At 61.7% G+C, this 115,343-nt stretch carries 88 protein-coding genes and 10 pseudogenes (1 of these 98 running past the window's edge); 39 read left to right on the top strand and 59 right to left on the bottom strand.

The genetic code is table 11. From position 1 onward, the window contains the following. Window positions 1-1,379, top strand: the 3' portion of a protein-coding gene (locus C477_RS00460; protein WP_008892448.1) for a heparinase II/III domain-containing protein. Its footprint begins 508 nt before the window's first position; 1,379 of the gene's 1,887 nt are visible here — the last part of the coding sequence; its start codon lies off the left edge, out of view; it ends in the stop codon at window positions 1,377-1,379. Between the two features lie 368 nt (window positions 1,380-1,747). Here the strand turns inward: C477_RS00460 and C477_RS00455 are convergent, their stop codons facing one another. The 13 genes from C477_RS00455 to C477_RS00405 form a co-directional block, all read right to left on the bottom strand. Continuing rightward, complete coding sequence (locus C477_RS00455; protein ID WP_008892447.1) at window positions 1,748-2,695, bottom strand: FAD-dependent oxidoreductase; 948 nt, start codon at window positions 2,693-2,695, stop codon at window positions 1,748-1,750. Between the two features lie 100 nt (window positions 2,696-2,795). Continuing rightward, window positions 2,796-2,969, bottom strand: a complete 174-nt coding sequence (locus C477_RS23915; protein WP_008892446.1) for a hypothetical protein — start codon at window positions 2,967-2,969, stop codon at window positions 2,796-2,798. Further along, a complete protein-coding gene (locus C477_RS00450; protein WP_008892445.1) occupies window positions 2,970-4,148 on the bottom strand; it encodes an ABC transporter substrate-binding protein in 1,179 nt (392 codons plus the stop codon). After that, entirely contained in the window at window positions 4,145-5,341 is a 1,197-nt protein-coding gene (locus C477_RS00445; RefSeq protein WP_008892444.1) for an ABC transporter substrate-binding protein, read from the bottom strand. Before C477_RS00445 ends, C477_RS00450 begins: the two co-directional genes overlap by 4 nt. Next, window positions 5,334-6,500, bottom strand: a complete 1,167-nt coding sequence (locus C477_RS00440; protein WP_008892443.1) for an ABC transporter substrate-binding protein — start codon at window positions 6,498-6,500, stop codon at window positions 5,334-5,336. Before C477_RS00440 ends, C477_RS00445 begins: the two co-directional genes overlap by 8 nt. A 243-nt stretch (window positions 6,501-6,743) precedes the next feature. Continuing rightward, a complete protein-coding gene (locus C477_RS00435; RefSeq protein WP_008892442.1) occupies window positions 6,744-7,874 on the bottom strand; it encodes a FecCD family ABC transporter permease in 1,131 nt (376 codons plus the stop codon). Next, complete coding sequence (locus C477_RS23315; protein ID WP_152423236.1) at window positions 7,871-8,062, bottom strand: hypothetical protein; 192 nt, start codon at window positions 8,060-8,062, stop codon at window positions 7,871-7,873. The genes C477_RS00435 and C477_RS23315 overlap by 4 nt, the downstream gene beginning before the upstream one ends. 253 nt (window positions 8,063-8,315) lie before the next feature. Further along, a complete protein-coding gene (locus C477_RS00430; protein ID WP_008892441.1) occupies window positions 8,316-9,317 on the bottom strand; it encodes a HEAT repeat domain-containing protein in 1,002 nt (333 codons plus the stop codon). Between the two features lie 501 nt (window positions 9,318-9,818). After that, on the bottom strand, window positions 9,819-10,502 hold the full coding sequence (locus tag C477_RS00425; RefSeq protein WP_008892440.1) for a haloacid dehalogenase type II: 684 nt from the start codon (window positions 10,500-10,502) through the stop codon (window positions 9,819-9,821). Window positions 10,503-10,649: 147 nt separating this feature from the next. Continuing rightward, window positions 10,650-12,725 (bottom strand): dipeptide ABC transporter ATP-binding protein, encoded by a 2,076-nt coding sequence (locus tag C477_RS22685; RefSeq protein WP_008892439.1) that lies wholly within the window; start codon window positions 12,723-12,725, stop codon window positions 10,650-10,652. 2 nt (window positions 12,726-12,727) lie between these two features. Then, window positions 12,728-13,630: an ABC transporter permease gene (locus tag C477_RS00415; protein ID WP_193366245.1), complete on the bottom strand. Its 903-nt coding sequence runs from the start codon at window positions 13,628-13,630 to the stop codon at window positions 12,728-12,730. Between the two features lie 5 nt (window positions 13,631-13,635). Beyond that, window positions 13,636-14,607, bottom strand: coding sequence for an ABC transporter permease (locus C477_RS00410; RefSeq protein WP_049914031.1), 972 nt, complete (start codon window positions 14,605-14,607; stop codon window positions 13,636-13,638). A gap of 124 nt (window positions 14,608-14,731) precedes the next feature. Beyond that, a complete protein-coding gene (locus tag C477_RS00405; RefSeq protein ID WP_239641824.1) occupies window positions 14,732-16,075 on the bottom strand; it encodes an ABC transporter substrate-binding protein in 1,344 nt (447 codons plus the stop codon). A gap of 947 nt (window positions 16,076-17,022) precedes the next feature. On the opposite strand from C477_RS00405, the gene C477_RS00395 reads away from it, so the two are divergent. Both C477_RS00395 and C477_RS00390 read left to right on the top strand, forming a co-directional pair. Then, window positions 17,023-17,220, top strand: a complete 198-nt coding sequence (locus tag C477_RS00395; protein ID WP_239641823.1) for a hypothetical protein — start codon at window positions 17,023-17,025, stop codon at window positions 17,218-17,220. Between the two features lie 30 nt (window positions 17,221-17,250). Further along, complete coding sequence (locus C477_RS00390) at window positions 17,251-18,771, top strand: ABC transporter substrate-binding protein (RefSeq protein WP_049914023.1); 1,521 nt, start codon at window positions 17,251-17,253, stop codon at window positions 18,769-18,771. Window positions 18,772-20,200: 1,429 nt separating this feature from the next. Here C477_RS00390 and C477_RS00380 read toward each other — a convergent pair. After that, window positions 20,201-21,634 (bottom strand): MATE family efflux transporter, encoded by a 1,434-nt coding sequence (locus C477_RS00380; protein WP_049914022.1) that lies wholly within the window; start codon window positions 21,632-21,634, stop codon window positions 20,201-20,203. Window positions 21,635-21,846: 212 nt separating this feature from the next. On the opposite strand from C477_RS00380, the gene C477_RS00375 reads away from it, so the two are divergent. Continuing rightward, entirely contained in the window at window positions 21,847-23,247 is a 1,401-nt protein-coding gene (locus C477_RS00375; RefSeq protein WP_049914057.1) for an SLC13 family permease, read from the top strand. 178 nt (window positions 23,248-23,425) lie between these two features. On the opposite strand, the gene C477_RS00370 is transcribed toward C477_RS00375, so the two are convergent. The 3 genes from C477_RS00370 to C477_RS00360 all read right to left on the bottom strand — a co-directional run bounded on the left by C477_RS00370 (window position 23,426) and on the right by C477_RS00360 (window position 28,735). Then, entirely contained in the window at window positions 23,426-24,760 is a 1,335-nt protein-coding gene (locus C477_RS00370) for a CoA-binding protein (RefSeq protein ID WP_008892429.1), read from the bottom strand. Window positions 24,761-24,851: 91 nt separating this feature from the next. Continuing rightward, the gene (locus C477_RS00365) at window positions 24,852-25,397 is read right to left on the bottom strand and encodes a helix-turn-helix domain-containing protein (RefSeq protein WP_008892428.1); all 546 of its coding nucleotides are present in this window, start codon (window positions 25,395-25,397) and stop codon (window positions 24,852-24,854) included. A 260-nt stretch (window positions 25,398-25,657) separates the two neighbouring features. After that, complete coding sequence (locus C477_RS00360) at window positions 25,658-28,735, bottom strand: FAD-binding and (Fe-S)-binding domain-containing protein (RefSeq protein WP_049914019.1); 3,078 nt, start codon at window positions 28,733-28,735, stop codon at window positions 25,658-25,660. Between the two features lie 404 nt (window positions 28,736-29,139). On the opposite strand from C477_RS00360, the gene C477_RS00355 reads away from it, so the two are divergent. Continuing rightward, the gene (locus C477_RS00355) at window positions 29,140-29,538 is read left to right on the top strand and encodes an acyl-CoA thioesterase (protein ID WP_008892426.1); all 399 of its coding nucleotides are present in this window, start codon (window positions 29,140-29,142) and stop codon (window positions 29,536-29,538) included. On the opposite strand, the gene C477_RS00350 is transcribed toward C477_RS00355, so the two are convergent. After that, the gene (locus tag C477_RS00350) at window positions 29,535-29,846 is read right to left on the bottom strand and encodes a hypothetical protein (protein ID WP_008892425.1); all 312 of its coding nucleotides are present in this window, start codon (window positions 29,844-29,846) and stop codon (window positions 29,535-29,537) included. The two genes, C477_RS00355 and C477_RS00350, sit on opposite strands and share 4 nt — an antisense overlap. Before the next feature lie 195 nt (window positions 29,847-30,041). Between C477_RS00350 and C477_RS00345 the strand changes: the two genes are divergently transcribed. Then, window positions 30,042-30,434: a universal stress protein gene (locus C477_RS00345; protein ID WP_008892424.1), complete on the top strand. Its 393-nt coding sequence runs from the start codon at window positions 30,042-30,044 to the stop codon at window positions 30,432-30,434. A gap of 296 nt (window positions 30,435-30,730) precedes the next feature. After that, window positions 30,731-32,191, top strand: a complete 1,461-nt coding sequence (locus tag C477_RS00340) for a YjiH family protein (RefSeq protein WP_049914016.1) — start codon at window positions 30,731-30,733, stop codon at window positions 32,189-32,191. A gap of 747 nt (window positions 32,192-32,938) precedes the next feature. On the opposite strand, the gene C477_RS00335 is transcribed toward C477_RS00340, so the two are convergent. Both C477_RS00335 and C477_RS00330 read right to left on the bottom strand, forming a co-directional pair. Continuing rightward, window positions 32,939-33,322, bottom strand: a complete 384-nt coding sequence (locus tag C477_RS00335) for a Rieske (2Fe-2S) protein (protein WP_008892422.1) — start codon at window positions 33,320-33,322, stop codon at window positions 32,939-32,941. Next, complete coding sequence (locus C477_RS00330; RefSeq protein WP_008892421.1) at window positions 33,319-34,437, bottom strand: amidohydrolase family protein; 1,119 nt, start codon at window positions 34,435-34,437, stop codon at window positions 33,319-33,321. Before C477_RS00330 ends, C477_RS00335 begins: the two co-directional genes overlap by 4 nt. A gap of 690 nt (window positions 34,438-35,127) precedes the next feature. On the opposite strand from C477_RS00330, the gene C477_RS00325 reads away from it, so the two are divergent. Then, window positions 35,128-36,720, top strand: a complete 1,593-nt coding sequence (locus tag C477_RS00325) for an aldehyde dehydrogenase family protein (protein WP_008892420.1) — start codon at window positions 35,128-35,130, stop codon at window positions 36,718-36,720. A 104-nt stretch (window positions 36,721-36,824) separates the two neighbouring features. Here the strand turns inward: C477_RS00325 and C477_RS00320 are convergent, their stop codons facing one another. Beyond that, window positions 36,825-37,637 (bottom strand): IclR family transcriptional regulator, encoded by an 813-nt coding sequence (locus tag C477_RS00320; protein WP_008892419.1) that lies wholly within the window; start codon window positions 37,635-37,637, stop codon window positions 36,825-36,827. A gap of 375 nt (window positions 37,638-38,012) precedes the next feature. Here C477_RS00320 and C477_RS00315 point away from each other — a divergent pair, with 375 nt between their 5' ends. Together C477_RS00315 and C477_RS00310 are read left to right on the top strand one after the other, a co-directional pair. Next, window positions 38,013-38,594: a GNAT family N-acetyltransferase gene (locus tag C477_RS00315; protein ID WP_049914014.1), complete on the top strand. Its 582-nt coding sequence runs from the start codon at window positions 38,013-38,015 to the stop codon at window positions 38,592-38,594. Between the two features lie 308 nt (window positions 38,595-38,902). Then, window positions 38,903-40,138 carry an FAD-dependent monooxygenase gene (locus tag C477_RS00310; RefSeq protein ID WP_083870216.1) on the top strand — a complete coding sequence of 412 codons (1,236 nt, stop codon included), beginning with the start codon at window positions 38,903-38,905 and terminating at the stop codon, window positions 40,136-40,138. Window positions 40,139-40,405: 267 nt separating this feature from the next. On the opposite strand, the gene C477_RS00305 is transcribed toward C477_RS00310, so the two are convergent. Then, entirely contained in the window at window positions 40,406-40,729 is a 324-nt protein-coding gene (locus C477_RS00305; protein WP_008892416.1) for a hypothetical protein, read from the bottom strand. Window positions 40,730-41,071: 342 nt separating this feature from the next. On the opposite strand from C477_RS00305, the gene C477_RS00300 reads away from it, so the two are divergent. Next, complete coding sequence (locus tag C477_RS00300; protein ID WP_152423235.1) at window positions 41,072-41,980, top strand: SDR family NAD(P)-dependent oxidoreductase; 909 nt, start codon at window positions 41,072-41,074, stop codon at window positions 41,978-41,980. Window positions 41,981-42,048: 68 nt separating this feature from the next. Here C477_RS00300 and C477_RS00295 read toward each other — a convergent pair whose 3' ends face one another. Further along, entirely contained in the window at window positions 42,049-42,234 is a 186-nt protein-coding gene (locus tag C477_RS00295; protein ID WP_008892414.1) for a hypothetical protein, read from the bottom strand. 117 nt (window positions 42,235-42,351) lie between these two features. Beyond that, a complete protein-coding gene (locus tag C477_RS00290; RefSeq protein ID WP_049914054.1) occupies window positions 42,352-43,431 on the bottom strand; it encodes a cupin domain-containing protein in 1,080 nt (359 codons plus the stop codon). Window positions 43,432-43,575: 144 nt separating this feature from the next. Between C477_RS00290 and C477_RS00285 the strand changes: the two genes are divergently transcribed. Continuing rightward, window positions 43,576-44,454: a fumarylacetoacetate hydrolase family protein gene (locus C477_RS00285; RefSeq protein WP_008892412.1), complete on the top strand. Its 879-nt coding sequence runs from the start codon at window positions 43,576-43,578 to the stop codon at window positions 44,452-44,454. Between the two features lie 448 nt (window positions 44,455-44,902). Here C477_RS00285 and C477_RS22680 read toward each other — a convergent pair whose 3' ends face one another. Beyond that, complete coding sequence (locus tag C477_RS22680) at window positions 44,903-45,106, bottom strand: HalOD1 output domain-containing protein (protein WP_239641822.1); 204 nt, start codon at window positions 45,104-45,106, stop codon at window positions 44,903-44,905. Between the two features lie 233 nt (window positions 45,107-45,339). On the opposite strand from C477_RS22680, the gene C477_RS00280 reads away from it, so the two are divergent. Both C477_RS00280 and C477_RS00275 read left to right on the top strand, forming a co-directional pair. Further along, window positions 45,340-46,410: an amidohydrolase family protein gene (locus C477_RS00280; protein WP_008892411.1), complete on the top strand. Its 1,071-nt coding sequence runs from the start codon at window positions 45,340-45,342 to the stop codon at window positions 46,408-46,410. After that, entirely contained in the window at window positions 46,410-46,868 is a 459-nt protein-coding gene (locus tag C477_RS00275) for a metal-sulfur cluster assembly factor (RefSeq protein WP_008892410.1), read from the top strand. The genes C477_RS00280 and C477_RS00275 overlap by 1 nt, the downstream gene beginning before the upstream one ends. 61 nt (window positions 46,869-46,929) lie before the next feature. On the opposite strand, the gene C477_RS00270 is transcribed toward C477_RS00275, so the two are convergent. Further along, the gene (locus tag C477_RS00270; protein WP_008892409.1) at window positions 46,930-47,640 is read right to left on the bottom strand and encodes an acetate--CoA ligase family protein; all 711 of its coding nucleotides are present in this window, start codon (window positions 47,638-47,640) and stop codon (window positions 46,930-46,932) included. Continuing rightward, entirely contained in the window at window positions 47,633-49,018 is a 1,386-nt protein-coding gene (locus C477_RS00265; protein WP_008892408.1) for a CoA-binding protein, read from the bottom strand. Before C477_RS00265 ends, C477_RS00270 begins: the two co-directional genes overlap by 8 nt. Before the next feature lie 169 nt (window positions 49,019-49,187). On the opposite strand from C477_RS00265, the gene C477_RS24390 reads away from it, so the two are divergent. Next, the gene (locus C477_RS24390; RefSeq protein WP_239641821.1) at window positions 49,188-49,553 is read left to right on the top strand and encodes a hypothetical protein; all 366 of its coding nucleotides are present in this window, start codon (window positions 49,188-49,190) and stop codon (window positions 49,551-49,553) included. A gap of 254 nt (window positions 49,554-49,807) precedes the next feature. On the opposite strand, the gene C477_RS00255 is transcribed toward C477_RS24390, so the two are convergent. Next, window positions 49,808-51,361 carry a class I adenylate-forming enzyme family protein gene (locus C477_RS00255; RefSeq protein WP_008892406.1) on the bottom strand — a complete coding sequence of 518 codons (1,554 nt, stop codon included), beginning with the start codon at window positions 51,359-51,361 and terminating at the stop codon, window positions 49,808-49,810. 228 nt (window positions 51,362-51,589) lie between these two features. On the opposite strand from C477_RS00255, the gene C477_RS00250 reads away from it, so the two are divergent. Beyond that, window positions 51,590-52,444: a UbiA family prenyltransferase gene (locus C477_RS00250; protein WP_008892405.1), complete on the top strand. Its 855-nt coding sequence runs from the start codon at window positions 51,590-51,592 to the stop codon at window positions 52,442-52,444. 332 nt (window positions 52,445-52,776) lie between these two features. Here C477_RS00250 and C477_RS00245 read toward each other — a convergent pair whose 3' ends face one another. The 5 genes from C477_RS00245 to C477_RS00225 form a co-directional block, all read right to left on the bottom strand. Next, window positions 52,777-53,538, bottom strand: a complete 762-nt coding sequence (locus C477_RS00245) for an IclR family transcriptional regulator (RefSeq protein ID WP_008892404.1) — start codon at window positions 53,536-53,538, stop codon at window positions 52,777-52,779. 638 nt (window positions 53,539-54,176) lie between these two features. After that, window positions 54,177-55,634, bottom strand: a complete 1,458-nt coding sequence (locus C477_RS00240) for an amidase (protein WP_008892403.1) — start codon at window positions 55,632-55,634, stop codon at window positions 54,177-54,179. Window positions 55,635-56,437: 803 nt separating this feature from the next. Continuing rightward, window positions 56,438-57,154 (bottom strand): ABC transporter ATP-binding protein, encoded by a 717-nt coding sequence (locus C477_RS00235; protein WP_008892402.1) that lies wholly within the window; start codon window positions 57,152-57,154, stop codon window positions 56,438-56,440. Next, the gene (locus tag C477_RS00230) at window positions 57,154-57,930 is read right to left on the bottom strand and encodes an ABC transporter ATP-binding protein (RefSeq protein ID WP_008892401.1); all 777 of its coding nucleotides are present in this window, start codon (window positions 57,928-57,930) and stop codon (window positions 57,154-57,156) included. Before C477_RS00230 ends, C477_RS00235 begins: the two co-directional genes overlap by 1 nt. An 8-nt stretch (window positions 57,931-57,938) precedes the next feature. Continuing rightward, window positions 57,939-59,003 carry a branched-chain amino acid ABC transporter permease gene (locus C477_RS00225; protein WP_160167997.1) on the bottom strand — a complete coding sequence of 355 codons (1,065 nt, stop codon included), beginning with the start codon at window positions 59,001-59,003 and terminating at the stop codon, window positions 57,939-57,941. Window positions 59,004-59,163: 160 nt separating this feature from the next. On the opposite strand from C477_RS00225, the gene C477_RS00220 reads away from it, so the two are divergent. The 4 genes and pseudogenes from C477_RS00220 to C477_RS24385 all read left to right on the top strand — a co-directional run. Beyond that, window positions 59,164-60,135 (top strand): ABC transporter substrate-binding protein, encoded by a 972-nt coding sequence (locus C477_RS00220; RefSeq protein WP_083870213.1) that lies wholly within the window; start codon window positions 59,164-59,166, stop codon window positions 60,133-60,135. Then, window positions 60,128-60,415: a hypothetical protein gene (locus C477_RS00215; RefSeq protein ID WP_152423234.1), complete on the top strand. Its 288-nt coding sequence runs from the start codon at window positions 60,128-60,130 to the stop codon at window positions 60,413-60,415. Before C477_RS00220 ends, C477_RS00215 begins: the two co-directional genes overlap by 8 nt. A 3-nt stretch (window positions 60,416-60,418) precedes the next feature. After that, window positions 60,419-61,273 carry a branched-chain amino acid ABC transporter permease gene (locus C477_RS00210; protein WP_008892397.1) on the top strand — a complete coding sequence of 285 codons (855 nt, stop codon included), beginning with the start codon at window positions 60,419-60,421 and terminating at the stop codon, window positions 61,271-61,273. Between the two features lie 177 nt (window positions 61,274-61,450). After that, a pseudogene (locus tag C477_RS24385) lies at window positions 61,451-62,344 on the top strand (alpha/beta hydrolase fold domain-containing protein); the annotation flags it as partial. A 270-nt stretch (window positions 62,345-62,614) separates the two neighbouring features. Here C477_RS24385 and C477_RS00205 read toward each other — a convergent pair. The 7 genes and pseudogenes from C477_RS00205 to C477_RS00175 all read right to left on the bottom strand — a co-directional run bounded on the left by C477_RS00205 (window position 62,615) and on the right by C477_RS00175 (window position 71,908). Next, entirely contained in the window at window positions 62,615-64,237 is a 1,623-nt protein-coding gene (locus C477_RS00205; protein ID WP_008892395.1) for a long-chain fatty acid--CoA ligase, read from the bottom strand. Beyond that, window positions 64,234-64,749 carry a Zn-ribbon domain-containing OB-fold protein gene (locus C477_RS00200; protein WP_008892394.1) on the bottom strand — a complete coding sequence of 172 codons (516 nt, stop codon included), beginning with the start codon at window positions 64,747-64,749 and terminating at the stop codon, window positions 64,234-64,236. The genes C477_RS00205 and C477_RS00200 overlap by 4 nt, the downstream gene beginning before the upstream one ends. Beyond that, window positions 64,746-65,942 (bottom strand): thiolase C-terminal domain-containing protein, encoded by a 1,197-nt coding sequence (locus C477_RS00195; protein WP_008892393.1) that lies wholly within the window; start codon window positions 65,940-65,942, stop codon window positions 64,746-64,748. Before C477_RS00195 ends, C477_RS00200 begins: the two co-directional genes overlap by 4 nt. 2 nt (window positions 65,943-65,944) lie before the next feature. After that, entirely contained in the window at window positions 65,945-67,894 is a 1,950-nt protein-coding gene (locus C477_RS00190) for a 3-hydroxyacyl-CoA dehydrogenase/enoyl-CoA hydratase family protein (protein ID WP_049914052.1), read from the bottom strand. Between the two features lie 374 nt (window positions 67,895-68,268). Further along, window positions 68,269-68,610, bottom strand: a pseudogene (locus tag C477_RS00185) (YjiH family protein); the annotation flags it as partial. Between the two features lie 769 nt (window positions 68,611-69,379). Continuing rightward, window positions 69,380-70,147 (bottom strand): IclR family transcriptional regulator, encoded by a 768-nt coding sequence (locus C477_RS00180; RefSeq protein WP_008892390.1) that lies wholly within the window; start codon window positions 70,145-70,147, stop codon window positions 69,380-69,382. Between the two features lie 888 nt (window positions 70,148-71,035). Further along, window positions 71,036-71,908 (bottom strand): DMT family transporter, encoded by an 873-nt coding sequence (locus tag C477_RS00175; RefSeq protein ID WP_239641820.1) that lies wholly within the window; start codon window positions 71,906-71,908, stop codon window positions 71,036-71,038. A 199-nt stretch (window positions 71,909-72,107) separates the two neighbouring features. Between C477_RS00175 and C477_RS00170 the strand changes: the two are divergent. The 3 genes and pseudogenes from C477_RS00170 to C477_RS00165 form a co-directional block, all read left to right on the top strand. Next, window positions 72,108-72,386, top strand: a pseudogene (locus C477_RS00170) (phosphoenolpyruvate carboxylase); the annotation flags it as partial. Further along, window positions 72,358-72,588 (top strand): annotated as a pseudogene (locus tag C477_RS24380) (phosphoenolpyruvate carboxylase); the annotation flags it as partial. The pseudogenes C477_RS00170 and C477_RS24380, both read left to right, overlap by 29 nt. Window positions 72,589-72,945: 357 nt before the next feature. Next, window positions 72,946-74,082 (top strand): tyrosine-type recombinase/integrase, encoded by a 1,137-nt coding sequence (locus C477_RS00165; RefSeq protein WP_008892388.1) that lies wholly within the window; start codon window positions 72,946-72,948, stop codon window positions 74,080-74,082. A 116-nt stretch (window positions 74,083-74,198) separates the two neighbouring features. On the opposite strand, the gene C477_RS00160 is transcribed toward C477_RS00165, so the two are convergent. Further along, window positions 74,199-74,384 carry a hypothetical protein gene (locus C477_RS00160; protein WP_008892387.1) on the bottom strand — a complete coding sequence of 62 codons (186 nt, stop codon included), beginning with the start codon at window positions 74,382-74,384 and terminating at the stop codon, window positions 74,199-74,201. A 292-nt stretch (window positions 74,385-74,676) separates the two neighbouring features. On the opposite strand from C477_RS00160, the gene C477_RS00155 reads away from it, so the two are divergent. Beyond that, on the top strand, window positions 74,677-76,005 hold the full coding sequence (locus C477_RS00155) for a 5'-deoxyadenosine deaminase (RefSeq protein WP_008892386.1): 1,329 nt from the start codon (window positions 74,677-74,679) through the stop codon (window positions 76,003-76,005). Between the two features lie 734 nt (window positions 76,006-76,739). On the opposite strand, the gene C477_RS00150 is transcribed toward C477_RS00155, so the two are convergent. After that, entirely contained in the window at window positions 76,740-77,183 is a 444-nt protein-coding gene (locus C477_RS00150) for a universal stress protein (RefSeq protein WP_008892385.1), read from the bottom strand. A gap of 202 nt (window positions 77,184-77,385) precedes the next feature. Between C477_RS00150 and C477_RS00145 the strand changes: the two genes are divergently transcribed. Both C477_RS00145 and C477_RS00140 read left to right on the top strand, forming a co-directional pair. Then, window positions 77,386-77,658: a hypothetical protein gene (locus C477_RS00145; protein ID WP_008892384.1), complete on the top strand. Its 273-nt coding sequence runs from the start codon at window positions 77,386-77,388 to the stop codon at window positions 77,656-77,658. Between the two features lie 57 nt (window positions 77,659-77,715). Beyond that, window positions 77,716-78,600, top strand: coding sequence for a universal stress protein (locus tag C477_RS00140; protein WP_008892383.1), 885 nt, complete (start codon window positions 77,716-77,718; stop codon window positions 78,598-78,600). Between the two features lie 152 nt (window positions 78,601-78,752). Here C477_RS00140 and C477_RS24375 read toward each other — a convergent pair. Both C477_RS24375 and C477_RS00135 read right to left on the bottom strand, forming a co-directional pair. Next, window positions 78,753-79,160, bottom strand: a pseudogene (locus tag C477_RS24375) (hypothetical protein); the annotation flags it as partial. Window positions 79,161-79,216: 56 nt separating this feature from the next. Then, window positions 79,217-79,666, bottom strand: a complete 450-nt coding sequence (locus C477_RS00135; RefSeq protein ID WP_008892382.1) for a universal stress protein — start codon at window positions 79,664-79,666, stop codon at window positions 79,217-79,219. A gap of 354 nt (window positions 79,667-80,020) precedes the next feature. On the opposite strand from C477_RS00135, the gene C477_RS00130 reads away from it, so the two are divergent. The 3 genes and pseudogenes from C477_RS00130 to C477_RS24985 all read left to right on the top strand — a co-directional run. Beyond that, window positions 80,021-80,443 carry a universal stress protein gene (locus tag C477_RS00130; protein ID WP_049914050.1) on the top strand — a complete coding sequence of 141 codons (423 nt, stop codon included), beginning with the start codon at window positions 80,021-80,023 and terminating at the stop codon, window positions 80,441-80,443. Between the two features lie 129 nt (window positions 80,444-80,572). Next, the gene (locus tag C477_RS23250; protein WP_008892380.1) at window positions 80,573-80,923 is read left to right on the top strand and encodes a DUF7344 domain-containing protein; all 351 of its coding nucleotides are present in this window, start codon (window positions 80,573-80,575) and stop codon (window positions 80,921-80,923) included. A gap of 12 nt (window positions 80,924-80,935) precedes the next feature. Then, window positions 80,936-81,028: pseudogene (locus tag C477_RS24985) on the top strand (radical SAM protein); the annotation flags it as partial. 4 nt (window positions 81,029-81,032) lie between these two features. On the opposite strand, the gene C477_RS00120 reads toward C477_RS24985, so the two are convergent. After that, window positions 81,033-81,656, bottom strand: coding sequence for a metal-dependent hydrolase (locus C477_RS00120; protein ID WP_049914011.1), 624 nt, complete (start codon window positions 81,654-81,656; stop codon window positions 81,033-81,035). Between the two features lie 499 nt (window positions 81,657-82,155). Here C477_RS00120 and hemE point away from each other — a divergent pair, with 499 nt between their 5' ends. Then, the gene (hemE, locus tag C477_RS00110) at window positions 82,156-83,169 is read left to right on the top strand and encodes a uroporphyrinogen decarboxylase (protein WP_049914009.1); all 1,014 of its coding nucleotides are present in this window, start codon (window positions 82,156-82,158) and stop codon (window positions 83,167-83,169) included. A 51-nt stretch (window positions 83,170-83,220) separates the two neighbouring features. Here hemE and hemG read toward each other — a convergent pair whose 3' ends face one another. The 3 genes from hemG to C477_RS00095 form a co-directional block, all read right to left on the bottom strand. After that, a complete protein-coding gene (gene hemG, locus C477_RS00105) occupies window positions 83,221-84,492 on the bottom strand; it encodes a protoporphyrinogen oxidase (protein WP_008892376.1) in 1,272 nt (423 codons plus the stop codon). An 8-nt stretch (window positions 84,493-84,500) separates the two neighbouring features. Continuing rightward, a complete protein-coding gene (gene hemH / locus C477_RS00100) occupies window positions 84,501-85,562 on the bottom strand; it encodes a ferrochelatase (protein ID WP_008892375.1) in 1,062 nt (353 codons plus the stop codon). Between the two features lie 117 nt (window positions 85,563-85,679). Next, on the bottom strand, window positions 85,680-88,370 hold the full coding sequence (locus tag C477_RS00095; RefSeq protein ID WP_008892374.1) for an efflux RND transporter permease subunit: 2,691 nt from the start codon (window positions 88,368-88,370) through the stop codon (window positions 85,680-85,682). A gap of 358 nt (window positions 88,371-88,728) precedes the next feature. On the opposite strand from C477_RS00095, the gene C477_RS00090 reads away from it, so the two are divergent. Further along, window positions 88,729-89,340 (top strand): TetR/AcrR family transcriptional regulator, encoded by a 612-nt coding sequence (locus C477_RS00090; RefSeq protein ID WP_008892373.1) that lies wholly within the window; start codon window positions 88,729-88,731, stop codon window positions 89,338-89,340. Window positions 89,341-89,442: 102 nt separating this feature from the next. Here the strand turns inward: C477_RS00090 and C477_RS00085 are convergent, their stop codons facing one another. Next, window positions 89,443-89,979, bottom strand: a complete 537-nt coding sequence (locus C477_RS00085) for a YqaA family protein (RefSeq protein WP_008892372.1) — start codon at window positions 89,977-89,979, stop codon at window positions 89,443-89,445. Between the two features lie 85 nt (window positions 89,980-90,064). Continuing rightward, window positions 90,065-91,331: pseudogene (locus C477_RS00080) on the bottom strand (RNA-guided endonuclease InsQ/TnpB family protein). A 279-nt stretch (window positions 91,332-91,610) separates the two neighbouring features. Between C477_RS00080 and C477_RS00075 the strand changes: the two are divergent. Further along, window positions 91,611-92,081 (top strand): zinc ribbon domain-containing protein, encoded by a 471-nt coding sequence (locus C477_RS00075; RefSeq protein ID WP_008892370.1) that lies wholly within the window; start codon window positions 91,611-91,613, stop codon window positions 92,079-92,081. Window positions 92,082-92,279: 198 nt separating this feature from the next. Here C477_RS00075 and C477_RS24875 read toward each other — a convergent pair. Then, window positions 92,280-92,881 (bottom strand): annotated as a pseudogene (locus C477_RS24875) (TetR family transcriptional regulator C-terminal domain-containing protein). 297 nt (window positions 92,882-93,178) lie between these two features. Here C477_RS24875 and C477_RS00065 point away from each other — a divergent pair. After that, window positions 93,179-94,678 (top strand): MATE family efflux transporter, encoded by a 1,500-nt coding sequence (locus tag C477_RS00065; RefSeq protein WP_008892367.1) that lies wholly within the window; start codon window positions 93,179-93,181, stop codon window positions 94,676-94,678. Between the two features lie 431 nt (window positions 94,679-95,109). Here C477_RS00065 and C477_RS00060 read toward each other — a convergent pair whose 3' ends face one another. Beyond that, the gene (locus C477_RS00060) at window positions 95,110-95,673 is read right to left on the bottom strand and encodes a plastocyanin/azurin family copper-binding protein (protein ID WP_008892366.1); all 564 of its coding nucleotides are present in this window, start codon (window positions 95,671-95,673) and stop codon (window positions 95,110-95,112) included. A gap of 226 nt (window positions 95,674-95,899) precedes the next feature. On the opposite strand from C477_RS00060, the gene C477_RS00055 reads away from it, so the two are divergent. Beyond that, window positions 95,900-98,155 (top strand): AAA domain-containing protein, encoded by a 2,256-nt coding sequence (locus C477_RS00055; protein WP_008892365.1) that lies wholly within the window; start codon window positions 95,900-95,902, stop codon window positions 98,153-98,155. A gap of 367 nt (window positions 98,156-98,522) precedes the next feature. On the opposite strand, the gene C477_RS00050 is transcribed toward C477_RS00055, so the two are convergent. Together C477_RS00050 and C477_RS00045 are read right to left on the bottom strand one after the other, a co-directional pair. Next, the gene (locus C477_RS00050) at window positions 98,523-98,951 is read right to left on the bottom strand and encodes a universal stress protein (protein ID WP_008892364.1); all 429 of its coding nucleotides are present in this window, start codon (window positions 98,949-98,951) and stop codon (window positions 98,523-98,525) included. A gap of 1,332 nt (window positions 98,952-100,283) precedes the next feature. Further along, on the bottom strand, window positions 100,284-101,627 hold the full coding sequence (locus C477_RS00045) for an SGNH/GDSL hydrolase family protein (protein WP_008892363.1): 1,344 nt from the start codon (window positions 101,625-101,627) through the stop codon (window positions 100,284-100,286). Between the two features lie 2,452 nt (window positions 101,628-104,079). On the opposite strand from C477_RS00045, the gene C477_RS00035 reads away from it, so the two are divergent. Together C477_RS00035 and C477_RS00030 are read left to right on the top strand one after the other, a co-directional pair. Further along, entirely contained in the window at window positions 104,080-106,002 is a 1,923-nt protein-coding gene (locus C477_RS00035) for an asparagine synthase-related protein (protein ID WP_049914008.1), read from the top strand. Continuing rightward, window positions 105,992-107,191 (top strand): carboxylate--amine ligase, encoded by a 1,200-nt coding sequence (locus C477_RS00030; RefSeq protein WP_008892360.1) that lies wholly within the window; start codon window positions 105,992-105,994, stop codon window positions 107,189-107,191. The genes C477_RS00035 and C477_RS00030 overlap by 11 nt, the downstream gene beginning before the upstream one ends. A gap of 116 nt (window positions 107,192-107,307) precedes the next feature. On the opposite strand, the pseudogene C477_RS22645 reads toward C477_RS00030, so the two are convergent. Further along, a pseudogene (locus C477_RS22645) lies at window positions 107,308-107,625 on the bottom strand (hypothetical protein); the annotation flags it as partial. 112 nt (window positions 107,626-107,737) lie between these two features. Next, window positions 107,738-108,200, bottom strand: a pseudogene (locus C477_RS22640) (DDE-type integrase/transposase/recombinase); the annotation flags it as partial. 851 nt (window positions 108,201-109,051) lie between these two features. Here C477_RS22640 and gfo6 point away from each other — a divergent pair. Then, a complete protein-coding gene (gfo6, locus tag C477_RS00025; RefSeq protein ID WP_152423233.1) occupies window positions 109,052-110,122 on the top strand; it encodes a D-xylose 1-dehydrogenase Gfo6 in 1,071 nt (356 codons plus the stop codon). Window positions 110,123-110,540: 418 nt separating this feature from the next. Next, window positions 110,541-111,005: a nucleoside deaminase gene (locus tag C477_RS00020; RefSeq protein WP_008892357.1), complete on the top strand. Its 465-nt coding sequence runs from the start codon at window positions 110,541-110,543 to the stop codon at window positions 111,003-111,005. Between the two features lie 97 nt (window positions 111,006-111,102). On the opposite strand, the gene C477_RS00015 is transcribed toward C477_RS00020, so the two are convergent. The 3 genes from C477_RS00015 to C477_RS23765 form a co-directional block, all read right to left on the bottom strand. After that, window positions 111,103-113,154 (bottom strand): ATP-binding protein, encoded by a 2,052-nt coding sequence (locus tag C477_RS00015; RefSeq protein ID WP_049914006.1) that lies wholly within the window; start codon window positions 113,152-113,154, stop codon window positions 111,103-111,105. A 92-nt stretch (window positions 113,155-113,246) separates the two neighbouring features. Then, window positions 113,247-113,807 (bottom strand): class I SAM-dependent methyltransferase, encoded by a 561-nt coding sequence (locus tag C477_RS00010; protein WP_008892355.1) that lies wholly within the window; start codon window positions 113,805-113,807, stop codon window positions 113,247-113,249. 2 nt (window positions 113,808-113,809) lie between these two features. Beyond that, window positions 113,810-113,950: a hypothetical protein gene (locus C477_RS23765; RefSeq protein WP_160167996.1), complete on the bottom strand. Its 141-nt coding sequence runs from the start codon at window positions 113,948-113,950 to the stop codon at window positions 113,810-113,812. A 224-nt stretch (window positions 113,951-114,174) separates the two neighbouring features. On the opposite strand from C477_RS23765, the gene C477_RS00005 reads away from it, so the two are divergent. Beyond that, window positions 114,175-115,343, top strand: a 1,169-nt coding sequence (locus C477_RS00005) for an NAD(P)/FAD-dependent oxidoreductase (protein WP_008892354.1), incomplete at its 3' end; no start/stop codon positions are given.

Here is a 115,343-nt window from a genome sequence, read left to right as displayed (position 1 = left end):
TCGACGCGATTCTCGGCGACCGTCTCCATCCCGCGCTCCGCGAGCGCATCCGCTCCGAAGTCGACCGTCGCGTCTTCACCCCCTACGAGGAACGCGACGATCTCTGGTGGACGACGGCGACGAACAACTGGAACGCGGTCTGTAGCGCGGGCGTCGCGCTCGCCGCGCTCCTCCTCGTAGACGACGCCGGCCGGCAGGCGCGCATCGTCGAACGCGTCGCCGACGGTCTCGGCCACTACCTCGACGGCTTCGGCGCCGACGGCGGGACGCCGGAGGGAGTCGGCTACTGGAATTACGGCGTGGGCAACTACGTCGCGCTCGCGGACGCCCTCGAGAGCGCGACCGACGGCTCGTACTCGCTGTGTTCGCCCCCGAAACTCGAGCGCCTCGCCGCGTATCCCCTCGCCGTCGAACTCAGTCCCGGACGCTTCGTTCCGTTCTCGGACTCGGACGAGGAGAGCGTCGTCGCGCCGCGTGCGGCCGCGTGGCTCGGACGCCGCCTAGAGAAGCCGGGACTGGCGGCTCGCGGACGGTGGGAGATGGCGCGCCGTACGGACGTGTTCGCCGGCCCGAACGTCGTGTCGCTCCCCGAAATCGTCCGCGACCTCCACTGGACGCGGACGGTACCCGCTTCGTGGACGCGTGCCACCCCGCCGATCCGTCGATACTTCGGGGGCTGTGAGTGGTGGATTACGCGGGCGAGCCCGGCCGACCCGGACGGTCTCGTCGTCGCCGCGAAAGCCGGCCACAACGGCGAGTCGCACAACCACAACGACTGCGGCTCGTTCGTCGTTCACGCGAACGGCGAGTCGCTGCTCACCGATCCGGGGCGTCCCGAGTACGACCGAGACTACTTCGGCCCGGCCCGCTACGACTACGTTGCCGCGCGCTCGCTCGGCCACTCTGTCCCGTACGTGAACGGCGTCGAACAGACCGCCGGCGAGGAATTCACTGCGACGGTACTCGACCGACATTCCTCGTCGACGGTCGACGCGTTCGAGATGGATCTCGCGGATTGCTACCCCGAGGACGCCGGACTCGAGTCGCTCCGCCGGACTATAACGCTCGACCGAACCGACGGCGTCGTCTCGGTCGACGACGACGCGGTGTTCGCGAACGCGGACAACACGTTCGAGTCCGTGCTCGTCTCCACGTTCCCGATTCGAAGCGACGGGCGGCGCCTCGTCGTCGCCGGCGAACGCGGTCGCCTGCGAGTGACGCCAGACGATCCGGACGCCGACCGCAGCGTCGAACGGCTCGCGGACACTCTCGAGACGGTCGACGGGACGCGCGACATCTGGCGCGCTCGCGTTGCACAGTCCGTCAGTAGTCGCGTGACGTCGCTACGGCTACGGATAGAATTCGACGGTAAGGCGTAATTGAAAGTTGGGTTCGGGTACTTCGGGGCCGCTCACGCTGGTCTCCCCCCTCCTTGTTCGTTCGCATTCGCCCGTCGAGGTGGCTTCTCGTTTTGACGGCGTTGTCGACCACGTCTGATAGTCCGTGGGTGCAATTCCGCAAACGTACGTCGTGTCCCCGACTGCGGAAGTCCCACTAGTCGCGAACGGAGGGTGCCACAAAGCCGCTAAACTCGTGTCACAACGACCCCGATACCATCGAGAGCTCTTCTCTTCCCTAAGATCCAAATCTATGATACATACATTAGATTCTTAGTGATGGGTGTAAGAGATCTCTTTCATGGAGAACGGTCGCAGGAAGGGACAGTTACAGAACGCCCTGATGCGACTTACTCGCCGTCGGCTCCCTGCTGTCGATGTGTAGGCCGTTTCTCGGCCTCGATCGCCCGCGCTGCGTCGAGGATCAGTTCGTCGTCGATGTGTTCGAGCAGTCGCTCCTGCCCGCGCGCTCCCCGACGCTCGATCTCGTCGTCCGAGATGTACATGCCGATCCTGCGATCGATTTCTCGCTCGCGCAGCTCCGCGAGTCGGTCTTCCTCGAGGTCGTGATCTTCGGCCACTCGGTCGTCGAAGTGCTCGCGCCAGCGGTTCCGAGCGGCCGATTCGTCCTCGAGTTCCGTCTCTCGGCGCACCCAGTCGTAGTAGTTGGCCACCGAGTCGGGGTAACCCCGCTCCCGTCGGACGGCCTCGACGACGGAGAGTGCGGTCCGAGCGCCGCGACCGGCGGCCATCAGCGCCTGGTAGCCGGTGTCCCCGTACGGTGACGCAATGAACAGGTCGTCGACCGGCGTCGTCCCGTCGCTCTCGGCGTATCCCTTGTCGAAATGCTCGTGTTTCTCCCCGTCGTGTTCGTAGGTCTCGAACATCGCCGCCTCGTCGTCGAGCCCCCGCATGTACTCGCCGTCGTAGCGCGTGGCCGCGACCACTCGACGGGCGGTGACCGGTACCACTTCCTGCAGATCGATGACGAATCCCTCACCGCCGTCATTGCGCTCGATCGACTCGACGAGGGCGGGGACGATCTCGCATCCCGCCTCCTCGGCGTGATCATGCATCAGCCCGTACAGCGTCTCGATGTCGATCCCCGCCGGGAAGCCGAGGTAGTTCTCGAGGTGTGCACACCGCTGGATCGACGAGCGGCCGCGATCGAAGATGACCGTATCCAGCCCGTGGCGAGCGGTGAACACGCCCGCCGCGCAGCCCGCTGGACCGCCGCCAACCACGACGACGTCGTGATCGAACGCCGCCTCCGTTTGGGTGCGATCTCCCTCACTCACTGGTGAACGCCTCCGTTGTGCCGTCCGCCGCTTGCAGTCTCTCGAGCGGCACTCGCGGTGTCGTCTCGGTAGTGGTATAGATACAGATCATGGGCTGTCGTCAGCGCCTGACCTTCATTGGGCGGTCGGCAGCGATGAACGGCTCATTCTCCCCGTCGGCGAAGGCCAGTCCGCCGCACTCGGTTCGGCAAACGCGCCACGACGGCAGGTCGGGGATGTCGTACGCTTCCGGCTCGCGGAAGGCGCCGGCGATCGCCCACTCTCGAGCGCGCATTCACCGATCACCCGTGATGATCTCTGCGACCGCCTGGCGGTCGAACAGTTGCTCGTCGTCGGGAATCTCCGGATACGGCCCTTCGGTGTACGTCGGCCACTCGCCGAAGACGTCGGGGTAGAGCTGTTTTGCGGTCATCTCCAACTGGAACAGGTTCAGGATCGGCCCCTGGTAGCGGGCACCCTGCGGATAGACGCGCTCGTTTTGGACCGCGGAGAGCTTCCGTCCGGCGGCGTGATCTCGCAGCGACGATCGAATCCCGGCCATATCGGTTTCGGGGTGGAGCCCGCCCAGCGAGAAGATCACGTCGGGATCGGCCTCGAGCAGCACTTCCATATCGATCGCGTCCCCGGAGGAGATGGTGTCGCTCAGCGCGCCGACCGGACTGAGCGGGCGCACGTGCGCCGTCAGAAATCCGGGCGTGTCCAGCGTGTAGACGTAGATGCTATCGATGTCGCTCATCCCCGCCAGCACCGCGGTCGGGCGCTCCTGTTCGGGCGGCAGCTTCTCCTCGATCGTCTCGATCAGGTTCGCGTGTATCTCCGCGAGCCCCTCGTACCGCTCCTCCTCGCGGAAGGCCTGGGCGACCTTCTCGAACATCTCCCAGAGTGTGTAATACTCGTACCGGTCGGCCCACTCGGCCGGCGGCTCGTCGTGTCTGTCGCTGAACTTGTTCCCGAACCACGGGGCGATGGTGTCCCGAATTTCCTCCACGTCCGATGAGTTCTTGCTGTCGAGAGCGTTCACGCTCGCCGGATCGGCGAGGTGGACGTCGCTGTCGAGTTCGTAGAGTTTCTCCTTGCTCGGATCCCAGGACGAGTACAGGCCCGTCCAGTCCAGCGTGACGCCGGGGAGCCGTTCGGTGAACTGATTCCACAGCTGGTCGTAGTACTCGGGCGCGTGCATCGCGTTGACGTCGTCGCCGCGTCCGAGGGCGAACGCCATGCCGGCGTGGTGGGTCAGCCGCGTGAAGACGCTCTCCGGCGGCGAGTCGAACGACACCTCGCCCATCGGCGCCATCGTCACCGAATAGGTTCCGTCGGAGTCGGCGTCTCCGTTCTCGCTTTGTCCGACCAGCCTCGAACAGCCTGCGAGGGCCGTTCCGGCCGCGAGCGTTCCGCCGTATTTGAGTACGTTTCTGCGCGTCGATCTCTCGGTTATCTCGTCATTGCTGTTCATGCGTCGAAGTCTCCGTTAATAATGTCTGCAACTCGGTCGCGATCGAACAACTGCTCGTCGGCCGGAATCTCCGGATACGGCCCCTCGGTGTAGGTCGGCCACTCGCCGAAGACGTCGGGGTAGAGCTGTTTCGCCGCCATTTCGGTCTGGAAGAGGTTCATGATCGGCCCCTGATTCCGTCCGCCCTGCGTGTGGATGCGTCCGTTCTCCACGGCCGACACCGACGCAGTCGTCGGATCGTCCGCGAGTCGCTCTCGCGTTTTCGTCACGTGTCTGGCCTCGGACATTCCCGCGAGACAGAGGACGATGTCGGGATCGGCCTTGATGAACGCCTCGTAGTCGACCGTCGACTCGGTCGGCACGTCGGCGAAGACGTCCGTCGCGCCGAGGGGCCGGGTGTGTGCCGTCAGGAAGCCCGGCTCGTTCAGCGCGTACACGTACATGCTGTCCTCGGACTGGTTGAGGATGATCATCGCCACGCTCGGCCGCTCGTCTTCGGGCGGGAGGTTTGCCTCGATGGTCGCGAGCATCTCGGCGTGGACGTCGGCGAGCGCCTCGTAGCGCGCCTCCGCCTGAAAGACCCGTGCGACCCGCTCGAAGATCTCCCAGAGCGTGTAATACTCGTAGCGGTCGGCCCACTCGGCCGGCGGCTCCTTGTTCGCGTTACTGAACGTGTTCCCGAACCACGGGGCGACGGTCTCGCCGATCTCCTCGATATCGTCGGTACCCCAACCCCCCATTATCGACATGTAGGCGGGATCGGCCAGATGGAGGTCGCTCTCGAGTTCGTAGAGGTACTCCTTGTCGGGATCCCACGTTCCGGGGAGATCCGCCCAGTCGACGGCGACGCCGTCGAGGCGCTCAAGGAACGCGTTCCAGATCGTGTCGTTGTATTCGGGGTTGTACAGCATCGAGGAGACGGCGTCGCCGTGGCCGGCCGCGAGCGCCATGTCGGCGTGGTGTGGGAGGATCGTGAGGACGTTCTCCGGCGGTCGCTCGAACTCGACGGTTCCGCTCGGGGCCATCGTCACCGAGTACGTCTCACCTTCCGACGGCTCGGAGTCGCCGGTACCGTCCCGTCCGACCAGTTCCGAACAGCCCGCGAGGGAAACGGTGGTCGCGAGCGCCCCGCCGTACTTCAGTGCGTCTCTTCGCGTCGGTTCTCCGGTCGTCCGGTCTGCGTTCTCAGTCATCGGTGAGGTCGCCGTTGATAATGTCCGCAACGGCCTGGCGGTCGAACAGTCGGTCGTCGCCGGTCACGTCTCCGAACTCCTCGGGGAACAGCTGTTTCGCCGCTCGCTCCGTCAGGAAGAGGTTGTGGATCGGCCCCTGATTGAGGTAGCCGCCGCGGTAGACGCGCCCGTTCCGGACGGCAGAGAGCTCGCTCCCGACGGGGTGACTCTGCATGTAATCGAGCACGACGTCCCGGAACTCCGCGGCGGACTTTCGCTCGTGACCGCGGACGAGGATCACCTCGGGATCGATCTCGAGTAAGTTCTCGTAGTCCAGCTCGCCGCGGTTGGTCGTGCTGAGGTTGTCGATGTCCGTCCCCGTCAGCGCGTCGTGGACGCCGAGGTCGCGCCACTGTTTCTTGCTCGTCCCCGCGTCGTCGATTCGGTACGGCGAGAACGTCTCCGGCTCGTCGGTCCCCTCGAAGGTGAGGAAGACCTCCGGTCGGTCCTCGCTCGGGGGGAGCCGTTCCCGTATCGACGCGATGAACTCGTCGTGGAGTTCGCTGAACGCCTCGTAGCGCGCTCGTTCTTGGAACACCTCGGCCACTTTCTCGAAGGCCTCGTACAGCGTGTAGTAGCGGTAATCGTGCCAGTCGTCGGAGCGCCGAAAGATCAGGTTCCCGACGAACGGCGCGACGGTCGACGCGATCTCGTCGACGTCGTCCTCGTCCCAGTCGTACCAGTTGACCAGTATCTGGGGGTCGTACAGGTGCACGTCGCTCTCGAGTTCGTAGAACTCCTCTTTGGTTCTGACCTCCGGATACCGCTCGAGGACGTCTTCGTCGACGGTCACGCCGGACAGTTCGTCGTAGACGTACGTGTAGTAACGATCCGCACCGCCGACGCCCGTTAGCCCGTCGGCCTGCCCCAGCGCGACGGCCATGTCGGCGTAACCGCCGTCGTACGCGGCCCACCGTTCGGGTACCTCGTCAAACGCGACGGTTCCCACCGGTTCCATCGAGACCGAATAGGAGCCGTCGTTCTGGTCGCTCGAGTCGTCGCTCCGCCCGACCAGATCCGAACAGCCCGCCAGGGCGGTGCCGGCCGCGAGCGAGCCGCCGTACTTCAGCGCGTCTCTTCGCGTCGATGTCTCGGTCGTGCTGTCGTCGGTGTCTTTCATTTGCTCGCCTCCGTTATCAGTCGATCTCCGCGTCGCCGAACGCGTCTCATCTCGTCTCTCACCATGAGTTTAGGCTAACCTAAAATATAATAAATCCTCCGATTGTTAGGCGGGCCTAAAACATATCGCTGATCGATCGGTCTGCGAAAGACGGGACGCACGCCTCGTCGACCGGTCGATATCGACGTCCGGCAGGCGCCTCGAGTCGCCAGCCCGATCTGCATCCGCATCGACTCGCACCGCTCAGATCTCGCCCATATTCTTCTGTTTTCGCATCAGGTAGAGGAAGTACGGGCCGCCGAGGAGTCCGGTGACGATACCGACGGGAATCTGGGTGGGGCTCAACGCCAGTCGCGCACCCACGTCGGCGCTGACCATCAGTGCCGGACCGACGAACAGACAGCCGACGATCAGTTTCTTCGAGTCGCTGCCGACGAGGTTTCGCACCATGTGCGGGACGATGAGCCCGACGAACCCGACGATTCCGGCGACGGCGATGCTCGCCGACGCCGCGAGGACGGCGACGCCCGACAGTGCGAACCGGGCTTTTTCGACGGACATGCCGAGCGACTGCGCGGTCCGTTCGCCCAGCAGGAGGACGTCCATCTGGCGCGAGCCGACGACGGCGAGCAGGACCACCACGACCGTCGACGGGAGGACGAGTCTCACCTGATCCCAGTCGGTCCCGGTGAGCGACCCGGTGGTCCACGCGATCGCCGACTGGACGACCCCGATATCGTCCGCGAAGAAGAACAGTCCCGTCTGTAGCGATCCGAAGACCGTCCCGACGATGACGCCGGCGAGGACAAGCCGAATCGGCGAGGTTCCGTTCTTCCAGGCGATCACGTAGACGATGAGAAACGCCACGGCACCTCCCACCGCGGCGATTATCGGAAGGAATGCCGTCAGGCTCCCGAAGACGACGAGCGTCAACAGAATCGTGAGTCCGGCCCCGGAGGAGACGCCGAGAATGAACGGGCTCGCGAGTTCGTTTCGGGTCACCGCCTGAAATATCGCTCCCGAGACGCCGAGGTTCATGCCGACGAGCGCCGCGACGAAGACCCGCGGCAGCCGGATGTTCCAGACGATGAGGCTCTCGGAACTCATCTCGGGCATCGTTTCGCCCAGCAAGAACGCGTCCCAGGCCTGCGGGTTGAACACCACGTCCGGATTGAACAGCGCGCGCCACGCCTCGAAAAACGTCATCGAGTAGGCGCCGTAACTGATCTGTATCAGCCCGCCGGCGAAGACGACGGCGATGCTGGCGAGTACTACGGTGGCGAGTTTCGGATCCAGGAGCCACCCGAATCGCGACTCGGTTAGCCGCGAGCTCGCGGTTCGTCCCGTTCCGACGTTCGACTTCTTCTCGCTCATCCTCGGATCGTTCCGGCTGGTTCGCTCGAGAGCGGCTCTCCGGTGCGCTCGGTTTCGTTGCGCGCGTTGCCACCGTTTCCATACGGCTTCAGCTGCCGTTCGAGTGATACGCCGTCGCTGACTCTACCGCCAGGCGGCAGACGGCGTTGCTGAACCGACGCCTCCAGCCACCCGAATTTGCTGCTCATACCGATTTAGGCCAGCCTAAAATATAAATCCGTTACGGTTTTAGGCCAGCCTAATGATTGAACGGTAATCACGACTGTGGCTCCCTACGGTACGTTTCGCTCTGGTTTCGCTTCGTCTCCGTCCGATCCATCGGTCCGTTCGATCAGACGATAGCGGCTGGCGAGCGGCGATCCTACTGGAAGACTGGTCCCGGTTCTGCAACTGCGGGCGCCGTCGGAGAATCGACACGTCTGCACCGACGTGACCCAACTCTCAGTATGGGCCGCCGCAGTGCGGACACAGCGGCGGCCCACCTTCCGGCACTGCCGTCCCGCAGTGGGGACATTCGTGGTCCGGCGACGTGATTTCGTCGACGATTTCGTCCGTCCGTTCGCGAATCGACTCGAGCGACCCGATCTCGTCGGTACTGTCGGTCGTGTTCTCCCCCGCAGCCGCTGCAAAGCGTGCGCGTTCGGTTACGAATGGTTCGTCGCTCTCCTCGGCGAGCGTCGCGAGTCGTTCGGACGAGATTGGCGATCCGTTCGGAGCGGTCCGCGCAACCATCCCGAGCGCCTCGGCGGCGCGCCCGCGAACGTGCGGACACTCGTCCTCGAGACGCGCCGAGAGAGCGTCGACCGCGTCGGACAGGGCGGCCGGATACTCGCTGCCGACTGCGACGAGCGCCGTACAGAGGTGATAGCGCACGAGTTTCTCCTCCGCGTCGAGATGCGCCGCGAGATCGGCGATTCGGTGACGCAACCGGCTCGGATCTCCCAGCGCGAGGTACGCGAGCGCTTTCGCGAGTTTCTCCTTCACTTCCGGTTCGTCGAACGACAGTCCGACCACGAGATCCGCCAGGAGGTCCGGCGTCGCGACGTCCTCGGGGTAGTCAGCCCCGATGTAGCCGAGCGCCTCGGCGGAGCGCGCTCGAACGTAGTAGAACTCCTCCTCGTCGGCGAGCCGACCGGCGAGAGCGTCGATGTCGTCGAGCACAATGTCCGGATTCGCCCTCGAGAGGGCGACGAACAGTTTCGCGGCGTTCAGCCGAACTGATCGAGCCTCGTCGGTGAGATATGGAACTAATTCGTGAACGTGTGGGCCGAGAACGTCCGGATGATCGTCCACGACCGATCGCACCGATCGGAGCAGTTCCTTCCGTCGTTTGGGCTCCGCTCGCTGATACGCCCGGAACGACGTGCTGACGCTCTCGCGAGCGCCGTCACGAAGACGCTGCGTTACGATATCGATCGGCGGTAGTTCGGGGACGTCTTCCATCGTATATCGGACTCGTTAGTGGCCACTCACGTTGCGTCGTGAAAAACACCGGGGACACCGCTGTCCGAGCGCTCTCCGTCATGATCTGTGTTGTGGAACGGTGGTCGCGACCAGATACTGTATGGGTCGGCAACTGTACGAGGTCACTCAGAACCGCTTTCTCGAGACAGCTACTCCCGACTGATTGCGAACGGCGACCTCCTCTTCCGGGTCGCTGCCGTCTCGTGTCCACGTTTTTGGGATCTCACAGCGGTAGCAGCGCGGAAGCCCACGGCTTTAGCCGTGGGAGGAAGCGCGTCGCTCCGTGCAACATTCCACTATCGATACCGGCGGGAAAGCCCAGATCGTTCTCGAGATACGCACAGTGATGGATCGGGGAGAGACTACGATCCGGAACGCACGTCTCAAGGCTGCTTCGGGCGGTAAAGATACCGGTAGCACAACCGATAGGCCGCCACCGACGATCAGTACATCAAAGCAAAGGTTAGGCTATAACGTATTTCAATCTCCCAGAGTATCTGCGAATTCGTGGAACGTGTTTACCTCGAGGTCTGCATCGCCCAGAATATCTTCCCACGTGCGGTCGTCTCGGTTTAGCCATACCCCCTGCATACCAGTATGCATCGCGCCGAGAACATCGTTCCACGACGCTGTCACGTGGGCGATTTCGGTTACTGGCGTACCAGTCTGTACCGCTGCATGGCGATAGAGACGCGGATCGGGCTTGTAGAAACCGACGTCGCTCGCGCTGATAGTCCCAGAGACGTAATCATCGATTCCGGCCGACTCGATCATATCATCCAACATATCGTGGTCACCGTTGGATAACACGTATACTTCGTACCCTGCATCCGTTAGCCGTTCGAGTCCCGGTGGTACATCATCGAAGGCCGGTCGATTTTCCCATGGGCTGAGCATTTCTTCCCGTTCGCTTTCAGGGACATCTATTTCTAACCGCTCGATAGTGTAGTCTAATGCTTTCTCGTACTTCTCTCTACAGGATCGGAACTCACCCAGCATTGTGCCGACTAACCCATACCGAGTGGCCCTCGTGCCCCAGATGCGAGCCGCTTCTTCTGGGTCGTCGGTGTACCCCTCGAATACCTCTGGAGTAGAAAGTTGGTGAACTAGGGTCGTGAACGAATCTGTCAGTACGGTGTTAACCTGGCTTGATTCGAACGTCATTCGTATGATTGGACAAAGCCACTGATCTTAAAACCGCCGAACGTAACTGTATAGTAACCGATTGCAGGTATGTAACTGAAACTAGGTACTAACTCTCCTTCCGCAAGGAGTGAACGACATCAGCCGTGAGCGAGTAGGGGGGATAGTTCACCGGGAGATCTCGTCCGCAAGCTCCTCTTCATCGAGGTGACATGCGATCTGATGTGTATCCCCGTCATCGGTTTCGATAGTTTTGAGCTCTGGTTCTTGGTGTTCACATTTCGCACCCATGTATTGAGGACAACGAGTATGGAACGGACACCCGCTAGGTGGATCACGGGGGCTCGGAACGTTCCCCTCGAGTTGAACGCGGTCCGATTCCCGATTCGGATCTAGATCTGGATTAGCTGAAAGTAACGCTCGAGTATACGGATGATACGGGGGTTCGAAAATCGACTTTTGTGACCCGACTTCCACGATCTCTCCGAGATACATGACCGCAATCCTATCGCTAATGTGTTTCACGACGCTCAGGTCGTGACTGATAAACAGGTACGACGAATTATACTCCTCGCGAAGCATTGATAATAGATTTAGTATGGTGGCCTGGACACTCACATCAAGTGAACTAACTGGTTCGTCGAGGACGATAAACGCTGGTTGTGCAGCGAATGCCCGCGCAATCGCAACACGCTGTTTCTCTCCGCCCGATAGCTCGTGTGGATACCGCGAAGCGTAGTTGCTGTCAAGACCAACCTGATCCAACAATTCACTCATCCGTTCGTGACGCTCATCATTGTTCGAATCAGTAAGCAATTTCAATGGGCGTTTCAATTGATTGCCAACCCGTTTACGTGGATTGAGGCTGGAATGTGGATTCTGAAAGACAATCTGTGCATTTGAACGGAATTCTTGAAGTCCGGAACTATCTAGACTATTTATATTCTCTCCGTTAAATGTTATCTCTCCATCCGTAATGTCAAGTAGCTTGAGAAGGGTCGATCCGAGAGTACTTTTTCCACAGCCGCTTTCACCAACGAGTCCGAGCGTCTCTCCCTTATTCACGGTTAAATCAACACCATCAACGGCTTTGACAGGTGGCTCACCGCCGAAGATTTGATCAAAGAACGAATTCTCGCCAAAGTATTTCTTCACATCCTCCGCCTTGAGCAACTCTTCGCTACTTGTCGATGCACTCGACCGATCGGGTTCTATATCCGGTTCGATCGGGTCCTCAATTGCGTCACTCCACCGTCGACACCGTGTCTGATGGTTCGTTCGTTCGTCAACTACTTCCGTGGTAATTTCCCCAGATTTGCAATCGCGTTCTGAGAATTCACATCTCTCTGCGAAGATACAGCCATCCGAGATCTCGGTTAGGTCCGGTATTTTTCCTGGGATTGGGTTTAGCTTCCTATCTTCTTTCACGCGTGGAATAGCTGCGAGGAGACCCTGCGTATATGGGTTTGCAGGGTTATTGAATATCTCCGTGACAGGACCCTGTTCCATTACCTCACCGGCATAGAGGATGGTAACTCTATCACACGTCTCTGCAATCACACTGAGGTCGTGCGTGATGAGGATGATTGCGGTATCGAACGAGTCTTTGAGTTCCTGAATTAGATCGAGTATTTTCGCCTGTGTAGTGACATCGAGACCGGTCGTTGGCTCGTCAAGGATCAAGAGCTCCGGATTGCACGAAAGCGCCATCGCGATAAGGACGCGCTGTTGCATGCCGCCGGACAATTCGTGTGGGTATCGTTCGGCATTGTATTCGGGGTCACCGATACGTACCGTCTTCAGTATCTCATGCATCCGTTCTCTAGCTTCCTGATTAGTAACATCCTCGTGTTCTCTGATTGTCTCAGAAATTTGTTCACCAACGCACAGACTGGGATTCAGAGACGTATTCGGGTCCTGCGGGACATGGGCGATCTGCTTTCCTCGGAGATTCTGAAGTTCTACCTTCGGAAGGTTCTGGATTTCCCTATCTTTAAATTGAATCGATCCATTCGTCACTTGTCCATTATCATCGAGATATTGGAGGAGTGAGAGTGCAAGTGTACTCTTTCCACTCCCACTCTCCCCTACAATCCCGACTGTTTCACCCGTTTCAAGGGAGAGGGATACGTCGCGAAGCGCTTGTACACCTCCAGTTGGTGTTTCGTACGTTACACTGAGCGAATCGACTTCCAGGATACTGTTCCAGTTTTTCCGGTCGGTTGGGTAACTTTCGTGTGACATGGCTACATCACCTTAGACTCCTCTACTCGCGGGTCTAGAACATCGCGTAATCCATCACCAAGGAGATTGAATCCCAGAATAGTTGCCCCGAGCCACACACTCGGCCACAACCAGTACCAGATCGTACTCCAGAGGTGATCATAGGCGGTTGAAATCATGTACCCCCAATCCGGTGTCGGGGGCTGCGTACCTAACCCGAGGAAGGAGAGAGACGCCCCGGTAAGAATCGCGAATCCGACTCGAATCGATCCTTCAACGATAACTGGCGAGGAGATATTCGGCAGAATCTCTCTGAAACAGATATACAGTCGCGATTCGCCGCGCGCTTCCGCTGCTCTAATGAATTCTTCTTGTTTCACGGAGAGCGTGCTACTTCGCACAACGCGCGCGATTCGTGGCGTGTATACGGTAGCGATTGCGATCACCGCATTGAAAAGGCCCGGCCCCATCATCGCGACGATCAAGAGTGCGAGTAAGAGGGACGGAATACTCATTAGCGTATCCATGAGGCGCATAATCAGTTCGTCTACCCTCCCGCCGATATACCCAGAAAAAACGCCGATAGGAACGCCCATACTCATTGCTAGCCCCGTCGAAGTAACTCCGAGTAGGAGGCTTGAACGACCGCCGTAGAGCACACGGGAAAACAGATCTCGGCCGAGGTGGTCCGTTCCGAGAAGGAATTTTCCGCCTGGACTGGCAAGTTGAGCCCCCATGTGAGTTTCAGTCGGGTTGTACGGTGCAATAATTGGAGCAAGGACAGTCAGTATAACAATCGGTGTGAGTAACGTCAGTCCAACTGCACATCGTCTGTTTGAGAGAACTGAATGAATCAAAACTTTCAGCCGGTCAACTAATGTGTCTCCAGTCGGAACGGTCGTCGAATTTTGTTTTTCTGTTGCCATTATTGTCACCTCGCTGATCCGCCGTAACTGATACGCGGATTAAGGTAGGTGTAGACGATGTCGGCAGCTAAATTGGCAAACGTATAGACGAACGCAACTAGCAGAATTGAGGCCTGTAAAACGGGGACATCACGATGGGTGACTGAATCGACGATTAGCCGGCCAAGTCCGGGATAGGCAAACACTTCTTCGACCACTACGATACCACCCATGAGAGATCCTAAACTCATCGCTAGGAGTGTGACCGTCGGCATCAATCCGTTTCGTACCGCGTGTTTCAGGACAACCGTTTTTTCATCGAGCCCCTTCAGTCGTGCAGTCCGGATATAGTCTGACTTGAGTATGTCAACCATCTCGGTTCTCGTCAATCGCATCAGATGTGCGATTGACAGTATCGTTAATGTCGTAACTGGTAAGACGATATGTGATAACCACTGTCGGATTCCACCATCGGAAATGGAAGTATACCCCCCAGCGGGAAACACCCCAAACACCGGTCCAGCAAATACGACGAGTAATCCGGTTCCAGTAACGAATTCAGGAACACTGATCCCGAGGTATGATACACCAGTTATTCCGAAGTCGATCTTGCTATCGTGATAGACAGCAGCGATAATTCCTAACGGAATCGAAATTGATGTAATAGTTGCCAGGGTGATAACTGCGAGATAGAGCGACCGGGCGCCTCTGGTTACGATGAGGTCAAATACCGGTCTGTTGTGTTGGAAACTGGTTCCCCAACTACCCGTCAGAAAACTCGAGAGCCAATCGATATATTGGATATAGATTGGTTGATCGAGTCCTAATTCCCGTTCGAGGGTAGAGACCTTTTCTGGAGTGGCATAGCGACCGAGAATTGTTTCGGCGGCATTCCCCGGAAGTACTGTCGTTATTCCAAATACAATAATCGATATTAGTATAAGATTAAGAATAATATATACCAACCGTTTTGCAAGATATCGATTGGATACGTGCATTTGTTATGCCCTTCTATTATATGTCTGACTACAGTTCGTAGCGCCTGTAAGCAGTGGTTTCAGTATCATTTTCTCATGGGGACGATGATCCATTGACTATCGTTGCTGTCACACTGAATCCCCGTTATTGCATTTCCACTCTATCTAAATGATCATGTTCTAACATGCTGTGGCGTTCCCAACCATCAACTTGCTCTGCATTTGCTCCGAGATTCTCCATATGAAATGGGATAACGTACGGTCCTTCCTCGTACATAAGTTCCTGAACGCGTTCGTACATTTCGCCCCGTTCTTCTTCGTCTGTGGTCCGTCTTGCTTCCTCGATCAACTGGTCTTTCTCTTCGTTTTCCCAACTATTTTCGCTCCACCAATCACCGTCGGACCAGATCAAGTTACTCAAAAGGTGGTCCTCGTTCAGATATGTCCCGTAGTGGACCGCATACGTCGGAGATTCTCCCCAAATTTCTGTATTGAAGTAATCGTAACTAACCTGTTCAAGGTCCATTTCAACACCGATCTGACTAAACTGTTCCTGAAAAAGGACCGCTGAATTCCGTTGCTCCGCGGGCTCTGATGGCGTATAGAACGTGATATCGAAGTCCTCCGTGAGATGGAATCCGTCCTCGTATCCAGCCTCAGCGAGAAGTTCCCTTGCGCGTTCTAAGTCTTGTGACCGATTTGGAAGATCCGTGTGATATGGGAACATCGGTGCGAGAACTGAATCTTGACCGATTCTCCCGTATCCTTGTAGAACGCTTTGAACGAACTCCTCTCGATTCACTGCTAGCTTCATTGCTCTCCGTACGCGATTATCGTTCCACGGCTCGTGTTCGTTGTTCATCACAAATGCGATGAAATTACCAGCAGTGGCTCGCTGCGGTTCAACGTGATCAATCGATTCGAGACGATCGAACTGGCTAGGATCTGTTCGATGAATGATGTCTGATTCGCGATTTTGAAGCCGTGTGACCTCTGTCCCAGAGTCGGGGACGTGACTTAGTGTAAGTTCGTCGGCGTATGGAAGTGTGTTTCCTTCCTCATCCGTGAGGTAGAAATCAGGATTCTGGCGCATGATGATTTCGTCCTGATTGGAAAAGGAGTCTAAAATGTACGGTCCACTCCCATACTCTTCGGTCTGAAGCGACTCGAAATCGTTTTCGATGATATCCTTCGGGACGATTGAAGCCCATGCTAGCGATTGATACTTCGGAAAGTCTGGGTTTGACCGAGTGAGATTGAACCCGACGGTATACTCATCAATTACTTCGGCATTTTCGATCCCGCCAAGCGTCCCTGCACCTGGGTGCTCTCCCTCAATAATTGTATTATAAGTAGTAGCAACATCTTCAGCGGTGACCGTCTTCTCGTTGTGGTGAAATACAGCGTCATCGCGGATTTCTACCGACCATTCTGTGAGTTCGTCGTCTTGTGCCTCCCATTCCGTTGCGAGGTCATCTTCCCTTTCCATATTATAGTTGATACGCGAGAGTTGCGAGTACATCATACGAATAGGAATGAAATTGGCGTATCTGGATGGAGTATGGATCGGGCTGATATTCGTTATACTTCGCGGAACTGTCATATTTAGCACACCATTTTCGGCCTGACTTGAACACCCAGCGATACTGGCCGCGATTCCACCACCCAGTGCTTGCACGAAACGCCGCCTTTTCATAGATGAATCCACACCGAATATCTCGACCCTCGGTTAGTTTCTCTTATGGTATAGTAGTCGAAATGAATTGCTGTCTCGTTTCCGACTTCTCGTTCGCGGTTCCGGCGGCGCGGTTTGAATTCTCGAGTACGGCCCCCGTGTCCGAATAAGAACAAATGGATACTCTGCCACTTCAGTCGTTCCTTCTTGGTATCTGCGCCCATTCGATGGCGGTCGAAAGTGTCCTGACAACCATGGTCGCGACAGCACCGAATTGGAGCACCATCTGAAACGTCGATATCGTGTCATCTGGCTTGTGGTCGTGACCGTGATCTGCGTGCTCTTCCGCGGGAAGGACGGTCGCATCGATCCACTCGCTGACGTACGATCCCGGTCCACCGGTGACTGCGTCGTTCCCGACGGAATCAAACGCTCTGTTGCTCGCTGACTCGAAACACAATATATACAAACCAGCTTTCAGCAAATAAAGTTGAGTTGATGACGACAGACTCCGATCTCGAATTCCCGAGCGCATCGTTCTCCGTCAAAACAGTCGAAACGCGTCGGTTGCGGTCGATCGCGTGCAGCCGACCGGCTGGGCGCGGAGCTAACGGTCGGTCGATGTCAGTACCACCTCTCGATTATCGGACAGGCCGTCTATTCCAACGGTGGTGAAGACGGCTAATGGCGCTGCCATGATACGAGTGCTGCTCACTCGACTCGGGTCGCTGACGGCCGTTATGACGTCCGTGTCGCTGATCATGTACAGGTTCGTCGACCTCACACTCGGCGACCCGGCCTACCAGATACTGCGAGAGCAGCGACAGAGTCCGCCGTCGGAGCGCGAAGTCAACGCCTTTCGCGCCGAACACGGATTCGACGAACCGTTCGTCGTGCAGTACCTCCTGTCCGACGGCTCCAGCGAATCGACCGATCAAACGACCGACTCACGACGCTGACCGTGACATGACCTACAATCACAGTCCGCTATGAACCGACGCACCGCACTGAAAACGACGTTTGGTGCCGTGACACTGACTGTCTCCGGCTGTCTCTCCACCGAACCGGAGACGGCCGACTTCCGTCTCGGCGGCCCGTGGAAGCCAGCCCGGGATCCCCTCGACGGCGGTACAATGCTGCGCCGGATTGGAATCTCCGAGGCCCTGATCACCGTCGATTCCGATGCAAACCCGGCTCCGGGACTCGCAACCGACTGGGAGCGACTTGACGACCGTCAGTGGCAGTTCGACCTGCGCGACGACGTGACGTTTCATGATGGCGCGTCGTTTGACGCGTCGGCGGCTGTCGAGTCGCTGCGTCGGACTGTCGACTCCTCAGCGTTCGCGGCCGTACCGATCGAAACCGTCGAGGCCGGCGACGAGACGACCGTCATCGTCGAAACTGAGACACCGTTCTCGCCGCTTCCGGCCCATCTCTCTCGCAACGAGGCTGTTATCGTTAGTCCAGATGTTATCAACGACGACGGCTCGGTCACGAACCCGGTTAGTACCGGCCCGTTCGCCCTCGATTCGTTCCAGTCCGCGTCAGAGATCGTCGGTCTGCGATACGACGAGTACTACGGGGAGATGCCGTCGTTCGAGTCCATCCGCTACGAGGTCGTCGAGGATGATCAGACCCGCAGGATGAAACTCGAGAACGGCGAACTCGAGATGGCGCGCATCCTCCCATACGAGATGGTCGGCGACCTCGAAGTCGACGACGACATCGAGGTCCTAACTCCAGAAATTCCTCGAATCAGGTTCCTCACGTTTGATACGACTTCCGAACCGTTCGACGACCAGCGCGTTCGGCAGGCCGTCCACTACGCTATCGACCGTGAGGTGATTACCGAGTCGCTTTTCGACGGCATCGTCGATCCCGCTATCGGTCCGTTCTCATCCGACGTTACCGAGTGGGCGAATCCCAACCTCGAGGTCAACGCGGCCGACCCCAACCGCGCTCGATTGCTGCTCTCGGACGCGGGGTGGACTGCCGACAACGACAATGTTCGGACGCGCGACGGCGAGGAACTGTCCGTCGAATTCCTCACGTTCGATGCCAGAAGCCTGCCGCTGATCGCCCAGGCAATCCAGGATCAACTCGCCGCTGTTGGGATAGATGTCGACGTGACGATGATGGAGTACAGCGCGATGATCGACCGCGTCAGCCAGAACTCGTTCGACGGCTATTTCGACTCTTGGGGGACGCTCTGGTATCCGGATCCAGATCGGCTCACCGAGATGTTCCACTCAACGGACGCGACGATTCATCACGGGTACGAGAACGACCGCGTCGACAAGTTGCTTGAGGACGCCCGCGAACTCACCGACCGCGAGGAGCGACTGGAACGCTACTACGAAGTACAGGAAATCATCGTCGAGGAAGCACCGATCGCCGTTCTTACCGACTATGTGAATGTGGTCGCAACCGCGACTGGCGTGAGTGGCTATGAGCCCCACCCGACCGAACTGCGATTCGGGCTTGAGTCGATAATGCTAGACGAACAGTAGTGAACCCGTTCATCAACGCTGTCGAGTCTCGACGGTAGCAAGTTTGGCCGACGGTACGGCGCGTGTTAGTTCGGCATGTCGACGGCCACCATGTACAGTTCCAGTTTTGGTTTCTCTCCCTGGAGCATCGAATGCATCAAGGTACCATATCAAACTGTTCGAACCCGTGCGCCGCGAGAAAGTCGATCTACCGTCGGTGTCGTGTCTTTGTCATCGGTTCAGGAACTCGCCTCAAGATGCATTGCCGTTCGGTACTCGCGACGCCACGTAAATGATATTGATCCGAGTGCGCAGCGAAAATCTCGAGTGACCGCAGCTACTGGCGTAATCAAACACTCTGACTTCAGTCCACACACGTAGTGAACATAGTAATCTACATCCCGACGTTGTGGTCGTGACACCGGATAAATTCTCTATAGCATTATGGTGTTTATGTATGGCGTGTTCGCGGTGTTGGCGGCTCTTAGTCGCCGAAATCGACGGAACCATCATCGAGTAGAACACACGTGATTACTTCGATAATCAAGTGTGTTTTTGCGCGGGTCTCTCCCTCTGCGAACCGTGAACGGTGAATCTCAGCGGGGCGCGGCCTCTCGAGGCTGACCACACTGGCCGGCGCGACTCCTGTGGCGGAGCCGCTCGAGTCGTTTCCCCCGATCACAATCGACGGAGAGTGAGGTTCGGCAACTACCGGCTGAACCTCGAGCGCTATGTCGAGGATCTTCTCGAATAGCTCGAGACTAATTCGACTACGGACGTGATACTCGATGAGCTGGACGAACAAACGATTTCACGATACGCATGCGACCTCGCCGGTTGCAATCTCGTCCCAATTTCGTCCGTCGCGCGCTGTCGCGTACCGTATCGGGCGCCGTTCTCGCCGGTCCAGCGCGCGACGCGCTGTCGTCGAGACCACCGAGACCGTATCGATCGCGGATCCGTCCGAACTCACATCCACATGGGTCTCGGAATCCGCATTCGAGTTCGTCTCGGCTACTAGCTTCGCGTGAGATCGGCTGCGTGAGCCGCCGACTACCAAGGTGGTTTACAGACGTACTTTCGTAATAATCTCCGTTGTTTTCGTACCCTTCATTCTTACTAACGGATAGGTTCTATGTCTGTTCTCTATTAGTGAACAATGTTATCGATCGAAGACGGATCCACATGTCTCGCGAGAGACTCGCCCGTACCAAGTCCATCGAGCGGAATTCGTTGTTGGATCAGAATGGTACTCTCCATCGGTTAATCGGGTCGTAGACTGGTTTCAGCTATCAGTTCGGTCCTCCGTCGATCGGTCTCCCCGGTTGGTGGCCGGTTCGCGGACAGCGAACGCGTCCCTGGATGTACGACGTCATCCGCGTAATCGTCCTGTTAGCGTTTCCCAATGGCGTACGGTCGGTGCATTCTCCTGGTACGCACCGCACGCGTCTCAATCCGTGGTCCCCTGGGATCGCTCGCGGAGCGAGCGACTGACGTCTCGCCAGGCGCCGGTGTAGTACCGATAGAGCGTGATCGCGGCGGGCACGAACATCTCTCCGACCAGCGAGAGATACAGCGCTGTGACGCCCAACGGCGTGGCGACGCCGAGATACGCGATCGGTAGCGCGACGCCGTAGAGGCCGATCAACGCCGCGTAAAACGGCCAGCGGGTGTCTCCGGCGCCGCGCAGCGCACCGGTGGCGGCCTCGTCGAGTCCAAGTCCGATCGTCGCGACGGCAGTGACGCGAACGAACGTCACGGCCAGGTCGATGACCGCCTCATCAGTGACGAACAGCCCCGCGATCGGTTCCGCGAAGATGATAACGACGACGGCGACAGCGACGTAGGAGAGCAGCGAGAACCGGATGATCTCGTCGCCGTAGGCCGCCGCAACGTCCTCCTCGTCGCCGCCGAGGTGGCGTCCGACGAGGCTGCTCGAGGCGATCGAGAACCCCCACGATAGGCTGTTGATCAGGTCCCGCATCCGACGGGCGATCTCGTAGCCGGCGACCGTGACGGAGCCGAAGACGGCGGCGATGGCCAGTAGCGGGAACGCGACCGCGGCCCTGGCGAGCTGCTGGAATATCAGCGGCGTGCTCACGGAGACCAGCGATCGAAGCAGCGACGGATCGACGAGCGGGCCCGACAGCGAGAGGCGGACGGGAAGTGTGTCCCGCGTCGGATAGGACTTTCCAGCGAGGCCCCAGCAGAGCCCGGCCGTGATGAGCACGGTCGAGACGGCGGTGCCCAGTGCCGCACCGACGACACCCATCCCGAGGCCGAAGATCAACACGACGTTGAGAACGATGTTGATCGCGGCGCCGCCACCGCGGAGCAGCATCGGCGTGAAGGTGTCGCCGATACCGGCGAAGATGCGGCTGGCGATCTTGTTGTAGAACTCGAAGACGATTGCCGGCGCGACGACTAACAAGTACGTTGCCCCGTACTCGATCGCCGCTGGGTCGTCGCTCATGAGCCCGATAAGGAACTCGGGCCGCCAGTAGAAGACCGCGGCCAGCGGCACCGACAGCGCCGTCGCGATCAGATAGCTCTGCGTGATCGTCCGATTGGCGAGATCGATCTCGTCGGCGCCATAGTGCTGGGAAACGAGGCTGATCGAACCGCCGGACAGCCCCAGCGAGATGCGGTCGCCGAGTTGCCAGTACGCGTACGCGAACGCGAGCCCGGCGATCGCCGGTGACCCCGAGACCAGTCCGACCATCGCGACGTCAGCGGTCTGCTTCGACATCCGCGCCAGTCCGGTAACGATGCGCGGCCACGCGAGATCCACCGTCGCTCGCAACCGAGTCCGCTTGATGACGTTCGCTCGCTCTAAGAGCCCCGCGAGCGCACCGAGGACGGCTCTGAGCAATCGAGGTACCATTCACCGGTACCTCGCGAAGACGCGTAATAACTGTTCGCATACGGACCGGAGCGGTCCCGCCGTGGCCCGTGATCGGTGCTAGGGGAGGAGCGACGCTCAAGGCGTCGTCCGCCCGCTGGGCCGCTGTGACCCATTGGCCACCGTGGATCGGAGATAGCTGTGGGAATCTCGATAGATTTAACCCTAAACTCTGTGACCGTATGCACGAAACGATGGACAGTCGGTCAGCGCTTGAGGCGTTCAGAACTCCACGAATAGCATTCACCGTTGCGATAGCACTCGCCGCAGCGGTCTGGGTCGGTCTCTCCGGCGGGAGTGGCGGTGATGTCGCGTGGATACTCTCGATCACGGTCTTCTGTATCTCGCTGTGGGTCATGACGCCGATTCCGCCTGCGTACACAGGGCTGATCGGTATCGGACTGATCGCCGTGACGTTCTCGACCGAGTTGGCGCTGACTGGCTTCCAGAAGCCAGCGACGTGGCTCATCGGCTTCGGACTGTTGATGGGGGAGGCGACGCGCCGGAGCGGTCTCGCGAACTGGGCCGGGACTCGTATCACCGCTCGAACGGTCTCCGAATCGGCCGAGACGCAGCCGATACAGACCTATCGGCGGCTCCTACTCGCGCTCTCCGTCGGCGCGCACGCGTTGGCGTTCCTCATCCCCTCGTCGCTCGTCCGGATCCTCATCATCGCACCGATCCTCACGGAGACCGGCGAACTCTTCGACGATCGGTCGGCGCGTGTCGGCCTTTTCCTTGGTCCGGCGTTCGCCACCTTCTACGGCTCGGCGGGCATTCTCACCGCCGATCTTCCGAACATCATGCTCACCGGGTTCGGGGATTCGATCGCAGATCATCCCGTCTCCTGGACGGAGTGGCTGTACCACATGTACCCGGTTATGGGGCTGACGCGCGTGTTGCTCGTCTGTGCTGTCGTCTACTACCTTTTCCGGCCGGACCAGTCCGCGAGCGTTGACGTCCCGACGGAAACGGGCGGCGATGCGTCACGGACCGAACGGCGCATGCTGGCCGCCCTTCTCGTCGGGGCGGCGATCTGGGCGACCGACTTCATCCACGGCTTTCACCCAGTCGTCGGTGCGGTCGTCGTCGTCGTGCTCGCCTTCCTCCCACGCGTCGGCGTCACCGACTTCGAGAGCGTCGGCGAGACAGACTTCTCGATCCTCTTTTTCATCGCCGCCGTTTTCGCGATCGGCGATGGGCTGGCCTACACCGGCTTCACCGAGGACGCGGCCGACTACCTGCTCGCGTTGGTCCCGACCGATGCGCCGCTCGCGATCATCCTCTCAGTCGTCTTCGGAATTACCTTCATACTGACCTTCCTGATGGAGGGGCTGGCCGTCGCGAGCGTCCTTACGCCAGTTCTCATCCCCTACGCGGAGGCCGTGGGGTTGCCGCTGACGCCAGTATTGATGTCGGAGACGCTGGCGCTGAGTTCGTACTTCTTCCCCTACCAGTCGGCGGTCCTCGTGGTGATCCTGGCCGAAGGCACGGCCGACACCGGTGACGTCATTCGTACCACGGTGGCCTGCTCGGTCGCGACGATCGTCCTCCTGCTCCCGCTGCAGTTAGGCGTCTTCACGCTGCTGTACTGATCGCTCACCCGCGACCGCGATCGCTTCGCCCCGCTGCGAGGACGGCCTTCAGCGCCGAGAACTCGAGTCTGCGGCGGATCGAATGCGACCACCCCTATCGATTGCAGCGTTCGATATCAGAAACACTGCTGACGAGCAGTCAGACCGCTCCGTCTATCGATCCCCGCTGTCGCTGCAGCTACGCGTCGTCTGGGATCGAGTCGATCAGTGCCGCAACCGCGTTCGCCCCGCGCTCCGGCGCCTGGAAGGTCGGAATTCCGGCCGCCTCCATCTGCAGTCGCTCCTTCTCGAAGCTCTCTGGGCCAGCGACCGTGAAGAGGATCGGCTTCTCGAGGTCGTCGGCGAGTGTCTCGAGTTCCTCGACCGGGTACCCCAGCGAGTCCTCGTAGATCTCGTAGACGATGACGACGTCGACGTTGTCGTCGCGGGCGACGGCGTCGATCACCTGCCCGAACTCGGGCAGCGGGCGACCCGTGTCGACCGGGTTCTCCGTGTAGGTGATCCCCTGCAGGAGGTCGTCCACGCGCTCCTGGGTCTCGTCCTCGAGATCGGGGAACTCGGCGCCGCGCTCGTTGATATCATCGGCGAGGATGATCCCTGGGCCGGCCTGCGCCGTGACGAGGCCGACGTTTCGCCCCGCTGGGGTCGGCGTATCCGCGATTGCGCGACTGGCGTCGATGAGTTCGGTCACCGACGAGACGAAGACGACACTCTCGCCGGTGAGGGCTTCCTCGTAGCGCTCGCGAGACTGGTTCGGCGCGCCAGTGTGTGACGCGACGAAGTCGCTCAGTTCCTCGCTCCCGGCCTTGTACGCGACGATCGGTGTCTCCGCCTCGCGGCAGGCCTCGAGGAACGCGTCGACGTCCTCGGTCCCCTCGATGTGGAGCGCGATCGCGTCGGTCCGCGGGTCGTCGTCGAGGACCGGAATGAGTTCGACGAACCCGGTGTTCGCCCGATTTCCGAGCCCAAACATCGCCGACACACCGTACTCCTCGCGGTCCAGTTGGAATGCGGAGGTGATTCCGACGCCGCCGCTCTGGGCGAGCAGGGCGACGTTCCCCGTCTCGACGTCGCGGATCTCCGGGACGAACGACCCGTAGAGGTCCAGATGCGGGATGCAGTAGCCCGCCGTGTTCGGCCCGAGGATGGTCATGTCGTACTCATCGCCGATGCGGACGATTTCGTCCTCGCGCTCTCGGCCGTCCTCGTCGACCTCCGCGAAGCCACCGGCGAAGATCACTGCGGCACCGACGCCCGCTTCGCCACATTCCTCTAAGACCTCCGGAACGACGGGACTGGGAACGCAACACAGCGCCAGATCGGCGTCGGTGTCGTGGACCGAGTCGACGAACTCGTAGCCGTAGACGCTCCCCTCGCTGGAGGGGTTGACCGGATAGACCTCGCCGTCGTAGGTACGAATGTTGGTCATCGCGTCGTTTCCGAGCTTCCCGGGGGTCTTCGATGCACCGATGACGGCGATTCCGTCCGGATCGAAGAAGTCAGTTACTCCCATGTTCGTCCACTATCGAATATTGTAATATAAATTGTGGGGGAATGGACTTGGACCTGCAAAATACCTTCAAATCACGGAATTTGTAATTCGCTTACTCGCCGTGCTCGAGGTACTCCTGTCCCTCTTCCGTTTCCGCGAGGATGTCGTCGAACACGGCCGACTCGGTTTGGAATTTATGAACGCTGTGGAGCATTGTGTTGTGGAAGTCGGAAATCAGATCACCGTGATCGATAAAGAAATCGTGCACCCAACTTTCCATCTGATCGTCCGTCCGGAACTGGGCAATGGCGTGCCACTGGTAGTCGGTGTCTGCGGTGAAGAACATCAGGACGTGCGGGTCGTTCTGAAGCGCCTCGTAGCAGTCCCGCCAGTGGTCCTCGAAGTTCGGGAAGTTGAAGGAGACCCGGAACAGGTAGTGGCGGAAGATCTCCCGGTTCGGAAGGACCATCTCACGGAACACTTCCTCTTCGGACATCGTCCGCAGGATCTCGTTGATTCGGTTGTGGGACAGCGAGATTCCGTACTCCTCCTCGAGGAGTTGGCTGAGTTCGCGCGTCGAAGACGTCGGGTTGTCGACTCTCGCTTTCAGAATGGCGATGTCGCGGGGAGAGACATCGAAGGAATCGTCGTCGTTCATTGTAATCGTCAGTGTGTGACACGTGGTAAAAAGCTTATTCACTATCTCATGCGGACGATCGGTGTAGAAACACGCGCAATCGGAGGAACGCTGCAGCAACGCTTCGGCACCGGTAGACTCGTGTATGAGTTTCGTTCGCTGGAGACGACGGACTAGTTCGAGTGGCCGACGATCCGTCGTTTCAGGCGACGTATAAGGGGGACTCTTTTTCGTCGAATCGCGTTCGATTGGGAACGTATCCGAGGGGAGCCGACGAACCGTTACTGCGGAAGCGCGTGGGCCAGCAGTTCGACCGGGGTCGGCGGCTCTTCGTCGTCGAGTTCGCTGCCGGCGAGCGAACTTCCCGATGGGACTGGCTCGAGTCGCTTGTCGCCAAGCTGGGTGCGACAGGACGTTCCCGGCGCGGTGACGACGGTTGCGTCGCTGTCGTCGATCTGGTCGACTAAGATGTCGCCGATCGACTGGCTCAGCGAGTAGTGCTCGGCCTCGTAGCCGAAGCTACCGGCCATACCACAGCAGCCCGAGTCGAGCGGATCGACGGCGTAGCCCGCGCGTCGGAGGACGCCGACGGCGTGGTGGTCCTTCTTCGTCGCCTTCTGGTGGCAGTGGCCGTGGTAAGCCACTGACTCCGACGGGGCCGCCCAGTCGACGTTCTCGTCGAGGCGGAACGCGTCGAGGTACTCACAGACGCCGTAGGCGTTGGCCGCGACGGCCTCGACGCCGGTCCCGCCGAGCAGATCGAGCGCATCGGACTGAAACATCACCGCGTCCGACGGCTCCGCGAGGACGACGTCCCAGCCCTCGTCGACGCGGGGCGCGAGTTCGGCGACGTTCGCCCGTATCGTCTCACGGGCCTGATCAACGAACCCCTTCGACAGCGCCGGACGGCCGCTGTCGGTTCGCTTGGCAACGTCAACGTGAACCCCGGCGGCCTCGAGGACGCGGACCGTCGCTTTCCCGACTGCGGGATGGCTGTAGTTGGTGTACGTGTCTACGAAGAAGACGGCCTTCCGTTCGGCCTCGGCTTTAGGGACGCGGGAGCCGCCGCGGGCCTCGAACCAGTCCTGAACGGTCTCGCGGTGGAACTCGGGCAGCGACCGCTCGCAGGCGATCCCGACGGTCTTCTCGGCGATCGTCCCGGCACCCGGGAGCGACTGCGCGAGGTTTGATATCGGTGCCAGCGCGCTGCCCAGCGGTGCGAGCCGATCAAAGTTGGCGAACAGCTTGTCGCGGAGGCTGGCACCGTGTTCCTGATGACGGGCGTGCATGACCTCCGTCTTCAGCTTGGCCATGTCGACCTCGCTGGGGCAGTCCCGGGCACAGCCCTTGCAGCCGATACAGAGGTCCAGCACCTCCTCCGCGAACTCGTCGTCGGTGGGATCGTCGGGGAGGTCGCCGCTCATGGCCTGCCGGAGGAGGTTCGCGCGACCTCGCGTGGCCGTAATCTCCTCGTCGGCCGCACGGTAGGTCGGACACATCACGCCGCCGGTGGTTTCCTGATCACCCCGGCAGCCGCCACAGCCGTGACAGAGTTCGACCATCCCCTGCATGCCGTTCTCGTTGTCCCAGTTCAGCGACGGCTCGAATCCGGCGTCGTACGCGTACTCGTCGTCATACCGGAGGTTTTCCGTCATGTCGTGGTCGCCGCAGATATTGCCCGGGTTCAGGAGCCAGTCGGGGTCGAACGCCGTCTTCAGGTCGCGGAACGTCTGCCAGAGGTCGTCGCCGTAGAGCTTGCGGTTCCACTGGGTTCGGGCCCGACCGTCCCCGTGTTCGCCGGAGACGGAGCCGCCGAACTCGACGACCATGTCCGTCACCTCGTCGGCGATTTCGACCATGTCCTCGCGGTCCGTGACGGCCTTCGTGTTCACCAGCGGACGCACGTGGAGGACGCCCGGCCCGGCGTGGGCGTAGAAGGCTGCGTCGACATCGCGGTCCTTCTCGACGAGCAGCGACTGGAACCGCTCGACGAATTCGGGGAGGTGCTCCGGTGGGATCGCGCAGTCCTCCATGAAGCTGATGTGCTTCTCGTCGGAGGTGCGAGAGAGGAGGATCGGCAGCCCTGCCTTGCGGAGCTTCCAGAACTTCTCGCGCTCGGCGTCCGCATGGGCCTCGAGCCCCTCGAAGGCGTACGTTTCGTCGACGACGGGGCGGTCCTCGGGCGGCGTCGCCTCGCTCTTGCCCTCCGGCACCCGATCGGCGAGGAGACCGGCAGTCCGTTCTCGGCCGTGCTCGTCGTCATCAGCGTAGAATTCGACGAGCAGCGCCGCCTGCGCGCCGTCGGGGACCAACGCCGCGATCTCCTTGAACTCCGCAGTCTCGCGGGCCAGCCCGATCAGCACGTCGTCGATGAGTTCGACCGCCGCGGGGTCGTGTGCGAGGACGTGCTGGACATCCGTCACGGCCTCGAGGACGCTCTCATAGAACAGGAGGGAGACCGCCTTCGTCTCGGGAACGGGCTCGAGGGAGACCTCAGCCTCCGTAATGACGGCCAGCGTTCCCTCACTGCCCGCGAGCAACCGACCGAGGTTGACAGTGCCGCTCTCGGCTTCCTCGACGAGCATATCGAGGTTGTAGCCGGAGACGTTGCGCTTCAGATCCGGGAACCGGTCCCGGACCTCGGTAGCGTCCTCGTCGATGATTCGGACGACTTCCGCGAAGACGCACTCGAGGAGATCACCATCGGGATCGGCCCGCTCGCGGAGATCGTCAACGTCGACCTCGCCGAGGGTCGCGACGGTGCCGTCGGCTAGGATGGCTTCCACTTCCTCGATGTAGGCGTCGGTCTTCCCGTACTTCAGCGAGTGGGCGCCCGTGGAGTTGTTGCCGATCGCGCCGCCGATGACGCTCCGATTACCGGCGGCTGGATCCGGCGCGAACTTCAGCCCGTGGGGGGCCAGCACGTCGTTGAGTTCCTCGAGGATGACCCCTGACTGGACGCGGGCCCGTCGGGCGTCGGCGTCGACTGAGACGATCCCGTCCATGTGACGGCTGAAGTCGAGGACGACGGCCTCGTTGACCGCCTGGCCGGCGAGGCTCGTGCCGCCGCCTCGCGGGAGGACGGGGATCTCGCGGTCGGCGCAGTAGGTGACGACGCTCGCGACGTCTTCGGTCGACGTCGGGAAGACGACGCCGATCGGCGTCTCTTCGTAGGCGCTCGCGTCGGTCGCGTACAACTGTCGCGTGTAGGTGTCGAACCGGACGTCGCCGGCGATCCGTTCGCGGAGGGCGGTGACTAGGTCTGGTCGCTCGACGTCGTTGGAGACGTAATCGTACACCGCCCGCTCGTCGGCATCTGGTGCGTCGACGTCGAGAGAAGTGTTAGGACTCGCAGTCATAAATCGTCAGGCACACGCGAGGGAACTGTCGGAATTTTCGACGCGATCGTACGCCGGAGTAGGGATCGGGCCGTCACGCCGAGAGCGATTCGTAACGGTCGGTTCGAAGGCACCGCAGGTACTGTCGGTGGTTTCGGTCGCGGACACGCCGCTGGACCCTCTCATCGGGGGTTTCTCGACCCACATATCGATGTCCATTTATCATCCTCTCTTTGAGCGCTACCTCCATGAATGTTTTCTCGGGGATAGTATCTCGTTCTTCGATTACTTCGTATGGGAAGATAGCAAAATCACATGAATAATATGGTACTATCGTTCGCTGCTATCGAACGAGGGACGAGCGACCAGCCGGTGCGGCGTTCGACAGTACTTTTATATTTCCCGGCGCACACGCTCGGGACATCATGGGATTCACACGTAGCTGGACCGTCCGATTCTCGGATACGGACCCGTTCGGCATCGCTCACTATCCGCGGATGATCGACGCGATCCACGAGACCTCGGACATGTTCATGGAAGAGATCGGGTGGCCGTTCTGGGAGCTGACCGAGGAACACGGCGTCGGACTGCCCCTCGTCTCGATGGACTTCGACTTCGAGGGACAGGTCGCCGGCGGCGACGAGGTCGAGATCGAACTGACACCCGAGGTCGGGGAGTCGAGCGTGCAGTTCGACTACCGGGCGACCCACGACGGCGAGGTCGTCTTCAGCGGCACCGAGTTCCGCGTCTGTGTTCCCGTTGACGGCGACAGCGGCGTCCCGGTTCCCGACGACCTGCGCGACGCGCTGGAAACGGGCATCTAGTTCGGTCCGATTTCGACCGTCTCGTACTGCGACCGGAACGCGAAGAACAGCCCATGGCGCCCTGAGACGCGGGACAGTCTACGCCCGTCGCTCTCGCATTCGAGCGCGTCGTGGGTGAGCACCCAGCGCTCGCCCTCGTCGTCGACGAGCACGTCGCCGTCGCGCTCGACCGGTGTCGGCGGCGCCTCGTAGACCGCGATGTCGTTCGTCTCGTCCCGGAGGACGACGACGTGTCTGTCCGAGTCGCGAACCAGCAGCTCCGCGACGAGGGACTCGAGGCCGTCGGTATCATCTATCGTGGCCGGCATACACACTCGTGAGACGAAGTCGCATGAAAATCACGCGATCGATCTATCATCTGGCGGGTCGGTCTGCGCTGCCATTATGGCACGTGATGACAAATACTATAATGCCGTAAACTGATGTAACGGCTACACGACAATCCGAGTGATCGACGGTAGCGGACGATCGGTTCCGCCGCCGACCGCTCGGGGGTGATTCCCATGAAAACGATCCTACTTTGCATTGACACGGACGTCGAACGGGCGAACGAACAGGTCAAATCGGTAACCGAGCTCCCACTGGAGACGGAGCAGGTGCGTATCGTGCTCTATCACGTTTTCCGGGCCGACGACGAGAACGCCGACGCCGAGAACTTGAAATCGGTCTCGGAAGCGATCGAGCGACTCGAGGAGGCGGGCTTTACCGTCGAGGTCGCGCAGTCGAGCGGCAACGCCGTTCGGAACATTTTGGATCAGGCTGCGGAGCTCGATGCCGACGTGATCAGTCTGGCCGGCCGGAAGCGGTCCCCGACTGGGAAGGCGCTGTTCGGAAGCGTCACGCAGGACGTGATCCTGAAGTCCAACCGAACGGTGCTGCTGAGTACGGCCGAGTAGTCCCGAGACGACCGGACGGGACCGATCGCGACCGCGCAGTCGCCGACCGCAGCGAACCCGCACCACCGTTTTCCGATCGTACCGACCGTAGTAGATTGTCTCTGATACGACGCTCGCGGGTGACGGTAGCGGGCCGCTGATCGATAGCTCACCGTCGCTCGAGACGCTATCGATCGCGTCTCATGATATTTTCAACAGACTATGGGATAATAGAATATACATTACTATTGTTATAATGGTATGAACGGCGACATATGATCGATGTTTTTATGACCCATGGCACTAACTGTCGAACCATGTTCGGTAGTCAGAGCTGGGAAGATGACGATCACGTAGCAGGGGAGTCAGTGAGCCCCGATCAGAAGTCGATCGACGACGTGAACCTTGTCGAGAAGCGATTGCGACCGACGCTCAAGTTCATCTTGGCGTTCACGACCGGGGCGTTCTTCTTCCTCTTCCCAGTTCAGTATCAGGGACAGACAACGATTCCGCTCGACATATTGCTGTCGTACATCGAGGCGACGTCGCTGCTCACGGTCGAACTGTTCGTTCTGTTCGTCCTGTTCATGGGCGGTATCATGACGACCGTCGGCATGTTGCACTATCAAGGCGTGCTCGCGCTGAGCGAGCGCACGCAGGAGATCGTCCAGCCCGAGTACTGGCAGACGTCGAAACTGTTCTGGGCGCTCCGCGTGATCTCGGTCCCCGTCGGATTCGCGATGTTCATGGGCGTCGGTCCGGGCTGGTTGATCAACGACGCGATCTCGGGCGTTTCCTGGAACGTCCTCATGATCACGATCGTGCTCGTGATCCCGGTCGGTGCCATCTTCGTCAACTTGCTGGCCGAACTCGGCGGCCTCGAGTTCATCGGCACGTTAGCGCAGCCGATTATGCGGCCGCTGTTCAACCTCCCTGGACGGTCGGCGCTGGACAGCGCGGCGTCGTGGCTCGGTTCGTTCAGCATCGGCTACTACCTCACCCGCAACGTCTTCGACCGCGGCGGCTACAACAAGCGCGAGGTGTTCGCGATCTGTACCTGCTTCGCGACCGCGAACCTCGGCAGCGTCGGTGCGGTCGCCGCCATTCTCGACATCCTGCACGTCTTCCCGGTCGTCGTCGCGCTGTACCTGATCGCGACGCTCATCGTCGGCGCGATACTCGTTCGGATCCCGCCGCTCTCGACGGTCCCGGAGGAGTACATCGCGGAACCGGACCCGGAACCGCAATTCACCGGCACCGTCGTCGACTACGTCCGCTTCGCCTTCAACGAGGGGGTCAGAACCGCGGACGAGGGCGAATCGATCCCCCGTGCGGCGGTCAACGGGTTCATCGACGGAACGAAGCTCACCGCGACGATCCTCGGCACCGTGCTGGTGATCGCGACGACCGTCCTCCTGCTCGAGGCGTACACCGACTTCTTCGAACTCATCGCGACACCGTTCGTCCCGCTGATGACGATCCTCGGCATCCCGGAGCCCGAGACGGCCGCGATCGCCGTCCTCGCCGGCGCCGGCGAGTACTTCGTCGGTTCGACGGTCGCCGTCGGAACGAGCCTCACCACGAAGGTCTTCGTCGTCGTCGTCACGAGCGCGCAGGCGATCTTCTTCGCCGCGTCGGTCCCGATGATGGTCGACATGTTCGACGATGTTCCCATGCGCGTCCGCGACCTTACCGTCCTCCTGATCCTCCGAACCGCGCTGCTCGTCCCGATCGCGGCCGCGTTGACCCACGGTGTCGCCGCCGTCGGCCTCATCTAGGCCCGCAATCGGCGTTTGATCCCGTCTCCGAGACCGGTGATCCGTCCGCTGTTGCCGGCTGGGACAACGGCGCGTCGTGATCGTTCTCGACACCGGTATCGAATTTTGTAATCTCTCTATCTAGACAACCATATTTTGTAATCAGTATCGCAATTAACATCCCAAATCGGAACACAATACTGTACGTTTCTGTTCTGACCTGAGGAGAATAATAATGGCCGCACGAGAGGAAAACTCGTATCGAACCACCGGCGCGAGGGTAAATTTGGAGTAGTACTGCGGTTCGGTGGGCGATCATTTCGGACACGACATACTCTCCCGAAGAATAGGAGAATTCGGTTAATAGATATCTATGCGTGCTATTCATGGATGAACGTCTTATAGGGATGGGGATCTGGTTTGTGTTCGTCTCAACCCAACATTGGTGTCGTCGATCCCGTCCGAATCGAGGACGGGTCAGTCGACGCGTGCGAGACGGCGTCCCGTCGTCGCGGGCGGCGTCGTGAGCCACTCGAGCGACGGTGTCGTTCGGATCGACGGAAGCGACTCTCGAGTCGATCGCTCGAGCTGATCGGTGCGGCGACAGTCCGGAACGATAACGACGGCACGTCAGCCGGTGCTCGAGGCGATACGTCGAATCCGCGATCCACAGTTCAGAAGAATTCGGTTCCGTGAGTGACGGGCGACAGCGATCACAGCTCCGTTGTCGCCGCTATCGACGTTCGCAGCGGCCGCCATCCGGCGGAGTCAGGAGGACGATCCGTCCACGTAGACGACGCCGTCCTCGACGACCACGTCGTAGGTCGGCAGTACGATGTCGTCGTCGGCGAGCTGTTCGCCCGTCTCGAGGTCGTACGACCAGCCGTGCCACGGACAGGAGATGATCGGTTCGTCGTCGTCGTAGTCCTTTTCGACGCGCTTGCCGGGTTCGACGAACTCGCCGACGAGCTTCTTTCCGACGGCGCCCTCGGCGATTGGTCCGCAGTCGTGGAGACACCGGTTCCGGACTGCGTGGAACTCGCCGTCGACGCGGAGGACGCCGACCTCCGCACCGTTGACGTCGACGAGTTCGCGGTCGCCGTCTTCGAACTCCACCTCGGATTTCACCTCGATCAGGTCCGCGTCGCTCACAGGTCGAACATCTCCTTCGCGTTCTCCGAGAGGATCTGCTTCTTCTCGCCCTCCGAGAGGAAGGGGAGATCGGCGACCGTTGTCGGACGACCGTAGTCCCAGTGCGGGTAGTCCGAGGCGTACATGAGGCTGTCCGTCCCGACCATGTCGAAGCACTTCTCGAGGTACTCGGCTTCGGCGGAGATCTCCAGGGGCTGCGTGCCGTAGTAGAAGTCGGTGATGTACTCGCCCGGCTTCTTCTCGAGCAGCGGCGCCTCCTCGGGGCGCTTGAGGTACTCCTCGTCCAGACGCGTCATCAGGCCGGGGAGGTACGTAATTCCAGACTCCATGAAGACGATGTCCAGATCGGGGAACTTCTCCGGCACGCCTTGACAGACAAGACTGACGATCTGGGACATGTTCGACTCGAGGAACCCGAGCGTGTGCGTCTCGATCATCTCTTGGTAGCCCGCACGGACGTACTCGTCGAGGCCGGCGCCGCCGGTATGGAACACTGCCGGGAGGTCCAACTCCTCGCAGCGCTCGTAGAGCGGATCGTACTTGCGGTTGCCCAGCGGGGGCGTCGCACCGGCGGTGACGAAACAGGCGCCGACGTAGGCCTCCTCGTCCTCGATCCGATCGAGAATCTCCATCGACGCCTCAAGATCGCCGTACGGGATCGGTGCCAGGCCGTGGATCCCGTCGTCGGGGTCGAGCACCTCTTCTCGCATGTACTCGACGTAGGCTTTCGCGAACGCGCTCTGACGGTCGTCGTCGGCGGTCGTCCCCGCGCCGGCGAGGATGAGATGCGAGATCAGCAGCGTCTCGTCGACGCCGATCGACTCCATTCCCTCGCGGATGCGCTCGGGCGTCTCGGGATCGTCCGGGTACGAGGAGTGCTCGCGTTCGATCTTCCCGTGGGCCTGTCGGTCGCCGGTCGAGAAGGGGAAGAAGGAACTGAGGTTCTGCTTCGCCCCCTTCTCATCGAAGTTACTGTTCTCGAACTTCGTCTTCCAGGGTTCTTCCATGTACTCGGCGACATCGTGGAACGACTCCATGTAGTGGCAGTCGCCGTCGATGACGTAATACTGGTCTAACGTCTCTTGTCTCGGTTGACTCTCGTCCGACCTGAGCATATTCGTACCACACTCACCGCGTAACATACACTCTCGTTTTGGGGATATAATTGCCTGTGTGATTGTTTAGTTATATCACTGATCGCCGGTGCTTTGATCAGACCAAAGCAGATTAGCGATTCGCGGAAACGATCTTTACAACCATATGGGCGTAATATTTGGCGAAGCAGTCGTCTCGGCCGATGGCGAAACAGCGACGAATCAGTGTTTAATGTGCATCGTTATTGATCCACAACTTAGTTGAGGATATCAAATAGCACTCGATCGGCGGAAGCGAGAGCGCGAGGGTCTGTTCCCTATATTGACACCTACCCGAGTTCTGCGAAAGCACGCTCCGGACCGAATCGATCGTCCGAGACACCGTTCACCGCTCTCGCAACCCCTTCGGACCGCCGATCGCCTCACGTGTACGGACGCTACGTCGATACGAGCCGATCTGCAGAGCGGATTTCCGCTGAATTCGGCCGGCTTACCGCGTCTCGTAGTTACTTGAAGCTATTCCGGACCGACGTGTTCGGTAGCTGGCCGAGCTCGCCGCCGGTCTCGTCCGACCCGGATGAAGCGGAACACACCTGATCACGCGCCGGTTTGCTCACCTCAAATCGATTCGAACTGAACGGAGCGCTGGACACCGTACCGTCTGTATCGGGGTTCCCAAAGCTTGATTAGCTTCCCGCCAAATGTTCCCATATGGCTCAACAAAGTCAATCACCGTACCGAATTACCGGAGGGTGGGACAAACTATACATCGATGGTGAGTGGACCGCCACTGCCAGCGGGGAGACCATCGACGTTGAGGACCCGTCTACCCGTGAGGTCGTCACACAGGTCCCTGCGGCCGTCGAGGAAGACGTCGACGCCGCCTACGAGGCCGCTGCTGAGGCACAGTCCGGGTGGGAGGCGACGCCGCCAGCCCGTCGCGAGGAACTCATTCAGGACCTTCTCGAAACCGTCGAGCACCGCAGCGAGGAGATCATGGAACTAGCGACCACCGAGGCCGGTGGCTCGGCCGTAATGGCGGGGACGTCGGTTCACCTCGCTGAGGACCAACTCGCCGAGGCCGCAACCCTCCCCCGGCGGATGAAAGGCGAGCACGCTCGCTCGAATATTCCCAGCAAGGAGAACATCGTCGAGCGCGAGGCGAAAGGCGTCGTCACGGTCATCTCGCCGTGGAATTTCCCACTCAACCTCTCCATGCGCGCAGTTGCACCGGCCATCGCCGCCGGGAATACGGTCGTCCTCAAGCCCGCGACGAACACGCCGGTCGTAGGCGGGCTCCTCTTCGCTCGGCTCTTCGAGGAAGTCGGCTTCCCCGACGGCGTTCTCAACGTCGTCACGGGACGCGGTTCCGAAATCGGTGACCGAGTCGCGAGCCATCCCGAAAGCGACGTCGTCGCATTCACCGGCTCGACGCCCGTCGGACGACGGGTCGCCGCTGCCGCGGGCGAGAACCTCGCCGAAGCGGCGATGGAACTGGGCGGCAACAACGCTCACATCGTAACCGACGACGCCGATATCGACGCGGCTATCGACGCCGCGGTCTTCGGCTCCTTCGTCCATCAGGGTCAGGTCTGTATCTCGATCAATCGCCATCTCGTCCACGAGGACGTCTACGACGAGTACGTCGAGAAGCTAACCGAGCGCGCCGAGTCGCTGCCTGTCGGCAGCGCCCACGACCCCGACACGATCGTCGGCCCGATCATCGACGAGTCCCAGCGCGACGAGATGCTCGAGTACGTCGAGGAGACGATCGATCAGGGCGCGACGCTGGAAACCGGCGGCGAGACGGTCGACCTCGACGGTGTCGACGACTCGCTGGTCGTCGCGCCGACGGTCCTCTCGGACGTGACCAACGACATGGCCGCCGCGTGCAACGAGCACTTCGGCCCCATCGCGCCGGTCATCCCGTTCTCGGACGTCGACGAGGCCGTCGAACNGACCAACGACATGGCCGCCGCGTGCAACGAGCACTTCGGCCCCATCGCGCCGGTCATCCCGTTCTCGGACGTCGACGAGGCCGTCGAACTCCACAACGCCGTCGAATACGGCCTCTCGGGATCGGTCCACGCCGGCGACGTCGGCGCCGGCCGACGGATCGCCGACCGCCTCGAGACCGGCATGGTTCACGTCAACGATCAACCGATCAACGACGAGGCCCACGTCCCGTTCGGCGGCACTGGCGCTTCCGGCGTCGGCGGCTACAACACGACGGATTTCCTCGAGGAAGTCACCGAGAAGAAGTGGATCTCGCTGCAGCACGAACCGCGTGAGTTCCCGTTCTAACCCGGCTCACTCGACTGTCGGCCGGGACCGATAACGGGATCCACTCGATGATCGCTACGATCCGTTTCGATCGAACGACATGGATACGTTGCAGCGGTCTCTGCTCACGTTCGGAACCGATCGGTCCCCTCGAACGCCGAGTGGATATTCACCTCGATAGCGTTGGCGGCCCGCATAACCGTCTCCGGGAGTTTCTCCCGGAACCGATCGCCGCTCCAGTTGCTCGCCGACCCGGAGAGGCTAACCGCGCCGAGGACGCGATCGCCGTCGTAGAGCACCGGTGTGCCGACCGCGCGGATCCCTCGCATGTGTTCCTGGTCGTTCAATGCGAACCCTCGCTCCCGGACAGCTTCGAGCTCGGCCGCCAACTCGTCCTCGTCCGTGATCGTCGACGACGTGTGGTCGACGAGGTTCCGATTGTAGAGGATCTCGGCGACGCGGTAGTCGGGGAGGTGCGCGAGGATGGCTTTGCCCGCAGCGGTGGAGTGCAGGAGCACCTCCGACCGGTCCTGTTTGCGGGGATGGAAGTCCGTCCCGATCGCGTTCTCGCCGAAGGCCTCTTGGAGGACGATCAGTTGTCCGTCCCGTTCGGTCATGAGGTGTGCGCAGGCGTTGGTGTCGTGAGCCAGCCGCCGGATCTCCCGTTCGGCCGCGCGATAGAGTTCGTTTCGAACGCGGACGTGTTCTCCGTACGGGAGTAACTCGAGGCCCAGTCGGTACTCCCCGTCGTCATCATCCTGACGGGCGAGACCGCGCGACTCGAGGGTTGTGAGGTACGTGTGGGCGGTGCCCGGCGACAGGTCGACGGCCTCGGCGACCTCCGAGACCGGCGCCCTACCCACCGCTCGCAGGTGCTCGAGGATGTCACACACCCTGTCCGCGGATTTGATCCGCCGTCGATCGCCGTCCGGACTCATATGCCACCATACTCGCTCCGGACGGAACACTCTTTTGTTGACATCAAATTCACACCGTTGCTCGCGTTTAGTCGGGACGGAAGAAGCGAATCAGCGCCGCCGAGTCCGACGCGATTCGCTCGAGTGCCATCGGACTGATTAGGCCGCTTGTGACACCAGTACGACAGTAGCGTCCGATCGGACGGCCAGTTTCGAATGCGAACCGATGACGAGACAGTTTATAGCACACTATTATCTTTCGAAACAAGCTATTACTGATCCCGAAGCGACCGCTCCCGCAGTGTCACCGGTGCGATCGGATCGTCTCCGACGTTGTACGACCGAGCGAACATATTCGCGGGAAACGGTGAGTGGGTGACGGGCTTCACTGATACCATGGCCGCGAACATGTGCTCCGGATGGGACAATTCCGAGTGCGAGGGGTCGAGACACTGTCCGCCGCGCTGTCCGCGGTTCGTCGACGACGAGGGGACGCCTGTGTTGATCCGACCGTATGGTCCCGACCGACGCGACGCAGTGCTTGCCATGTACGACGCCATCGAGAGTTCGACGATGGGGCTTCCGCCGGAGCACCGGGACGACCGCGAGCGGTGGATCAATCGACTCGCGAGCGACGGCTGGAACCTGATCGCGACGGTCGACGACGAGGTCATCGGTCACGTCGCCGTCGTTCCGGCCGACGCTGCCGACCCAGAGTTCGTCATCTTCGTTCGACCCGACTTTCGGAATCGTGGGATCGGATCGGAACTGCTCGAGCACGTCGTCGCTCACGCTGACGACCGTGACCACAACGAACTGAACCTCAACGTCTCGACGGACCGTACCCGGGCGATTGCCGTCTACGAGAAGATCGGGTTCAGCGTGACCAACGTCAATCGGATCGATATCGAGATGCGACTGCAACTGGAGGAATCGCTGGTGACGGCGGTCCGACGACCACCGGCCGCTCGCGACTGATCTCTCTTCTAATTCCTCGATTCCGACTTGTTCCCCCCCGAGGACTGCGTTCGCTGATAGGAAACACCGGTCACCGTCTGCAGTTCCCGTCGGGCCCTCTCGCCGGGCCCGCGTTTCACGCTCCGCGCGACCAATTGTTTCGACCACCGCGATACCAATCACCAAGGGTTCTCTTGGAGTTCGGCCGGCGAGCACTGGGGGTAGTTCTATGTAATCCAATTTCCGATATCACCGCCATTTGTAATATCATAACGCGATTCTGGTGGTCACCGCAAACACTATGGTACCATACTACGTCAGCTCACATTATGTGCGCAAATACGACCGACGCGCCAGTACTGGTTGCCGGTGCCGGGCCAGTCGGTATGACGGCCGCGCTAGCGCTGCACGCACGAGGAATCGAGACCGCGATCCTCGAGGCCGACCCCGAGGACCGGGACCGATCGGGGAGCCGGGCCATCTACGTCCACGGCTCGACGCTGCGGACCCTCGAGCGGATCCGCCCGGGACTGGGCACCGACCTCGTCGACGAGGGACTCGTCTGGCCGACCCGTCGGACCCTCTACAAGGGCGAGGAAGTGTTCAACCGAACGTACGACTCGCCCGGCGGCAGCGGCGATATCCCGCACTTCACCAGCGTCCCGCAGGTCGTGACCGAGCAGTACATGCTCGACGCGCTGGAGGACATCGGCATCGACATCCACTGGGAGTCGGAGGTCGTCTCGGTCGATTCCTCGTCGGAGGGTGTCACCGTCGAGACCGACGACGGCCAGGAGTGGGAGGCAGAGTACGTAGTCGGCGCGGACGGCGGCGGGTCAACGGTCCGCAAAGAGATTGGCGCCAACTTCGAGGGCGACCAGTCCGAGAACGCCTTCATCATCGCCGACGTCGAGGACGAGGAGATCAACGACGGCCATCCGGACTTAGAGCGGATGTTCCACTATGACGCTCCCGAGGCCGACGGGCGGAACGTGCTGCTCGTCCCCTTCACCGGCGGCTGGCGGCTCGACATCCAGTGTATCGAGGGTGACGATCCCGAGGATCTCAGCAGCGACGAGCGGATGCGGGAGTTCGTCCGTGACGTCATGGGCGAGGAGTACGAGGACAAGCTGAAGTGGGTCTCTAGCTACCACTTCCTTCAGGTGATGGCCGACACCTTCGTCGACGATCACCGGCGCGTGCTGTTGGCCGGCGAAGCCGCACACCTGTTGGCACCGTTCGGCGCTCGCGGGATGAACTCCGGTATCGCTGACGCCGACGAGGCCGCCTCGGCCATCGCCGTCGCGCTGAACGCCCGCACGGAGGCGGTCGCCCGCGACGAGGTCGAACTGTACGCAGCCCGCCGCGAGAAGGCCGCCGAGTACAACCTCAACGCGGCCGGCCAGGCCCTCGAGTACCTCCAGGGCGACGATCCGGCGACCGTCCTCCGGAAGGAAGTCGCCGCCGAGATGTCCGAGTACTTCGAGACCGCCGGCGAGTGGCTCGACGACGCGCCGTACGGCCCCCACGGCGCGCCGCCGATCGTCTCGACCGGCAGCTACTGATCGGCAGACTCGGTTTCCGTATCGCGTCCGAACCGTCACGCCGTTTTCACGTCGGAATCGCCGCTATCACGTGGAGCGCGAGTTCGCGCTCGAGACGTTCGGTCTCCGTCGTAGCCACGCATGACTCGACGAGCGTCGATGAGTCTCGAGGCGGACAGCGACGGACGGTGATGCGTCTCGAGCAACGACTCGTCGCGGACGGCGGTGCGCCTTGAGCGACGCAGCGTCGACTGAAGGAGAGCTGAAAACGGCCGTAGAGGGGACGATTCAGGCCAGGTCCAGTCGCTTAGCGACCCAGTGGTCGCGGGCGGCCAGCACGAACGTCTCCTCGTCGTCGAAGTCGGTCCGTTCAGCGACGAATTCGTCCCACTCGCCGTGGGGGACCGTCTCGAGTTCCACGGCGGAGCCGGCCTCGCTGGGGCTCTCGGCGACCAGTTCGTCGAAGCTTTCGAAGTCGGTCCGCTCGGTAACGAACTCGCGGTCGAACACGTCGGCGATAGCGATTTCCTCGTCCTCGTCGTACACGTCGTCGACGTTCGGGAGGTCGTCCTGCTTCGCAGCCACTTCTTCGAGGTCTCGTTCGAGTACCATACACTCATTCTGTAGCGTGATCACCTAAATCCATCCCCTTTTCGTTCGCTCCCCGGTGTTGAAATGATTCCAATCGGTGATACGCGATGTACGGATCCCTCGAGAGGACGGTCTCGATCGCGAGCGGGCGACGACGGCGCGTCCGCGTAGCCACCGCAGACTCGCACCGGTGTCGCTCCCGCGGTTCTCCGATCCCGAACCATGAATATCGGCGGCCGCGTATCGAGCGATGATCCGATTCATGTCCACGAGCGAGAGCGGCCGTACGACCGCGCGACACCGTGAGCACGAACGGAACGAGATCGATCCGAGTCGAACGACCGTCGACGAGGGGTGGTCCGCGTGACCGATCCCGCGTATCTCGTCGCCGGCGGCGCCAACGGACTCGGCGCGGCGACCGCGAGGGAACTCGCCCGCGAGGGCGCGAACATCGTCGTCTCCGATTTAGGAACCGCTGTCGACGGCACCGGCTCGGACCCGGAGCCGGCCCGCGCGGTCGCCGACGAGATCAACGATATCGAGGGCGCCTCGGCGGTCGCCCACTTCGGCGACGCCGCCGACGCCGAGGACGCAGCGGCGGCCGTCGAGACGGCTCTCGAGTCGTTCGGCCGACTGGACGGCGTCGCCAACTTCGCGGGGATCCTCCGGGACGGAATGTCCTGGTCGCTGTCCGAGGAGGACTGGGACTCCGTGATGCGGAGCCACCTCCGGAGCAACTTCGCGCTGTTGCGCAGCGCCGCCCGCCACTGGCGCTCGGTCGACGACGGGGACGAGAGCGAGGACGATGGCACAGACGCGACGGACGACCGCTCTTTCCTTGCAGTCAGTTCCAGAGGGGCGCTGGGTAACGTCGGGCAACTCGCGTACTCGAGCGCGAACGCCGGGATTCTGGGGTTCGTCCGCGCAGCCTCGACGGAATTGTACCGCCAGAACGTCCGCGTCAACGCGCTCGTTCCGAACGGCTACACGCGGATGACGGAGACGATTCCGGAGGAGCACCGACCGTATACGCGCGAGGAGATGCCTCCGGAGGACGCCGCGCCCGCCGCTGCGTACCTGCTGAGTGAGACGGCTGCCGACGTTACGGGGGTCACCGTGACCGCAGCGGGCAACGAGATCGGGATTCTCTCGGAACCGCGGCAGGTCCGGACCGGCGTCGCCGAGGACGGTTGGACGGTCGATACGATCGACGAGGCGTTCGAGTCGATCGCTGACGGCTACGAGGTGTCGCGGACGGAGCGGTTCCTCTGAGCGCCGCGCTGGCGGAAGCGAAAGAGCGGCTCTGAGCGGTGACGACCGCGATCCGCGTCGGAGAAGTTTCAGTCCGCGGGCTGCTCGACGCTGGCGTTGAACACGTCCTCCGACCGGAAGACGCCGCGACAGTCCTCGCAGACCATCTGACCCTGAATCGCGTACTCCCAGAGCTTGCCGCCGCAGTCCAGACAGTCGAAGTGCGCTCGGACGAACGGGTCCTCGTCGACGTAGGGATTATCGAACTCGGCCATACGGGAATGCTAGGGTGACTCGTATAAGAGCATTACCCATTCGACAGCCTGTCTCTTATACACATCTNGTCGCGACGCCGCCGAGTCCGCGAAAACGTGATCGGGATCGGTACCGCGTTACTCGTCGACCGCCGCCTCGGCGTAGAAGTTCATCGACCGCAGGATCGGCTCGTCGGTCATGCCCAGCAGGATCGCCTCGCCGTCGGGATCGTGGTGGTGTGGCTCATCCGGTGGCACGACGAAGATGTCCCACTGCCCCCACTCGAGGGCCTCGTCACCGACGTGGGTGACTCCCTCGCCCTCGATGACGAAGTAGACCTCGACGGAGTTGTGGAAGTGCGGATCCGTCGGACCGTCGTTGAGCAGCTGGGCCCGGAACGACATCGTCGGAAACAGCGGCGGTTCGCCTGTGGCGGGGTTGACGTACGCGAGGCTGTAGCCGTCGTGGGGGTCCGGATCGTCGTTGTCGGCCCGCTGCCGCAACGCCTCTTCCATCTCGTCCCAGCCGAAGCGGTACGGTGGCGTCGACTCCTTGTTCCCCTCGAACGGGCCGGGGATGGAGCCGTCCGACTCCTTTCCGTCGGGGCGGCCGCGCCCGTACTGGGAATCCCAGTAGCCCTGGGTCTTCGTGACCGGTTGGCGCTCGAGTTCGTGGTTCTCGAAGACGTGGGTGTTGTTCAGCGTGTCGAGGAACAGCGGCAGGTCGAGCACGTCGAGCCACGCGGCCGTCTCGTCGCCGTCGTTGACATGGTCGTGCCACTCCCACTGTGGCGTCGTGACCAGGTCGTTGTCCTCCATCGGAAACTCCTCGCCGGCGACGACCGTCTTCATGTCCTCGTGGCCGTCGATCGTGAACCGAAGGGCGCTGGCGGCGTGGCGGTGGGCGGGCGCCGTCTCGCCCGGCGAAACCGTCTGGACGCCGACGTAGATCGTGTTCGAAATCGCGTTCTGGGCGTTGATCGGGACCGCGACCCGCCGCTGGAAGCCCGGCGGCAAGTCGGCGATCGGGACGTCGTCCTCGATGCCATCGATCGCGGCCTGGATGTCCTCCCACTTCCAGATGTTCGCTTCCAGATCGTCGAGGAGGTTCCCCATGTCGTCTTCCACTTCCCAGAGCGGGCGGAGGTCGTTGTCCTCGAGCAGGCTCTGCGTATCGGAGCTCAGCTCCAGGAGGTCCTCTGGCTCTTGCTGTGTCATGTTCGTATGTTTGCCGAACGATACCATAAGTGTGTTGGAGGCTCCCGGTCGGCCGTAACTGACGGGAGTCGACGACCGCTCGAACTCGTCGCTGGCCGAACCGAGAGAGGATGATTTATGTGGACGGCTCGCAGTGGGTCTACCATGCGACTCGTCAGATTCAACGACGACCGGCTCGGACTACTCACCGATGACGACGGCATCGTTGATGTCACCGACGAACTCGGTCTCGAGACGAACGATCCGCTCAAGGAGTACGCCCAGAAGGACCTCGACGCCAGCGAGTACGAGGGCGAAGAGGCCGACTACGACCGCAATGAGGTCACCATCGAATCTCCGGTCCGCCGTCCCGGCAAGGTCATTGCCGCGCCGCTGAACTACGAGAACCACGTCGAAGAGGCGCTGGCTGACAAGGACATCGTCACCGAGGAGTGGTTCACCATCGAGGACAAGGGCTACTTCCTCAAGGCCCCTTCGAGCGTCGCCGGCCCCGAGGACGGTATCGAACTGCCCTTCAACGACCGCCGCGTCGACCACGAGATCGAACTGGCGTTCGTCATGGGCGAAGACGTCAAAGACATCGACGCTGAGGACGTCTGGGACGCGGTCCTGGGCTACACAATCCTGCTCGACGTCTCCGTCCGCGGTGACCAGGACCGCTCGAACCGCAAGTCCTACGACACCTTCACGATCATCGGCCCCTGCGTCACGACCGCCGACGAGTTCGACGACCCCCACGACCTCGAGATGGAGCTGCAACTCAACGGCGAGACCAAGCAGCAGCAGAACACCAACGGCATGATCTACAGCTGCGCCGACATCGTCGAGTACGCTTCCATCGGCGCGACGATCGAGGCCGGCGACGTCATCACCACGGGGACGCCGGAGGGCGTCAGCCCGCTCTCGGACGGCGACACCATCGACGCCGAGATCGAGGCCGTCGGCGCGATGACCGTCGACGTCACCGAGCGCGACGTCGCCTTCGAGGACGTCGACGTCCGGAAGAGCCAGAAGGACGAGTAACGACCGACGAATAAATACGGCCACGACCGCGGCTCTCGGTTCGATCATTCTCGAGTAGGCGATCGGTGGTACGTTCTCAGTAGTAGCTGAAGTCACAGCGGGCGCGGGCGGCGCGATAGCGCTCAGGAGACATTATGGAGGAGTCCCGTCTTTGAGACGATCCGGGAAGCGCGACTTTCCGAAGCAAGAGGATCATCGCAGTGGAACCACCGGGCTACGCGTAGAGAACGAGCGGTCGGCCTCGAGTCGGTCGTTACGGACGCTATCGGCCACCGGATATCGTAGAGAAAGGATGCGGGCAGTTATTCGACTCCTCAGGCGATCGAATCGCGATTCTCGCCCGCCCGTGGTGTCTTCGTCCGTGCCCTAGTATAGGAAATAGTGGCTCTGTTGAAATCCCATTCTTCAGACGAATTCTCGTCTGAAACAGCTGGTCGATGAAGAGTGCTTACTGATATATCGTGATTGTGCCGCTATCTACAGCTATATTGTATCTAATATACTCAAGCTGAATTTTACTTGATTCAGCAAGACGGTCAAGTGCATCAGGGTCAACGGTATCATATAGAGGTGGCAAGTCCAATGGATCCTGTTCCTCCATTTCTGCAACTCTATCTACAATTTCAATGGCTATACTGGACTCTCTACTCATCGTTTGATTCTCCATTGGGGCTCAATTTGACGGCCTCGCCTATAAGTGAACCGTGAATTAAAGTAGATGATTATAAATCATTATAATTGGTAGCTCTCGGCAAACGAATCTCTTATACTTATCGCTGGGGGTGCCAAACCTATCACCAGTCGAGGGTTTCAACAGAGCCGAAATAGTATAACTGCCGTAAGACAGCCGAAAAACATATCGCTTGGTTTGGTGTCTCTATTGGTATGGTATCACTAGACGAGGTATTCGTTGCGGACGCCGTCGTCCACTCGTACAACCAGACGGAATCGAATTTCCGCGTTCCGCGGTACGCCGAGCAGGTCGCCGAAATCGGTGTCGCGTTGGAGAACAAGATGCCCGAAGGCTATCAGCGAACCAGGGAGTCGTTCCTCGGCAACTGGCCGATCGAGGACACGGCGAACGCGCTCTTTCGAGAGAGCCAGACCGACTTCGCCGTTATCCATCCGCAGTCGATCACGGTGTTCCACGACGGACTCACCGCCGAGGAGAAGGCGAAGCAATTCGTCGAGAACAATCCGACGCGGACCGCGGCGCTGGCCAGCATCAACGCGGTCGGACTCGACGACCCGCAGGCAGAACTGACTCGGCAGGTCGAGGAATTCGACCCGCACGGCGTGAAGGTCTACCCCTCCTACTGGGAACAGGACGGGACTCACCACGGCTTCAAAATGGACGATCCCGAAGTGGCGTTCCCGCTGTGGGAGCACGTCGCCGACCTGGGGCTCGACGTCGTCGCCGTCCACAAGGCGTTCCCCTTCGGTGCCGTCCCGATGGACTCGTACAAAGTGGGCGACGTGGAGGAGGCGGCCGCGAGCTTCCCGGACCTCACCTTCGAGATCGTTCACGGCGGCCTGACGTTCGCCGAAGAGACCGGCTGGCAAATCGCGCGTCATCCCAACGTCTACGTTAATCTCGAGCTCACGCTCACCGAACTCCTCACCGCTCCCGAATCCTTCGAAAAGACGCTCGAGGAACTCCTCTATGGCGGCGGAAAGCGGGCGCTCGAGAAGATCCTCTGGGGAACTGGTGCACCGCACTTCCACCCGGGACTCCTGCTCGAACGGTTCTGGGAGTACGACTTCCCTGAGATGGACAGCTTCGCCGGCCCCTTCCAGATCACGCAGGAAGACAAGAAAAAGATCCTCGGTGAGAACTGGGCGGCGGCACACGGCTTCGATATCGACGAACTCGAGGCCGCGATGGAGGACGACGAGTACAGCGATGTCGAGATGACAGACGAGTGGCGATCCACGGAGTTCGAGGTGGCCGAGTAATGAGTATCGATGACGCCGATCGCCCCGAGACCGACTGCAGTAGTGACGATAGCGGTGTCGGCGGCGAGTCCAACGTCGACGCGGTCGACAGCCAGAGAGTCCGTGAGCGCCTGCATGACGTCGTCGATCCCTGTAGCGCCGCCACGGGCTCGAATTTAGATATCGTCGAGATGGGGCTCGTGAAGTCGATCGACATCGCGGGAAGCGACGTGCATATCGAGATGCGGCTCACCTCTCCGATGTGCCATATGGTCCCATATTTCTACGAGGAAGTCGAGGACCGCGTCGGAGAGCTTCCGTCGGTCGAATCGGTCGAGTTGGAAACGGATGCTGGCTTCGAGTGGGACGAATCGATGATGTCCGAAGCGGCGAAGCGTCGCCGCCAATCCGTACTCGACGAGCACGCGTCTCGGTATCGATCCGGACGGCGCACGGCAGACCCTCCATCCGACCGCTGAATCGGAATCCTCGGGCGACGCGTTACCCGGCAATCGATTCTTCGGTCGGGCTCTCGATATCTCAGTCCTCGAGCGAGACGAGCGCGTCGAGCGCCACCGCGTCGTCCGACCGGGCCAACAGCGGATTGACTTCGATCTCGCGGATCGCCTCGTGCTCGTCCAGCAGATCGCCGACCGTGACGATTGCCTCGGCGACCGCCTCGCGGTCGACCGCCGGCGACCCGCGGTAGCCGTCGAACAGCGGGGACGCCTCGAGGTCCTCCGTCATCGCCACCGCTTCGGCCGTCGAGATTGGTGCGAGCCGATGGCTCGTGTCCTGCAGTACCTCGACCGTGATCCCGCCGAGGCCGACGAGGACCGTCGGCCCGAACGAGGGGTCCCGCGTTCCGCCGACGATCACTTCCAGTCCCGCCTCGAGGTCGACGGCCTCCTCGACCAGGACCGCGGCGTCGATCCCCTCCCGCTCCGCAGCCTCGAGGATCTCCGCCGCGGCTGATCGGACTGCGTCCGGCCCCTCGAGGTTTACGTTCACGCCGACGCCGTCGCCCCACCCGCTCTTGTGCTGGACCGATGGCGACGCGACCTTCGCGACGACCGGATAGCCGATCTCGTCGGCCGCCTTGACAGCGTCATCGGACGAACGAGCCGTTCGGCCGCGCGGAACGGCCAGTCCAGCCTCGTCGAGCAGATCCTTCGCCTCGGACTCGGTGAGCGTAGTTCGTTGATCCCCGCGGACGGCCTCGAGGACGCCACTCTCGGTTAGTTCAGTCATCGGCGTTCACCTCCTCGGCGGCGACGGCGTCTGGATTCCGATTCCGTTTCGCGTACCGGACGAGAGCGCCGACGGCGTCGGCGGCCCGCTCGGGCGCTCGGTAGGTCGGGATCCGCAACTCTTCGAGTTCGGCCAGTTCCTCGTCCAAGATCGCCTCGGGGCCGCCGCTGGCGAAGACGATCGGTTTGTCGACCTCGTCGACGACTCCCTCGAGGACATCGGTCGGATAGCCGACACTGCCCTCGTACAGTTCGTAGACCAGGACGATGTCGACGTTGTCGTCGCGGGCGACGGCGGCGACGACCTCGCCGAACTCGGGCATCGGTCGTCCGGTGTCGACGGGGTTGGCCGAGAACGTGATTCCTGGGAGGATCTCTTCGACGACGGCCTGGGTCTCCTCGGTCAGCGACGGAAGCGTCGCGCCGGCCGCCTTGAGTCGGTCGGTGATCGCGATCCCGGGGCCGGCCTGCGCGGTGACGATGCCGACGTTCGGCCCGTCCGGTTCTGGGCAGTCGGCCAGCGCCTTACCCGCGTCCAGCAGTTCGGGAGAGGAGCGGACCGTCGGGACGCCGTACTGGGCGAAGCCGGCCTCGTACAGCTCGTGTTCGCCGGTCAGCGCGCCCGTGTGTGACTCTGCGAAGTCGCCGACGTCCTGCTCACCGACATTGTAGGCCACGACCGGTGTCTCCGACTCCCGGCAGGCCTCGAGGAGCTCGCGGCCCCGGTCGGTTCCCTCGACGTGGAGTAGAATCGCGTCGGTCCGCTCGTCGCCGTCGAAGTAATCGATCGCCTCGCGGAAGCCGACGGTGGCCCGGTTTCCGAGGCCGACCATCGCGGAGATCCCGACGCCGGCGTTCTCGGCCTGGAACGCGACCGCGTAGGCGAGGCCGCCGCTCTGAGCGATGATCGCCAGGTTTCCGGCGGGGATGCCCTCGATGTCGCTCGCGAACGTCGCGTATAGGTCCCGCGAGGGCTCGAGGAAGCCGCTGGTGTTCGGCCCGAGGAGGGAGACGCCGCCTTCCTCGGCGGCCGCGACGAGGCGGTCCTGAAGCTCCTGACCTTCGGGTCCCGCTTCGGAGAAGCCACCGGCGAAGATTATCGCGGCACCGATGTCCGCCTCACTGCACTCGGCGACGACGTCCGGCACGACCTGTGCCGGAACGCAGATCAGCGCCAGATCGACGTCGCCGTCAATCTCGGTGACCGAGGGGACGAACTCCCGACCGAAGACGGTTCCCGAGGCCGATGGGTTGACCGGGTACACTGGCCCGTCGAATTCGATCGCGTTTCGCATCGCTTCGTATCCGATTTTCCCCGGCGTATCGGAGGCCCCGACGACCGCGATTCCGCTGGGGTCGAACAAGTTCGTGACCGACATACCGATGGTATTGTTCGAGGGGGATGAAAGCGTTTTCCATGGCGGGAGAAAACGAGCGACACGCGATGCGAGTCCGGTCCGCTACGGCTCGATACGGACCCGCCACGGTTTGCCGGCGAACTCGACGAACGCCTCGAGTTTCTCTCGCGTCCGAGAGCACCGACGAACCGTGGAAGACGAGTTCAGCGTCGAACTCGTACTCGAGGAACTGCTCGAGGTTCTTGTCGGCCGCAGCGAGGTCTCCGGAGAAGCAGGTGGTCGGGAGGATAAGGTAGCCCCGTGGCAGGCCCCGAGAGTCCGAGCCGACGACCACGTCCGACAGCACAGCGAAGTCGTCGCCCTCGGCGATCAGCCCGTGGAGTCCGGGCGTGTGGCCCGAGACGTGGACGGCTTCGAACGACCCGATCTCATCGCCGTCACCGTACCGCTGGTCGACAAGTGCGCGTCGACGTCGGTCTCCTCAGGGACGTACGCCATGACGTCATACCGCTCGGTCATGGCCTCGAGTCCGCCGACGTGGTCGACGTCACCGTAGGTGATGACCGCCCCGCTCGGGTTCGATCTCGATCACCTCGAGACCCTCGAACAGCGCGCTCATCGTGTCCGGCAGTCCCGTATCGATGAGCATCGGCACGCCGGTGTCGACGAGGAACGCCCGATACCTGGCGTCCCCGTCGTCCGGTCCGCGATATCGTACACTCCCGGCAGCAGTACGGTGTACATCGATAGCGCGATATTCGGCGGAATACGACACAAATACCGTCCGAGATCCACCCGCTCGGAGGGGGTCTACTCGGCCTCGGCGAAGAACTCGGTCTGGATCGTCTCTCGCTGGACGGTTCCCGTGTCGGTCCGTGGAAACTTCTCCTCCGTCAGCACGTACTCGCGGGGGCGCTTGAAGTTCGGCAGTTGGTCGTGGGCCTTGCAGAACTCGTCCAGTTCGTCCTCCGTGAGGTCGTCCGCGTCGGGACAGACGACGCAGGCCACTCGGTGACCCCACTGCTCGTCCTCGACGCCGACGACGACGACCTCGTCGACGGCCTCGTGAGTCTCGACGACTTCCTCGACCTCCTCGGGGTAGATGTTCTCGCCACCGCAGACGAACATGTTGTCGACGCGGCCTGTAATGTACAGGTAGCCGTCCTCGTCGACTTCGGCGACGTCGCCCGTGCGGATCCACTCGTCGTCGACGATTAGCCACTCGGTCTCCTCGGGACGCCCCATGTAGCCGTCACAGGTACCGGGCCCGCGGACGATCACCTCTCCCGTCTCCCCGGGTTCGACCGTCGCTTCCGGATTCGGATCCTCGTCTGGGTCGGCCGCTTCCACCACTCGAACTTCTGACACGAACGATTCCTTACCGATCGTCCCCGTGTGTTCGTCCTGGACGGAGGGGTGTGCGAACGTCAGGTTCGGTCCGCCCTCGGTCAGCCCGTACGTGTTGTAGACGCCCTCGGTCAGGTGCTCGGACGCCTTCTCGACGAGTCCCTCCGTGACGATCGAGCCACCGGTCCGAATGTACGAGAGGTCATCGATGTCGTACTCGGCCTCCGCCTGACGGTTGGCCAGCGCATGCAGCTGCGTCGGCACGGCCAGCAGCCCCGTGACGTCGTGGTCCGCCGCGAGACGGAGCGTCTCGTCGGGGTCGAAGTCCGATTGCACGACCAGCGTCGCGCCGGCCTGAATGTGGGGCAGCATCCAGGCGTCGCAGGTCACCATGTGATACCACGGCGTCGTCACTAGCGCCGTGTCGGTCTCCTCGATGCCCATCTCCATGATCACCTGCGTGCTGCCGTGCCAGAGCTTCTCCTGATCGAACAGTACCGCCTTCGGCGTGCTCGTCGTTCCGCTGGTGTAGAAGACGCCGTGTTCGTAGTCCGGATGCGGCTCGATTTCGTCGGTCGATGCGTCCGAGAGGATGACATCGTACGACTCGACGTCCTCACGCTCGATCGACGCCTCGCCGGCATGGATACCGTGCTCGATGTCGGTGCGGTCAAGGACCTCGAGGGCCTTCTTGGCGTTCGCGTCGTCGAAGACGAGGATCCCCGCGTCGGTGGGTTCGAGCATCGCGGCGAGTCCGCCGGGGCTATCGCGGAACGGCAACTGGACGTTCCCGATCCCGCGCTTCTGACTCGCGATCATCATCTCGATGGCCGTCGGGCCGTTGACCGCCAACGTTGCCGCTCGACGGTCGCCCACTCGTTCGTTCAGCGCATTCGCGAGACGAGCGGTGCGGTCGTCGAGTTCTCGATAGGTCAGTGACCGTCCGTCGTCGGTGATGATCGCCGTCTCCGACGAGTGTCGTCGAACGGTGCGGTGGAAGGTCTCGATGAAATTCATACGGACTATGTGTGATGACCACTACCGAGGGTATTAATAATTATGGAATCTCCCGTCAAACGACGGGCGTATAACGAGCGCATTCGCGTCCGGGTCTTCGTCGTTGTTTCCGTTCGCTCCGTCGAGTTGCAGTCGCCGGTATCAGTTGTCGTCCTCTCGATTCGGCTTCGCTCGGTGGACGCGAACCGATCGGTCACATTGATGTAGCGGTACGTCATACGGTCGTCCGTGCACGATCGGTCGAAACCGGCTCGGACGCGAATCGGACGCAGGGCTCGCGGACTGTGGCTCCACGTCCAGCCGATCTTCCTGTTTCCGGGCGCGGCGATGTCTGGATTTGGAGCGCTGCTCGCGACGGACTTCGCGACCTTGAGTGCGACCCTCCACGCGGCTGCGGTCTGTCTCGCCGTCTACGTCGCGCATTTGAAAGACGGCTACGTGGACCATTACGTCCGCGGTGAGGACGAGACGAATCCCCTCGAGCCGAACGAGATCCGCATCGCGATCGGCGCCACGGCGGGTCTGTTCGCGGGCTGTCTCGTTGCACTCTGGTTCGCTGCGGGGCCGATCGGTACCCTGCTGACCGCACCGCTGCTCGCGCTGGGATACCTCCACGCGCCCCACCTCGATACGAACCCCCTCACCGAGAGCGTCGACTATCCACTCGGGATCGTCCTCGCGACCGCAGGCGGCTACGCGACGCAGACGGGGACGGTCACGGCCCTGGCACTGGCCGTCTGTCTCGTCCTTTTCCTCCTGCTCGTCGCGATCAACGTCATGCTCGACCGACTCGACTATCGCCACGATCGCCGGGTCGGGAAGCGAACGCTGCCGGTCGTCCTCGGTCCCGACCGCGCCCTGCAGGTGGCGTGGGCGCTGGTCCTCGTCAGCGTCGTCACACTGGCGGTCTCGAGTCGCTTCGGTCCGCTTCCGCGGAGCGCGCTGTTTGCGTGCGCCGTCCCCGTCAGCGCCATACTGGGCTGTCAGCTGCGCGAACCCAATCCAGAACGGCTCGTCGCCCTATTCATCGGCACGACGTACGCGTTCGGTCTGGCATTGTTCCTCGCGATCCGCTTCTCGTGACTACTGTTCGCTAGTAGCGAACGACGATCGATTTCAGTCGGCGGTATCCTCGATTAATGGTATTATGAACGGAAATCTCGCCAGGAGACCGCGATCAGAGCGGGTGTTCACAGCGACAAGCAATCGGCTAAACAGACGAACGGAAACCGTTCGTTCTCAGGAAACCGAATTAGAACGGTTCGAACCGCGTTTTCTGACGGGTGATTGATGTTATTATGAGGGATAGCGGTTGTATTCGCTATTAAGAGCGGAAGCCCGATTTACCAGATCGTTTCTCGAGAGCGAACGTTCAGCCGTAGTCGACGCTGTCGCGTTAGGCGGCCGTTCGAGCGTCACGTCCCGTATCGGTACTTTATCGTGATCGAGTCGATCATCCCCTCTAGCTTCTGCAGGAGTTCGCGCTGGTACGTCTCGTCCTTTATGCGACCAGTCGGACAGACCACGCCGGCCGCCCCCTTTAGCTGTTCGTCGACGATGATCGGTGCGCCAATCAGTCCCATCCCCTTGACCTGTTGATTCCAGTCGACCGCGTAACCGCACTCACAAACGGTCTCCAGTTCGGCGTGCAGCGTCTCTTTGTCCGTGATCGTCTCGTCGGTCAGGCGCTCGAGCCCGTGGGTGTCGATGATTTCGTCGGTTCGGTCGGCGGGGAGATGCGCGAGGATCGCCTTTCCGGTGGCGTTGGTGTGGAGGGGCGTGACCATTCCCGAGTAGATGCCGAGCTCGAGCGAGCGATTCCCCGACTCCACGTGGAGGATCACCGACCGGCCGGCCTCCTCGACAACGAGCGACACGAGTTCGCCCGTTTCTCGCGCTAGTTCGCGGAGGTTCGCCTCCGACGCTCGGAAGAGACTGCTCCGGTGTTTGAGCCGCGATCCGGTAGTAAGAAACCGGTGACTGAGCCGGTACTCGCCGCCTTCGTTGATGACGTAGCCCGTCTCCTCGAGCGTCCGCAGGTAGACGTGCGCCGTGCTCTTCGGAACGTCCATCCGCGTCGCGACCTCCGAGGGGCCGGCCCCGTTGACCTCCCAGAGGACGTCCAGCACCTCGAAGGCGCGAATCACCGATTTCATCGGCGGTGTGCCGTCGGTCATGATTGAACCATTACGGACGATGTATATAAATCGTCCGATGATATCAGACGGCACGCTCCGACGCGGGAATCCGACTCGTCGACGCAGGGAACGTCTACGCATCGTGGACGCTCGCCGCCGAATTTTTCGACTCGCGCGTCCACCGGCAAGCCGTTACAACCATACGTATGTAATTAGCGGGCGTCGCCCGGTGACCGATCGAGCGGCCGGATCGGCGGACGAGTCGCGTCCGATACTAGTAGACGGATCGACGAGTCGCGTTCGCGACTTCCGAACGGGGCCCGACTCGACACCGCTTGAGCACCGTTCGACCGGATACGGGTCAGTTCGGGTCGTACGAGGACGATGTCGGCCGCTGTCGACGAGCGATCGCACCGAGTGTGTCGTCGGACGGACCGCCCGCGAACGCGCTGTCTACTACCGATGGGCGAGTCCTGAGTGCCAGTACTCCCGCGGCGTCCGCTCTCGTCCGCGAAATCCGAGTCGGTGGCTGCACTAGTCTGGGACGGTCAGTTTCGGACGCGTTCACTGTGAGCTAACACCGTCACTCCTTCACACCCGGACTAAACACTCCCGAGGGATCATCGAAACGGCTCGCGCTCTCGACGGAAATCCGTCGACCGCGGCCCTCAAGGTCGTTACGGCCGGGTCGGATACTTGTCCATCCACGGCTGCCGCCGCTCGATCGCCGCGCTGGCGGCCAATATCGTCCCTTCAGCGAACCGTGAACCGATGAGCTGTGCGCCGATGGGGAGCCCCTCCGCCGAGCGCCCGGCGGGAATCGATGCCGCCGGATGGCCAGTCAGGTTCAGCGGCCACGTGAGGAACGTCTCCTTGTCGGTCTCGGGAGCCTCGCCGGCGATCTCGTCCGGCGCGAGCGCGCCCTTCTCCCACGGTGGCGTCGCGAGCGTCGGGGTCACTAACAGGTCGTGTCCGTTCAGGACGCGCTGGATCGCCTCGTACGCACGCGACCGAACGACGCTCGCCTGCTCGTACTCGACGGCGCTGTACTCGTACCCGTCCTCGATGAAGTCGACGACGTGCGGTGAAAGCTCGTCGCGGTGCTCTCCCAGCAGGTCGATCCCCGTTTCGCGCGCGATGCCCTCGACCGCCGCGGACAGGCTCGAATTGAGGAGCGTGTTGTAACACTCCAACAGTGCATCGAACGGGACACTGAAGTCGACGTCGACCCGCTCGACCGTAGCGCCTGCTTCCCGAAGCGTATCGAGGACGTCCTCGACGGCGTCGAGAACGGGCTCCTCGACGTCGTAGACACCGAGGTCGGGGCTAAACGCGACCGAGAGGCCCGCTATCGAGCGATCGACGGCGTCCCGGTACTCCGCGTCGGTCCCTGGAACGCTGAGCGGGTCTCGGGGATGCTCGCCGGCGATAACGTCGAGGAGGAGTGCCGTATCCCCGACCGTCCGCGTCAGTCCGCTGTAGGAGGCGAACGGGGCCGCATCACGGAACAGGTCCGGCTGTGACTCGTTCGGGACGAGACCCGGTGTCGGTTTCAGCCCGTAGGTCCCGCAGACGCTCGCCGGGATTCGGAGGGAGCCGGCCACGTCAGAGCCGAGCGCGAGCGGGACCATTCCCGCCCCGACGGCTGACGCGCTCCCGCCGGACGAACCGCCGGCCGTTTTCGCGGCGTCGAACGGGTTCCCCGTTGACCCGAACATCGGATTCGTCGTGTCCCCGGCCGCGCCGAATTCGGGGCTGTTCGTCGATCCGACGACGATGGCCCCCGCGTCCTGGAGCCGCTGTACGGTGACCGACGTCCGCTCCGGCAGTTGCTCGCCGAGCGGCTTCACCCCACCGAACGTGTACGGCATCCCTTCGACGTGCGAGTCGAGGTCCTTCAGTGCGACCGGTACGCCGTGGAGGGGGCCGACGGGTTCGCCGTTCTCGAGCGCCCGCTCGGCCGCCGCCGCTTCCTCTCTCGCGTCCTCCTCTCGGAGATAGACGAAGGCGTTGAGTTCGTCGTCGAACCGATCGATTCGTTCGAACGTCTCGTCGATTACGTCTACCGGTGAGACGCGTCCGCGCCGGATGTCGAACGCGAGTTCGATCGCATGCTGCCCTATGCCATTCTCCATGGTTGATGTACACGTAGCAACACATATTAGATTTTCGATCATCCGGTTCTCGTGAGACGAGCAGTCGGTTCGGATAGCCCTCGAGTCTGTCCGGCGGTCATCCGCAGGACCGGCGACTCGGAAGGAGTTCGACCACGCCGCACGTGCACGGGCGATCACGCGCCTCTACGACAGGCCGGGGGCACCTCGCAACAGTGCCGGACCTCGTGACGAGGGTTCCCGCGTTCGATTCGGAGGGGCGCCTCCGAGGCTCCGTGGGGGCTGCTCCGGTGTTCGATCCGCGATCCCGTGATGAGAAGCCGGTAACTGAGCCGGTAACGACGTGTGCGGATCGTCCAATGATGTCAGACAGTACGCTCCGGCGAGAGAATCCGACTCGTCGACGCCCGAAACGTCTGCGTATCGTGGGCGCTCGACGCCGAATCTCCGCTCGAACGTCCCGGCCGACAACTATTACAACCATACTACTGTAATTACCGAGGGCCACGCGGTCGGTCGATCGAATGACCGAACCGATGAACGAACTACGTCCAACAGTAGTAGACGTACCGGCGGGCCGCGTCCGCAACTGCCGAACGATGGGTCCCGATTCCACGGGACTCGAGCCCCGTTCGGCTACCCGCGGGTCGATTCGGGCCGTACGGGAACGATTCGGTTCGGTATGGACGAGCGGTCGCACCGAACGCACCGCCGAACGAGCCGCTCGAGGCCAGTTCGTCTAATAACATTGTACCAGGGTGTCCCGTTCGAGCGCAGCGGGCGAAAACGGTGGTTCCGTTCGGCCGAGACCGGTCGCGACCGAGTCAGCCGCCAATATAGGACTCGACGAACTCGTCGGACTGGAGTGACTCCGTCGGTCCCGAACGGCGGACCGCGCCGTTCTCGAGCAGGTAAAGTCGATCGGCGTGCTCGAGCGCGAACGTGATGTCCTGCTCGCAGAGCAGAACCGTGACATCCAGGTCAGTGATCGCCGCCAGCGCGTCGCTGATGTCCTCGAGGACGACCGGCGCGAGTCCGATCGACGGCTCGTCCAAGATCAGGAAGTCGGGATCACTCATCAGTCCGCGGCCAAGCGAGAGCATCTGCTGTTCGCCGCCACTGAGGCTTTCGGCCTCCTGTGAGCGCCGTTCCTCGAGACGTGGGAACAGCTCGAAGACCTTCTCGAGGCGCTCGTTCTCGCCGTCCCTGTTCAGGTACGAGCCGAGCCGGAGGTTCTGCTCGACGCTCATCTGGCCGAACAGATCCCGGCGCTCGGTACAGTAGAACAGGCCGTTTTCGACGAGCGTCTGCGTCGACGCCTCCGAGACCTCCATCCCGCGGTACGTAATGGAGCCCTCGTAGTCGAGGAAGCCGCTGATCGCGTCGACGAGCGTCGACTTCCCCACACCGTTTGGACCCATCACGCCGATAGTCTCGCCCGTCCGGACGTCGATGTCGACGCCGTCAAGTGCTGTCACCTTCCCGTACGAGACCGTCAGGTCCGACACCGAGAGCAGCGGCTCACTCTCGTCGGCGCTCATTAGAGTTCACCTCCGAGGTACGCTTCCTGGACGGTGGGGTCGTTGTGGATCTCCTCGGGTGTGCCCTGGGCAATCTTCTCGCCGAAGGAAATGACGACGACGCGGTCGACGAGATCCAACAGCCCATGCATGTTGTGGTCGATCACGACCAGCGTCATCCCGTCCTCCCGGAGCGAGCAGAACAGTTTCACGGTTTGGTCGATCTCGTCGGAAGTGAGCCCGGCGAACGGTTCGTCGATCAGCAGGAGGTCCGGGTCGGTCCCGAGCGCGCGCCCGACCTCGAGACGGAGCAGCCCTGCGTGGGGGAGTTCGTCCGGCGTCTGGGAGAGATATTCCTCCAGCCCGACGCGCTCGCAGATTTCCCTGGCTCGCTCCTCGGTGTCGGCGCGGAAGTCCGTGAGGGAGAACAGCGAGTTCGGGACCTGCGAGAGGGCAACGTTCTCGAGGATGGTCCGGTCGTTCAGCGGACGGAACGTCTGGTAGGTCCGAGCGATTCCCCTCCGGACAAGCGCGTGTTGCGGGCGGCCGGTGACGTCCTCGCCGCGGTAGTAGACTGAACCGCTGGTCGGGGCGAGCGCGCCGGACACGCAGTCGAACGTGGTCGACTTGCCGGCCCCGTTCGGGCCGATGAAGCCCACGATATCGCCGTCCCGGATGGTAAACGAGAGATCGTCGATCGCTGTGACGCTCCCGAATCGCTTCGTGACGTTCTCGAGGCGGAGGATATCCGCCGACTGTGCCGTGTCGCGTGCCGATCGGGTCGAATGCGTACTCATTGTCGTTGTCAGTGTGTCTCGGAAATCGGTTCCGCGGACGGATCGTTGCGATCGCGGACGGTGCGACTCAGGTCGGAGAGCCACGGGAGTACACCTCGGGGCAGCGCGAACAGGACCAGAAGTGCGATAGAGTAGAACAGGACCTCCCAGACCTCACCAACCGGGAGGCCGACGAGTGGAATGACGGCGTCGCTCGCCTGAAGCGTGTCGCGAACGAAGTAGAAGACGATCCCTGTAGCGGCGGGACCGGTGATCGTCCCCATACCACCGAGGAATCCGATCAAGACGACTTCGATGCTAACGGGGAGGACCAGGAGTCGCTCCGGTGCCGCTCCGGCGAGGGGCGTGTGGACGAGCGTCGCCGCCGCCAGTCCGCCAACGACGCCGCTCATCGTGAACGCGAACAGCTTGAACTTCGCGGCGTCGACACCGACGGCCGCCACCGCGTCCTCGTCCTCGCGGATCGCCGTAAAGACCGAGCCGACGTACGACCGCGTGAAGACGTAGAACAGGGCGTAGATAGCCAGGAACAGGAGGAGCGCTACGTAGTAGTAGACGACCACTCGGTGTTCGAACGCCGATTCGAAGCCGACCGCCGAGAGGACACCGATGGGCTCGTCGACCGCGACCAGCAGGTCCATCCCCTGCAGTCCCCCCTCGCCGCCGAGCATGTCGGGGTAGATATTGACGATCTGGACGAGTACGAGCGGAGCAATCAGCGTGATGAGCGCGAGATACGGTCCCCGCAGGCGAAGCGCCGGAACGCCGACGAGGAGTCCAGCGATCCCGGCGGCGACCGTTCCGGCGAGTATCGTCACCACCGGACTGAGACCGACGTTGAGGTTGAGAACGGCTGCGGTGTAACCGCCGATCCCGAAGAACATGCTGTGTCCGAAGCTCAGTTGCCCGGTGTAGCCGGAGACGTAGTCCCAACTCATCGCGAACATCCCCAGGAACAGCGCGGCAGTGAGCTGTCTAAGGGTGAGAATCCCCAGCAGGAACGGGGCGGACGCTAATCCAATCAGACAGACGATACCAACGATTCGATGTGATTCGATATTCCGGCGTGTCATTCCATCACTTGACATGGTATGGTATACGATCCTGCATATATCTTTCTACTGAGCGTCCGGGACTCGAGACGACCCGTCCGTCGAATACTCGCACGCGTGGCTCGACCTGAACTATTCGATAATCAATAATTTTATTTACTACCATGTTCATCACCACCATATGCGTGGGAATAAAACGCACGGAGAGCGGACAGCGCTCGGACTAACCAGACGGCAGTTCGTGGGAGTCGCCGGTCTCGGTGCGACGACGTCGCTCGCAGGTTGTCTCAGCCTCGGCGGCGGTAATTCGAACGACGACACGATCACGGTCGGACTCCTAGCGTACAAACCGGGGAGCGCACCGCAGGGGACGGCACAGGAACAGGCCGCCGAATTGGCCGTCGAGGAACTCAATGAGGACGGCGGCCTCTTAGACGAGGACGTCGAACTGCTCACCGCGGACACGCAGGGATCGGGGTCGACGGCTGGCGATCGATACCTCGAGTTCGTGGTCGAGGAGGAGGTTGACGTCACGGCCGGTGTCTTCAGAACGGAGGTAATGTCCGAGCTCATGTCAGATATCGCCGAGCACCAGACGATCCACCTCAGCGGCGGTCACACGTCGCCGGCGATCGCCGAGATGCTCGCCGACGACTACGAGAAGTACAAGTACCAGTTTCGGCCATACGGGAACGCGACCCGCTGGGTGGCGTCGATCGCGGATCTCTGCGAGTACATGAACGAGCAGGGCGAGTGGGAGCGAGCCGCGCTCCTCAATGAGGAATTCGAGTGGACCAAGTCGTTCACGAATGACCTCCCGCCGCTGCTCGAGGAGCGGGGCCTCGAGGTCGTCTACAACGAGCGGTATCCCGCCGACACCGAGAACTTCTCGCAGATGTTCGATACCATCGAAGGCGAAAACGCCGACACCGTCATCATGGGACAGGCCCACACCGCCGCACCGGCGCTGGTCCAGTGGCGCAGCGAGGAGCGTGAGTTCGCGCTCTGCGGACAGATCTCCCAAATCGTCGATCCGGCCGCTTACGAGGACTTCGGTGGGAATCCCGAGTACGCAATCAGTAACGCGCCCGCGGTCCACACCTGTCTCTTATACACATCTCTGANTCCCTCGCGCCATCAGAGATGTGTATAAGAGACAGAGCAAGATGTGGGCAGACGTCGTCACGTCGGCGGGAACGACCGACGCCGAGGAGATCGTGCCGGCGTTGGCCGATGCCTCCTTCGAGGGAACGCGCGGAACGATCGAGTTCAACGGGATGGACCACAAATACCCCCACGACGCGAAGTTCGGCGAGGAGTACCTCCGTCGAGTTAACTTCCAGTGGCAGGCCACCGACGACGGTGGCGTTCAGGAAGTCATCCACCCCGAGGACCTGTCGACCTCGGACTACCAGCGGCCCTCTTGGTTCTGAACCATGGTCGACATCGTTACCATCGCAGCGAACACGGTCATCGTCGGATCGCTGTACGCCCTCATCGCGGTGGGGTTCACCCTCGTCTTCGGCGTCGCGGGACAGGCAAACCTCGCCCACGGCGGAACGATCACCATCGGTGCGTTCACCGCCTGGTACGTTGCTGGCCTGGGACACAGCGTCTGGATCGGTCTCGTCGCCGCTATCGTGACCGGTGCGCTGTTCCACGCCCTGCTGTACCGAGTCTTCGTGAGTCACATCGACGACGGCGTCAACGTCCTCATCCTCACGCTACTGGCTGGCCTCGTCGTCGAGTACCTCCTCGAGGCGGTGGTTGGCACCCAGTCGCGCGCGGTGCCACAGTTGCTCGAGGGCGAGACGACAGTCGCTGGCGTCTCATTTCTCTACAACAATCTCCTGATCTTCGCGCTCTCGTGGGTGTTCATCATTGCCCTCTTCGCCTTCGTCAACTACACGAAGGTCGGACAAGCGATCATCGCCACGAGCATGAACGAGAAGGGCGCCGCACTGCTTGGCATCAGGACCGATCGTGTCACGCTGCTCACCTGGACGGTGGCCGGGGTCTTGGCTGGCTCCGCCGGCGTGCTCTACGGGTCGTTTCGAGCGGCGTCGTACGATATGGGCCTGACACCGCTCGTCTTAGCGTTCGCCATCGTTATCCTCGGCGGCATCGGCTCGATCCGGGGCAGCGTCGTCGCTGCCTACATTATCGGTTTCCTCGAGGTGGCCACCACGTCTGTCGAGCCGCGTCTCGGCGGGATGTCGGCGCTGATCGTCATCGCCCTCGTGTTGCTGGCGAAACCGACCGGGCTCTACGGCCGGGAGCTACCGGCCTGAACTCATTCGGTTCTTTTCGCCGTCGATTCCGAATGACGTTCTCAGTCAGAGCCTACTGAGGGGTTCAAACCACAGACGGAACGCCGGCCGTGATCTATAGCCGGTCTGTTCAGCAGCAACATCTGACTCTCAGCCCAAGACGTATGTAGTGTGCCATTGTCACACATTTACGTCGGCATGACTGATCACGATAAGAGAAACGGAACGACGCGGAGATCGATTCTTCGAGGGCTCGGTATCGCTGGGTCGGCGATCGCACTGTCGACTGGCAGTGCAGCAGGCACACCGGCCACTCCTTCGAGGGAGATCGAACGTCGCGAGAACCTCACGTACGCCGAACGGCCGGACGTCGATCACGAGGACCACGGCGACGGCGAACTTCAACTCGACCTGTATCTCCCCGATCGACGGAAGCCGCACCCGGCCCCGGTAGTGGTCTACATTCACGGTGGGCAGTGGCTCTACGGGGACAAGGCCGACCCCAGTGAGGTTCCGATGTTCGAACACTTCGCACGGCGAGGGTTCGCCGTCGCGAGCATCGAGTACCGGTTCGCGACGGAAGCGACGTTCCCCGCACAAATTCGCGACGTCAACACCGCTATCCAGTGGCTCCGTGCCCGCGCTGACGACTACGACCTCGACGCGGAGAACGTCGCTACGTGGGGGACGTCCGCGGGCGCCCATCTCGCCGCCCTCGCCGGAGTGACGAACGAGGTCGACGAGTTCGAAGGTGATGGCCCCTCTACGTACTCGAGCGATGTCCAGGCTGCCGTCTCTTGGTACGGGATCATGGCCCTCGATCGGCTGCGGGAAACGGCCCACCCGGACAGCCCGTACGAGTACGAACACGCCACAGCTCCGGAATCGCTTCTCGTGGGGGAGAACGTCGGAGAGAACCCCGAAGCCGGCCAGTACGCCAGTCCGATCGAGTACGTGGACCCCGACGACCCGCCGCTCCTCCTCTATCACGGGAACGACGATCACATCGTCGGCTATGGACAGAGCGAGTTGCTGTTCGAGCGGGCTCGTGAGCGCTGTCACGACACAACGTTCTACGAACTCCACGGCCTCGGGCATAGTTCCGAAGACGTCTATTCGGCGTTGAGCGATACCCCGCCGGCCGAAGCAACCGCGAGAACGGCGCACTGCAAACCCACCGATGACGCCCTGCGAGAACGGGTGAGAGATGGCCCGATCGCTTCCCTTACAGACATGGAACGGTTCCTCCGTCGCAACCTGCGGCACCGATATCCGGTCCGGCGGTCGAACCGCTCGAGGGGCGTCATCAGCGACAAGATCGGTCGGAAACGACCGAAAGGGGCGACGCGCTCGACGGTCGCGTTACTCGTCGACCGGCAGCGTCCCGTACTTCGACTCGAACTCGTCGCGGAGCACCTTCTTATCGAACTTCCCGGTCGTCGTCTTCGGGATCGACTCGATGAAGATGATCCGGTCTGGCAGCCACCACTTCGGGAACCGCTCTAACAGGTGTCCCTTCAGTTCGTCCTCGGTGATCTCGTTTCGCTGGACGACGTAGGCGATTGGGCGCTCGTCCCACTTCTCGTGTTCCATGTTGATCACCGTCGCCTCCTCGACATCGTCGTGGGCCATCAGCTCGTTCTCGAGCTCCAGCGAGGAGATCCACTCGCCGCCACTCTTGATGACGTCGTCGAGGCGGTCGACGACCTCGAGATAGCCGTACTCGTCGATCACACCGACGTCGCCGGTCTTGAACCAGCCGTCGTCGGTGAACGACGCCTCGGTTTCCTCGGGTCGGTCAAAGTACTCGTCGATGAGCCACGGCGAGCGCGCCTGAATCTCGCCGGTCGATTCCCCTTCGTGAGGGACCGGCTCGCCGCTCATGTCCCGCAGCCGGATCCGGACGCCGGGCGCAGGGAGACCCGGTTTCATTTGCTGTTGGTAGCGCTCGCTCTCGGGGAGATCGGCCACCTCGGTCGTCGTCATCGTGTTGACGAGGTGAGGCGCGGCCTCGGTCATGCCGTACCCCTGGTGGATCGGCGCGTCGATCTCCTTGTCGAACTTTTCCATGAGCCACTCCGGCGGCGACGTGCCGCCGATGAGGACCCGATCAAGGCTCTCGAGTTCGACGTCATCATGCTCGTCGTAGAACTCGGCCATCTCGAGCCAGACCGTCGTTACCGCTGCAGTGATGGTCACGGCCTCCCGCTCGATGAGCTCTGCGATCTCCTCGGCGCCGGTCTTGGGGCCTGGCAGGATCAGCTTCGAGCCGGACAGCGTCGCGCTGTAGGGCAGCCCCCAGCCGTTGACGTGGTACATCGGAACGACGGGCATCACGGCGTCGTTCTCTCCGATCTCGAAGACGTCGACGTGGCCGTGTGTGAGCGTGTGGAGGTAGAGATCCCGGTGGGAGTAGGCGGCCCCCTTCGGGAGCCCGGTCGTTCCGGAGGTGTAACAGATCCCCGCCTCCTGTTCTTCGTCGAGGTCCGGCCAGTCGTAGTCGGTGTCCTGCCCCTCGAGGAGGTCCTCGTAGGCGACGACGGGCTCGAGGTCCGTCTCAGGTACCTCGTCGTCGAGGACAACGTAGTGCTCTACCGTCTCGAGTTCGTCGGCGACGTTCTCGACGGTCTCGACAAATTGGGGGTCGACGAAGACGAGCTCGTCCTCGGCCTCGTTGACGATCTCGACGAGGTGTTCGTCCGGGAGCATGTGGTTGGTCATGTGGATGCTCCGGCCGCTGCAGGAGGGCCCGAAGTACAGTTCGTAGTGGCGGTAGTGGTTGATCGCCATCACTGACACGCGCGAGCCGGCGTCGACGCCGAGCTCGTCTAAGGCGTTGGTCAGCTGGGCGATTCGGTCGTACGCCTCGTCGTACGTGTATCGGTGAGTCGTTCCGTCGGGCAGTTCCGAGACGATCTCCTTGTGGCCGAACAGGTCAGTGGCCCGTTCGAGCATGACCCGTAGCGTGAGTTCGTAGTCTTTCATTTCGCATCACCGTCCGCGGGTTCGAAGCGGTAGAAGACGCGTTCCTCGTCGGTCGGGCCGTCTATCTCGACGATCTTCAGCGAGACCGCGTCTCCGATCTCGAGGTCGCTGTAAGCGGCGTTGTCGATCCATCCCGAGAGCCTGACGGGACCGAGGTCGACGACGGCCACCACGTAGGGGACGTCGTGCTCGCTCAGTCCTAGCGGGAGGCCGTCTCGGACCTCCGAGAAGGCGAACAGCTCGCCCTCGTCGGGGAGATCGACGTACTCGAGATCGTCGCCCGTGCACTCGGGGCAGACGATCCGCGGCGGGAAGTGAATCTCGTCGCAGTCGCAACACTGGGTCGTCGTCAGCCGCCCGTCCCGCAGGTTGTCGTAGAACTCGTGGATCTGCGTCTGGTCCTCGGTCTGGAGCTCGTAGAAGTCGAGCAGTCGTGGCAGCTCGACCTTCGAGGGGACCGAGACGCGCTCTCGTTCGGCGTCGCCGTCCGTGGGGTCTGTGGTGTCAGTCATTGGGGATCCCTCGCGAGCGTCATCACGCTGTGGACCGATCCGCTTCCGCTGAGGTTGTGGATCAGCCCGGTCGTCGGATCGTCCACTTGTCTGTTTCTCGATACCTCACCTTTGAACTGCTGGGTCACCTCCAGCGCCTGCGAGACGCCGGTTGCGCCTAGCGGGTGGCCACAACCCAGCAGGCCGCCCCGCGGGTTGACCGCGATGTCGCCGTCGAGGCGACTGCGGCCGTCCTCGATGAACTGGCCGCCCTCGCCGCGCTCACAGAAGCCGAGTTCCTCGTACTCGATGACCTCGCTGATTGAGAAGCAGTCGTGGATCTCGGCGATGTCGATCTCCCCGAGAGGATCCTCGATACCGGCCTGCTCGTAGGCGTTTTGCGATGCCTTTCGGGCCTGCGGCCAGCCAGAAAAGGACGGGAGATTATTGATCGAGTTGCCCGCCATCGACGACTGCCCGCTACCGGTGATCCAGGCCGCGGTGTCGGTCACCTCACGGGCCTTCTCCTCGCTCATGAGGATCACACCCGAAGCGCCGTCCGTGATGCCGCTGCAGTCGTAGAGGTGCAGCGGCGGCGCGATCTCGGGCGACTCGGTGACCTCGTCGGGCTCGATCGCCGACCGAAACTGGGCGAAGTCGGTCTTCGCGGCGTTGCTCTTGTTCTTCGCGGCGACCAGCGAGAGCTGTTCGCGGGTCGTCCCGTGCTCGTGCATGTGTCGCTGGGCGTACCACGCGAAAAACGGCGGCGCGGCGAGTCCGTTAACGCCGTCGAACTCACGGTCGAGCACGTTCGACATCGACGACTGCATCTCGGGCATATACTCGCGGCCGAGGTTCATCTTCTCGACGCCGAGCACGAGCGCGGTGTCGAGCTGACCGGCCGCGATCGCGAGCCAGGCGTAGCGCAGCGCCGCCTGCCCGCTGGCACAGGCCAGTTCGGTCCGCGCAGTCATCTCGGTGACCTCGATGCCGAGCAGTTCCGCGACCAGCGGCGCGACGTGAGTCTGGTTCGCGAACCGCTCCGGTTGGACCGCGCCGACGAACAGCCCCTCGACGTTCTCGGGGCCGATGGCGGGGACAGCGTCGAACGTCGCCTTTCCGCCCTCTTGGGCGAGGTCCTTCCAAGTCGCGTCGCGTTCGCCCCAGTTCGTTTGTCCGCCACCGACGATCGCGACGTTGCGAGTCGCGGTCACGGTTACTCACCCTCGAACTGCGGTTCGCGGTCCTGTCTGAACGCTGCCACGCCCTCGTACATATCGTCGGTCGTCGACAGCACCGCAAACGCCTGTTTCTCCATGGCCAGCGCCGCCTCGAGGCTGGCCTCGGGACCGTCGTTGATCACTTGCTTGGCCGCCTTCAGCGCGACCGGCGGACCCGAGACGAGGTCGTCGACGATCTCGCCGACCAGTTCCTCGAGTTCGTCGTCGGAGACAGCGTGGTTGATGATGCCCCACTCCTCGGCCTGTACGGCGTCGAACTGCATCCCGCGGAACACCATCTCTTTCGTCCGGCCCTCGCCGACGAGGCGGACGAGCCGCTGGGTCGCGCCGCCGCCGGGGATCACGCCGAGGTTCGTCTCGGGGGTCCCGATCGTCGAGTCCTCGGTCGCGATACGGATGTCACAGGCCAGCGCGAGCTCGATACCGGCGCCCAGACAGAAGCCGTCGATCTTCGCGACCGTCGGCCGCGGGAACTCGTAGACGGTCTGGAACATCTCGTCGACGTCCATAATGTCAGTTGGCTCGCCGGCCGTGAAGCCGGTTATGTCGGCGCCCGAACTGAACGCACGGTCGCCGGCTCCCTCGAAGACGACGCAGGAGACCTCGTCGGCGTCGACGTCGTTCAGGAGTCGATCGATCTCCGCGAACATGTCCTCGGACATCGAGTTCATCCGCTCCTGGCGGTCGAGCTCGACCGCGAGAACGCCGTCGTCGTCGATCTCCCAGTTGATGTAGTGGTACGGCGGATCGACCCGGTAGTCGAAGAAGCCCTTGCCGGCGTCCTCGCCGGTCCAGCCCTCCTCGACGAGTTCGACGAGGTAGTCGGTGGGATCGTAGCGCTCCTCGCCGTACTCCTCGTACAGCGACTCGAGCTTCTCGAGGACGACGTCAAGACCGATGCGATCGCCGCGCCGGCACATTCCCTCGGGGAAGCTACCGCCCAGCCGGAGCCCAATATCGATCTCCTCGGGGGTCGCGACGTCGTTCCCGATGAGCCATGCAGCCTTATTGATCATCACGGCTTCGGTGCGAAGTGCGTCGTAACCGCCCGAATCCTCGGGTTCGTAGTCGACGCCGTCACCGTCCTCGTAATCGTAGAAGCCCTTGCCGCTCTTCTTGCCGAGTTCCTCGGCCTCAACCTTCTCCGCGATGGCCGGGGGAACGGGCTGGCCGGACTCGTCGCGGAAGTGGTACGCGACGTCGATCCCGCCGAAGTCGTTGAGTTCGAACGGTCCCATCGGGTACCCCCGCTCATAGACCATCGTGGCGTCGGCCTCACGCACCGTCGTCTCGTCGTTCGACAACATCCAGGCCGCCTCCTCCATGAAGGGGACGAGGACGGTGTTGACGACGAAGCCGTGGACGTCCTTACGGACGTAGATCGGCGTCTTGTTGACCGACTCGGCCCACTCGTGGGCGATCTCTGCTGTCTCGTCGGTGGTTGCCTCGCCGTAGGTGACCTCGACGAGGTCCATTTTCACCGGCGGGTTGAAGAAGTGGAGGCCGACGACCTGCTCGGGTCGATCGGTCGCCGACGCGATCGACGAAATCGAGAGGCTCGAGGTGTTCGACGCCAGGACCGCGTGATCCGGGGCGTGTTCGTCGACCGCGGAGAACGTGTCCTCCTTGATTTCCATCTGTTCGGGGACGGCCTCGATGACCAGATCCGCATCGGAGACGGCCTCACTGATGTCCGTCGTCGTCTCGATCCGTTCGAGGACCTCGTCGGCGGACTCGTCGATCTGGTCTTTCTCATCGAGTTTGCCGAGGCTCCACTTGATCTGCTCGTATCCCTCGCGGACGATGTCCTCCTCGATATCGCGCATCGCGACGTCGTAGCCGCCAATCGCAGTGACTTCCGCGATACCATGTCCCATACTTCCGGCTCCGAGTACTGCCACTCGCTGCACGGTGTCAATCGTCATCATAGAACTCTTTCTTATTGTCTCCCATATATCTTTGGAAGAGTAGAGTATGTGATCCCGAGAATGGTCCACGACTGGAAAGATCGGTCTTCGAGGGTGCGATCGACGATGTTGACTGTTGACAGCGAGTGCTAGCGTTACTATCGCTGGCTAGACCGGAGCCAACTGGTCCAAACCGCAGTCTTCAGACGATGATTCGCCGACGACCGTCTCGTCGACTGTCGCGGTTGGGTTCCGGGTGGTGCACGAGCCGACCGATCCACCGTTCCGCGTCCTCGCAGCGATCGATATGGTCTCCCCTCTCGAGCACTGTTGCGGTTCAGCGTCAGCGAGGAGAACAGAACGGGATCGGACGGTGTCGAGGTTCGATGCGGTCAGATGAGGCCGACAGCGATGGCACCGTGGGTCAGCGCGGCCGCAACGGGGATCAGCAGCGCGGTTCGGAGAATCAAGAGGAGGGTGAGATCGCGAAACCGCATCGGAACGTCGTCGAACATGTCCACCATCATCGGTGCCGTCGCAGCGAAGAAGATCGCCTGCGCGCTCGTGACGATCATGACGAACACCTTCGTGAACAGCGACGCTTCGACGACGAGCGTTGTCCCGACGAAGTACTCGGCACCGGCGACGATGATCGCCGTGGCGGCGATTTTCGGGTCCGGAACGCCGAGAATCATCATCATCAGGGGAACGAACGGTGCCGCGAGATAAGTAAAACGAGCGGGCACGTTCCGTCGTCGACGAAGACGACGCCGTCCCCAACCATCACGTCGTACGACCGGCGCACGGTGCCAGCGTTGGCGAGGTTCTTGCCGGTCTCGAAATCGAACGATCAACTGTGCCACGAAGAGGAGTTGGTCATCTCGTCGACGAACTCCTTTTCGATGCGCTCACCGGGCGCAACGAACTCTGGCACGTCCGTGTTTCTCACGACAACAGAGGGGCCGGTACCGTTTCCCATCTAGGAAACGATCAGTGCGTCGACAATCGGAGAACGGAGGACATCGGTGGTGTGGAATCGATCATAGTAGTAGCTGACCACCGCCCGCCAATCGTCCGATTATATCAGACGCATATATCAGTTGTGACCGATATCGATTCGACACTAGTTCGACTTTTCTTGTAGTATAATGGATGTAGGTGCCCATATATTAAATTATATGCGATATTGACTTCGTTATTGCCATTCTGGGCTAGCTGAGCCTCCTTCTGAGGGAAGATTTCCCGTCTATCAATAATGGATGAGGAGCCGAGACGATGAGAGTTGAGATCTAACCATTACATTAGCACTGCTGTGATAGTCCATGCGGTTGATGTTGGTCCTGCTGATTCCGCTACGAACATCACCGGGGAAACTCTCTGGGCGCGCTATCGTAATTCGCTTGAAGAGCTCGAATACACGACGTCGTCGGTCATCAACGCGTAACCGCCGAAACGCCGGCCACAGAAATCAGTCCACGTTCGTGACGGATAGCGGCGCGTCTTCTAGCCGTAGACGAGACGGAGCTCAATATCGTCGACAGCCTCGAGTAACGACTCATACAGCTCGTCTTCGATTCGCTCTTCGGTCAGGCGGTTCGCGGCGCCGGCGATCGTGACGGCGGCGATCGGTCGCCCGTCTCGGATGACGGGCGTCGCGATAGCGTGTAGTCCCCGGAGGTCCTCCTGGAAGTTCATCGCGTAGCCGCGCTCACGGACGTCCTCGAGGTCGGCGAACAGCTCCTCCCTGTCAGTGATCGTCTGTTCCGTCTGGGCCGGTAGACCATGGCGATCGATGACCTGTTGGACTTCTTCGTCGGAGAGATGAGCCAGAATTGCCTTACCAGCGGAATTCGCGTGAAGGTAGACCCAGGTCCCGATCGTCGAATCGAACGAGAACGACTCGTTTCGCGGGACCCCGTAGATGAACATCCCGAGACCGTTCTCCGGGACGATGAGCCACGCCGCCTCGTCGGTCTCCTCGGCCAACCTGTCGATGCGGTTCTTCGCGGCGTGGTAGATCTCGTACTGGTTTCGTACGTAGACGCCAGTGTTGAAGAACTCGAGTCCGAGTCGGTAACGGCCGCCTTCGTTGACGACGTAGCGGTTGCGTTCTAGACTCACGAGGTGTTTGTGTACGGTGCTCTTTGCGAGGTCGAGGCGGTCGGCGAGTTCGGTGACGCCCGCACCATCGGTCTCCTTCAGTGATTCGATGATAGCGAACAGCGTCTCATTTGATTTAACCGACCGTCCTGAATCCCCGTTCGGTTCCATAGCTACTATATGGGACACTTGTATGTAAAATGTTCCGCCATGCTTCCGTTTTACCGGGAGAAACGCTCGCTTCGAATCTGCTCTCCCAAATTCTCGCGAGTCCGGTTGCCGAGGACCGATATCGAGAGTACATGACTCTTAACCGAGTCGACCGAGCGGAATTCGTCACGTCTCGTCCCTAGCTGATAACGCTCAGAGTTTACTCCCCGTTTGAATCCAATTTTACGGTCGTGCTTCTGTAACGATGCTCTGCTGACTTCGATGGTATCGGTAAGATACCGAAAGCAGAACGAATTACGATACCAACACTGAGTATTGATCGTATGAGCGGTATCAGATCTCGATGTTCAACCGAATCGACCGTCCTGGAGTCGCGGATTACTTTGATATCTGTCGGCCTCATTCTTCTCTGACTGAAAGATGATCTCGAATAGGGTGAGAAGATGGCGTTTGAGAGAACAAAACGGTATTCGCGTCCTCCTCTCGATTCCCGTGAACGGATTTCTGTCTTCGGTACGCGAGTGAGGAGAGCTGTCGCTCTCGCTCCAATTTCTCGGTTTGATCCGGTCTCCAACCGCGTTTGATCGTTACAAACAGCCGAATAAAGCGAGTAACGCTGATTCTCGGTCAGCCGATCTCCTGTTCCCTGCTGATCGAAACGGAGCAGTAGGCACCGTATATGTTTACACCCGTACTGCCGTAATCTCCTGCTGGTGTTTGGTCCGTATCCGCGTAACTATCGTATCCGACCTCGTCCACGCGTTTGAGAGGCACAAACATCGGGGTTCAGCCTGCACGCATTCGATTCGACGGGATGTACCAGTCGCTTCCGTCCGTCGCCAGAAATCGCCCTCGCAAAAGCAAGCGTTCCTGAACGACTATCCGTGCTCACCCGAGAGAGATCATCGTGATACCGAGGACGGCCAAGCCGGTCGCAGCGAGACGCGTCCGAAGGTGGGACTCTTCGAGGAAGATCGCACCGAGGATCACGGCGACGATCGCCTGTCCGTTGACCACCGGGGAGACGATGCTCGCCGGCAATCGCTGAAAGGAGAGCAGGACGACGTGGTTCCCAGCTGCGATGACGAGCGCCGTGACGACGAAAAAGGTCAGGTCGCGCCACCAGTCGTCCGGCCATCGGGCGCGGATTGCCAGCGGTCCCATCAACCCGGCGATGCCGAAAAACATCAACGGAACGTACGTCGTCGGTGCGATGGCCAGTTCCTGCATCAGCACGCGTTTGCCCACGTCGACGACCGCGAACGTCGCGGCCGACAGCAGCGCCAGTTGGGCCGGTCTGGACCGACTGGCCCGTTTGATCGGGGCGAGGAGCGTCGTCCCCTCCCAGTTGGCGACGTAGATCGCGATCGTTGCGACGACCACGCCTCCGACCTGAAGCGCGGAGAGTTGTTGTCGCAGTAGCCCCACTTCCAGCGGGAGGACGAACACCGGGATGATCTTGCTGATCGGCGAGACGTACGAGACCTCCCCGATTCGGAGCGCCCGGAACAGGAACACCATGGCGAGCGCCGTCAACGCCGTGACCGCGAAAATAACTCCGAGAACGCTGACTCGGTTCGACGCAGGGAGGAAGGGGCCGTCGGCGGCGACGACCACCGGGAGGTAGAGGACCATCGACAGCGCGTACGTGATCGAGAGGAAGGTCGGCGAGGAGTAGTCGGCGAACCACCGCTTCATCACGAACAGGGACGTTCCGTAGAGCAACGCGGCCAGGCCGGCGAACGCGATTCCGATGTTCACATCGCTGTCCACCTCTGCCGGCCGCAAGAAGCATTCGCTTTCGGTCCGCTGACCGGCGGGGGAACCGGTCGTTCGAAACGGACGGCACCACTCGGAGTTTCGGGACGTGGCGTCTCCGATGACGCAGGCTCGGCGAACGGACCGATGACCTCTTCTGTCTCGGCGGGATATTTTACCGTCAAAGCTATATTCATGATATATGGTGATTCAAGATAAATTTATCAGTCACGATATTCGCGAACTCGGCGCGCTCCTGGGGACCATCCTCGAGGAGCAGACGTCTCGCGAGACGTTTGAGACGGTCGAATCGTGCCGACAGGCCGCGATCGACTACCGCTCGGGCGATCTCGACACTCGCGATCCGCTAATTACGGAGCTCGAGGGACTGTCGTCCCACAATCAGCGGATCGTCGCGCGGGCGTTTACGACCTACTTCGAACTAATCAACCTCGCGGAGGTACGAGCGGGCGACCGAACTGATCACGGAAATCGGGCGACGCGATCGCCTCCACACCCGCGACTGGCTCGGTGAGAATCTGGAGCAACGGAACCCCTACGTCGACCCGCTCAACATGCTTCAGGTGCACCTGCTCGACCGGAACCACCGCACGGATATCGAGGAGCGGACGCTCCGGCTGACGGTCAAAGGGATCGCGGCCGGGATGAAAAATACAGGGTAAGGAAACTCGTCAGACGGACCGTGACGAGCAGATGGGTGGAAGCGCGCTCACCGGTAGATAGGCGTCGACGGACGATCGGCGTGGTCTCGGTTTCACCGTTTGTGCGATGTGTTCAATCGAACTGGTTCGCCGACGAACGTAACGTGATCAACGATAGCTAGATCGCGTAGCGGTGACGTTGGATGAATCCGTGTGCGGTTTATACTTCAGGACCATCGTATGCTGCGCTCGAAGTTCGGTCGCAGTGGAGTCGTTGCTTTCCGCGAACACACTTGATTAGTATAGATTTATAAGGATTCGATCCATCTCTTGCTCACGAAAAATGCACCGGAACAGGACACGAGGCGGTGATCGCGCGTGAACGCGGCGACGCCGGTCGGCGACCCGCTCGAGGCGTTCCTTCGATCGAAGTCGAAGGGCGGCGAAGGGAGCGGCAACTACCGTCGAAACCTCGAACGCTGCGTCGAGGATTTCCTCGAATGGCTCGAGGCGGACGCCCAGTCCGGCATGGCGTTCGACGAACTCGACGAACGGACGTTTCGCCGGTACGCCCGGGAGCTCACCGCTCGCGACCTCGCGCCGGGGACGATCCGGACCTACTACGCGCAGGTGAGCGCCTACATCGGCTGGTGCGTCCGCGAGGGGCTCCTCGAGGCGAACTATGCCCAGCGAAACGTCGCGAAGGAGCCGCTTCCGGAGAACGACGGCCGTCGGTCGGGCGACCAGCAGGCCTGGACCGACGAACACCGACTACTGATCACGCGACACGTCGACGAACGAGCGCACGACGCCGCCGACGAGAAGGGATTCGACGCGATTCGGGAGTTCCGCGATCGAGCGCTCGTCTACGTCCTCTGTTACTCCGGCGTTCGTGGCGGGGAGATCTTCGCGGACCCGAAGGATGATCGCCGGAACGGCCTTCGGTGGGGCGACGTCTCGCTCGACGACCAGAAAATGACCGTCCTCGCCAAGAAGCAGGACTGGTCCGATCGATCGCTGACGAAACAGGCTGTAAACCCTATGCGGCGATACAAAAGGTTGCTCGATCCCGCGAGCGACGAGTGGCCGGTATTTCCGACGTTTCACCTCCCCTCGCTGTACGAGACGCTTCGTACTGGGTTACGAGACGAATACGACTGGTCGACCGACGAAATCGAACCCTTCGTCGACGAACTCACCGGACAGACCGACGTGTTCGACGCGCTGCGCGAACGCGACCTGTCGCCTCCTTCCATCAACACCGACGGCGCTCGCCGGATCATGCGCCGGCTCTGCGAGGGCGCCGATCTCGAACTCGAGGGAAAGCACGACTACCTCGCCCCGCACGGCGGACGCCGCGGCGCTGGCGAAGTGATGGTTCGCCAGCGCGGGTTCACCGCCGCCGCTCGACTGCTGGATAACAGCGAGGAGGTCGTCCGCAAGTCGTACTCGCACATCGAAGCCAAAGAGATGGCCGAAGACGCCGGTGAGGCGTTCACCGAACACGATACCTGACGCCGCATGTAATAGAAAGTAAATAACAGTAGATAGTAACGCGGCTTCTTTATTCAGAACGATGACTGAAACTGCGGTGGACGATTCGATAAGTACATGTGCGAATGGAACGGCGTTCAGGCGCTTGTGTATCGTTCTTGAATAATATCAAACGCCATCCTGAGAACAACGTAACCAGCTGCCACTACAACTAGAAATCCAATATCGAGGTTGCCCTGCCAGTACTGAAAGGCTGCGAGGACGAGCAGGACTATGAATGAACCCTTGATGTGATATTGGAGACGTTCCGCAGTCTGGTTCATAGGCGTCGTATTTTGTCAAAGATATTAATTCTTTATGTTCGTTATCTCCTCTACCTGTATCGACGGTTTTTATCTATCACTATGAATAAAGAAATAGTATTACCACTACTGATAACGTAATTTGCAGCAGTATTCTGTGATTGTGAGAGGTGACTCCCGAGGGAGAGAGTGCATGAGACCAGTCGGTCACAGGTGACCGTTCGATCAGCCCACGGAGGTAGGGTCGGATTCCGCTGATCGCAACCGACAGAATGCGAATCGTTTTGTGCGTGCGGCTGGATTCCCGCGTGGTATGCTACTCTCGGGAACGGTCATCGCCGACTCTAAAACCGTCATCGAGAACGGAGCCGTCGTCGTCGACGGGTCGCGCATCGACGCCGTCGGTCGCCGCGACGACCTCCGCGACCGGTATCCGGACCGCGAGGAACGACGCTACGACATCCTCATGCCGGGGCTGGTCGGCGGACACCTCCACTCCGTCCAGAGCCTCGGCCGCGGGATCGCCGACGACTCCGAGTTGCTCGAGTGGCTCTTCGAGTACGTCCTCCCGATGGAGGCATCGCTCTCGCCCGAGGAGATGGAGATCGCGGCGAAGTTGGGCTACCTCGAGATGATCGAGAGCGGGACGACGACCTGCGTCGACCACCTTTCGGTCAACCACGCCGAGCGCGCGTTCGAGGCGGCCGGCGAGATCGGCATCCGCGGCGTGCTCGGGAAGGTGTTGATGGATCAGCGCTCGCCCGACGGCCTGCTCGAGGACACCGACGAGGCTCTCGCCGAGAGCAGGGAACTGATCGAGGAGTACCACGGCGCGTTCGACGACCGCATCCGGTATGCGGTGACGCCGCGCTTCGCCGTCTCCTGTAGCGAGGCGTGCTTGCGCGGGGCACGCGAACTCGCCGACGAGTACGACGGCGTTCGGATTCACACCCACGCCAGCGAGAACCGCAGCGAGATCGAGACCGTCGAGGAGGACACCGGCATGCGGAACATCCACTGGTTAGACGAGGTCGGACTCACCGGGGAGGACGTCGTCCTCGCCCACTGCGTCTGGACCGACGAGAGCGAACGCGAACTACTCGCCGAGACGGGGACCCACGTCACGCACTGCCCGTCCTCGAACATGAAACTCGCCAGCGGCGTCGCGCCGGTCGTCGACTACATAGAGCGCGGGATCAACGTCGCGCTGGGTAACGACGGTCCGCCGTGTAACAACACGCTCGATCCGTTCACCGAGATGCGACAGGGGAGCCTCCTGCAGAAGGTCGACACCCTCGACCCGGTCGCCGCGCCGGCAGCGACGCTCTTCGAGATGGCGACGATCAACGGCGCGAAGGCCGCGGGATTCAACCGTCTCGGCGCGCTCCGCGAGGGGTGGCGCGCGGACGTCGTCGGCCTCGATACGGACCTGACCCGCGCCACGCCGCTGCACGACCCGCTCTCGCACCTCGTCTTCGGTGCTCACGGCGACGACGTGGTCTTTACCATGGTCGACGGGAACGTGCTGGTCGACGACGGCGAGGTCACGTCAGTCGACGCCGACGCGATCCGCGAGCGGGCGAGGGAGATCGATCTCTCGCTCGAGGAGTACCGCGAGAGCGCCGCCGAAGCGCAGCCGTGAAGCGTCCTCGTTACCGCTTTCAGACGGAAGATGAGCGACAGTAGCCGAGAATAGCAGCTCTTGTCTCCAGATCGAACGGGTGGCGTTCGCGGAAGGGCGACTATCGTCTCGAGACCAGTAGCCGTCACCGTGTTCCGTCGCCTTCAGAACTGTTCCGTTCGTGTACTCCCGACCGACTTGGACTGAGTCATCGCCGTTGGTATCTTCGCATTCTAGAACAGATTCGTATCCGAGAGGTGTACCGATCTGTCCGTCTAAATATAGCTCAAATATCGTCCGAACATATATTTCCTCAGGACGGATCTACGACCGGATAACCGCCGACCACCGTATCTGGTGTCGTCGAGTAGACGAACTTAAACTGGTCGTGCTGTCACAGTTCACGGAAGATATCCAAAGCACGAACGAAGAGTGACTGACTCAGACAGTACGAGCGTTCTTCGCAGTGATTTGACTGCGCGAACTGACTGTAGTGAACGGTATTCCGCCTTCTAGACGAATCAAGAGGGACGATAATTGGGACGAGTATCGACTATCGATCGACGCCTCACTAGAGTACAGTTTCGCACTCCGATAGAACATATCGTCATTATCTATAACAGTATCTGAAAAAGAGATTCAAGGAGACAGGTGGTATGATACAGGAGCCATATTTTCGCATTCTCGATCAGCTTGCGACAGTTCGTGGATACCCCTCACACTCGAGGCGGGGATTCCGGGATGCCGCTTCGGGCTCACTCCCGCCGGACGAACACCACCGGACAGGGGGCCGAGAGCAGTACCTCCTGAGTTGTCGACCCGAAGATCGCTTTTCCGGCCGGCGACCGCTTGTCGCCGGCGATGACAAGGAGATCCGCGTCGGCGGCGAGGTCGACGATGGTGTCCGCGTGCGGCCCGATGGAGGTACTCACGTCGTACTCGAGCCCCTCGGAGTCGAACCGATCGACGATGGTCCGAAACGTTCCGTGTTGGGCTGCGATCCGTTCGGGTGCGATCTCGGGTTCGTCGTCGAGACCGAGACTCGTCGTGGTGTTCTCGTACTCGTCGTCCGTGAACACCTGTGCGACTTCCACGCGGGCGTTCGCCGGCTTTGCAATATCGACGACCGTCTCCGCGAGTTTCGACCCTAATCCTTCGTCACCGGGTTTACAGACGAGAACGACCGTTTCTAATCCCATGTATCATTGATACAGCAGACAGGACTTAAACCTACTCCCCGTGGAAACAGGGGCGGAAACGAGTACGCGTCTCCGTCCAGAAGGGCTACTTGACCGGGAGGCGAGGAGTCACGTCGCTACTCGCCTCTGAACGGATCGCGCCGGTTCATGTTGGGGTTCGGTCACCTTTGGTTTGAATATCTCCTAGGCCGGACGTTCGAATATGGTCTCGTCACCAGACAGCCATACCACCGCCGATCCCTCGTTCAGCGAGCGGCTCGTACGGGTCGTCGTTCCGATCGTCGTCTTCGCGCCGGTAACGGTCTTTCTCGGCTACGGCGGGTGGATCCTCCTGACGGCGACTGCAGCGCTCGTCGACTACGATCCGGAGACCGAAACCGGCGAGCCGCTCCGGGAGCGTCTCCTGGCGTGGCCGGAGCGAAATCGAGCGGTCATGCGGACGAACGGACGAGCCGAGCTCCCCGTCCGGCCGTAGCGTAGTCGGTTCGACCAGCCGCAAAGAACGAAGACCGTCGGCGTCGAACGTCGGGCCATGTACGACCGGATACTCATCGCGGTCGACGGAAGCGACGAGGCCGCACGAGCGGCGGAGCGCGGACTCGAGTTCGCGCGCATCTTCGACGCGGCCGTCGACGTCGTCTACGTCGTAGAGTCGAAGGCGCTGCGGGTCGCGAGCCCCGGCGGCGAAACGGCTCGTCTGCGAGAACAGGGTGAAGCGGTGCTCGAGGAGATCGAGGCGCTCGCGTCCGATTTCGACCGGTCCGTAACGACGGAACTGGCCGAGGGAAAGCCCGCGGATCAAATCGTTGCGTTCGCTTCCGACCGGGACGCGGACCTGATCGTCGTCGGCAGACAGGGGCTCACGAGGCTCGGAAAGCGACTCCTCGGCGGCGTCACGGAGCGGCTCCTCCATCGAAGCGATGTCCCCGTCTTCGTCGTCCCGAAGGGGGCGTCGGACGCGGTGACCGACTACTCCGACCTGCTGGTTCCGACGGGCGGAAGCGAACGCGCGACCGCCGCCGCCCGGCACGGCGCCGCGATCGCACAGCGGTACGGGTCGACGGTCCACGTGCTGAACGTGGTCGATCTGCAGGCCGCGGGCGGCGCGTTCGCCGCGGGCGGGCTACGGGAGGAGTTCGTCGAACGACTCGAGGCGGACGGCGAGGAGATCGTCGAGGACGCGGCGGCGGAGATCGGGGACGCGGCGCCGGCCGTCACGACCGCGGTCGTCCGGACGACGTCCTTCGACGGCGTCCCGGCCGGCGTTCGCGAGTACGTCGTCGAGGCCGATATCGACCTGCTCGTGATGGGCGCCCGCAGCCGGTCGGGCCTCGGTCGCCGAATCCTCGGAAGCATCACCTCGACGCTCCTGCGGATAGTCGACGTCCCCGTACTGTTCGTGGTGCGTTCGTCGTGATCGGCTCGCCGAGGCGTCTCCTGTGGTCTAACGCGCGGTTCGTCGGATGTCGTCGGCCCATCGAAGGGTCGATCGTCTCGAGGGAGAGGTCGAGAAGGAGAGGAAGAGAGGAACGGGGGAAAGACGTACTCGACGTCCTCGAACGCGTCGAAGATGCGGTCTCCGAACGCGAGTACGAGCAACGCGCCGACCAGGTCGAAGACGATGTCGAGGGCGGTGTCCTTCGGGCCGTACGTGACGAGTACCGGCTCGAACCCGAGACGGTTCGCCGCGGTGTGAACGGCGTACTCGACGAACTCCCAGACGAGGCCAAGACAGACGACGGCGGCGACGACCTGCGGGCCTGGATCGCGTCCCCGCCGACGGCTGGCGGCGCAAATCACCCCGCCCAGAATCGACGAGGAGTGGGCGTGCGTGAGGTGGTCCCACCACCAGACGTCGTCGTACGGACCGAGCATCCCGACGGCGTGGTTGAGCAGCGCGGTGTTCACGTACGCCCGCTGCCACGGCTGGAGCTCGACATCGTACGCGCGTTCGACGAAATCGGGAAGGTACCCGATAGGGGTAGACGGTCGACGGCTCGATCGCCTCGACCGTGCCGACTCGTCAGGACCCCTCAGGTATCGGCGCCCGTCTCGCCGTCTTCGGACACCAGTACGACGGGAACCGACAGGTCACGGACGAGCGCCTCGCTCGTGCTTCCGAGCAGGATTGTCTTGAACGCGGACTTCCCTCGCGTCCCGACGACGACAATATCGATCCCCTCCCTCTCGACGTAGTCGGCGATCTCCCGTTCGGGGACGCCCTTTCGAATCCGATCGACGAGCGTCACGTCCCGCGACCGACTCTCGTCGTCGACTGCCTCGAGGACGGACTCGCCCTCGGAACGGAGGTCGTCCTCGATGGTTTCCGGATCGACGACGCCGCTATCGTAGCCGATCCGGGTTTCGATCACGTAGAGCGCGTGTAGCGTCGCACCGTAGGTCGCCGCGAGGTCGACCGCGTGTGATGTCGCCGCCCGGGCACACTCGCTGCCGTCGGTCGCGAGAAGGATGTCGGAGTACATTCGTGGGTGGACGTCCGACCGCCTCCGTTATTACTCCGCGGGATGGCAGGCGACGATTCGAGCGTGAGAGTCCGCTGCGGAGGATCGGACGGACAGTCACGCGACGCGGCGCGGTGCGCCTTCGGGGAGCGATAGAGCAGCGTCGCGATGAGACGCAGTCGTACGATTCCGTCCGATCTCGAAGGAGGTGGTCGACGGGGTCGCGTCGGCTCGTTCGTCAACCGGCAGCGCAGTGTCCGGCCGTCGACCGAGTCGTCGCTCGAGCGCTCCGCTCGGACACGAGACCCTCGCCCGCAGTTCCGGATGGCGGGAATTCACTCGGCGTATATGTCGCTGGTCGTCGAACGATCTCCCATGCACGTCCTCGTCCCGATCGACGGTTCCGAACCGGCGCGCGCGGCGATCGAACACGCCGTAACGACGTTTCCGGACGCGGATATTACGGCGTTACACGTCGTCAATCCCCCGATGTCGACCTACCGGACGGACAGCCACCTTCACTTCGAACGACTCGTCGAACTCGAGGAAGAGCGAGCCGAGACGTTGTTCGAGACGGCCCGAGAGGTCGCCGACGAGCACGGCCACGAGGCCTCGCTGACGACCGAAACAGTCGTCGGAGAACCGATTCGCGACATCGTCGGGTTCGCGGAGGAAAACGACGTCGATCAGATCGTCATCGGCAGCCACGGTCGCTCGGGCGTTTCGCGCGTGCTGCTGGGCAGTGTCGCGGAACAGGTCGTTCGACGGGCATCGATGCCGGTGACGGTCGTTCGGTGATCGTCTGGCGGGGCGATCGACTTCCAATTCACGTTTTCGAGACCGTTCGATACTGAGAAGTATGTCAGTCGCTGGGAACACGATGTGGCTTTTAGCCCGCTCCGATAGAACGACGATCCGAGAGAAACGATGACTGAGTGTCCAATCGTCAACCGAAACGACGTCGAGGTGTGTTCGTGTACGGCAGGGAACGTGCTCCGACTGCTGTCGAACGCCCGGCGACGCACCGTCGTTTCCGTTCTCGAGCGGTCGGAACGCGACTCGATGGACGTCGATCGACTGGTCTCCACGTTGGCCGACGAGCACACCGACATGAGCGCCGAGACCTGGAAAATGGAACTCCACCACCGCCACTTGCCCGCGCTCGAGGACGGGGACGTGATCGAGTACGACAGTCGATCCGGGACGGTCAGATACTATCGCTGTAAGCTGATCGCAGACGTACTCGCCGCCGTCGAAGCGAATTGCTCCCGTCGTTGACGACGGTTCGGACGACGGTCGGCATCGAGGGCGGTGGACGGCCCGACCGTGACCCATCCGACCGTCCGAGACTACCAGACCGATAGTAGCGTGGGCGTCTCCGACTACTCTACTGCCGCGAGTACGCGCCGGACTCGCGATAGCGCTCGGGCAGGTACGGTGACAGCGGCTGCGGGACGAGGCCGGCGAGTCGCTCGGCGAGCGTCGCGAGCGGTTTTCGTAACAGCACGTAGACGGCCGAAACCGACAGGAACGCGACCGTGACGGCGGTCACGGTCCCGTCGCCCGTTCCGACGAGTGGCGCCGCGACGACCGCGGCGAGCGCGAGATCCTCGGGTGCGCCGTCGTAACGGACGAGCCGCCGGGGTCGGATCCAGCGGCCGTGATAGTGACTGTACACCGCTCGCTCTGAGCCCTCCTGCCACGGTCGGAGCTCGAGGCCGCCGCCCAGGACGTCGGCGGCGGCGTGGAGGGCCGACGCGGCGAGTGCGACGGCGAGGCCGACGGTCAGCGTCGACGGCGCCGCGAGTGCGAGCGCGAGCGCTGGCGCGGTCGCGAGCGACGCGTAGATCGGATAGTGGAGCGTCTTCCGGTGGCCGGCGTAGAGATCGAGATCGGGGAGCAGTCCGCCGACGAGTCCGGCCGCGAAGCTGGCCGGGGCGAACTCCGGGGCGGTCGCGAGGACCGGGAGAGCGAGCGCCATCCCCCAGAGCACGTGCGTTGTCGCCATCATTGTGACCGTCGAAAGGGGACGGAACGATAAGTGCGTTTCTCGTGATTCGGTACGATAGTCGAGTTCGAGCGTAGCATCTCGAGTCCGATAAGAATCCATACAGGTAGGGAAAACACAACTACGGGAATAAGATGTTCTACTGGTTGGTTTACGCTGGTATTCTTGTAATACTACAAAAATACCACCCCCATATGATGGGGTGAGTATTCGGAAAGTCAAATCGATCGAACCAGTCTGTCATCTGCCAAGAGACCGTTCTGCTCACTATGGTAGAGAGCAGATTCGCTCCACTCCAGCATCGACCGGACCTGTCGGTGGGAGATCGACGGGGCCTGTCGCGGTGACCATCCGGCGCGGTCGCCGTACTGACGGCTCGTCGGCACGTACCACGCGACGGATCGTCGCCCGTAGTCGACGCGGAGCGAGACGGCGACGAGCACTCTTGGAACCGGCGGGTGGCAACCGAAACTACTCTTTACTCGGTGGGCGACGTCCGAGTATGACCACACCACTCCTCGTTCGAGCGGCGCGGGGCGAACGCACCGAACGGCCGCCGGTTTGGATGATGCGCCAGGCCGGACGCCACCTCCCGGAGTACCGGGAGCTCCGAAACGAGCACTCGTTTCGCGAGGCCATCGAAACGCCGGAGATCGCGGAAACGATCACGCTCCAGCCCTACGAGCGGTACGACGTCGACGGCGTCGTGATGTTCTCGGATATTCTCACGTGCCTCGAGCCCCTCGGGTTCGACTACCACATCGAATCCGGCGTCGGTCCGGTCGTCCCGAACCCGGTCGAGGGACCCGCCGACGTTCCGGCGGACCACCGCGACGTCGAGACCGAACTCGACTTCGTCTACGACCTGCTCGATCGGTTGTCCGCGTCGGTCGCCGAGACGGACGCCGTCATCGGATTCGCCGGCGGGCCGTTCACGCTCGCGTCGTACGCCGTGGCCGGCGGCGCCGACCGCCAGAACGGAGCGATCCGCCGGTTCCGCGCCGAACAGCCGGCCGCGTTCGAGGACCTGCTCGAGCGGTTCGCCGACGTCGTCGCGGAGTACCTCCGACTGCAGGTCGACCACGGCGCGGACGTCGTCCAACTGTTCGACACCTACGCGAGCGTCCTCCCGCCGGCGGACTACGAGGAGTACGTACGCCCGCTGCATCGTAAGATCCTCTCCGCGATCGACGCGCCGACGATACTGTTCGTTCGCGGGATGGGCGGCCGGCTCGAGCAGTTGCGAACCGGCGGCGCCGACGCCGTCTCGCTGGACTGGACCGTCGATATGGAGAATGCGCGCGAGGAGCTCGGGACGACGCCGGTGCAGGGTAACCTCGATCCGACACTGCTGTTTGCCGATCCCGAAACGGTTCGGTCCCGAACCGCACAGATGATCGAGGCCGCCGGCCCCCGCGGGTACATCTGTAACCTCGGCCACGGCGTCGGCAAGGAGACGCCGATCGAGTCGGTCGCGGCGTTCGTCGAAACCGCGAAAAACTGGGAGTGGAACTAACCCGGTCCGTTCCCGATCGAAGGTGGTGAGGCCACCCGGGTTCGGACGACCCTAGCTGGCTTCGTCCGCAAACGTCTCCGCGAGACCGTTCGCCTCCCGAACGCGCGAGGGGATCCCCATTCGGGACGTGTAGTTCGTCGCGAGGTGGATCCGCTCGGGGAGATCGACGCGGTCGAGCGCGCTCCACGACGAATCGTAGGCCGGAAACGCCGCGGGAAGCGTCTCGACGTGCAACGCGTCGGCCTCGGCGCCGAGGACGCGCTCGAACTCTCGAGCCGCGATCTGACCGATTTCCTCGTCCGCCTTGTCGCAGAGTTCTGCGTCGTTCATCCCGCCGAGGAAGGCCGTGTAGACGCCGTCGCGGTCGAACAGGCTCGCGTTCCAGGAGACGCCGAGGGTCCGCAGCGGTTCGCCGCGTCGAACCTGATAGCCGAATCCGGCCGCGTTGGCGTCGGAGACGAGATGCACGAGCGCGAGCGGATTGTAAGTGAGTTCCTCGAGAGCGGCCGCCTCCGGGACGCTCTCCCGGAGCAGGTCGGCCGTCTCGCCCGCGGGCGTCGTTACGACGACGTGATCGAATCGTTCGACGTCGCCGTCGGCTCCCGTGACGACGACCTCGTCGCCCGCCTCGCGGATCGATCGGATCGGCGTTTCGAACCGGACCCGGTCGTCGTGTGCGTCCGCGAGCGCGTTCGGGAGCCGTTGCAGTCCGCCCTCGAACGAGACCGGCGGCGGCGTCTCGCTCGAGCCGAGGAGCCGTTTGGCGGCGGGCACGAGCAGGTTTCCGTGTCGCTGCTCGAGTTCGAACAGCGACTCGAGCGCGTGCCGCGCGGGCATCTCGGCCGGATCGGAGCCGAACGTGCCGCCGACGATCGGTCCGGCGAGGTTCTCGTAGGCCTCCCGTCCGAACTTGCGCGTGAACACCTCGGCGATGGACTCGTCCGGCGTCGCGTCCCCGGTCAACGGCTCCGCGAGCACGCGAAGCTTCGCGGTCGGCGAGAGGAGGTCCGTCTTGAGAAACGCGGTCGCCGACCGAGGGACGCGCCGAAGCGCCCCGCGGCTGTAGACGTACAGCGGGAGCGAGTCGTCGGCCGCGGCGAGTTCTCGACGCAACCCGACCGCCTCGACCAGCTCCGCGACCGGGTCGCTGAGCCGCAGGCGCTGTGGACCGACCTCGATGACGCGTCCGTCGACGACGCGGGAGTCGATGACGCCGCCGGGTTCGCCGGTGGCCTCGTAGGCAACGCTGTCGATCCCGCGCTCGGCGAGCGCGTGCGTGAGCGCGAGCCCCGTCATCCCCGCTCCGACGATTCCGATGCGCATCCCGGATCTCACTCGTTTCGCGCCGGTTCGTTCCGGCGGGCATTGAGACACATCGCGTTCGGGCTGTCCCGACAGGTACACGACTGGAAGCCGTAGTACTCCGGATCGAAGTCGGCGACGAACGGCTCGACGAGGTCGGCCAGGAGTTCGATGAAGCGCTCGTCGTCGTAGGGAACTGGGACGCGGAAGAACCCGAGCCCCCGCTCCTCGGCTTCCTCGCGGAGTTCGAGGTCGAGTTCGGAGAGCGTCTCGCTTTGCTCGTGCATGAAGCTGACGGGATCGACGACGACGCGCTCGGCGTCGAGGGTTTCGACGATGGACTCGACGTCGGGCTCCGTCCACTCGACGTCGCGGTTCTCGTGGTTCTGGTAGCCGAGTTCGTAGCCGGGGTCGCCGAGCATTCGGTTGACGATCTCCGCGTACTCGTCGACGTACTGCGCGTATCGGCTCCCCTCCTCGAGGTAGTACTGCGGCGTGCCGTGGGCCGAGAAGACGAGTCGCGTGTCCGTCCCCAACTCGAGGCCGTTTTGCTCGAGCGTGTTACGGATCGCGTCGGCGCGCAGCCGCAGATACGCCGAGTGCGTGTGCCAGCCCGTGATCTCGTGGTACTCCGGTGACCAGTCGAGATCGTCGACGGCACCCGAGAGGTCCTCAAGGGCCTGTACCGTCGTCGACGGTCCGCAGAGCGGGTAGAGGGGCAATCCGACGAAGTTCGACACACCGTCTTCGGCCGCGGCGGTCGCCGCGTCCTCGACGAACGGCTCGGTGAACTGGAACCCGTTGTAGGTCGTCACGTCGTGGCCGCGGGCGACGAGTTCGGACTCGAGTCGCTCCGCCTGCGTCTCGGCGTGCGCGTTCAGCGGCGACCCGCCGATCGCTTCGTACTCCTCGATCAACGCGGGGACGCGACGCTCCGCCAGCGAGTGGGCTCGTTCGCGGGCCGCCTCAGGCGTCGTCTCGCCCTCGATTTCCATGTTCGCGAGGAAGATCCGCTCGAGGTAGTCGACGACGGCGTCTCGATCCGGTTCCGACGGTTCGCCGAAGTTGAGAACAGCGATACCGGTGCTCATAGTCGGATCCAGGTACTCGAGCGGTTCAAAGATGTCGATACGCGTTGCACGTGCGAATTTCTCCTGCAGATACCGTCCCCGCTACCGCGACGGGGAGAAGGGTGGGTACCCGCCAGATTAGTCGTCGGTTCTTCCCTCCGGCTGGTCGGCCGGTCGCCCGCCGTCGCTGGCCGTGGGCGCGGGCGAACTACTCGGCGAGCCGAAGGAAACGTCGGGGCCGAGATAGCGCGTCCACAGCACCAGCAGCGACGGGAGGACGATCACGCTGGCGAGGAACGCGTACGTGATCGTCAGCCCGGTGATGATCCCGAACTGCTGGAGCGGCGGGAGGATGGCGAAGGCGAGGACGCCGAACCCGCCGACGGTCGTCGCCGCGCTGCCCAACAGCGCGCCGCCCGTGCCGGTGACCGTCCGGGACATCGCTTCCCAGACCGAGCCGGTGCGCTCCAGTTCCAGACTGTAGCGCTCGCTGATGTGGATGCTGTAGGCGACCCCGAGGCCGACGGTGAGGCTCGTGATCATCCCCGTCATGACGTTGAACGGGATCTCGAGCAAGTACATCGTCCCGAGGATCCACGAGACGCTGAACACGACCGGGAGGAGCGTCACCGCCCCGAGGGTCGCGCTGCCCTTCGTGATCCGGTAGGCGACCATCAGGAAGGCGAAGACGGCCACGAGCGTGATCAGCAGGCTCTCGATGACCGTGTCCATCAGCTGGTCTTGGACGATGTCGAACGTGATCGTCTGTCCGGTTGCGGTGGCCTCGAGTCCGTTCCCGTCGAGGTCGTCCGCGATCGCTCGCATCTCGTCCGTGACGTCGCTCATGGACGCGGTGCCGCTCGTCGAAATGACCATCCGAACGGCCTCGTAGTCACCCTCGTCGGTCCGATGGATGACGCCGGCCGCTTCGTCGGGCGCGGTGGCGAACAGTTCGTCGTACACCTGCTCGACGTTCTGATCGGGCACGCCGTCGCCGTTAGTGTCGGCCGCGGCGAACGTCGCGTTGAACGATTCGTTCTCGGCGGCGACCTGTCGCATCGTTCCGAGGGGACTCTGGACGTCGGCCTCGCCGCTCGAGAGCGTGATTGCGACGTCGCTCTCGGCGGCCTCGCCCTCAGCCGCCTTCAGCCGCTGTAACGTCTCCGGATCGGTCACGTTCCCCTCGACGAGGATCTGCGCCTGGGAGTCCTCCCGGGCGAAGTTCTGGTTGACGAACTCGAGGTTCTCCTTCATCGAGTAGTCGCCCGGCTCCATCGGACCGGGGAGGTTGTCCGTCCACTCCGGCGGATCCTCTGCAATGAAGTCCTCTTGGTTGAAGCTGGTGTCGACCTGTGCCGCGCCGTACGCGCCGCCGGCGCTCACGAGAACCGCGACGAGGATGATGACGAGCGGCATCCGTCGCGCCGCCGTCGATCCGATCGACAGGAGCTGGCTGAATCGGCCGCCACCCGTCCCGAACGCGCGCTTTTTCCGATCGATGCCCCGCGACTCGAGGAACTCGTCGAGTTCGATTTTGAGCGCCGGAATCAGAATGCCGAAGACGAGTAGAGCCGCCGTAATCCCGACCGCACTTACGATGCCGAACTCCTGTATCGGCGGGATCGGACTCGTGAGATTCGAGAGAAAGCCGATAGCCGTCGTCGCGGTCACCAACACGAGCGCTACGCCGACGCCGGCCAGAGCAGTCCGCATCGATCCGCGGGTGTCGTCCGCGCCGTACGCACCGCCAGCCTGGCGCTGCTCGCGGTGGCGCATGAAGATATGGATCGCGTAGTCGATCGAGAGCCCGATCAGTAAGACGGGCACCGCGATGAACATCTGGTTGAAGTCGATCCCCGCCCAGCCCATGAACCCGAACGTCCAGAGGAGGACGGCGCCGATACCGACCAGACCGAGGACGATGTCGAGCAGGTCGCGGTACGCGACCAGCAACGCGATGACGACGAACAGCAGCGCGAGGGGACCGACGATCGCAATGCTGTCGCCCATCGAGTTCTCGATCTCCTCGCCCATGATTCCGCTCCCGAAGACGATAACCTCGGAACTGTCGTCCTCGATGTCCTCGTTCGCGATGGACTGCATGGCCAGTTGCGCGTCAGTGACCGCATCGGATGCCGTCCCTTCTTGGCCACCACCGCCGTCGGTCTGGTGGGTGACCATCAGCATCGTCGCGTTCGCACTCGAGGAGCCGGGCTCGTAGCTCGTCGGCATGAACGCCAGTCCGCTCATCTCGTCGGACGACTCCTCGCTCAGTACGGCGCCGAGCGCCCGCTCGTACTCCGTCTCGTTCATCGACTCGAGGGCGTCGATCTGCTGTTGCAGCGTCGGCGACGCGGCACTCGCCTGTGCACCCTGTTGCTGGCCGGCGTTGCCCTCCTGTGTGGCCCGTTGCTGACCGGACTCGTCCGCTTGTGCCGCCTGCTGACCCTCGGACAGCGACGCGAGCGCGACGAAATTCGCCACGCCGACCGTCGGCTGTTCGTCGGCGAGCGTCCGGTTGATCGTCTCGTTCTCGCGGAACGACTGTTGCAATCGGAGATTCTCGACCATCGCCTCCTGCGTGAGGACGTTCTCACCCCTAACGATCACTTGCGCGGCCGACGTGTTCTCCTGACCGCTCGAGAAGTTCTCCTCGATGTACTCCATCTTCTGCGCTTCCTCGCTGTCGCTCTGGAACGCATCGAGGTCGGAGGACTGCTCGACCATTCCGGCGCCCGCACCCACGACGAGCGTGAGCACGAGCATGACGGCGATCACGGGCCGACTGTAGTCCGCGACCGCATCGGAGACCGTGTCGATCCAACTCATGTGGCGGATAGCCCTCCTCGTATTCCGTCCTCGTTCGGTGCGCTCGACTCGCTACTGAGCGAGGAGCGCCCCCGGATCCGACCGGTAGCGGTCGTGATCCCGGCCGTTCGTTTCGGTTTCGCTGTCATGTGTTGACTGAATATTCAATCGGTACTTATATGCTTTTTCTCTTCGGCTATTTCGTCCCGGTAGAGGGGTCTGAGAGAAATCCATCTCGACCCGTCTGGACTGACCGTTCAATCGATTTTTATAGCTGGTAGTCGTATCCGGCAGTCAGTATGGTGAGAACTACGGAATCGACCCGGAATCGACGTCGGACCGCCGTCGAAACGCACGGGAAAGACGGGACGCGAGGACGATGACGCAACTCCCAGAATTCCTCGAGAATCCGGGCGGTACTCGCGGCGCTATCATGAGCGCGACGTACGCCGCACTCTGTAAACACGGATACAGTGATCTCACGATCCAGCGGATCGGCGACGAGTTCTCGAAGAGCAAGTCGCTGCTGTACCACCACTACGACAGTAAGGACGAACTCCTCCTCGATTTCCTCGAGTTCATGCTGGACGAGATCGAGGGCCAGATCCCCGCGTACCAGAACGGGGGCGTGGACGATCACATCGAGGAAATCGTTGACCAAACGTTCGGCTTCGGCGACGCCGCGACGTCGACCGAGTTCACGCAGGCGGTCGTCGAACTCCGATCACAGGCGGCCCACGACGACGATTATCGGGAGTATTTCTCCCGGAGCGATCGCTTCATTCGAAAACACATCGCACATACGATCCGGTCGGGGATCGAACAGGGCGTGTTCCAGGAGGTCGACCCCCAGCAAACAGCGGCGCTCTTCCAGAACGTCTTCCTCGGAACGATGGTGCTTCGCGTCACCAACAACGACGAGGAGGTCCTCGAGGACAGCCGCGCCGCCTTCGAGCGCTACGTTCGGGAGTATCTCCTCGTCGAAGCGTGAGCCGGCGGCGCTAACCGGCCACCGAACGGGTCACATCGTCTCGGTCCGTCCGCACGACAACGCGCCGGTCGCGATCGCGCGAGTTCGGCGGTTCGATCGGGTTCAAAACACCGTCACGAGTCCGCCGAAGACGCCGGCCGTGACGAGAAGCCGCCCGAGACTCCCGAGAAACGTCGCGGCGGCGAACCGCACGTAGTCCGTTTCGAGGACGGCGAACGCGTAGATCGAGATCGTGTCGGGAAAGAACGGGATGGACAGGGCGATCGCCATGCCGCCGTACCCGTATTGCTGTGCGAGCCGGACCGAGCGCTTTTCGGACCACTGCAGCACGTCCCATCGCGACCGGCGCAGCCAACGGGTTACCGGACCGGCCTGTTTGACCTCTTGGCCGATATGAAACGCCAACACGCTGCCAGCGGCTTTGCCGATCGCGCTCACGAGCATGACGCTCGAGAGTTGCGCCCACGAGGGCAACCCGAGATCGAGCGGCGCGATCAGCACGATCTCGCTCGGGCCGGGGAGGACGAACGCGATCAGAAACGAGTACGCGAAGATAACGGCCATTCCGGGCCAGCCCGTCGCCGTCTCGACGACGGCCTCGAGGCCGCTGCCGACAGCGGCGATCACGGTTTCAAGCATGAACGACAGTCGAAATATCGGCGTCCGGTCGGGTAAGCGTTCGGTTTGCGTGTATATCGCGGTCAACTACCCCACCCTACTTCGCTCACCCTGACGGGTTCGCTCGTTGAGGGTGGGGCTTGTCCGTGGACTCGACCTCTGACTCGGTAGAGTACGGGGTGTATCCCCGATTCGGCGTCACTGTCCCAGACTTCAGGGCGTATTGACTGACGCCCCTCCCACGCGAGGACTGTTGCTCGCGTCGGGGATACACGTCTGCCACGTTCTTGGCAGCGTTGTAGTCAGCGTGGTTCTGATTCCCGCACTTCTGGCACTCAAACGTGTCACGGGACGGGCGGTTATCGTCGTGGATATACCCGCACTCTGCACATCGCTTACTGGTGTTCTTCGGGTTCGTCGTCTCCACGAACAGCCCTTCCGCTTCGGCCTTGTACTCGACGTACTCGTAGAGTCGGTTAAACACCCACTCGGAGTGCCATACAGCTTCAGGTAATCGCTCGCGGATGCCGTCTAACTCCTCGAACACAATCCCGTCACACTCGTAACGAAGGGCTCCCTCAACAATGCCGTTGGCCACGCTGTGGATAACGTGTTTCACGTACTCGTCTTCCCGACCGCTCACAGCTTCGAGTGTGCGATGTGCGTTCCGCGTGCCACATTCTTGGAGGTCGCCACGCACGCGCTCGAACTCCCGTCGCTTGTGGTTGAGTTCACCAGCCGAGAAAAAGCGGGCTGTGCTGGTGACAGCGATTTCGTTCACGCCGAGGTCAACACCGAGAACCGTTCCGTTCTCGGTCGCTTCGTCGGCAGTCTTGGGCTTACGGAAGCCGAGATGCAAATACCATTCTCCGTCTCGATAGTGGAGTGTGGATTCCGTGGGTTCCCACTCGTCGCTGTCGAGGTACTGGTGCTGGTAGCCGTCCTCGTCGTCGGGGAGTACGAGGTCGGCTCGGACGCGAGAGTGGTCGCCGTACGTGGTAAGCGATACCTGTTCTTTCTCGGGGAAGACTGTCATCGTCTGACTGTCGTAGGTGACTATCAGACTCGTGTACGTGGGCTTGCTTGCCTTCGTCCCGTCTTGACGGCGAGAGATGCAGGATTTGATGTTCTCAGCAGCTTGGTGGCAGGCGAGAATGGCGTACTGACTGCCGATATTCGTGTTCTCTCGCACGTCGTCATAGGCGAGGTTTTGTACGTCGGACTTGGAGTGGCACAGCTTCCACGCCTTGTCCACGGCGATTTGGCATCCCTGTTTCCACTCCTCGATGGTATCTCGGAGGAGTGACTCGTCGGTGGGGGGATACGTCGAGCCGTGTGATGGCGGTTCGGCGGTGATAGTCGTCGTCCGACACTATGTTCAATGTAGTGCTAAAGTCACTTAATAGAAGAGGTTGTCGACTTCTCCCCTCCCTACTGCGCTACTCGTTCGCTCCGCTCACTGCGTTGCTCCTTGAGGAAGGGGACTCCGCCTCGACAGAAGTTGAAGTGTTCGTTCGGCCGATACCGTGACGTACGCTCCGCAATTCGCCGGGACAGTTCGAGAGCAACGTCCCGCGCCCGTCGTGCGTCGACTCCACGACAAGGAGGAGCGGTCGCGAAGACTTTTTACTTACTGAACGGTTAGTCAACATATGGTTCGATCGATATCGCGGAAACGGCCGTGGCTCGCAGCGCTGCTCGCGGCGATTCTCACCGGATTCGGCCACCTGTACCTTCGTCGGTGGCGTCGCGCGCTCGGGTGGCTCGCCGCGTCGTTCCTCGTGTCCGCTCTGTTCGTCGATCCCGCGGCAGTCGAGAAACTGATGGCCGGGACTGTGAACGCCGAGACGATACTGGCGATGGCGCCGATGACCTTCGTCGCGGGGCTCAGCGTCGTCGACGCGTATCTGCTCGCCCGCATCCAGAACGCGGCGGCTCGACTGACGACGACGGACGATGCGGACGCGGACGCAGTCAGCGCAGCGACGGCCGGCGAAGGCGCGATCGACTGCCCCCACTGCGGCAACGAACTCGATCCGGAACTCGAGTTCTGTCACTGGTGTACGAAAGCGGTCGACGTCGACGGCGACGAACTCGAGGAGTCGGCCGACGATAGGGGGTAGGCACTCGCTGTTGCGCCTCGATATTTTTCAGTTCTGTCAAACGAGACGTTCCCCTTCGAGCCCACATGCTCGACCCTATATCTACGATATATGTCTTAGAAACACATCCAAGAGTCTTAGATTAGAAGTGATGACTAATCCGGTTTAGAGCACGTATCTTCCGTAAGGCTCTTTCAGGTGATAAGCACGCGAGTACAGTTAGCGAGCCGCTCGGTCCGTGGGAGAAGACAGCAGTACCGCCTGTACGTACTCGTCGGTGATTCGTCTCACCGTCGTGAGCGACCGTTCCTCGTCGAGCACGACCGCTCGAGTCCGGGCGCCGTCGACGATCGTCACGAGGGCCCGCGAGACGTGATCGGAGGCGACGGCGGCGAACACGCCCTCCTCGATGCCCTGATCGATCACCGTGCGAAGCAGGTACCGAACGTACTCGTCGTTCTGGCGGAACCGGTCGCTGAAGCGCTTCTTGTACGGCGCCTGACTCCGCATCTCCAGGACCGTGACGAGCAACTCCTGTGGTCGTGGCGCTCGACGAGCAGTTTGTCGAGCACCAACCCGAGGCGCTGTTCGGAAGCCGCCATTTCGACCTCGTAGACCGAATCCGTGAATCGATCGAGGACGTAGTCCAAGAACGCCGCGAGCAGGTCTTTCTCGGTGTCGTAGTGGGAGTGGATCCGGCGATCGACTCCTGTATTCGTCGGCAATCCGTTACATCGTGAGCCCGGTGTCCCCGGTTCGCGAAGCGCGCGGTAGATCGCCGCGTCCGGATCGGGGACCGTTTTAGTCGACGAATCGACCATTACCGCACTCGAGGAGTCCGCGGATGCCGATTTTGATCCGACGCCAGTCGATCGCTGTTCGATGGCGCGGCTACAAGATTCCTCCACGGGGAATGGCAGCGTCCGAGCGGACGACCCAAATCGATCCCGTTCCCGAACGTTTTTGACTGACCAGTCAGTAACCTCTGTACTGAACGATATGAACGCTACTGCAATAATCGGATTGGTTCCGGTGAGATGTCGCCCTCCCCGCGGACGCGACACCGTCGATTTCCGTCGCCGAGAAAGCGCCGTCGAGTCACCTGTGGTGACTAACTGATGGGGGTGCGCCGGTTCGTCGACTCGCTGTTCAAGGATTCCGACGAGTTCGATCTCACGTCGGGCGGGATCGGCAAGCCGCTGTTCTACCTCTCCCTGCCGATCATCATCCAGAACCTGTTTCAGGTCACGTACAACCTCGCGGACACCTTCTGGCTCGGCCGCCACAGCACGGCGTCGCTGTCGGCGATCAGTTTCGCGTTCCCGATGGTCTTCCTGATGATCTCGCTGGCGCTCGGCCTCTCCGTCGCCGGCAGCGTGCTGGTCGCCCAACACGTCGGCGCCGGCAACGAGCGCAAAGCCGAGTACGCCGCCTCGCAGACGATGGCCTACGCCGTCGTCGCGTCGCTTGTCCTGGGCGTCGTCGGGTATGCCTTCGTCGACGAGTTCCTCGTGCTCCTCGGGACCGGCCCCGAGATCTCGCCGCTGGTCGCCGACTACATGCGGGTCTACTCGATCGGCCTCGCGGGCGTGTTCGGCTTCGCCGTGTTCATGGCGCTCATGCGCGGGTACGGGGACACGATTACCCCGATGTACGTGATGGCCGGCTCGGTCGCCCTCAACGTCGTCCTCGACCCGATCCTCATCTTCGGCTTCGAGAACAATCCCCTGTTCGGCCTCTTCGGAGCCGGCGGCCTCGAGGCGTCGCTGTTCGAACTGACGGGATACGCCGGATCGGGGATCGAAGGCGCTGCGATCGCGACTGTCTTCTCGCGAGCGCTGGCGTTCGCCGTCGGCCTCGCGATCATGTTCGGCGGCGACCGGGGCGTGAAGATCCGGCTGACGCAGATGGCGCCCGATCTCGCGTTCGGCCGGAAGATCGTCGATATCGGACTTCCGGCGTCGATCGAGGGGACCGCCCGCTCGCTGTCGATCAACCTGCTGCTGTTCGTGTTGGCCGCCTTTCCGGCGGAGATCAGCGCCGCCTACGGGATCGGAACCCGGATCTTCTCGGTCGTGTTCCTCCCGGCGCTGGCCGTCTCACAGGGAATCGAGACGATGACCGGGCAGAACATCGGCGCGGGGAAACAGGACCGGGCCGCCGCGACGAATCACTTCGGCGCGCGCGCCATGCTCGTCATCCTGTCCGGCGTCGGACTCGTCACGCTGGTGGCCGCGCGGCCGATCGCGGCCGTCTTCACGAACGACCCGGCGGTCGTCGCTGAGAGCGCGACGTTCCTCCGGTACGCCGCCCTAACGTTCGGATTCATGGGCGTCATGCGGGCCTACACCGGCGGCTTCCGCGGCGCCGGGAAAACGATGATCGCCGCTGTCGTCTCGGTCGTGACGCTCGGCCTCGTCCGGTTGCCCATCGCTTGGTTCGGTTCGTCGGCGATCGGCTCCGCCGGACTCTGGATCGCGTTCCCGATCTCGAACGCGATCGGTGCGGTCGTCGCGTACCTCTGGTTCAAGCGCGGGACGTGGCGGACGACGGACCTCACGGGGATGAACATCGGCGCCGACGCTCCCGGGTCGGATACCGCGTCGTCCGACGACTGAGACCGACGACTCGAGGATGCGCTCGCGTCACTCACCGAAATCGGTGACGTGACGCTTCGAGCGCAGCGCGATCGGTACGTCGATTGTCGCGCTGCTTCCGAAAATCGACCCGAACCGAAGTAGCACGATGGTCGGAGTGTCACACGTAGCGGACCAGCTCTGTGCCTCCCACGAAATACGCGAATCGGTCGTTGAAACGGGGTGCCATTGCAAGCGGTACCACTATTGGAAATAGAGGGCTACGAATTCTGCCGGGGTTCCACGAGACAGCCGCCGCCGCTCGTGCCATCATACCTTACCCCGGCACTTCCTATCACAGTGATCGAGGGGTTCGTTCTCGGAACGTAACCTCGCCACATGGTCGCTATACGCGGTTGTGACTCGCGATAGTCGTATCGCCGATAAATCGGCTCCGAATCGAGAGCGACTGATTACTCGCTGCTTTCGTTACCGCCGCTCTCGTTGCCGCCGCTCTCGTTACCCTCGGTTTCGTTACCGCCAGTTTCGTTGCTACCAGTCTCGTTGCCCTCGGTTTCGTTACCGCCGTTTCCACCGCCGCCTTCGATCTGGAGGTCGCCGACCATCTGGGACGAGTGGGGTTGGCAAACGTACTGGGCCATCTCGCTGCTCGCCGTCAGATCCAGCATCTGGGCCTCGTCCGGTTCGCTGACGATTTCGGTCGAGAGATCGTTGACGATTTCGCCGTTTTCGTCCCAAATCTCGATGTTGTGATCCGAACCGTCGCCCTCGGTCCAACCGATCGTGTAGTCTTCGCCCTCCTGCAAGATCAGCGTCGGATTCGATTCGCCCTCGATCTGGCTTGGGGCGAGACCCTCCCACTCGGTCGTCTGACCACTGAACTCCACCGTCGTCCCAGGGTCGATCTCGAACCCGTCACTACCCCCGCCGTTACCGCCGCCGTTTCCGTTCCCACCGCCTCCGCCACAGCCTGCGAGGAACGCTGTCGATGCCGCGACACCGGTCAGCTCGAGCATCCGGCGACGTGAGAACCGTTCATCTCGTGTCATCGTCTCAGCTTTGAACTCAGAACCGATAGCCACGCGCCCGTCTATTGCATGGGCTTCATCAGTCGATCTATCACTCAGTGGACGGTATTACCGGGACCGATGTCAACCGCTGCATCGCCGACGGCCGTTTCAATTCGATCCACATACCAATTCGACGAGAAGATTTAGGGGCGAGTGCTGCGACCGGATCGATATGTCCCTCCTCTTCGAGAACGCGATCGGCGATTTCGAGCTCTCGACTGCGACGCTCTATTCGCCGACGAACGGCGACCTCGAGGCGACGCGTGACGAGCCCGTCCCGATCGACGGCATCGTCGAGTACGCGAGCTACCACGACCGACTCGATCATCCCGAGAAGGACGACTGGATCGCGGTTCCGCTTCACGAATCCGACAGCGCTGCGCTGACAGGCGAGTATATCGCCTTCACCGATCACGCGCTCCACGGCGAGATCTTCGTCTACGACGACGGCGACGACTACGAGTCGATCGACCGGGACGCCTTCGTCGAGTCGACGCTGGCCGAACGGGTGCGCTTCTGGCACTCCGACTACGCGCCCGACGATCCCCCGTCGTACTTCGACTCACCGATCGCGGAACGCGAGCCCCCTCGACGGCCGCTCTCCGGCGACGACGCGGCGTCGTTCTTCGACGAACTCGAGTCGTTCGTCCGGGCGGAGATGGACGCCCAACGCGACGCGAACGGGGAGAAAGCGGCCGGGTCGACGCCCGAAGCGCTCCGCGAGCAGGGGTTCGGCGCCATCCCCTCGCTCTCGTCGCTGGGCCAGCCCGAAGACGGGACCTATCGGTTCAGGATCGACGACGACGGCGACGACCGGGCGCAGGACCGGCATCGGTACGTCCAACGCGAGTTCGGCATCTTCGAGGGGAACGAGGTCCAACTCTTCCCGCCGAACGCGGAGCGCGCGCCGGACGCGTTCCCGATCGCGGCGACGGTCGGTTCGATCGAGGGGCGGACCGTGAGACTGGCCGTCGACTGGCACGCCATCGAGGACCGGTCGACCGTCGGCGGCTACCTCCGACAGAAGCGACGCGGGTACGCGGTGACCTTGCTGTTGAACTCCGTTCCCTACGACCGCGAACTCGAGGCGATCGCACGCGTTCGCGAGCGCGACGATCACCGCGCCCTCCTGACGGGGGAGACGGCGGTCACCTTCGGCGACACCGCCGGAGTCAAGAGCAGCCAGCAGGACGTCGAGCTGAATCAGGAACAGGAGCTCGCGGTCTCCTGTGCCCTCCTCGCCGATCACCTGTTTTGCATCCACGGACCGCCGGGCACCGGGAAGACGCGAACGCTCGTCGAGGTCGTCAGGCGGTCCGTGCAGGCGGGCGACGACGTCCTCGTCTGCGCCGACTCGAACCAGGCGGTCGACAACCTCGTCGCCGGTTCGAGCACGGCGGCGACGGCCGACGAACGGTCGCTCCACGCCTACGCACAGCACGGCGCCGACGAGTTCGTCCTCCGACGGGTCAACGCCGGCAACTCGTCGAACGACGTGGTCGGCGAGCGGTACGCGACCTGTGACGGTCGGGCCGACGTCGTCGCCGCGACGAACAGCAGCGCCGCCACCCTCGATCGCGAGTTCGACGTGCTCGTCCTCGACGAGGCGACACAGGCGACGTGTACCGCCTCCTGTATCCCGCTGGCGAGGGCGAACAAGGTCGTCCTCGCGGGAGACCACAAGCAGCTGCCGCCGTTCAGCGCGACCGAAGACCCGCCGGAGTCGGCGGCCGGGATGTCGCTGTTCGAGCACCTCTACGCCGACGGCGGCGTCTACGAGGGCGTCGGCGTTCAGCTGCGGACGCAGTACCGCATGCACCGCGACATCGCCTGGTTCTCGAACCGGCGCTTCTACGACCGGGCGCTGCGGCAGGGCCGCGACGTCGCGTCGCTCGCGGACCGGCCGGCGCTCGTCGGCTACGACGTCGGCGGCAGCGAGGAGACGATCGATCACTCGAAGCGCAACGACGCGGAGGCGCGACTCGTCGCGCACGTCGTCGACGAACTCCGAACCGAGGCCGGGCTCGAGGCCGCCGAGATCGGCGTCATCACGCCGTACACGGCGCAGGTCGACGCGGTTCGGACGAAGCTGACCGCCCAACTCGAGCGCGGCCGGGAGGTGACCGTGGACACGATCGACTCCTTCCAGGGCAGCGAGAAGGTCGCGATCGTGATCTCGCTGGTCCGAAGCAACGCCGACGGCGAGGTCGGCTTCCTCGACCGTCCGCTCGACGGTCCGCGGCGATTGAACGTGGCGATGACCCGCGCCGAACGATTCTGCGCGCTGATCGGCGACTGGTACACGTTGCGGGACTCGCGGGGCGGCGCCGGGGACGGCACTGACCTCTACGACGATCTCCACTCGTTCCTCGAGAGCACCGGGCGGTTGCGACGGGTCGAACCGGAGTTCATCCCGATTCCCGAGTGACGATACTGTTCGACCTCGATCACTGACTCACCTCCTCGAGCGCCGTTCGTCCCCGAGGTACTGGCTCTCCCTATTTGCGGTACTCCGAATAGATACAACTATTCGTCGGAAACTGATTTCGTGACGACCTGCTCGAGAACCGCGCTGCTGCCGGCGGTCCTCGTCAGGGGGATCTTGCCGGTCATCGCACGCGCTCCGATCCGTCAGTCGCGTGGGACGTTCCGCCTCCGAACGGAGGATGATCCGAAAAGGTCGCCGATACGTTCACCGGTCTGACGCCGCGGTACTCGCATTTCAGTGGGGTGCGAGTCGTCGAACGCCTTCCGGCGAGCAACAGCAATCTGCGGCGATCAAACAGCAGGGCGGATCAATTGCTGTCCATTACCGCGACCACCGGTCGGTCCGCGTCCAGAAGGACCGATTGGGTGACACTCCCGAATAGCGCCTTGCCAACTGGCGATCGTTTCCGTCCGCCCAGAACGAGATATCGGGAATCGACTTCGGTTGCATACTCCAGGATTTCTTCGGCGGGATTCCCCGTTCGTCCGATCACTTCGTGCTCCCGCGAAATGCCTTCGGAAGCCCGTTCAGCGACCGCTCGAGCGATTTCCTTTCTGTCCTCATCCGTCGGCTTTTGATCGATGTCGATTTTCTCGTTGAGGAGATGGTCGTGCTCCGACTCTTCGTACACGGAGAGGACGTGAAGCGGTTCGTCGAAGCGATCGGCTAACGTCGCTGCTTCCCTCACTACTGCGTTCGATCTCTCCTCGTCGTCAACTGAAGCAACAATCGTCATATGAGACCACTTGATGTTGGAAGGCAAATAAATTTGGGTTAGTTGTAAGGGTCTGGGTCACAGAAAGTAGCGCGATTGTAGTGGTATACGGTCGAGACGAATAACCACCGGGGTCGGAGAAGAAGTTATCAGTTGAAATTCATTCCTTTTTCGTATACTCCTATAAATATAATAATCCTTAATAGTGTCATTGCTTGGAGAATCAAGAGAGGTGGCGTGATACGGCACTGGATCTATCCTGAACCAGCGAGAGAATCCCGTCCGAAAGCCGACCGAAGCGAGGTATCGACAGATAACCGACCACAACGAGCGCCGAATGGTGACCCTACGAGGCGCTCTCGTGATCGAGCGTCGTTCGCCGAACGGTCCCGTTCGGAGAAATCGCTCGCCACCGATTCCAACGGATCGGTAGCCGCGTCGAGGCCACGAGTGTCTGGGCGTGAAGAGCCGATTCCGAGTCTGTTGGAATCGTGGCTGGGTTGATAACCCTTGCGCCGAACACATCCACTGTCGCGTACCTCTCCCACGCGACAAAGCGATCCCATCTCCACACCCGACCTTGTCGTCAGCCACCGTGGGCCCGCCCCGGCCCGCTGGGACTTTTGCTTTCGGCCGAATTCGTATAGCCGTCCGCTCTCGAGCGGTTCGCCGACGCCTCTCGAGCCGACATTCCGCTCGAGAATCGGGCGGCGACCGGTTGCCAGACTCGCTCTGCGAAGCCGGTCGACCGTTTCGGAGTGACCGCGACCCCCGTCAGCGCGCCGTACGGAGAGTATCGTTGCGGCGATCACGACCTCTCGGGACGCCGTCGTTACCCGCGGCTCGCGGCTTTCGACTACTGGGTCCTGCGAGAAACGCCGGTCGGGCCCGGCGTCGGATCCCCCCTGTCGATGGTGGTGTGTCAATCGGTGGGTAGGGGTGAACCGAGATTGGCCTCTGACGTCGGATACTCTCGATTAGCGGCGGGTACAGATGTCTCAGATCGGACGAGAGCTGCCGGCAACGACAGTACTCCTGTCCCGCCAGTACGACCATTCGTCCGTTCTCCGTTAAGGGTGGAGGCTGACAGGTAAGCCGGTACGATCGCCTCGCCTCTCGTGATCTCACCGGACGATCCGTCCACTATCGCTTCCGTCGACATATCCGGCCCACTCGGTTCGTTCCACGAGGCGAGCAGACAATTTCTGTCGGCGACTCCCACCGCGTTCCGTCGCTCGCCGTGTGGCTGCCGACTCGAGCCACCGCACTGTGATCTACGAACAGCCGACGCGCAGAGAGCCGGCAAGAGCGGAGACCGCGTCGGCGATACCGCCGGGCCGATTCGCGGTGGCCTCAGTCCGCTTTACCCGGACTTCTTCCGCGGCCCTCGTTCTTTCCGTGCCCTTTTCCACCGTTTCGGCCACGACCCCGGAACAGCGAGAGATCGACCGCCTCGGCCATCGCCTCGTAGCCCGTGTCCCCTGGGTGGAGGTTGTCGCCGCTATCGTACTTCGGAAGCATCCGCTCGGGATCGTCGGGGTCCCGGATGGCCTCGTCGAAGTCGACGACACCGTCGAAGGCGTCGCTCGTCCGGATAAACTCGTTGACCGTCTGGCGGATCTCCTCGCCTTCGGGCGTGTAGTGTGGATTATCTTTCATCGGCGTCAGCGTTCCACCGATGATTCGCAGGCCCTTCGCGTGGGCCCTGCGGATGAGCTGCTGATAGCCATCGATTAGGTCCTCGGCGGTCAGAGTTTCGGAGCCCGCACCCGTCCCGGCTCCGATATCGTTGATCCCCTCCAACAGGAGCACGTCGGTCACGCCCGTCTGGGCGATGACGTCTCGGTCGAACCGGGCGAGAGCGTTTTCGCCGGCGCCTCTGCTGAGTACGCGATTGGCGGAAATACCAGCGTTCAACACCGATTTCTGTAGACTCCCGCTCTCGTTGATTCGCTCGGCGAGGAAGTCGGGATAGGTCGCGTTGGCGTCGTACGTCGATTCGAAGCCGTCGGTGATCGAGTCGCCCAGACAGACGATCGCGCCGTTCGTCTCCGGTGAGACCACCTCGACCCCGTCGAGGTAGAACCACTGGGAGATTTCCGTCGTGAACGCGTCTGCACCGGTTTCGTCCGTGTGATCGCCGCTCTCCGCGACGAAGGACGTCTTGGTCTCGAGGTGGTGCAAGGTCGTCGGGCCCGTCGGCGCCGCCGCGTAGAGGTTGACCGCCAGATCCTGCTCCGGTTCGACGTGCAGATCCGCCGGGTCGCTCAAGACGCGACTCCCGGCCGTGATCGTCACGTCGTCGTCACCGCCGAACGTCAGTTGCCGGAGCGTCCCGGGTTCGATCGCGGCGCTACCGGACTCGGCCCGTATCCCCACGGACGCCCGGTCGAACGTGACTGGTCCGTCACCGAACGTGTTGGACAGGCGGATACGGACACCGTTTCCACCGACGCTCGTCCGGACCATCAGTCGAAGCGTCTCGTCCTCGAAGCCCTCCTGAGAGCGGCCCTCGTCGTTCGGCGCCATCGGACTTGCCGTCCACGTTCCCACGAACTCGGTGCCGGAGCGTCCCGGTGGTCTCTCGGTATCCGTCGGCGAATCACCGGTCAGAACGTCGGCGCCGGTACCGCCGAGTACCAGCCCCGAAACGGCACCGAGCGACTTCAACGTCTCGCGTCGGGTCGACCCGGTCATTGTTCGCACCCACACTGTTGGCCGCTATTTTGCGCTAGCATTCCACACAAAACCATAGTCAAACAACATTTAGTAATAGGATACCTACCTGTTCCAGAGCGTCACCGTTAGGAGACACTTTCTGGGAACGACCGGTGCTGAGAAAGCAGTCGAACGCGTCTGCGGCGTCCGCGGACTAGCATCACAGCAGACCGCTCCCTGCGGTCCGATTTCGGCCTCGGACGAAGAGAGCGATTCGAGGAACGGGAAACGACACTCGCGAAACTCGAATCAAAGCGGAACAAGGCGAATGCGGCGGCGACGCAAGCTATGGGAGTGGATATTCGCTCCGAGGGAGCGTACTATTCCCAGCACTGGACATCGCACGTAGCCCCGTAGCGGATCGAGTGTGAGCGTGGTTGTCCATACACTGAATTTTGTAAGCAGTACTATTTCGATCCGGCGGCAGTCGCTCGACTCATCGGTGTGGACGATACGGCGGATCTCGTCGTCCTCGACGGCAGAAACGAAGACGACTACGAGGAGTGGCAGGTCGGTTGAGCACGAACGTCCCGATCGACAACGAACTGTTGAGATTCGACTACTCTGCGCTTGAGGAGTACCTGACTATCACAACCTATCGAGTTCGGCCGCAATCTCCTTGACTACGAGGAACCGACACTCGAGACGTTCGACGAGCTGACGACGTGTATCGCTGACCAGTTCATGGAGGCAACAGCATGAAATTCGGGGCAACTGACCCGTTTGCGGACGATTCAGTACGAAGTCACTGAGGGGGAAGACCGCTGGGGAATCTCATTCGAACACGAAACTCCTTCCTCGATTCTCTGGGACAGTGTCGAGGAACTCCTCGAAGACATCCGTCCGACGTACCAGTATCCGAATGAGAATCTTGAGAGTAACGAGTACGTCTTTGCTTTTTCTCCCGGGTAGTTTGAGATCCGGAAGTGGAGCGTCCCTGTACTCAGAGCCAGATCCGGGGTGGGAGCTACTGTCGTTGGAGGCAGATCCGAGGCAGTGTGAGCACTGAAGTCACGCGGAAGGATTCTGGTAGGAAGAGTGTCCCGACTGCGGAGTTACACATTCTCAGAGACTTGATTTCGCAGTACTGCGGGATAGCGTCGAGACCTGAGTACAGGGTAGAAGCTGAACTCATCGTAGACGAGGACTTACCTGTGTGGCGGCCCGAGGATATACAATGGCATCACCTGATGTCCAGCAGTCGCTGTCGGCTATCGGATGTGATGCGTGCCAGTCTGCTGTCCAGTCTGGCGGATGGCAAGAGGTATCGTTTCTCCTCCTGGATCAACTCACGATCCCTGTCCTCAGCTGTGACGAGCACTTGGAACAGTTCTCTTCGGTCTGTGGATTGACGTCCGAAGACACGGCCGATCTTCTGCATCATCGACCGGCTGGCGGAGTGTCGTGTCCTAGTTGCCGCCTCTCCCCGTATAACTCGCCGCATCCTCTGGTCCACGTTCAGGATGGGGCCGTCATTCCGCTGGCGTGTCCGAAGCACCTGTCCGAGATCGTCCAGCGGTTCCACACAGGGATCCAGACACAGCACCAGTTGACAGCCGGCCTCGATACTAGTCCCTCCCAGTAAGGCCTGAAGGTTCTGTGAAGTGGTACACAGACCGTAGAGGAAGGTCAGGTTTCCGGGTGGTCGTATCGGTTGAACCGGTACTATCGTCGGAACTATGACTGATAAACAACCTTGGGGCTTGTTCCTCCCACCCGCTCGAACAGGGAGAGGAGGGATAATACAGACACCGCTATATTCACTCAAACTCTTGTTTATTAGTCGATAAGAGCAAGAACCTTCGGCTCGATCGACGAACTCGTCGAACAGAGTCCGTGGACAGTCGAGTCCGAAGCCGATCTCGAGGTAATTCCCGAAGACCAGTTCTACGATCACCTCGAACAGCGGGCGAAAGCCGCTTTCAACTCAGCTTCAGACACCGATGCGGAATACAACTGGACCCGAGAAAAGAAAGACAACTCTGCCCTTTCGATCCGGCAAGTCCGCCGAATCTACAACGCTGTCGAGTCTCCCGGTGAAGAATTACTGGTACTCGCGCTGTGCGGTTGGGTCTCCGTCGTAACGAGGTTGCGTCGCTGCAGGCATCTCAGCTCGTCCTCAAGGGCTCACACGCCGAGGATCCAGGCCAGTGCCTGATTAGTGGCTCCCCAACCCAGAGGTTTCTCATATAGATAATGTATGTGTTCACAATCATTGTGTGCCTATAAACAATCAATTTACAAATTCTCGCCCGGATAGTATAGTTATGCTGCCAATAACAACTCCATCAGAACAGAATTAGTAACTTAGACAGAATTAGTTGATGATCTCTTAAAAGATGACAACCGAACTACTTATACGAGGGGATTGTGAAGAACTAATTCCAAGAACCATTTTTAAAATATATTTCCAATAGCAATAAATTAAATAATGAATGGAACATACGGTATTATTGACATTCACGGAACGGAATTAGAGGATACACTAGGGGAATGGGATTTATCTGACGACGGTATTCAGCATGTGACCGACAACGTGGCACTCACGGCTGATCCAGGTCGGTGTCACACCGCAAGCCAGTCCTGCGACGGCGATGAGTCGCTCCGTTGCTGGGTGATTGGCGACATATATGGCTATGACGCGAGTGCCATTGGCGAACCCGGCGGATACAGGACACGGTCTGCCAATGTTGACCCTGCACAGTACTGTGTGTCGCTGTACCAGCGCGACGGACTGCGCTTTGTCAACGGCCTCAACGGCACGTTCACACTCCTAATCTATGATCGTGAGCACGATCGGCTCACTCTTTGTACCGACCGGTTCGGGACGGTGCCACTCTATTGGATACGGCCGGACGAGGAGACAATCGTCTTCTCGACGAATATCCAATTTCTTCCGTACCACCCGGACGTTGATACCGCCTTCAATTCGGCGTACTTCCACGAATATCTCGCCTTTCGGCGCACATTCGGGGTGACAACTCCTCTCGAAGGCGTCGAGAAACTCCAGCCAGGTACGATCACGACTATTTCGCTAGTTGACGGTGCGACTCAGAGCGACCAGTACTGGCGGCCCGAGTATTGCCCGCGCGACGAGTCCTTTGAGTGGTTCGTCGACGAGTTCGTGCGTCGGTTCCGTACAGTCGTCGACGAGTGGACCCGCGACGACCGCGAGTACGGCGTCTTGCTTTCAGGGGGTCGAGACTCGCGGCTTGTTCTAGCCACCCTCGAGGATGCGACCGCGTTCCACATGAACGACTGGATGAATCGCGAGGCCCGCACCGCTGAACGGGTCGCCCTCGAGGCCGACGCTGACTTCGAGGTACTCGACCGAGGAGCCAAATACCGGATCGACGCCCTCAAGCGCAACCGGTGGGCTGGCTCGTTCAACGGCTGGTTCACCCAGCCCTACACTAGCGGTTTCGAAACAGAGATCACCAACCGAGTCGACGGACTCCTGTCGGGACTATATGCCGACTCGCTGTTCCATGACTATAGCGTCCCTTCTCCGACAGTGTCAGTCGGCCCGCTCGGGTCGGTAACGGTGCCGATCGAGCAATCGATCGAGACGGTCGACGAATACATCAATTTGCTGCTCGAATCGGCCCACGACGATCTTCCCACCTCGACGGATCTCCAGTCGATCCTCGAGGCAAATATCTACCGAGAGGGCAAGCAAATTATCCACCACGGTGTCACGTACAACTCCCTCAACGAACTCGTCTACTACGGCGACTGCTATCCGCTCTCAAACGACGACGACCTGCGATTCCATACTGATCTCCACCGGATGCTTCCCTACCAGTCGCCGTTTCTCGATAACCGTATTATCGATCTCTCTCTGTCGATGCCGGTCCGATACCGACTCCGACGGGATCTTATCGGGCAGGCGGTCGATCGTCTTGCGCCCGACCTGGCAGCGATCCCCCACGCAACCTCCGGTGTCGCGCTCTCACGATCGTTCCCGATCAAATACGCTGGCAGACATCTGCTGGAGCTATGGGACAAACACATTCGCAACCAGACATCACCGAAGCCGTACCTAACTAACGGTCCCTGGCTGGACGACGCCGAACTGCTCCGCTCGGAGCCGTTCGCGGGGAACGTCTTCGAACGAACTGCCAACCTCGCCGACGAGCTCCCCGGCCTCGACGCTGACAGAATTGACGACCGGTACCGTACCCACCTGCGCGGCCAAAACCGCGTCGGCGAACTATACACGCTGTTGACACTACTCACGATGCCAGTCACGAAACGCATTCTCGAACCCGAAACAGATCGCACGCAGAAAACCGACGTAACGGACTCCAGTTTTTGGTCGCTCGAGAGGGGGGAGTTCGACGATGTCTGCTGAGCGCGACGCAGTCGTCGTCACCGCCTCACGGTATCCCCACGGATACGCTTCGATCCGTTCGCTGGCTGACTGCGGCCTGCACACGATCGCCGCGGTCGCTGACGAGTCTTTGAGCGTCACAACCTCCCGGTACTGCGACGAATCGGTGCTAGTTCCGGCGCCGAGTGACCTCCCAGCGTACAAGGATTCGCTACTGGGACTGGCCGCTCGGCCAGACGTCAGAACGATTATCCCCCACCGGCCACACGATACGTACCTTCTCTCGAAGTTCGCCGACGAGTTCGACCGCCACGTCGACGTCGTCGTCCCAGACCTCGAGAGGCTGCGGGACGTCCACGACCGAAAGCACCTCACGGAGGCAGCCGCTCGGGCGGACGTGGCAATCCCAGATACGCAACTGCTCGGCGAGGTCACCGACTGGAGCGGTGACCGGATCATCAAATCCCGGTATAACTTACTCACTGACGAGTACCTTGAGGACATGGCGTTCGAAGATTCCGGGATTGCTAAATCGGTTGTACATATCCCGGCAGGCGAGACGCCTGACATCGACGCACTCGTCGAGAAAATGGGCCATGAACCGATTGTTCAGGAATACATCGATGGCGAGGAGTACCTCTTCGGAGCGCTGTACGACCATGGCGAACCCTTGGGGACTTTCCAGCACAAACAGCTCCGGGGAGATTCCTACACCGGTAGCGGCGGCGTCTATCGCGAGTCAGTTGCCATTCCCGAACTTGAGGAAACTGGCCGGGCGATCCTCGATGAACTCGAGTGGCATGGGCTGGCCTGTATCGAGTACGTCGAGGATGCCGAAACTGGTGAGTTTAACATCGTTGAGATCAATCCACGGATGTGGCAGTCGCTGGCCTGTGCGACCTGTGCGGGGGCGGATTTCCCCGCTTGGTACTGGTATACAGCTACCGATCGTTCTGGACTAATCAGTCCTAGCTACGAGACCGGCGTCAGCACGCACTATCTGTACGGTGAGCTGGAACACCTCGTCAGTATCGCCCGCGAGGAGTCCCCGTTCGTCGAGCGCCCCTCGTTGCCAAGACGCGCGGCCAAGATCCTACGCTCGTGTTACAACGACCCTGGCTTCGATTATCTCCACCTCGACGACCCGCGTCCGATCGCCCGACAGATCCGCAGCGAGCTCAAGAGCACGGTGATCAGCCGGCTCAGCTGACCGTTTCATACTAATACTGGATCTCAGTCTCAAGGACTTCATGCACTTGCTGGCGGTTATAGGGAGTCATAGAAGAGTTCCCACACTATGATCACAGTATTTCCTGGATTATCTCCTCATCCATAGTCGGTGATTGTGATGACAAGGAAAAGACATAGCGCGGGGAACCTGCGCTCGTGCGTGGACGCAGCCTTGGGCATGAACGTGCCCGAGGCCGCAGTCCTTGACTGTGTCGTTGATTCGCTCGACTCCGCACCGTAAGTTGTACGTCTCGTCTAGTATCGTTTGCTTCAGCTGCACGTCTTTCTGAGTTTCTCAATTCGGTCTTCAACCTTTTGAGTCGCTTTAGCGGTCTCAAAGACATCTTTTTCATCCAGAATTCGAGGGAATGGATGCTGACATGAGCAGGCATTATGTGGACTGATCGGCTGGATAGTACCATCCGCAAATACCTACACTGGCAGTGGTTCATCAGAAGTATTGTACCCACCGGCCTCTTTTTCTTCGTTAGATGTTGTCACAAAAGTGGCCTCGTTCGCCGTGATATAGATCGTGTTTCTTGGTACGTCCATGTAGAAACGCAGCAGCTGGATCGGTGCCCCGCCGTTCAAAGAGCGCTACATCGAGGATGAGTTTCGTGTCGATGTCTATTGCAGCGTACATCCAAGATCGGTTGCCGTTAATCCTGACAGCGGTTTCATCAACCGCGACCCGCGACGGCGAAACCGTCGGCGGGTCTGGAACGCTATCAACCATCCGATGATCCCAGTACCAGATTGCTTGATGAGGCCTTTCAATGCCGAATGAGCGAAGAATTTCTTGTGTCTCTCGAAGAGAACAACCAGTCGCATGGAGCCGGATGGCGAACGCCCTGACGGGCGTCCTCAGAACCTCCGCGTTCTAATGGGCTGCACAAGAGCTACGCTCTTGTGAACGTCGCCGCCCACTCCCGTTCCCAAGCTTCATCAAATTCTGCCGCATAACACCCGCTGAGAAGGTCTGCGAGCATAGTTCTAATCACTCTCCGACCTACTCGATCCTCAAACTGTGCTAACTAGATGGTGCCCAGCTACCGCTCCTGTCTCTGCAGCGTATATTCAGCATGCCGTTCCTATCACAGTTTGAGGGTTTCAACAGAGCCGCTCGAGTAACTTGACGCCGTCGTGGACCAAAATATCACAGGATGGGCGACAGCCGATAGAGAGTTGCCAATTCTTTACAACGAGTGGGGGGACGCAATTGCTGACAGCGAAGAATTGGACGCACTCGAGGATTCACGTCGGTGGTTCGTTCCTGCACTTGTGCTACAGGAAACATCCGGATCGAATCTGGCCACAACAGAGCCGAACATTTCACACAAAACGCGACCTGACTGTCGACACTGCGACGAAGAGACGATTCACACCTTCGAAGAGCATAATACCACACCAGAAGCATCGGTCCCTACAACACCGATCTGGGAATGCAGCCGATGTAGCACTCCTCGGTATGGTCCACATATCGATTGAAACGGTCTGACTCAGAATTACCGAAGTATGGGAAGGTGTCGTTCCAGTCCACGTACATCGCAGATCTCTCACGGCGTAGTGACAGAGGCCAAGGAAGCAACTAGACGGGCCGCAGAAGTCGGTGATAAGGCAAGCGAAGCGGCGGAACGCAGACTCGACCAATCCACGAGCGCGTTCATCGATTGGGCCGCGAAGCACGATATTGAGGCGTTGTACTCAGATAAAACTTCAAGTACTACGACCGCACTCGTCGGAGACTGAATTGTCGGATACGCTCCCAGAAATCGTCTCTACTCGATTGGTAGCTCCTCATGCGTGAAGACTATCTGTTATGGGCAGCAAATCCTCGCTCATGGAGTTCGATCTCGACAGCTTCAGTGCTCGCGACTGGGAACGCCCCACAGACGCCGATCCGGTCCGGTTCGCCATGGTCGGACTCGGGTGGTGGACGCGTGAGCACGCGATCCCTGCCGTCGAAAACGCAGACTACTGCACGACGACGGTCCTGGTCAGTTCCAGTACGGAGAAGGCTGAGGAGGTCGCGACTGACCTGGAGGGGATCGAGGGAACCCTCACTTACGACGAGTATGCCGACGGCGCGGCAACCGATGCCTACGACGCGGTGTACATCTGCACGCCGAACGGACTCCACCGGGACCACGTCGAAGCCGCGGCCGCGCACGATAAGGCGATCCTCTGCGAGAAGCCCCTGGAAGCGACTGTCGAGAACGCTCAGGCGCTCGTCGACGCCTGCCGGGAAGCGGATGTCCCGCTGATGGTCGCCTACCGACTCCAGACCGAACCGGTGGCCCGCCGCGCCCGAGAACTGATCCGGGACGGCGCAATCGGCAATGTCGTCTCGATACTCGGGCACATGTCGGACACGATCCTCGACGCCGCCGACGAGACGAGTTGGCGGTTCGACCCCGACCTTGCCGGCGGGACGACGCTCAACGACATCGGGATCTACCCGCTGAACACGATCCGGTTCATCCTGGAGGAAGATCCCCAAGCGGTGTACGCCCGGACGGAGTCCGAACAGCCGGCCTACGAGGGAACCGACGAGCACGCAGCGTTCCAGCTAGAGTTCCCCGACGGAACGCTCGCCTCGTGTACAGTCACGCACAGCGCGACAGTGACCTCGAGCCTCCGGTTCGTCGGCACCGAAGGTGAACTGAGCATCGAGGGGCTCTTCTTCCCGAACACCCGGAAAGTGCTCCGGGTATCCGGACCGGACATCGAGAGTGAGTATCAGCCGGAGCCGGTCGACCAGATGCGCGAGGAGTTCGACTACTTCGCCAACCGCCTCCAACGTGGTCTCGACCCCGAACCCGACGGCGAACACGGTATGATCGACATGCGCGTCATCCGTGCCCTCTACGAATCCGCTGAGAGGGGACAGCGCGTCACACTCGACCTGTGAACGAGATAGAAAACTGGTGACGGTCGATCACGTATGTGTCTTTACTGACTGATTCGGGAATCCCGGACATGAATACTGTGAACCCTTTTCTGGCACTCACAGCAGAAGTTGTTTTTCGGGGGTGAGATGACTGAGCCCCGCTGTAGGCTCCTGATTTGATGATTCCAGAAGGAACTGGTAATTCATTCAACAATTGCGAGTTGGCCCCCGACGCGATCCTCGGGACGCACACCTTCGAAGACATCCTATTCACCGACGAGACAGAAACGCCGGTGAACGTGCTCACCGGCGGGACACCGGTGCATTCGCAAGCGTCCGTCGAGGAGGTGACGATCGGCGACAGCAGTGACGACACTCCGGACGCTCTCACACGTCGGTCCACCACGGTTTATGTAGCTACTCGAGCTACTGTACAGACGTGTCCGATCCGACCTTCGATGAGTTCGACCACGAGGCGCACATGCGCCGAGCCTTCGAACTCGCTCGCGAGGCCGTCGATCGCGGTGACCGGCCGTTCGGGACGGTGCTCGTCCGGGACGATACGGTCATCATGGCCGACTCGAATCGCGTGGTTACGGAAGACGACATTCGCCGCCATCCGGAACTTCACCTCGCGTATCGGGCGTGTCGAGAACTCGACCCGGACGAACGCGCCGAGACGGTCATGTACACGAGCACGGAGCCGTGTCCGATGTGCGCCGGCGGGATGGTCAGCGCCGGGTTCGGACGGGTCGTCTACAGCGTGGGCAGCGACGAACTCGCGGAGTTCACCAGCGCCGAACCGTCAGTCCGATCGGCGGAGGTTCTCGACGGCGTCAGCGATGTTACCGGTCCCGTACTGAACGAGGAGGGGCGCCAGCTCCACCGCGATTTCGACTGGTAATCCATCAGTTCACGGCTCGAGACGTCCCGATTCGACGATACGACAGCCGACGCACCGAACGAAGCCACGCCACGCTGAGACACGGTACTATGTACCGCTATGTCGTTTCTCCGCCAGCGCCGTCTGGAATCGTGAAGAAGAACGTCGTCCCCTCGCCGGGGTCGGACTCGACCCAGATGCGGCCGTCGTGGGTCGTCACGATGCGTTTGCAGATAGCGAGACCGATGCCGGTTCCGCCGTACTCGTCGGGCGTGTGAAGGCGGTTGAATACCTCGAAGATGTCCTCCGTCTTTTCGGGGTCGATCCCGATCCCCTCGTCGCGGACCGAAAACAGCCACTCGCCGTCCCGTCGCTCGGCGGAGACGTGGACGGTCGGCGGCGCATCGCCCGCGTACGTGATGGCGTTATCGAGGAGGTTCTGGAAGAGTTGAATCAGTTGCCGTTCGTCGCCGCTCACGGTGGGCAGTTCGTCCGACGTGACGGTGGCCTCGTGTTCCTCGATCGCCATCTGGAGATTCCCCGTCGCCTGCTCGAGGACGGCCTCGCAGTCGACCGTCTCGAAGTCGTTCCCGCGGGTGCTCACCTGCGAATATTCGAGCAACGCGTCGACCATCTCCCGCATGCGGTCCGCGCCGTCGACGGCAAATTCGATGAACTCCTTCGCCTCGGCATCGAGGTCGTCCCCGTACCGCTGTTCGAGTAGCTGCAGATAGCTCGAAACCATCCGTAACGGCTCCTGGAGGTCGTGGGAAGCGGCGTGGGCGAATCGCTTGAGTTCTCGGTTCGAGCGTTTCAGTTGCGCGTTGGTTTGTTCGAGTTCCCGCTCGTACTCCTTGCGGTCGGTGATGTCGCTCGCCATCCCGACCCACTCGACGATCTCGCCGTCCTCGTCCAGCATCGGTATCGCACGCGAGAACGTCCAGCCCAGGCTGCCGTCGACCTGCTCTATTTGGTGTTCCAGTTCGAAGGTGCTCTTGGTCCGGATGGCTTCGTCGATGGCCGCCGTGACGCATTCCTGATCGTCCGGATGGATGTATTTGTCGAGCCAGTCGCTGGTCGATTCCTGCGTATCGGCGATGAATTCCTTGCCCTGGAGCTCGTGCATTTCGCTCCAATCCGGGCTCATGCGATAGACGACGTCCGAGCTCGCGGTAACCAGCGCGCGGAATCGCTCCTTGCTCTTCTGAAGCGCCTCCTCGGCCTCCTTGCGCTCGGTGATATCGCGCGTCGTTCCGGCGATGATTTCGACCTCCCCCTCGTCATCGAGCACTGGTGCGAAGATGTAGTCGTAGATTCGGCGACCGCGTTCGGCGTGTTCGAACGCGACTTCGCCGCGGATGGGCTCTTTCGTCTCCACGATCCGATCGATTTCGCGTTCGTGCATCTCCGCGTGCCACGGCTCGTAGCCGTTTTCTCGCAAGGTGTTGCCGATGGACTCGTCGTAGGTTTGGCCCCACATCTCCAGCAGCGCGTCGTTGGCGAAGATGAAGCGGTAGTCGAGGTCGAAGGCGTAGACGAGGTCGGGCGTACTGGAGATGATGGTCTCGTAGAGCCGTCGTTTCTGCTCGGCCTCGATGGGTACCTCCATCATCTCTTCCACCGCTTCCGCGCTCTCGTCGCGGTCAGTGTTCGCGGGCGACTCCGCATCGTCGAGGGCGTAGGCGATCGTGACACCCAGCTCCGCGAGCGATTCTCGCTCAGTCGTCTCGAACCCGCGTGGCCGGTCGGTAGCCAGCTGCAAGACGCCGTACAGCGTCCCCTCGTAAACGAGCGGGATTGCCGCACAGGTTCGGTAGTCGTGCTCGAGGGCGTGGTCGCGCCACTCCTCGCAAGGCGGATCGTCGACGAGGTCCCGTCGGACCGTAATCTCCCGTGTGCGCACCGCCTCGTTCGTCAGTTCCGCTCGAGGCGACTCCGTGGCGATGGGGACGTCCTCGAGCGTCTGCTCCGCGATCCCGGCGGATGCGTTCGGAATTACGTCGTCTCGCTCCGGCAGATAGCGGCCGATCCACGCATCGGAGTACACTTCCGATGAAACGAACGCCTCGCAAACGCGGCGACGCATCTCGGGTTCGGTGATGGTCGGAACCAACGCTCGGGTGACGTCACCGATCGCATCGGTTACAGATCGTTGCCCACCACGACTCATTTGGATCTTCTATCCCATAGACGTGGTTTATCCTGTCGGTTTCTGAAGGCGGGGTTCCGAGGTGTCAAAAACTGATGAATCGGGCCGGAAACTCACTCGAGGGTCGCGATCAAGAGGAACGTTTCCGGTCGGACGGCCTCGTGTTCGATGTCGAACCCGGCGTCGCGGAGGGCGGTCGCCGCCTCGTCGGCGCCGTATCGCTCGTCGACCGGCGGCCCGTCCTCGCCGGCGCCGGTCGCGGCCCAGTCGACGACGACGAGTCGCCCGCCGGGCACGAGGACCCGTCGGAGTTCCGCGAGCGCGTCATCGCTCGCGAACTCGTGGTAGGTCATCGTCGAGAACGCGGCGTCGAGTGCGTCGTCGTCGAACGGGAGGTCGCTCACGTCGCTGGTCACGAGGGCAACGTTCTCCGGGACGCCCTTCTCCCGGTAGTACTCGTGCATCGCCTCCTGAACGTCGACCGCGTGGACTGCGCCGGCGTGGGGTGCGACGTCGTCGGTGAAGAAGCCGGTGCCGCTGCCGAGGTCGGCGACGGTGTCGTCCGGCGACAGCGAGAGCGCCCACAGCAGTTCCTCAGCCGAGAGGAATCGGTATCGCCGTTCGGCTCGTTCGAGCTTGTCCGCCCGCCCAGCATCGAACGTGTGGTAGCCCACGGTTACGGTTCCTCGACGACTTCGTCGATGAATTCGCCGGCCTCGGCGACGATTCCAGGCGCCCCTCCGTCCGGTGTCGTCCCGACGAAGCGTGCGATCCGGGGGATCGAACCGCGACGGCCAGGATCGGTAGGAAGCATCATACTGTACAGCATTGGACCGATCACGAAATCTGTTCTGGTCTCAGTACCCCGCGATGTCGGATACAGTCGAGATGAGCGCCGTCAGCGGCGACTCGAGTCGCCGCCAGCCCCCGAGAATCGTTCGACCGACGAGATCCCCCTCGTCCCGTGAGTGTTCGAAAATGATGGAGAATCAACTAGTCTCATTACCATCGAGACGGTTGGTTTCGAGCAAGGACACAGCGATGGACGACACGCAGCCGACTGCAGCGGTGCTCGGCGGATCGGTTTCGGGACTCGCGGCGGCGACGGGACTGCGTCGACTCGCGGGCGTAGACCGGGTGACCGTCTACGAGCGCCAGGAGTACGACGAGAAGCGCGTGGACTGCGGTGAGGCGATCAACGACGCGACGCTGGTCCCGCTCGAGAAGACGCCCGAAAACGGGTTCGTCAACGACGTCGACGGATTCCAGCTTCGCGTGTACGAGGGGGCCGACCGTCCGCGCGACGCCGGACCGCTCGCGGCGTCGAACGTTCGGTGCGAGCCCGGCTACGTCTGCGAGCGACCCGTCGTCGAACGGCGGTGGGCGGCAGAGTTGGAAGCCAGGGGCGTCGAATTCCGGACCGGCCGATCGGTCTCACCCAGCGAGTACGCCGACATCGTGGAGACGTACGACTACGTCGTCGACGCGACCGGACAGCCGTCACTGACGCTCAAAGCGAGCGGAGAGACGCGCGAGTACACCGGTGACATGGTCGCGCTCAACGCGACGGTCGAGGGCGACTTCTCGGCGTACGCGAACTGGCCGCGGATCTTCTTCGAGGGATACGTCGGCTACGCCTGGGTGTTCCCGAAGTCCGATCGTCACGCGAACGTCGGCATCGGCTGGGCGGGTGACCGGCGGCCCGACGACTACTTCGGCGCGCTCGAGGCCGCGGCCGAGCGGAACTCGGTTCCCGTCCCGGACCGGGCGGACGTGAACATCGCCACCATCCCGAGGGGGCCGAGCCTCGATCCCGCTCGCACCTACGTCCCCGAGCATAACGTGTTCCTCGTCGGCGACGCAGCCGGGATCGCCAACCGGTATCAGGGCGAGGGGATCTGTCAGGGGATCAGATCGGCGTACCTCCTCGCGGCGCTGATCGCGGACGGGAACGAGTCGGCGTACCCGCGGAAACTGTACGAGCTGATGCGGTCCGAGTACCGGCTCGCGCGGCTGATGCGCGGCGCGTGGGTCGAACACGAGGACCCCGACCTCCTGGCCTCGGTCGCGGCGGCGCTCGAGGGACTGACGATCGATGACGTCACGCGCCGACCCGCGACCGTGATGCGACGCGTCGCGAGTCGACCGTCGGCCGCGATCGAACTGCTCGCCGACGCCGGCACGCTTCGGCGCCTGTACGGCGCCTACAC

Source organism: Haloterrigena salina JCM 13891 (assembly GCF_000337495.1).
Taxonomy (GTDB): domain Archaea; phylum Halobacteriota; class Halobacteria; order Halobacteriales; family Natrialbaceae; genus Haloterrigena; species Haloterrigena salina.
This window is presented reverse-complemented; position numbering and strand designations above follow the sequence as displayed.

What these genes read in the sequence shown, in the direction of transcription:
- C477_RS00405 (WP_239641824.1), bottom strand. Translation starts at nt 16,075, where the DNA reads ATGGAAAGGGAAGATGACCTCGCAACGGAATGGGAGGCACAAGACGAC.
- C477_RS00060 (WP_008892366.1), bottom strand. Translation starts at nt 95,673, where the DNA reads ATGCTCGAGCTGACCGGTGTCGCGGCATCGACAGCGTTCCTCGCAGGC.
- C477_RS00135 (WP_008892382.1), bottom strand. Translation starts at nt 79,666, where the DNA reads ATGTACTCCGACATCCTTCTCGCGACCGACGGCAGCGAGTGTGCCCGG.
- C477_RS00090 (WP_008892373.1), top strand. Translation starts at nt 88,729, where the DNA reads ATGACGCAACTCCCAGAATTCCTCGAGAATCCGGGCGGTACTCGCGGC.
- C477_RS00155 (WP_008892386.1), top strand. Translation starts at nt 74,677, where the DNA reads ATGCTACTCTCGGGAACGGTCATCGCCGACTCTAAAACCGTCATCGAG.
- C477_RS00360 (WP_049914019.1), bottom strand. Translation starts at nt 28,735, where the DNA reads ATGACTGCGAGTCCTAACACTTCTCTCGACGTCGACGCACCAGATGCC.
- C477_RS00230 (WP_008892401.1), bottom strand. Translation starts at nt 57,930, where the DNA reads ATGAGTACGCATTCGACCCGATCGGCACGCGACACGGCACAGTCGGCG.
- C477_RS00065 (WP_008892367.1), top strand. Translation starts at nt 93,179, where the DNA reads ATGGGGGTGCGCCGGTTCGTCGACTCGCTGTTCAAGGATTCCGACGAG.
- C477_RS00145 (WP_008892384.1), top strand. Translation starts at nt 77,386, where the DNA reads ATGGTCTCGTCACCAGACAGCCATACCACCGCCGATCCCTCGTTCAGC.
- C477_RS00395 (WP_239641823.1), top strand. Translation starts at nt 17,023, where the DNA reads ATGTACAGGTTCGTCGACCTCACACTCGGCGACCCGGCCTACCAGATA.
- C477_RS00130 (WP_049914050.1), top strand. Translation starts at nt 80,021, where the DNA reads ATGCACGTCCTCGTCCCGATCGACGGTTCCGAACCGGCGCGCGCGGCG.
- C477_RS00410 (WP_049914031.1), bottom strand. Translation starts at nt 14,607, where the DNA reads ATGCACGTATCCAATCGATATCTTGCAAAACGGTTGGTATATATTATT.
- C477_RS00320 (WP_008892419.1), bottom strand. Translation starts at nt 37,637, where the DNA reads ATGAGTCCGGACGGCGATCGACGGCGGATCAAATCCGCGGACAGGGTG.
- C477_RS00290 (WP_049914054.1), bottom strand. Translation starts at nt 43,431, where the DNA reads ATGACACAGCAAGAGCCAGAGGACCTCCTGGAGCTGAGCTCCGATACG.
- C477_RS00370 (WP_008892429.1), bottom strand. Translation starts at nt 24,760, where the DNA reads ATGGGAGTAACTGACTTCTTCGATCCGGACGGAATCGCCGTCATCGGT.
- C477_RS00240 (WP_008892403.1), bottom strand. Translation starts at nt 55,634, where the DNA reads ATGGAGAATGGCATAGGGCAGCATGCGATCGAACTCGCGTTCGACATC.
- C477_RS23915 (WP_008892446.1), bottom strand. Translation starts at nt 2,969, where the DNA reads ATGCGCGCTCGAGAGTGGGCGATCGCCGGCGCCTTCCGCGAGCCGGAA.
- C477_RS00245 (WP_008892404.1), bottom strand. Translation starts at nt 53,538, where the DNA reads ATGACCGACGGCACACCGCCGATGAAATCGGTGATTCGCGCCTTCGAG.
- C477_RS00280 (WP_008892411.1), top strand. Translation starts at nt 45,340, where the DNA reads ATGGTATCACTAGACGAGGTATTCGTTGCGGACGCCGTCGTCCACTCG.
- C477_RS00045 (WP_008892363.1), bottom strand. Translation starts at nt 101,627, where the DNA reads ATGACCGGGTCGACCCGACGCGAGACGTTGAAGTCGCTCGGTGCCGTT.
- C477_RS00180 (WP_008892390.1), bottom strand. Translation starts at nt 70,147, where the DNA reads ATGGAACCGAACGGGGATTCAGGACGGTCGGTTAAATCAAATGAGACG.
- C477_RS23250 (WP_008892380.1), top strand. Translation starts at nt 80,573, where the DNA reads ATGACTGAGTGTCCAATCGTCAACCGAAACGACGTCGAGGTGTGTTCG.
- C477_RS00265 (WP_008892408.1), bottom strand. Translation starts at nt 49,018, where the DNA reads ATGTCGGTCACGAACTTGTTCGACCCCAGCGGAATCGCGGTCGTCGGG.
- gfo6 (WP_152423233.1), top strand. Translation starts at nt 109,052, where the DNA reads ATGGAGTTCGATCTCGACAGCTTCAGTGCTCGCGACTGGGAACGCCCC.
- C477_RS00305 (WP_008892416.1), bottom strand. Translation starts at nt 40,729, where the DNA reads ATGGTACTCGAACGAGACCTCGAAGAAGTGGCTGCGAAGCAGGACGAC.
- C477_RS00345 (WP_008892424.1), top strand. Translation starts at nt 30,042, where the DNA reads ATGAAAACGATCCTACTTTGCATTGACACGGACGTCGAACGGGCGAAC.
- C477_RS00450 (WP_008892445.1), bottom strand. Translation starts at nt 4,148, where the DNA reads ATGAACAGCAATGACGAGATAACCGAGAGATCGACGCGCAGAAACGTA.
- C477_RS00330 (WP_008892421.1), bottom strand. Translation starts at nt 34,437, where the DNA reads ATGCTCAGGTCGGACGAGAGTCAACCGAGACAAGAGACGTTAGACCAG.
- C477_RS00030 (WP_008892360.1), top strand. Translation starts at nt 105,992, where the DNA reads ATGTCTGCTGAGCGCGACGCAGTCGTCGTCACCGCCTCACGGTATCCC.
- C477_RS00095 (WP_008892374.1), bottom strand. Translation starts at nt 88,370, where the DNA reads ATGAGTTGGATCGACACGGTCTCCGATGCGGTCGCGGACTACAGTCGG.
- C477_RS00340 (WP_049914016.1), top strand. Translation starts at nt 30,731, where the DNA reads ATGTTCGGTAGTCAGAGCTGGGAAGATGACGATCACGTAGCAGGGGAG.
- C477_RS00365 (WP_008892428.1), bottom strand. Translation starts at nt 25,397, where the DNA reads ATGAACGACGACGATTCCTTCGATGTCTCTCCCCGCGACATCGCCATT.
- C477_RS00390 (WP_049914023.1), top strand. Translation starts at nt 17,251, where the DNA reads ATGAACCGACGCACCGCACTGAAAACGACGTTTGGTGCCGTGACACTG.
- C477_RS00270 (WP_008892409.1), bottom strand. Translation starts at nt 47,640, where the DNA reads ATGACTGAACTAACCGAGAGTGGCGTCCTCGAGGCCGTCCGCGGGGAT.
- C477_RS22680 (WP_239641822.1), bottom strand. Translation starts at nt 45,106, where the DNA reads ATGAGTAGAGAGTCCAGTATAGCCATTGAAATTGTAGATAGAGTTGCA.
- C477_RS00435 (WP_008892442.1), bottom strand. Translation starts at nt 7,874, where the DNA reads ATGAGCGAGAAGAAGTCGAACGTCGGAACGGGACGAACCGCGAGCTCG.
- C477_RS00380 (WP_049914022.1), bottom strand. Translation starts at nt 21,634, where the DNA reads ATGGTACCTCGATTGCTCAGAGCCGTCCTCGGTGCGCTCGCGGGGCTC.
- C477_RS00140 (WP_008892383.1), top strand. Translation starts at nt 77,716, where the DNA reads ATGTACGACCGGATACTCATCGCGGTCGACGGAAGCGACGAGGCCGCA.
- C477_RS23315 (WP_152423236.1), bottom strand. Translation starts at nt 8,062, where the DNA reads ATGAGCAGCAAATTCGGGTGGCTGGAGGCGTCGGTTCAGCAACGCCGT.
- C477_RS00445 (WP_008892444.1), bottom strand. Translation starts at nt 5,341, where the DNA reads ATGACTGAGAACGCAGACCGGACGACCGGAGAACCGACGCGAAGAGAC.
- C477_RS00225 (WP_160167997.1), bottom strand. Translation starts at nt 59,003, where the DNA reads ATGACACGCCGGAATATCGAATCACATCGAATCGTTGGTATCGTCTGT.
- C477_RS00355 (WP_008892426.1), top strand. Translation starts at nt 29,140, where the DNA reads ATGGGATTCACACGTAGCTGGACCGTCCGATTCTCGGATACGGACCCG.
- C477_RS00375 (WP_049914057.1), top strand. Translation starts at nt 21,847, where the DNA reads ATGGACAGTCGGTCAGCGCTTGAGGCGTTCAGAACTCCACGAATAGCA.
- C477_RS22685 (WP_008892439.1), bottom strand. Translation starts at nt 12,725, where the DNA reads ATGTCACACGAAAGTTACCCAACCGACCGGAAAAACTGGAACAGTATC.
- C477_RS00205 (WP_008892395.1), bottom strand. Translation starts at nt 64,237, where the DNA reads ATGAAAGACTACGAACTCACGCTACGGGTCATGCTCGAACGGGCCACT.
- C477_RS00055 (WP_008892365.1), top strand. Translation starts at nt 95,900, where the DNA reads ATGTCCCTCCTCTTCGAGAACGCGATCGGCGATTTCGAGCTCTCGACT.
- C477_RS00120 (WP_049914011.1), bottom strand. Translation starts at nt 81,656, where the DNA reads ATGATGGCGACAACGCACGTGCTCTGGGGGATGGCGCTCGCTCTCCCG.
- C477_RS00015 (WP_049914006.1), bottom strand. Translation starts at nt 113,154, where the DNA reads ATGAGTCGTGGTGGGCAACGATCTGTAACCGATGCGATCGGTGACGTC.
- C477_RS00160 (WP_008892387.1), bottom strand. Translation starts at nt 74,384, where the DNA reads ATGAACCAGACTGCGGAACGTCTCCAATATCACATCAAGGGTTCATTC.
- C477_RS00430 (WP_008892441.1), bottom strand. Translation starts at nt 9,317, where the DNA reads ATGGAAGACGTCCCCGAACTACCGCCGATCGATATCGTAACGCAGCGT.
- C477_RS00285 (WP_008892412.1), top strand. Translation starts at nt 43,576, where the DNA reads ATGCGACTCGTCAGATTCAACGACGACCGGCTCGGACTACTCACCGAT.
- hemG (WP_008892376.1), bottom strand. Translation starts at nt 84,492, where the DNA reads ATGCGCATCGGAATCGTCGGAGCGGGGATGACGGGGCTCGCGCTCACG.
- C477_RS00200 (WP_008892394.1), bottom strand. Translation starts at nt 64,749, where the DNA reads ATGACTGACACCACAGACCCCACGGACGGCGACGCCGAACGAGAGCGC.
- C477_RS00415 (WP_193366245.1), bottom strand. Translation starts at nt 13,630, where the DNA reads ATGGCAACAGAAAAACAAAATTCGACGACCGTTCCGACTGGAGACACA.
- C477_RS00255 (WP_008892406.1), bottom strand. Translation starts at nt 51,361, where the DNA reads ATGAATTTCATCGAGACCTTCCACCGCACCGTTCGACGACACTCGTCG.
- C477_RS00350 (WP_008892425.1), bottom strand. Translation starts at nt 29,846, where the DNA reads ATGCCGGCCACGATAGATGATACCGACGGCCTCGAGTCCCTCGTCGCG.
- C477_RS00425 (WP_008892440.1), bottom strand. Translation starts at nt 10,502, where the DNA reads ATGACGTTCGAATCAAGCCAGGTTAACACCGTACTGACAGATTCGTTC.
- C477_RS00050 (WP_008892364.1), bottom strand. Translation starts at nt 98,951, where the DNA reads ATGACGATTGTTGCTTCAGTTGACGACGAGGAGAGATCGAACGCAGTA.
- C477_RS00190 (WP_049914052.1), bottom strand. Translation starts at nt 67,894, where the DNA reads ATGACGATTGACACCGTGCAGCGAGTGGCAGTACTCGGAGCCGGAAGT.
- C477_RS00075 (WP_008892370.1), top strand. Translation starts at nt 91,611, where the DNA reads ATGGTTCGATCGATATCGCGGAAACGGCCGTGGCTCGCAGCGCTGCTC.
- C477_RS00275 (WP_008892410.1), top strand. Translation starts at nt 46,410, where the DNA reads ATGAGTATCGATGACGCCGATCGCCCCGAGACCGACTGCAGTAGTGAC.
- hemE (WP_049914009.1), top strand. Translation starts at nt 82,156, where the DNA reads ATGACCACACCACTCCTCGTTCGAGCGGCGCGGGGCGAACGCACCGAA.
- C477_RS00440 (WP_008892443.1), bottom strand. Translation starts at nt 6,500, where the DNA reads ATGAAAGACACCGACGACAGCACGACCGAGACATCGACGCGAAGAGAC.
- C477_RS23765 (WP_160167996.1), bottom strand. Translation starts at nt 113,950, where the DNA reads ATGATGCTTCCTACCGATCCTGGCCGTCGCGGTTCGATCCCCCGGATC.
- C477_RS00150 (WP_008892385.1), bottom strand. Translation starts at nt 77,183, where the DNA reads ATGGGATTAGAAACGGTCGTTCTCGTCTGTAAACCCGGTGACGAAGGA.
- C477_RS00295 (WP_008892414.1), bottom strand. Translation starts at nt 42,234, where the DNA reads ATGGCCGAGTTCGATAATCCCTACGTCGACGAGGACCCGTTCGTCCGA.
- C477_RS00235 (WP_008892402.1), bottom strand. Translation starts at nt 57,154, where the DNA reads ATGAGCGCCGACGAGAGTGAGCCGCTGCTCTCGGTGTCGGACCTGACG.
- C477_RS00085 (WP_008892372.1), bottom strand. Translation starts at nt 89,979, where the DNA reads ATGCTTGAAACCGTGATCGCCGCTGTCGGCAGCGGCCTCGAGGCCGTC.
- C477_RS00315 (WP_049914014.1), top strand. Translation starts at nt 38,013, where the DNA reads ATGGCCGCGAACATGTGCTCCGGATGGGACAATTCCGAGTGCGAGGGG.
- C477_RS00310 (WP_083870216.1), top strand. Translation starts at nt 38,903, where the DNA reads ATGTGCGCAAATACGACCGACGCGCCAGTACTGGTTGCCGGTGCCGGG.
- C477_RS00210 (WP_008892397.1), top strand. Translation starts at nt 60,419, where the DNA reads ATGGTCGACATCGTTACCATCGCAGCGAACACGGTCATCGTCGGATCG.
- C477_RS00035 (WP_049914008.1), top strand. Translation starts at nt 104,080, where the DNA reads ATGAATGGAACATACGGTATTATTGACATTCACGGAACGGAATTAGAG.
- hemH (WP_008892375.1), bottom strand. Translation starts at nt 85,562, where the DNA reads ATGAGCACCGGTATCGCTGTTCTCAACTTCGGCGAACCGTCGGAACCG.